94 protein-coding genes and 2 pseudogenes (2 of these 96 running past the window's edge) are annotated in these 115,343 nt (G+C 45.8%); 20 read left to right on the top strand and 76 right to left on the bottom strand.

Annotated elements, in window-relative coordinates; all coding sequences use genetic code 11:
• The 7 genes from PUW25_RS04090 to PUW25_RS04060 all read right to left on the bottom strand — a co-directional run.
• A protein-coding gene (locus PUW25_RS04090; RefSeq protein WP_047912922.1) for an ABC transporter substrate-binding protein crosses the window boundary here: on the bottom strand, nt 1-1,090 show its 5' portion. The gene continues 227 nt to the left of window position 1, outside the view; only the first 1,090 of its 1,317 coding nucleotides appear in the window; the start codon lies at nt 1,088-1,090; its stop codon lies beyond the left edge, outside the window.
• Between the two features lie 317 nt (nt 1,091-1,407).
• Entirely contained in the window at nt 1,408-3,477 is a 2,070-nt protein-coding gene (locus PUW25_RS04085; RefSeq protein WP_047912921.1) for a glycoside hydrolase family 65, read from the bottom strand.
• Nucleotides 3,478-3,624: 147 nt separating this feature from the next.
• Complete coding sequence (locus tag PUW25_RS04080; protein ID WP_047912920.1) at nt 3,625-5,181, bottom strand: extracellular solute-binding protein; 1,557 nt, start codon at nt 5,179-5,181, stop codon at nt 3,625-3,627.
• A gap of 102 nt (nt 5,182-5,283) precedes the next feature.
• Entirely contained in the window at nt 5,284-6,150 is an 867-nt protein-coding gene (locus PUW25_RS04075) for a carbohydrate ABC transporter permease (protein WP_047912919.1), read from the bottom strand.
• Entirely contained in the window at nt 6,150-7,013 is an 864-nt protein-coding gene (locus PUW25_RS04070; protein ID WP_238546447.1) for an ABC transporter permease, read from the bottom strand. Before PUW25_RS04070 ends, PUW25_RS04075 begins: the two co-directional genes overlap by 1 nt.
• 272 nt (nt 7,014-7,285) lie before the next feature.
• Entirely contained in the window at nt 7,286-9,574 is a 2,289-nt protein-coding gene (locus PUW25_RS04065; RefSeq protein ID WP_047912917.1) for a helix-turn-helix domain-containing protein, read from the bottom strand.
• Nucleotides 9,575-9,844: 270 nt separating this feature from the next.
• Nucleotides 9,845-12,295 (bottom strand): glycoside hydrolase family 88/105 protein, encoded by a 2,451-nt coding sequence (locus PUW25_RS04060; protein ID WP_047912916.1) that lies wholly within the window; start codon nt 12,293-12,295, stop codon nt 9,845-9,847.
• Nucleotides 12,296-12,606: 311 nt separating this feature from the next.
• On the opposite strand from PUW25_RS04060, the gene PUW25_RS04055 reads away from it, so the two are divergent.
• From PUW25_RS04055 to PUW25_RS04045, 3 genes are all read left to right on the top strand, one after another.
• Complete coding sequence (locus PUW25_RS04055) at nt 12,607-12,942, top strand: nuclear transport factor 2 family protein (protein ID WP_052512142.1); 336 nt, start codon at nt 12,607-12,609, stop codon at nt 12,940-12,942.
• 282 nt (nt 12,943-13,224) lie between these two features.
• Nucleotides 13,225-13,959: a Fic family protein gene (locus tag PUW25_RS04050; RefSeq protein WP_047912966.1), complete on the top strand. Its 735-nt coding sequence runs from the start codon at nt 13,225-13,227 to the stop codon at nt 13,957-13,959.
• A 36-nt stretch (nt 13,960-13,995) separates the two neighbouring features.
• A complete protein-coding gene (locus tag PUW25_RS04045; protein ID WP_274338132.1) occupies nt 13,996-14,973 on the top strand; it encodes an aldo/keto reductase in 978 nt (325 codons plus the stop codon).
• Nucleotides 14,974-15,083: 110 nt separating this feature from the next.
• Here the strand turns inward: PUW25_RS04045 and PUW25_RS04040 are convergent, their stop codons facing one another.
• The 5 genes from PUW25_RS04040 to PUW25_RS04020 all read right to left on the bottom strand — a co-directional run bounded on the left by PUW25_RS04040 (nt 15,084) and on the right by PUW25_RS04020 (nt 22,279).
• The gene (locus tag PUW25_RS04040; protein ID WP_238546439.1) at nt 15,084-16,661 is read right to left on the bottom strand and encodes a response regulator; all 1,578 of its coding nucleotides are present in this window, start codon (nt 16,659-16,661) and stop codon (nt 15,084-15,086) included.
• Entirely contained in the window at nt 16,630-18,558 is a 1,929-nt protein-coding gene (locus PUW25_RS04035; protein WP_047912913.1) for a cache domain-containing sensor histidine kinase, read from the bottom strand. The genes PUW25_RS04040 and PUW25_RS04035 overlap by 32 nt, the downstream gene beginning before the upstream one ends.
• Before the next feature lie 108 nt (nt 18,559-18,666).
• Complete coding sequence (locus PUW25_RS04030; protein ID WP_047912912.1) at nt 18,667-20,334, bottom strand: extracellular solute-binding protein; 1,668 nt, start codon at nt 20,332-20,334, stop codon at nt 18,667-18,669.
• A gap of 55 nt (nt 20,335-20,389) precedes the next feature.
• Nucleotides 20,390-21,280 (bottom strand): carbohydrate ABC transporter permease, encoded by an 891-nt coding sequence (locus PUW25_RS04025; RefSeq protein ID WP_047912911.1) that lies wholly within the window; start codon nt 21,278-21,280, stop codon nt 20,390-20,392.
• Nucleotides 21,281-21,301: 21 nt separating this feature from the next.
• Nucleotides 21,302-22,279 (bottom strand): ABC transporter permease, encoded by a 978-nt coding sequence (locus PUW25_RS04020; protein ID WP_047912910.1) that lies wholly within the window; start codon nt 22,277-22,279, stop codon nt 21,302-21,304.
• Between the two features lie 182 nt (nt 22,280-22,461).
• On the opposite strand from PUW25_RS04020, the gene PUW25_RS04015 reads away from it, so the two are divergent.
• Entirely contained in the window at nt 22,462-23,046 is a 585-nt protein-coding gene (locus PUW25_RS04015; protein ID WP_047912909.1) for a GNAT family N-acetyltransferase, read from the top strand.
• 161 nt (nt 23,047-23,207) lie between these two features.
• Here PUW25_RS04015 and yicI read toward each other — a convergent pair whose 3' ends face one another.
• The 7 genes from yicI to PUW25_RS03980 all read right to left on the bottom strand — a co-directional run bounded on the left by yicI (nt 23,208) and on the right by PUW25_RS03980 (nt 34,155).
• The gene (gene yicI, locus PUW25_RS04010) at nt 23,208-25,529 is read right to left on the bottom strand and encodes an alpha-xylosidase (RefSeq protein ID WP_274338131.1); all 2,322 of its coding nucleotides are present in this window, start codon (nt 25,527-25,529) and stop codon (nt 23,208-23,210) included.
• Between the two features lie 23 nt (nt 25,530-25,552).
• The gene (locus PUW25_RS04005; protein WP_047912907.1) at nt 25,553-26,383 is read right to left on the bottom strand and encodes a carbohydrate ABC transporter permease; all 831 of its coding nucleotides are present in this window, start codon (nt 26,381-26,383) and stop codon (nt 25,553-25,555) included.
• Nucleotides 26,383-27,306 (bottom strand): carbohydrate ABC transporter permease, encoded by a 924-nt coding sequence (locus PUW25_RS04000; RefSeq protein ID WP_274338130.1) that lies wholly within the window; start codon nt 27,304-27,306, stop codon nt 26,383-26,385. The genes PUW25_RS04005 and PUW25_RS04000 overlap by 1 nt, the downstream gene beginning before the upstream one ends.
• A gap of 17 nt (nt 27,307-27,323) precedes the next feature.
• Entirely contained in the window at nt 27,324-28,568 is a 1,245-nt protein-coding gene (locus PUW25_RS03995) for a sugar ABC transporter substrate-binding protein (protein WP_052512138.1), read from the bottom strand.
• Between the two features lie 248 nt (nt 28,569-28,816).
• A complete protein-coding gene (locus PUW25_RS03990; protein ID WP_193746075.1) occupies nt 28,817-29,869 on the bottom strand; it encodes a LacI family DNA-binding transcriptional regulator in 1,053 nt (350 codons plus the stop codon).
• Between the two features lie 218 nt (nt 29,870-30,087).
• Nucleotides 30,088-33,726 (bottom strand): CheR family methyltransferase, encoded by a 3,639-nt coding sequence (locus PUW25_RS03985; RefSeq protein ID WP_274338125.1) that lies wholly within the window; start codon nt 33,724-33,726, stop codon nt 30,088-30,090.
• A 57-nt stretch (nt 33,727-33,783) separates the two neighbouring features.
• Nucleotides 33,784-34,155: a hypothetical protein gene (locus PUW25_RS03980; RefSeq protein WP_052512136.1), complete on the bottom strand. Its 372-nt coding sequence runs from the start codon at nt 34,153-34,155 to the stop codon at nt 33,784-33,786.
• A 250-nt stretch (nt 34,156-34,405) separates the two neighbouring features.
• Between PUW25_RS03980 and PUW25_RS03975 the strand changes: the two genes are divergently transcribed.
• The 3 genes from PUW25_RS03975 to PUW25_RS03965 all read left to right on the top strand — a co-directional run bounded on the left by PUW25_RS03975 (nt 34,406) and on the right by PUW25_RS03965 (nt 36,692).
• The gene (locus PUW25_RS03975) at nt 34,406-35,062 is read left to right on the top strand and encodes a cobalamin B12-binding domain-containing protein (RefSeq protein WP_274338124.1); all 657 of its coding nucleotides are present in this window, start codon (nt 34,406-34,408) and stop codon (nt 35,060-35,062) included.
• Nucleotides 35,063-35,071: 9 nt separating this feature from the next.
• Nucleotides 35,072-35,692, top strand: coding sequence for a hypothetical protein (locus tag PUW25_RS03970; RefSeq protein ID WP_047912904.1), 621 nt, complete (start codon nt 35,072-35,074; stop codon nt 35,690-35,692).
• A 178-nt stretch (nt 35,693-35,870) separates the two neighbouring features.
• On the top strand, nt 35,871-36,692 hold the full coding sequence (locus PUW25_RS03965) for a DUF4097 family beta strand repeat-containing protein (protein ID WP_047912903.1): 822 nt from the start codon (nt 35,871-35,873) through the stop codon (nt 36,690-36,692).
• 67 nt (nt 36,693-36,759) lie between these two features.
• Here PUW25_RS03965 and PUW25_RS03960 read toward each other — a convergent pair whose 3' ends face one another.
• Nucleotides 36,760-36,897: a hypothetical protein gene (locus PUW25_RS03960; protein ID WP_193746074.1), complete on the bottom strand. Its 138-nt coding sequence runs from the start codon at nt 36,895-36,897 to the stop codon at nt 36,760-36,762.
• A gap of 38 nt (nt 36,898-36,935) precedes the next feature.
• The gene (locus PUW25_RS03955) at nt 36,936-37,094 is read right to left on the bottom strand and encodes a hypothetical protein (protein WP_193746073.1); all 159 of its coding nucleotides are present in this window, start codon (nt 37,092-37,094) and stop codon (nt 36,936-36,938) included.
• A 248-nt stretch (nt 37,095-37,342) separates the two neighbouring features.
• Here PUW25_RS03955 and PUW25_RS03950 point away from each other — a divergent pair, with 248 nt between their 5' ends.
• Together PUW25_RS03950 and PUW25_RS03945 are read left to right on the top strand one after the other, a co-directional pair.
• Nucleotides 37,343-38,785, top strand: a complete 1,443-nt coding sequence (locus PUW25_RS03950; protein ID WP_047912902.1) for a methyl-accepting chemotaxis protein — start codon at nt 37,343-37,345, stop codon at nt 38,783-38,785.
• A gap of 321 nt (nt 38,786-39,106) precedes the next feature.
• On the top strand, nt 39,107-39,754 hold the full coding sequence (locus PUW25_RS03945) for a DUF1796 family putative cysteine peptidase (RefSeq protein WP_047912901.1): 648 nt from the start codon (nt 39,107-39,109) through the stop codon (nt 39,752-39,754).
• Between the two features lie 103 nt (nt 39,755-39,857).
• Here the strand turns inward: PUW25_RS03945 and PUW25_RS03940 are convergent, their stop codons facing one another.
• The 5 genes from PUW25_RS03940 to PUW25_RS03920 form a co-directional block, all read right to left on the bottom strand.
• Nucleotides 39,858-41,213, bottom strand: coding sequence for a glycoside hydrolase family 30 protein (locus tag PUW25_RS03940; protein ID WP_338000042.1), 1,356 nt, complete (start codon nt 41,211-41,213; stop codon nt 39,858-39,860).
• 67 nt (nt 41,214-41,280) lie between these two features.
• Nucleotides 41,281-42,921 carry a type 2 periplasmic-binding domain-containing protein gene (locus tag PUW25_RS03935; protein ID WP_274338123.1) on the bottom strand — a complete coding sequence of 547 codons (1,641 nt, stop codon included), beginning with the start codon at nt 42,919-42,921 and terminating at the stop codon, nt 41,281-41,283.
• A 208-nt stretch (nt 42,922-43,129) separates the two neighbouring features.
• On the bottom strand, nt 43,130-44,017 hold the full coding sequence (locus tag PUW25_RS03930) for a carbohydrate ABC transporter permease (RefSeq protein WP_081872626.1): 888 nt from the start codon (nt 44,015-44,017) through the stop codon (nt 43,130-43,132).
• Nucleotides 44,018-44,043: 26 nt separating this feature from the next.
• The gene (locus tag PUW25_RS03925; RefSeq protein ID WP_238546437.1) at nt 44,044-45,039 is read right to left on the bottom strand and encodes an ABC transporter permease; all 996 of its coding nucleotides are present in this window, start codon (nt 45,037-45,039) and stop codon (nt 44,044-44,046) included.
• A gap of 307 nt (nt 45,040-45,346) precedes the next feature.
• Complete coding sequence (locus PUW25_RS03920) at nt 45,347-46,357, bottom strand: LacI family DNA-binding transcriptional regulator (RefSeq protein ID WP_047912898.1); 1,011 nt, start codon at nt 46,355-46,357, stop codon at nt 45,347-45,349.
• A gap of 512 nt (nt 46,358-46,869) precedes the next feature.
• On the opposite strand from PUW25_RS03920, the gene PUW25_RS03915 reads away from it, so the two are divergent.
• On the top strand, nt 46,870-47,409 hold the full coding sequence (locus tag PUW25_RS03915) for a stalk domain-containing protein (RefSeq protein ID WP_081872624.1): 540 nt from the start codon (nt 46,870-46,872) through the stop codon (nt 47,407-47,409).
• 225 nt (nt 47,410-47,634) lie between these two features.
• Here the strand turns inward: PUW25_RS03915 and PUW25_RS03910 are convergent, their stop codons facing one another.
• The 13 genes from PUW25_RS03910 to PUW25_RS03850 all read right to left on the bottom strand — a co-directional run bounded on the left by PUW25_RS03910 (nt 47,635) and on the right by PUW25_RS03850 (nt 60,631).
• Nucleotides 47,635-48,807 (bottom strand): dicarboxylate/amino acid:cation symporter, encoded by a 1,173-nt coding sequence (locus tag PUW25_RS03910; protein WP_047912897.1) that lies wholly within the window; start codon nt 48,805-48,807, stop codon nt 47,635-47,637.
• Nucleotides 48,808-49,121: 314 nt separating this feature from the next.
• Nucleotides 49,122-49,691 (bottom strand): DUF4256 domain-containing protein, encoded by a 570-nt coding sequence (locus tag PUW25_RS03905; protein WP_047912896.1) that lies wholly within the window; start codon nt 49,689-49,691, stop codon nt 49,122-49,124.
• 104 nt (nt 49,692-49,795) lie between these two features.
• Nucleotides 49,796-50,662 carry a GNAT family N-acetyltransferase gene (locus PUW25_RS03900; RefSeq protein ID WP_047912895.1) on the bottom strand — a complete coding sequence of 289 codons (867 nt, stop codon included), beginning with the start codon at nt 50,660-50,662 and terminating at the stop codon, nt 49,796-49,798.
• A gap of 194 nt (nt 50,663-50,856) precedes the next feature.
• Nucleotides 50,857-51,201 (bottom strand): hypothetical protein, encoded by a 345-nt coding sequence (locus PUW25_RS03895; RefSeq protein ID WP_274338122.1) that lies wholly within the window; start codon nt 51,199-51,201, stop codon nt 50,857-50,859.
• A 75-nt stretch (nt 51,202-51,276) separates the two neighbouring features.
• Entirely contained in the window at nt 51,277-51,681 is a 405-nt protein-coding gene (locus PUW25_RS03890; RefSeq protein WP_047912893.1) for an Imm7 family immunity protein, read from the bottom strand.
• A gap of 21 nt (nt 51,682-51,702) precedes the next feature.
• Complete coding sequence (locus tag PUW25_RS03885) at nt 51,703-52,851, bottom strand: WXG100 family type VII secretion target (protein ID WP_047912892.1); 1,149 nt, start codon at nt 52,849-52,851, stop codon at nt 51,703-51,705.
• A 215-nt stretch (nt 52,852-53,066) separates the two neighbouring features.
• Nucleotides 53,067-53,447, bottom strand: coding sequence for a hypothetical protein (locus PUW25_RS03880; RefSeq protein WP_047912891.1), 381 nt, complete (start codon nt 53,445-53,447; stop codon nt 53,067-53,069).
• Nucleotides 53,448-53,464: 17 nt separating this feature from the next.
• On the bottom strand, nt 53,465-54,559 hold the full coding sequence (locus PUW25_RS03875; protein ID WP_047912890.1) for a WXG100 family type VII secretion target: 1,095 nt from the start codon (nt 54,557-54,559) through the stop codon (nt 53,465-53,467).
• Between the two features lie 110 nt (nt 54,560-54,669).
• Nucleotides 54,670-55,053: a (deoxy)nucleoside triphosphate pyrophosphohydrolase gene (locus tag PUW25_RS03870; RefSeq protein WP_047912889.1), complete on the bottom strand. Its 384-nt coding sequence runs from the start codon at nt 55,051-55,053 to the stop codon at nt 54,670-54,672.
• Nucleotides 55,054-55,284: 231 nt separating this feature from the next.
• Nucleotides 55,285-57,699 carry a restriction endonuclease-like protein gene (locus PUW25_RS03865; protein ID WP_047912888.1) on the bottom strand — a complete coding sequence of 805 codons (2,415 nt, stop codon included), beginning with the start codon at nt 57,697-57,699 and terminating at the stop codon, nt 55,285-55,287.
• Nucleotides 57,671-59,884 carry an MrcB family domain-containing protein gene (locus PUW25_RS03860; protein ID WP_274338121.1) on the bottom strand — a complete coding sequence of 738 codons (2,214 nt, stop codon included), beginning with the start codon at nt 59,882-59,884 and terminating at the stop codon, nt 57,671-57,673. Before PUW25_RS03860 ends, PUW25_RS03865 begins: the two co-directional genes overlap by 29 nt.
• A 164-nt stretch (nt 59,885-60,048) precedes the next feature.
• The gene (locus PUW25_RS03855) at nt 60,049-60,435 is read right to left on the bottom strand and encodes a restriction endonuclease (protein WP_238546436.1); all 387 of its coding nucleotides are present in this window, start codon (nt 60,433-60,435) and stop codon (nt 60,049-60,051) included.
• 43 nt (nt 60,436-60,478) lie between these two features.
• Nucleotides 60,479-60,631 carry a hypothetical protein gene (locus tag PUW25_RS03850; protein ID WP_238546435.1) on the bottom strand — a complete coding sequence of 51 codons (153 nt, stop codon included), beginning with the start codon at nt 60,629-60,631 and terminating at the stop codon, nt 60,479-60,481.
• 208 nt (nt 60,632-60,839) lie between these two features.
• Between PUW25_RS03850 and PUW25_RS03845 the strand changes: the two genes are divergently transcribed.
• Nucleotides 60,840-61,565: a M48 family metallopeptidase gene (locus PUW25_RS03845; RefSeq protein ID WP_047912887.1), complete on the top strand. Its 726-nt coding sequence runs from the start codon at nt 60,840-60,842 to the stop codon at nt 61,563-61,565.
• A 34-nt stretch (nt 61,566-61,599) separates the two neighbouring features.
• On the opposite strand, the gene PUW25_RS03840 is transcribed toward PUW25_RS03845, so the two are convergent.
• The 12 genes from PUW25_RS03840 to PUW25_RS03785 all read right to left on the bottom strand — a co-directional run bounded on the left by PUW25_RS03840 (nt 61,600) and on the right by PUW25_RS03785 (nt 79,688).
• Nucleotides 61,600-64,527 (bottom strand): type I restriction endonuclease subunit R, encoded by a 2,928-nt coding sequence (locus PUW25_RS03840; protein ID WP_047912886.1) that lies wholly within the window; start codon nt 64,525-64,527, stop codon nt 61,600-61,602.
• A gap of 31 nt (nt 64,528-64,558) precedes the next feature.
• Nucleotides 64,559-65,863: a restriction endonuclease subunit S gene (locus PUW25_RS03835; protein WP_047912885.1), complete on the bottom strand. Its 1,305-nt coding sequence runs from the start codon at nt 65,861-65,863 to the stop codon at nt 64,559-64,561.
• On the bottom strand, nt 65,863-67,356 hold the full coding sequence (locus PUW25_RS03830; protein ID WP_047912884.1) for a type I restriction-modification system subunit M: 1,494 nt from the start codon (nt 67,354-67,356) through the stop codon (nt 65,863-65,865). The genes PUW25_RS03835 and PUW25_RS03830 overlap by 1 nt, the downstream gene beginning before the upstream one ends.
• Before the next feature lie 221 nt (nt 67,357-67,577).
• Nucleotides 67,578-70,331, bottom strand: a complete 2,754-nt coding sequence (locus PUW25_RS03825) for a DEAD/DEAH box helicase (RefSeq protein WP_274338120.1) — start codon at nt 70,329-70,331, stop codon at nt 67,578-67,580.
• Nucleotides 70,328-71,602 carry an EH signature domain-containing protein gene (locus PUW25_RS03820; RefSeq protein ID WP_047912883.1) on the bottom strand — a complete coding sequence of 425 codons (1,275 nt, stop codon included), beginning with the start codon at nt 71,600-71,602 and terminating at the stop codon, nt 70,328-70,330. The genes PUW25_RS03825 and PUW25_RS03820 overlap by 4 nt, the downstream gene beginning before the upstream one ends.
• On the bottom strand, nt 71,592-72,368 hold the full coding sequence (locus tag PUW25_RS03815; protein WP_052512128.1) for an OmpA family protein: 777 nt from the start codon (nt 72,366-72,368) through the stop codon (nt 71,592-71,594). Before PUW25_RS03815 ends, PUW25_RS03820 begins: the two co-directional genes overlap by 11 nt.
• A 16-nt stretch (nt 72,369-72,384) precedes the next feature.
• Nucleotides 72,385-74,235 (bottom strand): hypothetical protein, encoded by a 1,851-nt coding sequence (locus tag PUW25_RS03810; protein WP_047912882.1) that lies wholly within the window; start codon nt 74,233-74,235, stop codon nt 72,385-72,387.
• Between the two features lie 81 nt (nt 74,236-74,316).
• Entirely contained in the window at nt 74,317-76,278 is a 1,962-nt protein-coding gene (locus PUW25_RS03805; protein WP_047912881.1) for a DUF4145 domain-containing protein, read from the bottom strand.
• Nucleotides 76,279-76,321: 43 nt separating this feature from the next.
• Nucleotides 76,322-77,353: a restriction endonuclease gene (locus tag PUW25_RS03800; RefSeq protein ID WP_047912880.1), complete on the bottom strand. Its 1,032-nt coding sequence runs from the start codon at nt 77,351-77,353 to the stop codon at nt 76,322-76,324.
• 63 nt (nt 77,354-77,416) lie between these two features.
• Nucleotides 77,417-77,998 (bottom strand): nuclease-related domain-containing protein, encoded by a 582-nt coding sequence (locus PUW25_RS03795; RefSeq protein ID WP_274520940.1) that lies wholly within the window; start codon nt 77,996-77,998, stop codon nt 77,417-77,419.
• A gap of 145 nt (nt 77,999-78,143) precedes the next feature.
• A complete protein-coding gene (locus tag PUW25_RS03790; protein ID WP_047912878.1) occupies nt 78,144-79,097 on the bottom strand; it encodes a helix-turn-helix transcriptional regulator in 954 nt (317 codons plus the stop codon).
• Between the two features lie 270 nt (nt 79,098-79,367).
• Nucleotides 79,368-79,688, bottom strand: coding sequence for a hypothetical protein (locus tag PUW25_RS03785; protein ID WP_274338119.1), 321 nt, complete (start codon nt 79,686-79,688; stop codon nt 79,368-79,370).
• A gap of 247 nt (nt 79,689-79,935) precedes the next feature.
• Here PUW25_RS03785 and PUW25_RS03780 point away from each other — a divergent pair, with 247 nt between their 5' ends.
• Nucleotides 79,936-80,607, top strand: coding sequence for a 3'-5' exonuclease (locus PUW25_RS03780; RefSeq protein WP_047912876.1), 672 nt, complete (start codon nt 79,936-79,938; stop codon nt 80,605-80,607).
• On the opposite strand, the gene PUW25_RS03775 is transcribed toward PUW25_RS03780, so the two are convergent.
• Nucleotides 80,570-81,148: a hypothetical protein gene (locus PUW25_RS03775; protein WP_047912875.1), complete on the bottom strand. Its 579-nt coding sequence runs from the start codon at nt 81,146-81,148 to the stop codon at nt 80,570-80,572. The two genes, PUW25_RS03780 and PUW25_RS03775, sit on opposite strands and share 38 nt — an antisense overlap.
• A gap of 186 nt (nt 81,149-81,334) precedes the next feature.
• Between PUW25_RS03775 and PUW25_RS27475 the strand changes: the two genes are divergently transcribed.
• A complete protein-coding gene (locus PUW25_RS27475; RefSeq protein WP_370510365.1) occupies nt 81,335-81,418 on the top strand; it encodes a putative holin-like toxin in 84 nt (27 codons plus the stop codon).
• 217 nt (nt 81,419-81,635) lie between these two features.
• Here PUW25_RS27475 and PUW25_RS03770 read toward each other — a convergent pair whose 3' ends face one another.
• From PUW25_RS03770 to PUW25_RS03715, 12 genes and pseudogenes are all read right to left on the bottom strand, one after another.
• The gene (locus tag PUW25_RS03770; protein ID WP_047912874.1) at nt 81,636-82,070 is read right to left on the bottom strand and encodes a hypothetical protein; all 435 of its coding nucleotides are present in this window, start codon (nt 82,068-82,070) and stop codon (nt 81,636-81,638) included.
• Between the two features lie 276 nt (nt 82,071-82,346).
• The gene (locus PUW25_RS03765; RefSeq protein ID WP_047912873.1) at nt 82,347-83,141 is read right to left on the bottom strand and encodes an ABC transporter permease subunit; all 795 of its coding nucleotides are present in this window, start codon (nt 83,139-83,141) and stop codon (nt 82,347-82,349) included.
• 20 nt (nt 83,142-83,161) lie between these two features.
• Nucleotides 83,162-83,950 carry an ABC transporter permease gene (locus PUW25_RS03760; protein ID WP_238546445.1) on the bottom strand — a complete coding sequence of 263 codons (789 nt, stop codon included), beginning with the start codon at nt 83,948-83,950 and terminating at the stop codon, nt 83,162-83,164.
• A 12-nt stretch (nt 83,951-83,962) separates the two neighbouring features.
• Nucleotides 83,963-84,847, bottom strand: coding sequence for an ABC transporter ATP-binding protein (locus PUW25_RS03755; protein ID WP_274338118.1), 885 nt, complete (start codon nt 84,845-84,847; stop codon nt 83,963-83,965).
• Between the two features lie 428 nt (nt 84,848-85,275).
• Nucleotides 85,276-86,022 carry an ABC transporter ATP-binding protein gene (locus PUW25_RS03750; RefSeq protein WP_274338117.1) on the bottom strand — a complete coding sequence of 249 codons (747 nt, stop codon included), beginning with the start codon at nt 86,020-86,022 and terminating at the stop codon, nt 85,276-85,278.
• Nucleotides 86,023-86,024: 2 nt separating this feature from the next.
• A pseudogene (locus PUW25_RS03745) lies at nt 86,025-87,338 on the bottom strand (ATP-binding cassette domain-containing protein).
• 263 nt (nt 87,339-87,601) lie between these two features.
• Entirely contained in the window at nt 87,602-88,600 is a 999-nt protein-coding gene (locus tag PUW25_RS03740) for an ABC transporter permease (RefSeq protein WP_274338116.1), read from the bottom strand.
• On the bottom strand, nt 88,587-90,212 hold the full coding sequence (locus PUW25_RS03735; RefSeq protein ID WP_274338115.1) for an ABC transporter substrate-binding protein: 1,626 nt from the start codon (nt 90,210-90,212) through the stop codon (nt 88,587-88,589). Before PUW25_RS03735 ends, PUW25_RS03740 begins: the two co-directional genes overlap by 14 nt.
• A 52-nt stretch (nt 90,213-90,264) precedes the next feature.
• Nucleotides 90,265-90,870: a hypothetical protein gene (locus PUW25_RS03730; RefSeq protein WP_274338114.1), complete on the bottom strand. Its 606-nt coding sequence runs from the start codon at nt 90,868-90,870 to the stop codon at nt 90,265-90,267.
• Nucleotides 90,858-91,511, bottom strand: a complete 654-nt coding sequence (locus PUW25_RS03725; RefSeq protein WP_205054184.1) for a phosphate starvation-inducible protein PhoH — start codon at nt 91,509-91,511, stop codon at nt 90,858-90,860. The genes PUW25_RS03730 and PUW25_RS03725 overlap by 13 nt, the downstream gene beginning before the upstream one ends.
• On the bottom strand, nt 91,508-92,032 hold the full coding sequence (locus tag PUW25_RS03720; protein WP_274338113.1) for a hypothetical protein: 525 nt from the start codon (nt 92,030-92,032) through the stop codon (nt 91,508-91,510). The genes PUW25_RS03725 and PUW25_RS03720 overlap by 4 nt, the downstream gene beginning before the upstream one ends.
• Nucleotides 92,033-92,303: 271 nt before the next feature.
• Nucleotides 92,304-92,822 carry an ankyrin repeat domain-containing protein gene (locus tag PUW25_RS03715; RefSeq protein WP_274338112.1) on the bottom strand — a complete coding sequence of 173 codons (519 nt, stop codon included), beginning with the start codon at nt 92,820-92,822 and terminating at the stop codon, nt 92,304-92,306.
• A 130-nt stretch (nt 92,823-92,952) separates the two neighbouring features.
• Between PUW25_RS03715 and PUW25_RS03710 the strand changes: the two genes are divergently transcribed.
• On the top strand, nt 92,953-93,639 hold the full coding sequence (locus PUW25_RS03710; RefSeq protein WP_274338111.1) for a lysoplasmalogenase: 687 nt from the start codon (nt 92,953-92,955) through the stop codon (nt 93,637-93,639).
• A gap of 88 nt (nt 93,640-93,727) precedes the next feature.
• On the opposite strand, the gene PUW25_RS03705 is transcribed toward PUW25_RS03710, so the two are convergent.
• From PUW25_RS03705 to PUW25_RS03670, 7 genes and pseudogenes are all read right to left on the bottom strand, one after another.
• On the bottom strand, nt 93,728-94,738 hold the full coding sequence (locus tag PUW25_RS03705; RefSeq protein WP_274338110.1) for a protein kinase family protein: 1,011 nt from the start codon (nt 94,736-94,738) through the stop codon (nt 93,728-93,730).
• 215 nt (nt 94,739-94,953) lie between these two features.
• Entirely contained in the window at nt 94,954-96,204 is a 1,251-nt protein-coding gene (locus tag PUW25_RS03700; RefSeq protein WP_274338618.1) for a Na/Pi cotransporter family protein, read from the bottom strand.
• Nucleotides 96,205-96,237: 33 nt separating this feature from the next.
• Nucleotides 96,238-97,560, bottom strand: coding sequence for an ISL3 family transposase (locus tag PUW25_RS03695; protein WP_274338108.1), 1,323 nt, complete (start codon nt 97,558-97,560; stop codon nt 96,238-96,240).
• A 277-nt stretch (nt 97,561-97,837) separates the two neighbouring features.
• The gene (locus tag PUW25_RS03685) at nt 97,838-98,182 is read right to left on the bottom strand and encodes an ArsR/SmtB family transcription factor (RefSeq protein ID WP_041846673.1); all 345 of its coding nucleotides are present in this window, start codon (nt 98,180-98,182) and stop codon (nt 97,838-97,840) included.
• 297 nt (nt 98,183-98,479) lie between these two features.
• Nucleotides 98,480-98,857: pseudogene (locus tag PUW25_RS03680) on the bottom strand (Na/Pi cotransporter family protein); the annotation flags it as partial.
• Between the two features lie 241 nt (nt 98,858-99,098).
• On the bottom strand, nt 99,099-99,476 hold the full coding sequence (locus PUW25_RS03675) for a hypothetical protein (protein WP_274338107.1): 378 nt from the start codon (nt 99,474-99,476) through the stop codon (nt 99,099-99,101).
• Between the two features lie 126 nt (nt 99,477-99,602).
• Nucleotides 99,603-100,910 (bottom strand): MATE family efflux transporter, encoded by a 1,308-nt coding sequence (locus PUW25_RS03670; protein ID WP_420799977.1) that lies wholly within the window; start codon nt 100,908-100,910, stop codon nt 99,603-99,605.
• 307 nt (nt 100,911-101,217) lie between these two features.
• On the opposite strand from PUW25_RS03670, the gene PUW25_RS03665 reads away from it, so the two are divergent.
• Both PUW25_RS03665 and PUW25_RS03660 read left to right on the top strand, forming a co-directional pair.
• Nucleotides 101,218-101,832 (top strand): TetR/AcrR family transcriptional regulator, encoded by a 615-nt coding sequence (locus tag PUW25_RS03665; protein ID WP_205054192.1) that lies wholly within the window; start codon nt 101,218-101,220, stop codon nt 101,830-101,832.
• 79 nt (nt 101,833-101,911) lie between these two features.
• A complete protein-coding gene (locus PUW25_RS03660; RefSeq protein WP_274338105.1) occupies nt 101,912-105,022 on the top strand; it encodes an MMPL family transporter in 3,111 nt (1,036 codons plus the stop codon).
• 153 nt (nt 105,023-105,175) lie between these two features.
• On the opposite strand, the gene PUW25_RS03655 is transcribed toward PUW25_RS03660, so the two are convergent.
• Nucleotides 105,176-106,357, bottom strand: coding sequence for a NupC/NupG family nucleoside CNT transporter (locus PUW25_RS03655; protein ID WP_274338104.1), 1,182 nt, complete (start codon nt 106,355-106,357; stop codon nt 105,176-105,178).
• Between the two features lie 230 nt (nt 106,358-106,587).
• Between PUW25_RS03655 and PUW25_RS03650 the strand changes: the two genes are divergently transcribed.
• Nucleotides 106,588-107,046: a hypothetical protein gene (locus tag PUW25_RS03650; RefSeq protein ID WP_047912855.1), complete on the top strand. Its 459-nt coding sequence runs from the start codon at nt 106,588-106,590 to the stop codon at nt 107,044-107,046.
• 82 nt (nt 107,047-107,128) lie between these two features.
• Nucleotides 107,129-107,305 (top strand): DUF2197 domain-containing protein, encoded by a 177-nt coding sequence (locus PUW25_RS03645; RefSeq protein WP_081872619.1) that lies wholly within the window; start codon nt 107,129-107,131, stop codon nt 107,303-107,305.
• A 108-nt stretch (nt 107,306-107,413) separates the two neighbouring features.
• Here the strand turns inward: PUW25_RS03645 and PUW25_RS03640 are convergent, their stop codons facing one another.
• Nucleotides 107,414-109,567: an amidase family protein gene (locus PUW25_RS03640; RefSeq protein ID WP_238546434.1), complete on the bottom strand. Its 2,154-nt coding sequence runs from the start codon at nt 109,565-109,567 to the stop codon at nt 107,414-107,416.
• Nucleotides 109,568-109,752: 185 nt separating this feature from the next.
• Here PUW25_RS03640 and PUW25_RS03635 point away from each other — a divergent pair, with 185 nt between their 5' ends.
• On the top strand, nt 109,753-110,361 hold the full coding sequence (locus PUW25_RS03635; protein ID WP_193746079.1) for a transglutaminase-like domain-containing protein: 609 nt from the start codon (nt 109,753-109,755) through the stop codon (nt 110,359-110,361).
• Nucleotides 110,362-110,460: 99 nt separating this feature from the next.
• On the opposite strand, the gene PUW25_RS03630 is transcribed toward PUW25_RS03635, so the two are convergent.
• On the bottom strand, nt 110,461-112,488 hold the full coding sequence (locus PUW25_RS03630; RefSeq protein ID WP_052512123.1) for a methyl-accepting chemotaxis protein: 2,028 nt from the start codon (nt 112,486-112,488) through the stop codon (nt 110,461-110,463).
• A gap of 354 nt (nt 112,489-112,842) precedes the next feature.
• Between PUW25_RS03630 and PUW25_RS03625 the strand changes: the two genes are divergently transcribed.
• Nucleotides 112,843-113,613 (top strand): YheC/YheD family protein, encoded by a 771-nt coding sequence (locus tag PUW25_RS03625; protein WP_238546433.1) that lies wholly within the window; start codon nt 112,843-112,845, stop codon nt 113,611-113,613.
• Between the two features lie 16 nt (nt 113,614-113,629).
• Here PUW25_RS03625 and PUW25_RS03620 read toward each other — a convergent pair whose 3' ends face one another.
• Entirely contained in the window at nt 113,630-115,093 is a 1,464-nt protein-coding gene (locus PUW25_RS03620) for a serine hydrolase domain-containing protein (protein ID WP_238546432.1), read from the bottom strand.
• Nucleotides 115,090-115,343 carry the 3' portion of an iron chaperone gene (locus PUW25_RS03615; RefSeq protein WP_047912853.1) on the bottom strand. The gene runs 151 nt beyond the window's last position, so only the last 254 of its 405 coding nucleotides appear in the window; its start codon lies beyond the right edge, outside the window; it ends in the stop codon at nt 115,090-115,092. Before PUW25_RS03615 ends, PUW25_RS03620 begins: the two co-directional genes overlap by 4 nt.

The raw sequence follows: 115,343 nt of genomic DNA, 5'->3' as shown, positions 1-115,343 counted from the left end.
ATCCTTTCTCCGGATTAAAGGCATCCTGTCCTTCCACAGAGCCCAGCACCTTCAGAAATTCCTTCACCGACTCGGGATCCTTCACTCCGGTTGGTAATCCGAACGTATCCGTGATCACCATGAAGCTGCCGTCTGTACCCGGTGTAGGCGCGTATCCAAAATCAACACCCACCTCAAGCTTCAGGTCGCCCGTGAAGTAACCCTTTGCCCAGTCACCCATCACGTTCATGGCTGCCTCTCCGCTCGATACGAGCTGGGAAGCATCCTGCCAGTTGCGAGCCGCGTGGTCTTCATTTACATATGTCAGCATTCTCTTGAAGGTTTCGAGTGCTTCCTTCACCTTCGGATCGTCAAAGCTGATGTCTCCTGTCCACAGCTGTCTGTAACCATCGGCACCGAGTGTACCGAGAAGCACCGTCTCAAATAAATGCGTTGCCGCCCAAGGCTCCTTGTCTCCAAGTGCCAGCGGTGTAATGCCTTTTCCCTTCAATGCATCCGCTGCTGCAAAGAACTCATCGAACGTTGTCGGCACTGTAAGTCCGTTATCATCGAACACTTTCTTGTTATACCACAGCACATTGCCCCGATGGATATTAACCGGTACAGACCAGATGCTGCCGTCACTGCTGACGAGATCGATCAAATCCTGAGGGAACTTATCGTTCCACCCTTCCGCTTCATACAGCTCATTCAGCGGCTCCATCTTGCCAGCCGCCACCCAGCCCGAATTGAGCTCTGAACCGCCGTGAACCTGAAATGTCCCCGGAGGATCTCCCCCTTGCATCCGGCTGGCCAGCACGGCCTTCGCATTCGTTCCTGCCCCGCCGGCAACAGCAGCATTAATAACCTCAATGCTCGGTTGTTTATCCTTAAATACCTGAATCAGTGCTTTGAGGCCTGCTTCTTCTCCGGCACCCGTCCACCAGCTGAATATTTCAACCTGCTTACTGTCCGTCGAAGCAGGCGGTGCCGTTCCTTCTCCTCCGGTGGCTTCGCCCCCGGCAGGCGCCGAGGTTGAACCCGAACTGCATGCGGATAAAGCCAGTGAACCTAGTAGTGTCAGCGTTAGCCATACTGGTGATTTCTTCACATCAACACTTCCTTTTCATTCCGTTTGGATGGATGGTTATACTTACACTCACTTGCTTGCACCTCAGATTATAAGCCCCAAAATGTAAGCGCTACACTGGATTATGTTCAGGTCATCTGGACTTTATTTAGGGGGATATCCTATCCTTGATCGCTCAATAGCTGCCACAGAAGGCAGGCCTACAATCTGCAGCCCAATTAATCGCTAAAAATAAAAAAAGAAGCTCCAGGCATGAGTTATCATGCATGAAGCTTCTCTAATTACGGATGAACGCTTTATATAGAGAACTAATTATGTTCTTTAAGCTGGATAGCATCTCACAACCTCTGAACAAGCCCCTCCTGCTTGACGGTCCAGCTGCCATCCTGAGGGAAGCCGGGAGCATCACCGTTAGGTCCGTCAATCCAGCCCGCCGCCATCAGGGCGACTGCTGCAAGGAGTCCTCCATTGCCCGGTAAATAGGCCAGCAGATCATCCCGCTGATAATTGTGCCCATTTTTCAAATACGTATTTTTCACCTGGTCCATGAGCAGCATGTCTACGGCGAAGTCACCTTCGCCCAGTCTCGCCGCCGTCATCGCTGCCGTTGGAAAATCCCATCCCCATGAAGTTTCCCACCGCCACGCTTCTCTTACTCGGTGCAGAGTAGAGAGCATAACCGACCGGTCGATCAGCTTGCCGGGCAGAACACCAAGCGCCGCCAGCATGGACGGGTGATCTATATTCGCTCTTCTATACGTATCCGTACATAGCTCATGCGCCTCATATACACCATTTACCGGCTTCGGTACTGATAAATGCTCCATGACATGACGCCACTTCGGCTCGTCTGGCAGCCCAAGTCTCTCTCGCCACAAGAGTGCAATCTCAAGACCATGCCGCCAATATTCCAGTTCATATACGGGATTCATCGTCTCGCTGCCCCGGTGGTTCTCTTGTGCCGGGATAACGGGCGGACCGAGCACATAACGCTGCCCAGGCTCATCCCACACCGCGAAGGAAGCCATAAATTCAGCAGTTTCCATCACAATCTCCTTGTACCGTTCAAGCACAGCCTCTCCCGGATTGGCCTGATAGCACAGATAGGCCAGATCAATCGGATGCGGCTGTTGCCAGATCAGCAGCGTCGCGACGCTGGACGGGCTCTGATCGCCTTCCGGACCCACCATCTTCGGCCATCGGGCACCGGTATACCCTTGTGACACTGCCAGTTCACGTGCCTTCGGCAGAATCTTATCGTACCAGGACAGGCTGCGCTCCAGCAGATGAATTCTTCCCCACTGGGCAAAGTGAGCCGCATGCCACCAGTGCATTTCGAGGTGGGGCTTACCAAACCAGCTGTTGTACATCAGCCCGGTCTCCTGCGGGGGAATGGTCCCTGCGGAATGCAGCGCAGTCTGATATTGGGACAAGATGATTCTGCGCTCCAGCTCGGCACCCCGCGGATCACGGCTGCCCGCGAGCTCAATAGCCCCGCCGCTCTTCCAGAACTGCTCCCAATGTACGCCAGAAGAAGATCGGATAGCCTCGGCGGAAGCCAGCTCCTTGACCTCATCGGCAGAAGGTGCATAACAGACCGTCAAATCGAGCTGCGATAAGGAGCTGTTCGGAACCAGGCGATAGGCATGCCGGCCGAGCTGGACAAGTTCGCCGTCAGTCCATGCGAGCTTCACTACATACTTGTCTTCGTCCATGATTCTCCGGATCTCAGCTCCATGCTGATCTGCATGATGCAGCTCGCTCTTATGCTCCTCTTTGATCTCCCAGTTCAGACCTATACTGCTGCCCCAGCCGCGGGACTGTGGGTGGGGAGCAGGAAACCGGACGGATACAAACAGCCTGCCTTGCTCGATGAGCTCTGACTCTACAGTCAACCCGATCTGATCCAGCCGGTCATGGCAGCTGGTGAGAACGGTAACAGGTACGCCCTCTACACAGAACCGGCTCTTGATGATTCCGGTCCACAAATCAAGCTCTTGTTCAATGTCGCCAAGGTCCTGGAGCCGAATACGGCTTCCTTCCGAGGATAGCAGTTCAAGTCCGATGACACCGAGCTGGACCCGATGCGGATTCTGTCTCAGCCAGTGGAATACCTCCTCCTGACCGGCAGCATCGGTAGCATATCCCACTTGGCGTCCGTGCGTTTCAAATGAAGTGAGCTTTACATCCTCGTACCGATACAGATCATGCCCGCCCGTACTGTGCCATCCCCAGTTGGACTGGGTTCCTAGCGGGAACGTATACTCTTCAGGGAAGCTTTGCATACCGGTAATATCTACGGTGTAGGCAAACTCCCCATTCCCTACAGACAGTGGTGATAGGGTCTCGGCCTGCCGCAGCACCGGATTATGCCGGGTGACAAGCGATTTGCGATCAATTTTTTGCATAAGGCTAGAAGTCCTCCTGGTATTTTTTTGATGCCCAGCATGTTTTTTCGAACCATTCAATGAGGCGGTGCCTTCTCGGATCATATTAAGCGGTAAGTACTGTGCTTATGGCGGACGGCCTCATTGAATGTGAACCTGGTTGCTCCGTTACTGCTGGTAGCTCTGCACCTTCTCATACCATTCCTGTGCCCGCTTCGTGACCTCTGCACCGCCAGAGCTGTTCCAGCGCTCCACGAACTCATCAAATTTCTCCAGCGGCCATTCACCGATTACGATCTTGGACAAATATTCCTGGAACAGCTTATGAGACTGAATATCCGGATACCCTTGGTATACAGACGAAGGTAATCCGTCTCCCGCAATACGGCGGGCATCCGCTGTTGCCACTTCAAAGATGTCCTTGACCATCTGAACCTGATCCTCCGGGAAGGTCTGTTCAATTCGAACATCCATGGTCTCCTTCGTATTGTAATTCAGCATACCCAGCCCAATCGGTGTATTGTCATCCGCAGGGAGCAGCTGTTTCTTGCCGTCTACCACTTCATGGTGCACGCCTTCAATACCGAAGCGAATAAAATCCTCGTTCGCCGGATCGTAGAAGAAGTCAAGCAGCTTCAGCGATGCCTCTGCCTTGTCCTCGGATACCTTCGGAATCATCCACTCCGGCTCGCCTACACTTTTTTGGGTGACATAGCCTTCGTATCCTTCCACGGTCGGGATCGGCATTCCTTTGACGACGGCTTCTGGGGCAAGCGTCTGGATCGCGGCCAGCCGATCCTTCAAGTTTCCAGGCAGATGATACCAGCTGCCAACCAGATTGTTGTTAATCTTCGCTGTCCAGATTTCGCCCTTGTTCAGGAAGGTCTCGTTATCCAGCAGCTTCTGTTCGTACAGATCACGTACAAAGACAATGGCATCCTTCATGTTCTGTGTAACACCTGCATACTGCAGCTTGCCGTCGTAAATATCCCATTCCGGCTTCCCTTCCCACATTGCCACACCGTACATGGCGAACAGATGATCCATCCAGGTTCCGAACTCCCTGCCTGTCGTTGGAATCTCATCAGCCTGACCATTGCCGTTAGGATCCTCGTTCAGGAAAGCCTTCAATACTTCCACGTATTCTTCCTGTGTTGTCGGCATTTCGAGCCCTACTGCATCCAGCCAGTCCTGCCGAATCATTGGCGCACGCTCTGGAATCATATAGATCTTGGGAACATAATAAATCTTACCGTCTGGTGAGGCTGAACGTACAATATCCCAGGCTTCCTGAGGAATGCGCTTCCATAAGTTCGGAGCATACTTCGGCAGCAAATCGTCGAGCGCAAGAGCGCCATTCTGCGAGATCAGCGTCTGCTCTACGCCACCCACCGGTCTCATAATATCCGGCAGATCACCGGAAGCGATCATCACGTTCATGCTTTCCACCGGATCACCGCCTGACGAGGTTGTCTGCAGATTATACTGCACTCCCGTCCTCTCTGCGATATACTGCACATGCGCATCATCCGGCGTTGGCAGCTTGCCCTTGCTCAGATGCGTCTTATAGACATCGACTACCACATAATCCGGATTGGTCGGCGCAGCTGAGCTGCCTGTATCCGTATTGCTGCTGCAGCCAGCCAGCACCGTCGTTATCCCTAGCGTCAATGCCAGAACAGACCAAGTCCATCCTTTATGAGTCCACTGATTACGATTCCACAAGTGAGATCTCCCCTTTTTCAATAGGTTATATGACCCGCGATTTACACCATTCGCATATTCAAAATCATGAATTCATCACATGCAGTGATTCCGCCGGATGGGCTAGCCCTTTAATGAACCCAGCATCGCTCCTTTGACAAAATATTTTTGCAGGAAGGGATATACCAGAATGATCGGCGTTGCCGCAAATATAATAGTGGCCGCCTTCAGTGTTGTAATGTTGTAATCGAAGCTGCCGAGCATATCTGTCACACTCAGCATTTCCGGCGATACAATATATTCCCTCAGCTTCACCTGAAGCGGATGGAGATTCGGATCTCGGATGAACAGAATGGCCCGCTGGAACGTGTTCCAATAACCTACAGCATAGAATAAGCTGACTGTTGCAAGTACGGGCTTCGATAACGGCAGGAAGATCTGGAACAATACTCTGAAATCATGGCAGCCGTCGATCTGTGCCGAGTCAGACAACTCAGCAGGTATACCCATGAAGAAGGTACGAATAATGACCATGTTGAACGTGCCGATCAGTCCTGGAATAATCAGTGCCCAGATGGAATCCAGCATCCCGAGCGATTTGACCGTCAGATAGAACGGGATGAGCGGTGCATTGAATATCATCGTGATCACAATGCCGAACATGACATGTCTCTTGATCATGAACTTCGGATGCGCCAGCGGATAGGCGGTGAGCACAGAGAATAAGACACTGAGCAGCGTACCCACCACCGTAATGAAGATCGTGACGGCAAACGAATTCCACAAATCCTGCCGATTCAGAATGTACTCCCACGCTCCGAATGTAAATTCGACCGGGAACAAGAATACTTTCTTTGAATCCGCCGCAATCGGCGAACTGAAGGACATGGCCAGCATTTGCACGAGCGGTGCGAGCATCGTAAATGCAGCCAACGTCAAGAAGGTGTAATTGACGACCTTGAACACTTTTTCTCCAAATGTATTTTTCATCACCACAACCCCTGCTCTGTTTTTCTCGCAAGCCGATTAAAGATATAGAGCAAAATAAACCCAATGACGGACTGGAACAGACCAATGGCTGTTGTCATGCTGTACTGCCCCTGAAGTACCCCTGCCCTATACACATAAGTCTCGATAATATCTCCCACCGAATACGTCATTGGTGTCAGCAGGTTAAATATTTGATCAAATCCAAGCTCCAGGAAATTACCGATATTCAGTAGGAACAGTACTGTAATGGTCGGCAGCAGAGACGGCAGCGTAATATAGATTGCCTGCTTCCATTTGCCGGCACCGTCGACGACGGCTGCTTCGTATAGATTTGGATTGATCGCTGTGAGAGCTGCAAGATAAATAATCGTTCCCCAGCCCACTTCCTTCCAAATTCCTGACAGAATGACGATCGTCCGGAAAGCCCCTTCCTGCTGCATAAATAGAACAGGCTCATACCCGAACCAGCCACGGATTACGTTCACAAGTCCTCCTGTGGCCAGCAGCTCGAATACAATGCCGCCTACAACGACCCAGGACAAGAAGTGCGGAAGATAAAAAATACTCTGATACGTGCGCTTCATGAATCTCCCTGCAACCTCATTGAACAGCAGCGCGAGAATAATCGGCGCCGGGAAGCTGAATACAAGCTGATAGAGCGCAATGAGCGCTGTATTGCGGAGCACGTTCCAGAAATCCGGATACGTAAAAATGAACTTGAAATTATCGAAGCCAACCCAGGGACTGCCCCATATCCCATTCATAATCTGATAATCCTGAAAGGTAATGATGCTGCCAGCTAACGGAACGTATTTAAATAAGATGTAATACACAATTCCCGGCAGGATCATGAGGTAGAGCATCCAGTACTTGCGGACATTATGCAGGTAAGGACGAATGGATCCTCGTTTCGGTGTGGAATGAGACACCTCCGGTTTCGCTGTGATGTCAGCCATGTGTATGTTCGCCCGCCTTTCTCTTCTATAGTCGTAATGCCACGAGGGACACCCTCAATGTACGACTGACGGGGCAAATCAGCAATTGACCATTCCGCCAAAATATGGACATAAAGAGAAAAATCCACCCTTCTGCAGTATTTGCTCATAGGGTGGAGCTTCGGTTCATCATGTTTTGATCAAACAGTATATTTTTTGTATTTCATATGCTCTCTGTATTTTCCGGGCGTAATATCCTTCAGCTTGCGGAATACACGGATGAAGCTGTTCTCATGCTGATAGCCGACCATTCTTGCAATCTCCGCCAGCTTGTAGTCGGTCTCGATCAGCAGCTCGCCCGCTTTTTCCACACGCAGCTTGGTAAAATAATCGTGAATCGTCTCTCCCGTCTCTTGCTTGAACAACTGGCTCGCCAGACTGACACTGATATGCACAGAGGAAGCAATCTCCTGTACCCCTACATTCCCGTCCAAATGCCGTGTCATAAAATCAATCATCTGCTGCACCATCACAGCTTCCCTGCTGACAGCAAGCGATGCAAAATGATCTGCCAGCCTGCTCGTGTATTCATAGAGAAGCTCCATCATATCCGGCAGATCAAGCGTATACAGCTGGCGAATCTGAATGACTTCCTCCGGATCGGCCCCTTCCTTGGACACTTCCAGCTTCATCAATCGCTGACGAATATGGGTGAGCATGCCCGTCACCTCCGAAGGATACCATCCTTCTGTCCTCATCTGTTCCTCCAGCTTGCTTAACATTCGAGTAGCCTGCTCCTTCGAGCCTGACTCTACCGCCTGGAGTAATGCCGAAACGATGGATTCATCCTCTACGGAATCGGTCCGCTCATGGGAGGCTACTTCTTCAAAGGTAATGACCGTCCCATACCCTTTATATAAACGGTAGCTTAGTGCATTCTCCGCTTCATAATACGCACGCTGCAGCTTCATGACGTTCTCCGCCTGATGGCTGATCCCGATCGACGCCTTGGTCTGCAGAATATCCTGCAGCATCGGAAGGATCTGGCTGAGCTCCGCTTCCATCGGCTCCTCCTTATCCACACTGGGCTGGAGTACTAGGGCCAGCTTATCCTTGCCTAGATCCACGCTGACACTGCGGTAAGATGGAGCAAGCAGCTCCTCTGCAATATTATTCATTGCATATTTATATAGAAACTGATCATTGTCACTCCATTTATCCGCCCATTCCGAATACCGATCAATGGATATCAGCACGACACGAAGCGGCCTGTTCGTCCATTCCTTGAAATATTGACTCCACCTTGCTTCCATCTCTCGCCGCCCGGACAAATTACCCATGAAAATATCCTGTACGAACTTCGATGAGGCTTCTGCCTTCGTATGACGGATCTGCTGAGACAGGTCTTCATGTGCCCGCAGCAGCCGGACGGTAATATTCTCAAGCTTGCCTAGATCGAGACTGTTCTCTTCACGTTCATAATTTTTGAGAAGGGAATGCAGCCGGCGAATGGGCTTGAAGGTCACCGCATGAAGCTGAATGATCAGCCAGGCTCCGAGCACCAGCATAATGAGGGAGACCAGCAGCACGACGCTGCGGATCTTCTTGGAATTTGCCAATATATCGTCCTGAGAAGCAATGGAAACATATCTCCAGTCGGTCAGAGGAGAAGGATTGTAGGTCAGCAGCAATGACTCCCCGTTCAGCTTAACATCATCGTATCTTTGATCTCTCAGCTGCTGTGTGTGCACATAGATATCGGAGGGTTCAGCATGGGCATCCCCGATCTGATACACCAGATTTCCTTCGCTGTCGAGAATATACTGGGCACTCTCGATCTTCGAAACGGCACTTGGTCTCATCTGCGCGAACAGCTCTGACTTATTGAAATTCAGAGCAAGTATGCCCTTCATCTCGCCTTGGACGACAATTTTTCGAAAATAGGTAATTTCGTTCGTTCCGTTCTTGCCGCTCCCGCCTGCTGCCGTTCTCGATTTGACAAGCATGGTCTTCTCCTCAAGCTCGCTCCCTACGCTCACCCAGTCGGAATCCGGAAATGTGCTGAACCGGGAGCTGTAGCCCATGGGATAAGATACAAAGCTCTCTTCATCTGCATTAAAAATGTATGCGCTTTCTATAATGGGTGAATTAATGACCACATATTTCAAATACTCAATGAGCTGCCGGATTTCCGTTTGCGTGATCTGCTCCCCCTTGGAGAGGTAGCCATATACACCCGAATGCAGTGCCATCTTGATGGCTGTGCTGTCCGTATCCTTGATATAATCCTCGATAAAATTCATCTTATCGCTGAGCAGCTGGTGATGCATCTCGCTCAGTTCACTTTGGAGCACCGACTTGGATGTGTAATAGGAAGTCAGGCTGACCGCAAGTATAATGACGAACACCGCAATGGTCAGCGCAAAAACAAGTCTCGTCTGAGTCGTTGAGAGTAATGCGCGGAGCGAGTTTGACACTTTGGACATCATTCGCCTTCCCCCATCCTTTATTCGCTTGGATATCCGTATCGTTTTAATTAACATTTTCTTTCCATATGTTATCACAACTTGTATGACTGGCGTTCACAAAAATTTAAATTTTTACCTATTTGAATCCATTTCATAATCCCTTTAGCTGCTTCAATCCAATCCACCTTTTTAATGATTTATGAAATGGATTCATTTGTGAAAAAGAAATAACCGGACTGTATAGCCCGGTTATTCGGTGAATTCATATCGTTGGCCCCTGCATACCTTCCGTTATTGGCTGTGGACTACCGATGATCTTGCCCGATCTGTACGACGCTCCTTCAAATATTCGAGCAGCCTTAAGGACTCGATTCCCGCCAGCAGCACAATACCGATGCCGTGGGTGTCATTCAGCAGCCAAGACAAACGCTCCTTGTAGTAATGCGGAGAGAAAGAGTATCCCGAGCCTCGGCATACGCCGTATACATTCCCTTCACGATCAATACAATGGCGTATAATGCCTTCGCAGCCACGGAAGACCGCATCGGCGTATAGGTGCTGAATTCCCTCTGGAAGCCAGCCATACCTTATCCCGCGGGAAAAAGCATAAATAAACATGGAAGAGCAGGACGTCTCGCTGTAGGATTCATGATCGGTCAGCACCTGATGCCACAAGCCCTGCTCATCCTGAACCGCAAGATAGCCCTCGCACAGCTCCCTGTAGAAATGCAGCAGCTCGTCATAATCCGAATGCGTCTTCGGAAGAACAGCCAGCAGCTCCGTTAGAGAAAATAATACCCAGCCATTCCCCCGTCCCCAGGGCACAGTACAGCCTTTATCAAAATTCAAATTGTACACATGATGCATCATTTTCTGCTCAGGCATATACAATCTTTTCTTATACAGCAGAAACTGGGCAGCGGCATCATCCAAATACCGGGTCTCGCCGGTAAGCTTATAATACTGGCTAAGAAACGGGGTGCTCATGTACAGGTCATCGCACCATATCGTATTAACCATCAGCTCGCTGAAGCTGCGGTAGCGATATAACGTTCCATCAGGCAGTCGATCCTGCTCACGTGTAATATAGTCCGCAATACGATGCGCTGCCTCCTCGGCTCCTCTCAGTTTCTTCAGCTCATGAGCTCTGAGCATGGTGGCGCCGAAGGAACCACAGTCATCCAGACTATCAATCAGCGCAAGCTGATGGTTTATCCCTGGGGCACCATGCCGCTTGCTATCCCACATGACCAGCTCATCCAGAGACGTACACTGTTCAATATGATCCTCAGCATATTCAATATAATCCGGGCGGGACAGCTCTCTTCCCGTCTCCAGAATGCCATACAGCGTCACACCTAGAGGATAATTCCATTTACCATATAAGCGGGATTCCAGATAAGGGCGAATCCGAGCGGCCGGCTGGTCAGCTCTGTAATAAGTCCGTTCTTCTCCCTCTCCAAATAGGCGGTCCATATGAGGAACGTCTCGCGGCGGAGGCACATGATCCTTAGAAAAAGGACCCAGATACAGCCAGTGCCCTGTTAAGCCTTCAACGGGGTATGGCTTGGCCCAGGTTAGAGCTTCGCCTGTTTCATCTTCGGTCAGTACTTCCAGATCAAAGCCCCAGGCTTTACGGGTACGCGCTGACACAATGACAATATCATGTACACCGTAGTCCAGCTCCTTCTCCACCTCGAAGTAGCCCTGCTCCTGATCACTGGTGTACAACAAATTCCCGTCCACATATAGCTTGAATGTTCCTTCGTGCAGCCCTTTCCATGTCACTTTCCGTTCGCTTGCGGTGCTCCGGTGATCCAGCTTGGACCATGCCAGCGCAACGGCCCCAAAGGGACATCGTACTCCATATCCATCGGATGTGACTACTGTTTCGGCACTTGCATTGGTGCGGGCATTGGCTCTGTCATTTTCATCTTCAATCACGTTCGCATCCACACTTACGCTGGCATCGGCCTTGGCATTGGCGTTAACCGTCGCTTTCTCTCCAATCCCTGTCCCTGGATCAAACACTCTTGCGAAGGCACCAAGCTGCTGCTCCTCCTCGCTCCATTCCCTTCGGGGATACCAAGTCATATCTGTAGCTTCCTCTGATGCCGATATTTCCGTCACAAAAACACGTGCCAGCTTGGAGTCGATCTCATGAGAGACCACCTCCTTGGCATTGCCTGGTATCCAGCGTGTATGCTGAGGTTCGCTGTACACCCAGCCTTCCTGCCCATCACGCTCCATGGTTGGAGCAAGAAAATGGACGGGCGCGCCTTTAACAGAACCTGTGCCGAAGCTGGCACCGCAGCCAGTGGGTGTTTTCTCAAACTCCAGAACAAAGAAGTTCCAGCCCTTACGCAGCTTGCCGCGTAGTCCAGCCTTGCTCTCCGGCATCACATCCTCGCGATGATTCGATTCAAATGCCAGCAGTCCGTTGATAAACACCCGTGTATGGCTGTAACAGCTGATCCGATAAGCCTGTGTCGTTTCCTCATCAGCCCAAATTTTGGCCCAGGCATAGACGAACTGTCCATCCTGCAGCTGAGGAAGCTTTACCATAAGATTCATATCGTAACGGTATTCGTTATCTCTAATAAAGCCTTCCACATTCAGCACCCGGTACGTTGGCAGGGTCTTCGGATTCGCACCGATGTATCGGTTTACAACGGCTCTAAGTACATCCTCTGTTCTGTCCAGTGAAGCTCCAAAAGAACGTTCTTTGTTTACATATGGCATCGCCTGCAGCGCCTCCTAACGACGAAATGATATGGTTAGAATAAATTCCAGTCCATGGGCAGAACAATGGCGCAAATCTCCAAACCGTATCCCAAAGCATCACATTCCTGCAAAAACGATTCGGTTTGTTCTGTGTACATTTGGTTGATTGAACCCTGAACATTGTAGAGCCAGCAGAATGAGCATATGTCTCCTGTAAAGAGGGTAAGCAGCTCAAAAAATGATATATGTTAATGGATAATTTTGTGATACAATGCGGAGAAGCTTTAATACATTAAACTCATTTTACGAGAAAAAAAGGAGAAATTACCGTGTCCATTACTGATGTTATTGATGCACAGCTAACCGCGTACAATGCGCGAAATATTGAAGATCTGCTCGCTACCTATCACGAGGACTGCGTCATTGAAGATGCTGTCGGCAACATTCAGAACTCTGGCAAAGAAGAAATCCGCGAGCGCTATACGGCTTTGTTCGAGATCAGCCCTGAGCTGAACGCAACCATTACGAACCGCATTGTGCACAATAACTATGTCATTGACCATGAATCCGTCACAGGACATCGCGGCAGAACAGACATACTGCTGGCTGTGCCAGTGTATCGTGTCGAGAATGGTCTGATTACACACGTAAGATTCATTGGATAATGAGGCAATATCCAGGGATTCCAATTCGGAGTTATCCTATACAATAGAAGGTCTGTACCTCATAAATTGAGGACAGGCCTTTTTTTATGAAGTTTTATTTCCTATCTGATGTCATTGGCTTCACTCTATTGTCATTGCAACAAACGTAGCAAACGCTTCTGCTTCTTCAAGAAAAGGAATATGATTACTATGCTCAAGCCATATCGCAACAATAGGAGTAGTATTGAAACTAGTTTCGTTTGATATAATGCTAGTAAGAAGAAGAGGGAAGGAACAATGCTCATGTTTAATCAAATTGATGCTCTTCGAACAGAAGTGGACAAGAAACGTCCCATCGACCCAAAGCTGATGAGTACCATCGCTCAGAAATTTCGTGAAGAGTGGACTTATCATACGAATGCAATTGAAGGAAATACTTTTACTTATCGTGAAACAGCATTCTTCTTAAGAGAAGGACTGACGGTCAAGGGGAAATCTTTAAGAGAGCATCTTGAAATAATAAACCATGCGGAAGCAATTGATTATCTTCACGAAGCCATTCAACAGAGAGATTTAACAGAGCGGATTATTAAAGATTTTCATGCCATTCTTTTTCAGGGAGTGAGAGATATTGACTTTTCTCCTGGTGACTACAAAAAGATGGATAATCATGTGCTCACGATTTCGGGGAATATCCATCAATATGTTCCTGCAGTCCAAGTACCTTATGAAATGGAACGCCTAATACAATGGTACACCGAAAATTCAGACATGCATCCCGTGAAGCTTGCATCATTACTTCATCATAAGCTCACAGCGATCCATCCATTTACAGATGGTAACGGGAGAGTCAGTCGGCTTGCGATGAACTTTGTGTTGCTAAAGCATGGTTATCCTCCTGCCATCATTCGTAATGAAAAGCGCCAAGATTATTACTCCGCACTGGAGCAGGCAGATAACGGGGAACTAGAACCCTTAATTGATCTCATCTCTGCTGAAGTTAAGTCTAATCTAGAACTAATGCTATCTGTCACTTAAACCTCACTTATACCATCTAGCAAAGGAGCGATACTTATGAAATATACATACCTCGGACGCAGTGGCATGCAAGTTTCTCTTCTCGGTCTTGGCACCAACTCCTTCGGCAAAAGAGCGGATGAACAGACTTCAGCCCGCATTCTGCATCATGCGATCGACAGCGGAATTAACTTTATTGATACCGCCAATATTTACGCCGGAACGGAATCCGAGCGCATAATCGGACAAGCACTAAAAGGCAGAAGAGACCAGGTTGTGCTCACGACCAAGGCCGGACTCGTCGCAAGAAGCGATTCCCCGAATGGACGCGGCTCTTCCCGTTATCATCTGCAGCAGGAGCTGGAGAACAGCCTGAAGCGGCTGCAAACGGACTATGTGGATCTGTATCAGATTCATACCTTCGATCCGAATACACCGCTGGAAGAAACACTTCGTACGCTGGATGACATGGTGCGGGCAGGCAAGGTGCGCTATATCGGTGCCTCCAACTATGCAGCTTGGGAGCTGATGAAGGCACTTGGCATCAGTGATCTGAGAGGATATGAGCGTTTTGTCTCCAATCATTTCAGCTATTCGCTGGCAGACCGAACGCCGGAGCGTGAGCTCGTGCCCATGTGCCTGGACCAAGGCGTCGGCATCATTCCTTATTTCCCACTAGCTGGCGGCATTCTCACTGGAAAATATACAGAGAAGTCTTCTGCTCCCGCCGGCTCCCGGGCAGAGACAGATCCGAATTTTCAGCGATTCTTGGAGGATCATAATGTAACACTCGGACAGCAGGTGGCTGATCTTGCAGCGGAGACCGGACATGCTCCGAGTGCATTATCCATCGCCTGGCTCATGAACCGGCCTGCCGTATCTACCGTTATCGTTGGAGCAACTCGTACCGAGCAGCTGGATGACAACTTAAGAAGTCTCGACATCGAGATCAATACCGAGCTTGCCGAGAAGCTGGGTGAGATCAGCGACCGATTTATATATTCGAAACCTTTTGCTACCTACCGCATAGAATAATACAAAGGCTGGACCTTAAGCTTTACGCCCCCCGTAAGCTCATTGTCCAGCCTTCCTCATGTCTGTTTACTCCATCGTCTCACCGCTTGCAGCTTCAATAATGCTCCGCTTCACTCTCCACGTTCTGATTCCATACCTCCGAGCTGACGATATTCATGCGGAGATACGCCCTCCAGTTCCTTAAATACACGGGAGAACTGTTTGCTGTTCTCAAAGCCCACTGCGAGACTAATCTCCGCCATTTTCATGGTAGACTTGTTAAGCAGCAGCTCCTTGGCCCGCTGGATACGTACCTTTTTGAGATAGGATACAAAGTTGTCTCCCGTATACGCCTTGAACGCCTCGCTGAAATACGAATAATTAAGCGATACATGATTGCTGACCATTGCCATATTCAGAGGACGCTCGTAATGCTCCTGTATATAACGGACCGCCTCTTTCATATCCGCATGCTCACTATGCGCCAGCCGGATTCGGGACACATAATCATTTACGCTGACAAGCAGGTATTCCAGCTTTCTGTAATACTCGTTAAAGCTCTGAAAATTGTTCAGGCTGCCGACCAGCCTATACATCTTCAGCACTTCCACCGAAGACTCCCCGTATTTCCTAAACACCTCATCGAACACATTCTCATTGATCAGTCCGCTTACCTTCTCCAGATAAGTCATATCCATCTGCTTCAGATGATCCAGCTCAAAAATGGAGGCGAGCAGCTTCTTCATCTCATCCACCCGATCCGTCCCCAGCATATTTCCGAGCTTCCGCAGGCTTCCATACGGCAGTGGATAATTCATCCGATTCGTAAGTGCTGCATCGTATTCAATATAATAAGCGCTTGGATGCAAGAAGGTATATCTCAGCGCAGCCTGTGCCTCAAGATATTGCTCCCGAACCTGTGCCAGATCGTTCTGCTCCGTGCTGATTCCGATACGGAAGCCGTTCCATCCCTTCTCTTCTGCCTGTCTTGCCAGCTCCTGATACCAGTCTGAGGTATTTCCTGCGAGAATAAGCCTTCCCTCTATATCCGTGAGGACAAGCTCTGCCCGAACATCCATCGAATGACTAAGCCGTTCGACCAGACGCTGAATTTCCCCTGTAGGCATGACAGACCCATCCACATATCTGCACAGCACCATCGCGACAGCATAAGAGCTTGCTGGTAAAATACGAGCTGCCTGCTGCAGTTCTTCTTCCATCACGGGCCCTCTGCCAAATAGAAGCTGACGCAGCCGATTCTTGCGCTGCTCCATTTGCAGCTCATGTTTTTCCTGAGTTCGTTCCAGATTCGCGGCTTCTAATTCGCTCAATTCCTTATCTACGCGATTCAGCATATCGAACAGCTCCGTTCTCTGAATCGGCTTCAGCAAATAATCCTTTACCTTGTACCGGATCGCCGTCTTCGCATATTCAAAATCATCATAGCCGCTCAGCAGCACGACGGCCGGCTTTCTTCCTCCCGTCTCACGATCCAGCTCCTCCAGCAGCCGGATGCCATCAAGTACAGGCATACGAATATCGGTTAATATCAGATCTGCACGGGCTGCACGGTTCAGCTCAAGCGCCATTTGTCCATTCGAGGCCAGTTCAATATGATAGGCTGATGGATATTCCCGCTCTATCATCGTTTTAAGTCCCAGGCGAATATTTTTCTCATCATCCACGATTATGAGTTTCCTCACCTTCATCTCCCCCTGTCATGACCACTGTTGGCAAAGTAATGGTAACGATCGTACCGACCCCCTGTGTACTATGGATCATCAGACCGTATTGTGCTCCAAAAAAAAGCTGAATCCGCTGATGTACATTCATCAGCCCAATCCCAGCAGATGGATTCGATCGGCTGACCTCATTCGCTGCACTCGAAGCAGGTACGGTTTCTGAATTCACCTTCTCGGAGCTTGAGCTGTGGAGCTGATTCCTTAGCAGCTTCAGATCTTCCTCCGCCATGCCCGATCCGTTATCCTGGATCCAGATTCGGCATTTGCCGCGGACCGCCTCTGCCCGGATAATAATCGTCTTATCCTTGGATCCGCCCTCCTCGGCTTCCTCATACCAGCCATGCTTGACGCTGTTCTCCACAATGGGCTGAAGCGACATCTTCAGCACTTCGGTTTCCAGCATCGCGTTCGGCACATCGACACTCAGCGTAATCGGTGTATCAAACCGGATATTCATGACTTCAATATAATTTCGGATATGCCTCAGCTCATCTCTCAGCTTCACATAATCCCCTGACCATTTGAAGTTATACCGCATCATCCCTCCAAGTGAGGTAAGCGAATCCGCGATTGCCCGCTGATCCTCCATCTCGGCCAGCATTCGGATATTCTCCAGTGTATTGTACAGAAAATGAGAGTCAATCTGATTATGCAGTGTTCTGAGTTCGGCTTCCTTGGACATCGCTTCCTTACGGACAGCCACAGCGACCAGCTCGTTAATCTTGTTCATCAGCTTATTGAAATGAAAGGCCAGCTCGCCAATCTCCCCGCCGCCCCGGATAACGACTCCCGTATACAGCTCTCCGCGACGCGCCATTTTCATCGCATCTGTGAGTCTGACGAGATTTTTCAGAATGAAGGAGTTGAGCACATAAGCAATAATTGTAAAAATAATAATGAACAAAATATTAATCCCGATCGTCGTGTTACGGATCTTGGAAATTTGCGCCAGCACATCTTCCATGGACAGTACATTTAGCAAATGGGCATTCAAACCCTCTAGCGGGACGCTCAGAAATATATAGGATTTGCCCGCCTCCTTGTATTCCATCTGCCAAGGCTCACCATCAGACAACGCTTGGAATTTAGCCTGAATGGCCTGCTCCATCATGGGAGCATCGCTGAGCAGTGACTGTTTCGCGCGAGAGAAGATCTCTCCTTCTTCATCAATCAGAAACAGCTGGGACTGCTCATCCTGGACCGTAAAGGTTCGGGGTGAGAATTCCGAGAGCAGCATATCTACCTGAATAATGCCGGAATGTTCTCCACTAATGACACTGATCTCACGCAGCAAAGATACCTTGGGCTCCTGCTCTACCGTTCGTTTAATAAGATCGAGGTCGGTGTTCTGAAATGACCACATCTGCAGATCACCAAGACCATACGTATCCTCGTACCAGATCTCATCCTTGATTCGTCGTTCATTAAAAATAATCGGCCATATTTCATAGGCATATGGATTGTCCGTGAACAGATGCAAATGCTCAATGTTCGGATTGTTGAACTGGATTCTTGTCAGATTAACAAAAGCGCTCATATTAAAATCGACCAGTTCTCCCAGAGGAGGCTCTGTCTTCCTCGTCAAATAATTCAGCACCTCTTTGTCCGAAACAGCAAGCTGCGCCGAACGCTCCATGGACTCAATCTGGTTCATGATATGCAGCTTCTCCATATCGAGAATATAGGCACTCTTGTCTACCGCATCCTTCATATAAGTCTCATTAATCGCACGAAAAGAAACGATGGATACGAGCAGACTTGGCACCAATATTATGGCAATATACGCTGCAATCAGACGACTCTGCAGGGATCTGTGCTCCCACCAGGAGACAAAGCTCTGCACCAGATTGGTTCCTCTTCTCATCACAATAAACCCATCCCATTTCTGCATGTATTTGCGGGTAAAAGCTCGAAAAACCCGCAGTCTGCGGGTCATTCGAACCTTAACATTTCATTTCATTACATGATCAGCCTATTTCAGAAATTCAGCCAGCTTCGAAACGTTCTCCTCGTATTTCTTCTGCTGGAAGGCCTGAACCTCTGCAAGTCCTTCCTTCTCACGCTTCTCTTGATATTCCGTCCAGACGGAATCAAACTCCGCTTCGGATTCTGACATCAGCAGCTTCGGCAGCGTCTTGCCCCACAGCTGAGCAAGCTTCGTATTAATAATTCCTTCCGGCGAGTTCCCTGTCGGATTGAGTAATTCAAATTCGGAAGCGCTTACTGTTTTGCCCTTGGTCCAATCCTCCATTTGCTTGAACGGCTCAACTGACGGCGGAGTCCACTGTGCAGTAATATTCGTGTTCATCAGCATCCAGAAGGTAAATGAAGCACCGTACTCTTTGTCGAAGGCGGAACGATCCTTATTCAGCAGTTCTAAGGCTTCCGGCTTAAACTGATCCTTGCCGTCAATCGTGTCATAGGTGACACCTTTCTCACCTAGGTAGAGGTCCTTGTTGCCTTCTTCACTGTTCAGGTAGCTCAGGAAGCGGATCGCACGTGCCTTATCCTTCACATTCTTGGAGATCAGTGTCACCGTCCAGCCTGAAATTCCCGGTCCATCCAGCGTTGGTGTATCCAAGTTGGTGTTTGATGGTCCATCTACAGCGATGTATACGGAATTCGGATCATTTGCATACAGCGTATTTTGCTGAGCAGCAAGGTCACTGCGCTGATAAATCATGGCAAAGTATCTGCCTTGCGCAATTTTCTCTTCCATTTGTGGACGTTTATCGATGAAGATATCCTTGGATAACAATCCTTTTTCATTTGCAGTACGCAAGGTCTTCAGCCATCTCACATACTCGGGATCCGTTGCACGGTCGTAGAGCTTGCCGTCCTTCTCCTTCGGAATTGCGAGCAGGTTCTGAATATATCCTTCAAGCGAGTAGTTGCCGTTCTCCGTAAATTCATGCATACCCAGTGGAATGAGCGGCTGACCATTCACATCAGGGAACTTCTCTTTGGCCGCCTCAAGTGCGGCAAGGAAGCCTTCCGGTGTTCGCATATCCGGGCTGCCGATCGCTTCATACATATCTTTTCTTACGAGAAATACTTGGTTTGAAATATAGGTGTCAGCATACTGCTCATAATCCTTCGGTGAGGAAGAAGCATTCGGATAAGCATATACTTTACCGTCCGGCTGTGTGTACCAGGACAGCTTCGCTGCATCCGATGCAGTAAAGAAGTATGGATCATATTCTTCAGCGAGCTCATTCAGCGGAAGCACCAGACCTCCGTCGATCATCTTCTGAACGGCATCTTCACCTTTATCGAGCGTAATGAAATCCGGGAGTTTACCGGATGCTATTAAAGTATTCATTTTTTCGCTTTCATTTCCTGCCGGTACGATAAAATTAAGACTGACGCCTGTTTTTTCTGTAATATATTTTGTTGTAGGATCTACACCCCACTGGTTTGGAAACCAGGAGAAATTCAAGTACCAATCGAATGTAATCGGTGAAGTATCCACTTTCCAGCCCGGATCATCCTTCGTCAGCTGAACCGCTGGCGTCTCTGTGTCCGGTGTCTCTGTATCGGTCTCTTCTGCTCCTCCCGAGGAAGAACATGCCGTGGTAAAGATAAGTACGAGTGAAGCCAGCAGAATCAGAACTCTTTTCAAGCCCCATGTTTGGTTCATGCATTTAACCCCTTTTCGGCTTATTTGTATACCGTTCCTATACGATGTCGTACACTTAACCTTTGATGGATCCGATCATCATCCCCTTTACGAAGTACTTTTGCAGAAATGGATATACGAACACAATCGGAAGCGTCGTGACGACCATGGTCGCCAGTTTAATCGACTGTGAAGTCACCGTCTTGGTCGCTGCCGTTCCCTGCACAGCCGCTACCATCTGATTGGAGCTCGACTGGGCAACGACGCGGTACAGATAAGTCTGTATCGGCTGCAGGTCGGTATTGTTGATATAGATCATTCCGGTAAAATAGTCATTCCACTGATAAACACCATGGAAGAGAGAAATGGTCGCAATGACAGGCAGGGATACCGGGAGCACAATTCTCAGGAAGATCGACCAGTCGTTGGCACCATCAATACGTGCAGCTTCCTCCAGTCCTTCGGGAATTTCCCTGAAGAAGGTCATAAAGATGATGAGGTCGAAGAAGCTGAACATAACGGGAATGATGTAGACGAGAAAATTGTCCAGCAAATGCAAATCCCGAATGAGCAGGAAGGTCGGAATGAGTCCTCCCCCGAAGAATAAAGTGACGGTTCCCATCAGAATGTACAGCTTGCCTCCGATCAAATCCTTGCGAGAGAAGGCGTAAGCCACCATGGCGGTAAAAAAGACGTGCACTGCGGTACCAACCACTGTCTTTGCAACGGTAATCCCCATTGCTGTCATAATGCCAGGGCTGTCAAACACGGCCTTGAAATTATCGAGACTGAATTCACGAGGCCACCAGTAAATCCCGCCGCGCATGGCATCCGTTCCATCGTTAAAGGCATTTACAAGAACATACCAGATGGGATACATCGTCAGAAAACAAACAATGAGCATAATCAGGGTATTCAATGTATCAAAAGCGAACTCCCCTTTGGTTCTGCGATTAAGCGTCCACAAGGCTATAGACCCTCCTTTCTCCTAATAAAGGGATGTTCCGTTAATCTTCTTCGATACCTTGTTAGCAAGCAGCAGGAGAATAAGCGCGATGACCGATTTGATCAAGCCAACTGCCGTCGAATAGGAATAACGTCCGGACAAAATTCCGGTCTGGTACACATAGTAGTCGATAACATTACTTGCACTGTCGTTCAGGGAGTTGCGCAGCACGAGAATCTGGTCAAAGTTAGAATTCAGCACACCGCTCACCGCGAGAATAAACAGAATTGTAATCGTTGATTTGATGGAAGGCAGCGTAACGTACCACATCTTCTGGAATCGTCCAGCGCCATCAATCGTTGCTGCTTCATACATTTCAGGCGATACACTGGATATGGCGGCCAGATAGATAATTGCAGACCAGCCAAGCTCCTTCCATATATCAGAGGCAATAATAATCGTCCAGAAATATTTTGGCTCGGCCAGATAGCTAATCGGCTCATCGATGATATTCAGTGCCATCAGAATGTTATTGAGCACCCCGATATCCGACAGCCATGTCGCCAGAATGCCTCCAAGAACAACCCATGATAGAAAGTGAGGCAGGTAGGAGATCGTCTGTACTGTGCGTTTGAATTTAATGCTCCTCAGCTCATTGAGGAACAGGGCGAACAGGATCGGAAGCGGAAAACCGATGATGAGCTTGAGCAAGCTCATTCCGAGCGTGTTTCGAATCACATTACCGAGACTATCATCATCCAGGAACTCTCTGAAGTGCTCCAGCCCTACCCAGGGCGCTTCGGATATGGAGCCGATAATGTCGTACTCCTTGAAAGCGATAATAATGCCGTACATCGGGATGTAGTTGAATATGAACATCCAGACTACACCAAGCAGAGCCATTGTCTGTATGTGCTTCTGTCTAAGAAATTTCTTCCCCAGCTGGAGTGCTGCTGAAGCTCGGGGAGCCTTGGCATTCTTAGCAGAAACGGATGGTGCTTGGCGAGGTTCCATGTCCATAGAGGAGCCCCCTTCATTTTGTAATATTCATGTGTAAGCACTTACATTTGATAAATCCATCATACTTTCAATTCAAGCGATTGATAAGGTGTGAAATTTCGTTTTTGGTGCTCATTTTTCGGGTTGATCATCGTCACGTACCATGTTATGTTTATTAGAAAAATTTTCTAGGAGGGGCTGCTATGAGCAACGCCAAGATCAATCCGATTCTGCTCAATTTCCCGGACAGCATAGATAGCGAAAGGCTGATCATACGTGCACCGAGACCGGGTGACGGTACGCTAATAAACCAGGCTGTTAAAGAAAGCCTCGCGGAGCTGGCACCCTGGATGCCTTGGGCCAAGACTGCACCAACGATAGCGGAATCCGAAACGCAGATCAGGCAGTCCGCGATTCGCTTCGCAGAGCGCACGGATCTGCAGCTCCTGCTGTTTAAGAGGGATTCCGGCAGTCTCATCGGCAGCAGTGGACTGCACCGGATCAACTGGGAGACCCGGAAGTTCGAGATCGGCTACTGGGTCCACAGCGCTTATGCGGGACAAGGCTACATCACGGAAGCAGTGCATGCCGTTACCGATTTTGCAGTGAAGGAGTTTGGCGCGAATCGAATTGAGATTCGCTGCGATGCCCGAAATACAAACAGTGCTAATGTAGCCAAACGGGCAGGGTTTGTACTGGAAGGTACACTGCGGGGAGACAGTATTGGGGTAGACGGTACGATGCGTGACACTTATGTATTCTCGAAGGTTCGGGGTCAAGAGTTCTAATATCATCATCATCAGAGTTCTAATATCATCATCATCAGAGTTCTAATATCATCATCATCATCATCATATCGAGTGGTTCAGATCCAAAGAACCTTACAATAAACAGGCCGGGTCACTTCACAGCGACCCGGCCTGTTTTACTGAATTCGTCTAATTTTATACTACACCGTCATTTCAAATGTTCCTGTCGTAGACAACGGCGTAAGAAGTACCCCTTGTTCTGTTGTCTCCAGAGATGCTCCTTCTACACGGCTCAGCTCTGGTAAGCCTCTCAATAGAAGCTGCCACGGTTTCCCTGCGCCTGATGAGGTCACGCGAATCACGCCGCCCTTACGCTCTGCCTGCACCGAGAGTTCTTCTTCTGCTGCCGTATTGTACACAACCGTTGTGGCAGTGGCTCCCTCCTGCAATTCAAATAAATGAAGCTGTACTTGATCGGCAAAATCATAATCCGTACGCGTGTTGTTCTGACCCACCGCAATGAGGCTGTTCTCCCGTACAAACAGCGGGAGGCTGAAATAATGATACTGCTCGCTGTACCACTGACCGCCTTCTCTCGTCTCGCCTGTGAGGAAATGCGTCCATCTTCCCTTCGGCAGATAATAACGCCCTGCCCCCTGATCATTGAAGATGGGTGCGACAAGCATGGAATCACCCAGCATATATTGCAGATCAAGCGGCGCACAATTGAGATCGTCCATAAATTCAAGCACCATGGATCTCATCATCGGTACACCTTGTTTAGTAGCATCTACAGATGCAGCATACAGATAAGGCATAAGCGTGCTCTTCAGGTTCGTAAAATAACGCAGCACATCCACCGCTTCCTCATCAAACAGCCACGGTACACGGTATGACTCATTCCCATGCAGACGACTGTGGGAGGACAGCAGGCCAAAGGCACTCCAGCGCTTATACAGATCCGGCGTAGCCGTCTGCTCGAAGCCGCTGATGTCATGGCTCCAGAAGCCGAATCCGCTCATGCCAAGAGACAGTCCGCCGCGCAGTGTTTCCGCCATGGACGCATAGGTCGCAGAGCAGTCTCCGCCCCAATGTACCGGGAACTGCTGACCACCGGCTGTTGCAGAACGGGCAAACAGCATGGCTTCATTCTTGCCGCGGGATTCTTCAAGCGCCTCAAACACCGTCTTGTTGTAGAGATACGTGTAATAGTTATGCATCTTCACAGGATCGGAGCCGTCATGGTATACGACATGGGTCGGTATGCGCTCACCAAAATCGGTCTTGAAGCTGTCTACGCCCATGTCCACCAGTTCAATGAGCTTGTCTTTGTACCAACGGACCGCGTCCGGATTGGTAAAGTCGACGAGGCCCATGCCGGATTGCCAGCGATCCCACTGCCATACGGTTCCATCCGGATTCTTGACGAGATAGCCGTGCTTCTTCCCTTCGTGGAACAGATAGGATTTCTGCCCGATATAAGGGTTGATCCAGACACATATCGACAGTCCTTTGCTCTTCAGACGCTCCAGCATGCCTTTAGGATCAGGGAATACATCCTCATCCCATTTGAAATCACACCACTGGAATTCCTTCATCCAGAAGCAGTCAAAGTGGAAGACAGACAGCGGAATATCTCTCTCCAGCATCCCGTCCACGAAGCTGTTTACGGTCGCCTCATCATAGTTTGTCGTAAAGGAGGTCGTCAGCCAGAGCCCGTATGACCATGCCGGAGGCAGAGCCGGTTTGCCCGTCAGGGTCGTATAGTTGTTCAGCACTTCCTTCATATCGCTGCCGCCAATGATGTAATATTTGAGGCTTTCGCCGGGAACGCTGAACTGCACCTTGGATACATTCTCGGAGGCAATCTCATAGGACACACGCTCTGGATGATCTACAAATATGCCATAACCGTAGTTGGACATATAAAACGGTACATTTTTGTAAGCCTGCTCGCTGGAGGTTCCACCGTCCTCATTCCACATATCGACGACCTGTCCATTTTTCACAAATGGAGTAAAGCGTTCGCCAAGCCCGTAGATGTATTCTCCGATTCCCAGATCTAATTGCTCGCGCATATGCACGACAGGCTCCAGTGTGGACTTAATGTAGGCCGGGCCTTTATAGCCGGTGCCTGTCAGTCTTCTCTCACCATAGTTATAATCTACTTTCCAGCCGCTTGTAAGATCGACGTTCACACGGAGCTCACCACTCGCTAGGCTTACCTTGGCGTTATCCTGTGCAATATCAACGGTTGAATTCGCATCCTCATGGATATGAAATTGAGGCGATACCTCATCCACATCGTTGTGAATATACTCAACACAGATCACGTCCTTCATCGGTGAGCTGTATTTTACCGTAAGAAGGGTGGTATTGAGTGTATGGCCTTTGTGCTCGATTTTTTTGGTCGATGCGTATACAGTAACGGAATCCTCCTTCACCTCAACATCACGAATTTCCACAGGGTAAAGTACGTTTAGTCCAGATCTTACATGCCAGTAGCCGTCAGTAAATTTCATAGCCATTCTCCTATCTCTTTTAATTAATCTTTCATCGAACCTGCGACGATGCCTCCGACCACATAGCGCTGCAGAGCAATAAAGATAACGATAATCGGCAGTGCAGCAATGGTAGCTACCGCCATCAGGTTGTTCCACTCCGTCCCGTATTGTCCGATGAATCGGTACAAGCCGAGTGTCAGCGGACGTACACTGTCATCGGTCGTTAATGTCAGAGCGAAGACAAAATCTCCCCAGCCAAACAGGAAGCAGAACACAGCTACCGTCATCATGCTCGGTACAACGAGCGGAAGCATAATCCGTGTGAAGGCTGTAAACCGGTTGCATCCGTCAATGGCTGCTGCCTCTTCAAGTCCCTTGGGAAGCGCCATAAAGGCAGGTCTCAGAATGAGTACTGCAAAGGGAAGTGCATGAATCATGTCTGCAAGGATCAGCCCCAAATAGCTGTCAACGAGCTGTACCTTGGAGAACATAATGAAGAGCGGCATCGCCATGGTAATCCCCGGCAGCATTTGAATCGCGAGCAGCAGAATCATGATGATGGATTTGCCTCTGATATTCAGCCTCGCCATCGCATAAGCACCTGGAACAGCGAACAGCAGTGTCATGAGCATCGTGCCGATCGCCACGATAAAGCTGTTGCCGATATACCGCAGCATATCCTGATTCTTGATGAAATTATCGACATAAGCCTGGAAGGTCGCATTCAGTACGCCAAACTTCGGCGGCGTTGCAAACAGGTCGGTTATCGGTGTAAGTGACGTCTTGATCATCCAATACACCGGGAACAAAAACATGGCTGTGATCAGAATGGACACGAACGTCATGAAGTATTTTTTCTGGGATTGTGCCATTATTGAGCCTCCTCCTTACTCGTCATCCGCAGGTAAACGATAGCAAGCAGGATCAGAATGATGAACATGATCATGGATACTGCTGCCCCCTGGCTGAACTCAAATTTGAGGAAGGACATCTGATATGAATAAATCTGCAGTACATTTGACGAGTTGACCGGACCACCCGCTGTCATGATAAAGATGAGATCAAACACTTTAAATGTATTGATGATGCCCAGCATAACAAGGATCAATATGGTCGGTCTCATGAGTGGAAGTGTAATGTGGCGGAACTGCTTCCACTTGCCGGCTCCATCCAGTCTGGCCGCTTCATATAGCTGCTCCGGCATACCCTGAAGACCGGTCAGCAGGATGATCATATTGAACGGTATCCCAATCCAGATATTGGCTACGATTGTCGACAGCAGCGCGGTGCTGTTGTCACTGAGCCAGCTGTGAGGCTCGCTGAGGATACCCAGCCACTGCAGAATAAAGTTAATCACGCCGTAATCACCGTTCAGCATCCACTGGAACACAGAGGCCGTAATAACAACCGGCAGCATCCAGGCAAGGAGCATCAGCGAACGCATCACATTGCGTCCCGGGAAGGTGCGATTGAAGAACAGGGCAAGTGCAAATCCAATCCCGAATTGAAATAGGAGACTAAATACGGTAAATACCAATGAATTACGAAGTGCGGTGAAGAACACCGGATCCTTAAACGTATCGATATAATTATCGAGGCCTACAAAGCTGTGCTCCTTCTTGAAGTTGTAGACATTCACATCCTGCAGACTCAGTGTAATGTTATAAATAATCGGAAACAGGACGAACACAAGCATAAACAGAATGATGGGCAGTATAAACAAATAGTTGGACCATGTTGAAAAACGTTTGGTAGGACTAGGGCGCTTCACCGAAGGCACTGTGCTTGGCTCCATCGTCAGTTCCCCCTTTCTTATTCATTCTCTTGTTGTTCCTTGAGCAGCTCTTGGATCGTATTGCTCGCTGTCTCTTGTGCTGCTTCAGGCGATTTGGCCCCTGTCAGGGATTCCTGAAGCATCGTCTGAATCGCTTCCGAAATGCTCGCATAGTTCGGACCGTACGCTCTCGCTGTGGAATCCAGCATGCTGTCGGCAAACACCTTCATATGCTCATCATCCTGCCAGAACGGATCCTCAAGCAGATCTCCCCGGCTTGGCAGACGACCATTCGTTTGAAGCAGCTCCTTCAGACGCTCCGGCTCATTAGCAAACTGAATGACATCAAAGGCAGTCTCCTTGTTTTTGGATGCTTCAGATATCGCCCAGTTCTCCCCACCCAGCACCGTCGCCGACTGCTCATCTGCAGGAAGCTCGGCCACATCCCAGTTCACCTCGGAATTGGCTTCGAGGAATGGGATCTGCCATGTGCCGTTGACCATCATGGCCACTTTGCCTGCTGCAAACTGTGTAGCGGTGTCGGCCTGTTTCTGAGTCACTACGTCCCTGGACATATAACCCTGATCCACCATATCGGTCATCATAGTTAGCGCTTTCAAAGTTCCCGGAGCATCAAATTCCGGAATGTCAGCCCCTGCCTGCAGCATGAAGGGGAGAAATTGAAAGGTTCCTTCTTCCGTCTTCACAGCACTTACAGCGAAACCAAACACGTTATTCTTAGTCAGCTTCGCAGCCGCTTCCTGCAGCTCTTCCCAGTTCGTGGGCGGTGCTAGTCCGGCTTCTTCAAAAAGATCGGTGTTATAGTAGAGCGCAAGGTTATTGCTCCCTACAGGCACGCCATAGTTTCGTCCGTTATACATTGTTGAAGACCAAGGTCCTTCTATGTAACGATCCGCTTCTCCCCAGGCTTCGACTTCTTCCGTGATGTCTGCGAGTACCCCTGCGGCCGAGAAGGTCTGATGATCTGCACTGTCGATCCATAGAATGTCCGGTCCCGAATTACCGATAGAACCGAGAAGCAGCTTCGTCTTGATATCGGAGTAGGCCACATAAGTTCTCTTGATATCGACATCAGGATGCTCCGCCTCATACTCCGCAATAATCTTGTTAATTGCATTGACACTTCCGTCCGTTGTCATCGTATCCCACCAGGTGATGACTTTTTTGCCGCCTGAATCTGCGGATCCTGATCCGCTGGAACAAGCAGTCAGCAGCAAGAACACGGCTAGCAATATTGATAACGCCTTCATTTTGTTGTTCATAATACGCTCCCCTCTTCGTGCAGACATTGATTCTTCTAATTGCCATTAACTCTCCTGAACATGTGGTTTATAAAAATCACCCCTCTCAAGGTCCTTTATCATCCTCAATGATATAAATTTCAAGCAAAATGATGTACGTACATCATTTTATGCAAAAAGAAATGCAATTCCTGCGATATAGGCTTTCGCTTCCATAGCAATAAACGCTACTTGCACGCAAGCATTAAGCCTATACCGCAGGACAAAACCTAGATATAGTACCTTGCATTCTCCTTCGTGACAAGCTCCAGCTTCGTGATGTTTTCCTTCACATTTATTTTCTCACCATACGCGAGATAGGCAAATAGAGTCTTAACAGCCAGATACCCTTGATTAACCGGGTCCTGACAGATCGTGGCGGTTACAACATCATTCCGCATATAGCTGTAAATCTCTTCTGTCATGTCATGACCAATGAGAGCCACCTGGCCGGCGAGACCTGACCGCTCCAGATGCTGTGCGACCACATTAAGCTTGGCGCTGGTTACATAGACCGCATCCACTTGCTCAAATAATGACCTAAACACATCAGCCTGCTCATAATCCTCTTGCTTCAGCTTCAGCAGATGGGTCATCTCCACATGCTGGTCAGCAATAACCTCACGGAACCCCATAATCTTCTGCTGCAGCTGGAACGTCGTTGCCGACGGAACCGATGAAGCATCCGATGTAATGAGGCCAAGCTTGGCATCACGCCCAGTCATTTTGCAGAGCAGATCTGCCGCAAGCCTTCCCGCAATACGATAGTCACACCCTACATAGAACAGGCGCTTGCTGAGCGGAGAATCATTATTGAACGTACAGATTCCCATACCGGAATCCATAGCTTGATCAATAAGATCTGCCATCTCTTCCGAATCGTTGGGTGAAATCGCAATCGCATCAAATTCCTTGGAGCTGATAATATCCTGCACGACCTGCTTCTGCTTCTCCATGTCATACTTCTCGGATTTGAAGAGCTCAATCCTTAGACCGTAATCTCTCAGCTCCTCGTAAGCGATATGGACACCCTTCTCGACCTGCCACCAGAAGTAATCCGGCAGCTCAGGGAATACCACAGCTATGGACACTTCCTTCTTCCGTGAGAGAAAGCTCGCCGATTTATTAGGTCTATAATTCATTTCATTCAATTTATCCATAACCTTACGGTACGTCTCGGGCTTCACATTACCCCTGTTATTCAGCACGCGATCCACAGTAGCAGCAGAAATCCCGATCCGCTGTGAAATCTCCTTGATCGTTAGTCGTTTCGTTTCTTTCATCGCATTCTCCATCATTTGTATCCGCTTTCCTGTTTCATTTCATTGGCGGATTTAATATGTTTCTGATCATATCGCTCTTATCACTATCTGTCAATCAAAAATTGATGTAATCATACATTTGATGATGTTCGTACATCAATTATCTCGTATAAGAAGCGCAGGACACGCTTGCAGCACTTAGGTCCTGCGCTTTTGATTTGAATGCCAAGAAGAGCGTATTATAAACTCCCCTCTACAGGCAACAAGCTTCGAGCTTGGTTGTTCGAGGTTGGAATTTGAATGATTACACCGGTTCCTCTTCCTACTTCACTTTCAATGTGTATGGTTCCTTGGTGATTCTGGATAATCTTATAGCTGACCATGAGACCCAGTCCCGTTCCCTTATCCTTCGTTGAGTAGAACGGTTCACCAATTCGGGCGAGCTTGGCTTCCGGTATCCCTGCCCCGTTATCCACAAACGAGATCACGATATTGTCATTTTCGTTCAATGTGACCGATATATCGATTTTCCCTCCGCCTGGCATGGCCTCAATCGCATTTTTTAATACATTAATGAATACCTGCTTCAGCTGATTCTCTACACACATGACTTTGAGCTTCTGTTCATACATCACCGTGATCTCGACATTATTCATGATGGCCTGTGTCTCCAGCAGCATAATGACATCCTGAATGATCGGTTCCAGCTCATGCTCTGAGAACTCAATAGCCTGCGGCTTCGCGAGCACCAGCAGCTCGCTTACAATCTGCTCAATCCGGTTAAGCTCGGTCAGCATAATTTCGATATAGGCATTCCCGTCCTCTTTTTTGGAGAGCAGCTTGGTGAAGCCCTTCAGGGCAGTGAGCGGGTTGCGGATTTCATGGGCAACGCCGGCGGCAAGCTGCCCTACTGCCGAGAGCATTTCTGTCTTGCGCAGCATCTCCTCCGCATTTTTGCGTTCGCTGATGTCCTCCGATAATTTCACGAAGTGAATAATTTGGCCCTGCTTATCTGTAATCGGAATGATCTTGACCGATTCCCAGAATTCCTCTCCGTTCTTGCGATAGCTTAAGATTTCCCCTTTCCACGTTTCACCGTCCAGAGAAGTCTTGAATACGTCCTTCATTGAAAATTCACTATAGCTGTAGCAGCCTAAATCTCGCCCCTTCGCTTCCTGCAAAGCGTAGCCCGTCACTTCAGTGAACTTCGGATTCGCATATTCGATCTTCCCTGCCACATCGGTTATGATTGTCATGCTCGGACTCTGTTCGATCGCATAAGAGAGCTTCAGCAGCTCTTCATTCACTGCCTTCAAATCTGTAATATTGACAAAAGTGAGCACGACACCGCTAGTGAAGTTATCCTCTGTACGATAAGGCAGTATTCTCATGCTGTACCAGGTGCCGTCCTGGCTTTGAATTTCCTTCTCCAAAGGCTCTAATGTCTTCAGCACATGCTGCGCATCATCCACAAGACCTTCATATCTAAAGTGATGTGAAATATGCTGAATGGGACGTCCATAGTCCACATCCATCAGATTAATCTCCTTCGTAATCGCAGGAGTAAATCGCCGGATACACATCCGCTTGTCCAGGAAAATGGTCCCGATTCGGGTGCTCCCCAGGAAATTATTCATGTCATTATTGACATCCGTGAGCTCTTGGATCTTGAATTGAAACTCGGTATTTACCGTTACCAGCTCTTCATTAACCGACTGCAGCTCTTCGTTTGCACTCTGCAGCTCCTCGTTTGCCGCAACGAGCTCTTCATTGGTGGCCTGAAGCTCCTCGTTGGAGGTCTCGAGCTCCTCTACCGTCGCCTGCAGACTTTCCTCAGAACGCTGGAGCTCCTGCTCCAGCTCAAAGATACGCATCTTCAATGTGTTATCAATATGCACAGGCTCCATCACGACTTCCTCAGCCTGCTTCAAATGCTGCGGATCCTCAAACAAGAGCAGTACATATTTATCATAGGCCTTGTTCTTGCGCGAAAAAGGGCGGATATGCAAATCGATTAAACGATCTCCCTGGTTCGTATGGATACGAAGTGCAGGGTACACCACATTTTGCAATGAATCACGCACCTTCTGAATTCCAGTGGACACGGTCACCGCTACATTCTGATCGATCATTTTGTACAGATTCCAACTAGGCTTACCTTGCGACAGCACTAAATACTCATTAATGGCTCCAACCAAATGAATCACATCATTATGATGATTAACGACCATCCCCGGCGAAATATGCTCTTCTGCAAGCATGGTATACAGATCGCCTGATCGTTTAACATGAACCTGCTCTCTCGGCTGAACCGTAGCTGCGGCAGTCCTTCGATAGGAATGCTGGCCGGAGCTTCTTCCTTCCATAGAGAATGACTGAGAATCAGACTCGGAATCCGAGGACATTTTACCACTCTTGTGACAGAAGATATTCCATCTCCGGTCAAAAGCCTCAAATTGATTCGCAAACCTACCTAACGTTTCACTCGGACCCAGGAAGAGAAAGCCCTCCGGATTCAGTGCAAAATGAAATAACGATAATACCTTGACTTGCATCTCCGGCTGCAAATAAATGAGCATATTCCGGCAGGTAACCATATCCAAATTGAAGAAGGGCGGATCCTTGATAATATTTTGGGGTGCAAAAATAACCATCTTGCGAATATCCTTGCTCACATGAAACATATCATCATCTCTGATAAAAAACCGTTCCACGTCCTCTTCTGACAAATGATGAATATTGCTCTCCGAGTAGATCCCTTGACTCGCATACTCTATGGATTCCTTGTCCAGGTCGGTTGCAAAAATCTTGATATTATAATCATCACCCAGCTGTTGTGCATACTTCTTAAGAAGGATGGCTATTGAATAAGCTTCTTCTCCGGTTGAACATCCAGCCACCCATACCCTGATTTCCTTAGAATAGCTCTTCTTCTCAAAGATACGGGGCAGCACCTGGTCATAAATAATTTGAAACGCTTCTGCATCCCGAAAAAAATTGGTTACACCTATAAGCAGATCCTTTCTTAACGAGGTAAGCTCATCTCGATGCTCTTCAAGATAGGTCATGTACTCCTGAACGGAGGCAACGTTGTTCATCGCCATCCGGCGCTCAATCCGGCGCAGCACACTGTTTCGCTTGTAATAGGTGAAGTCAATGCCGCTCTCTTCTTTTATTTTCTCAAAAATCAGTTGAATAAATTGCTCCGTACTCATTCGTTCCTGCTCTCCTGCAAGTGGGTATACTCCAAAGGATCGTATATGCTGGAGAAGCCTCTCCGACATATCCTTTGGGTTTAATATTTCATCGACCTTGCCGGTCATTTTCGCAGAGCTTGGCATGCCGTCAAATTTGGCTGACTGCCCGTCCTGAACGATGACAAGACCGCCTGCTTTTTTAATTTCAATGACTCCCTTGGAGCCGTCTGTTCCGGTCCCGGACAGGACAACCCCTACCGCTCTGTTGCCGTATTCGGCAGCCAGCGAGACGAAGAAATCATCAATGGACAAATGAATGGCAGATTGCCTAACTGCATCTGCCAGCTGTAATTTACCATCCCGGATGGTCATTGTCTTACGGGGAGGAATCAAGTAGACATGATTAGGCAGGATCTCCATTTCATGCTCTGCGACCCATATCGGCATCGTCGTATACTTTGACAAAATTTCTGACATCAAGCTCTTGTAGTCCGGCGATAAATGCTGGACCACGACAAAGGACATGCCCGAATCAGGAAGCATATGATCAAAAAAAACTTCTAATGCTTCAAGTCCGCCTGCAGAAGCACCAATGCCTACTACACATACCGGAGAGGAGGATTCTGGGTGCTTCTCTTCCTCTTCTCCATTCACCATGATGTTCCAAGACTCGCGTTCCATGTGCTTACTCCCCTTCCATGTCCCTGCGTAAGTTACGTCGTTACGAACTGTTTCGGACTATTCCATATCGGGCTCAAGCTGGTCCATTGCTGCGATCAGACAATAACGATAGAATTCTAATGTAGGTTCGTCCAGATCTTCAAGCAAATAAAGAGACTCGGAGATATAACGAAAGTTATCTGTTAAGTGACGTGTCTGCATCCCATGAATGACAAGTATTCCATTCAGCCATACGGCATAATCAATAAATAATTTAGAATTGCGCAGTGCAGATGCGGTATGAAGATGCTTCATATGATGAAGATTATCCTCTTTGCATTTCATGATTCCCTGCTCCCCATATCGGTCCGCCAGCTCAGGAGCATTCGCATAGATCTTTGAAACGACCTCTGCTATAAGATGTTCATAGTGCATTGTTCCGTCTGTCATGAGTACATCACCTTGTTTTTTGATTAAACCAGAAGAATTAGATGTAATTAATTAGAAGTGTCATTATTTTCATATAAACGACGATATTATCAGTATATCAGTGAGTCTCTCCATCATATAGGATATTTTTGAATATGGGTCAATTTCGACAAAAGCTTCTACCAGTCCCTTTCTTTCTCCCTAGTTCTTTCGATTCGTTTATATTAAAATGAGTAGCATTACACACAATATCCGAAGTAGGTGTCATGTCATGTATATGGAAGCAGAACAATTTGCAGAGAATATGTTGCAAGGAAATACAGAGACCTGCTGGAAAAACTTACTACAACATGTTGAGTCCGGCCGAAACAGTCTCTTCATATTTGAGCAGCTGCTTGCACCCGCCATGCGTTACGTGGGTTCCTTATGGGAAACCCATCAGATTACGGTAGCTGATGAACATCTTGCTTCTGGGGTATGTGACGTCCTCCTGTCGAGATATGCGGCGCTCAAAAAAAAGCCTGCCATCCATGGCTACCGTGCCATGCTGTTATGTGTGAAGGGTGAGGCTCATTATTTCGGGCTTAAGATGGTGAATACCATGTTCGAGGAGAATGGATTTGATACACGCTTTTACGGACCTAATCTGCCCTTGGAATATGCAAGTCTAAGCGCACTCAGCTGGAAGCCGGATATTGTTGCTCTGTCCGTCTCTATTGTCTATCATCTGCCAACCTTGCTGGAGTACGTTGAAGCTTTTGAGAAACTCATCCCCCGGCCTGTCATTATGATTGGCGGTCGTATCATTGAGAAATACAGTGTCCATGAGGCTGTAGACGGCAGAGCAGTCTTTCTGTCCGATATGCATGAGCTTGAACAGTGGATCATGTCTTACAACAGAGCCAATCAGCAGCAGCATGTGAGGTGAGTCTTCATCTTGAAGTTATTCCATCCATCTAATATTCCTGTCCCATATATTGTAATTGACGCAGAGCTGGGCATCATCTCTTGCTCCGAATCGGCGTCCCCTATATTCGAGCCGGCTTCCCATTTCACAGATTGGCTGGACGAAGGTTCCATCACCAAAGCTAAACGGTTCATTTCGCCCGTTCACTCTGGCACAAGAGTTGAACTCATTATGAACACGAGGAAGCAGCCCTTCTCCCTATACGATATTTACCAGCAGTGGGATGAGCAAGGCAACGGGCATCTCATCTGTATAGAACAGCTTCAGAAGATACAGACCCTAACCGATAAGCTTCAGCTTCTTCATGAGGACCTGCAGCAGCTCCCATCTCCTATCCATCAAGAGCCTGACAGACCCCAAGCATCCAAGACCAGCAGAGCATCGGCCAGAGAGCGGGAGCTCCGGTCTACGCTGGAAACGATCCGCGATCTGGTCGACATGCTCTACCCCAGCTTAATCGAGATCGATCAGACCATCTATGCAGACATTATCAAGAACCAGATCGAGTCCGCACTCGCTGAGCCAGCTGCAGACAATGTGCACCCTATTTCCAGCAAATTCGATGATGGTCGTCCGCAAAGTAAGAATTGATCAATAGAAATAGCGACATCATATGTCAGATCTACCTGCCGGTACTGCTGCTGAAGCGGTCCGGTTTTTTCGTATGATTCAACCATTTGCCTTGTTTTTCGCTTGCCGTCTTACTTTTACTCCTTCCGTTAGAGGGTAATAAAGTGTAAACGACTCTAACACAAAAGGAGGAAGGCGCATGAAGAAGCAGATAAATGTCATGATATTGGTGACGGCCGCCCTTGCAATAACTTCATGCGGGAATGATCCGTCATATCGCCAGACCGGAAGCAGCAGTACGGTAGAGCAGCAGGCCACGCTCAGTCAGAGCCCTGCATCATCAGTCGGTGAAGAGAAACGTACGGGTTCAGGTCATGCAGTTAAGCCGCAGCATGTAACACAGACGCAGGAAGTGGATGCCACAGACATTCGTTCTATACGGATGGCAGAAGATTTTGAGGGTAATATCTTCGTCAAAATGGAACCGAATGCAGATCGCATTACCGCTACACTTAACATTGAGCATTGGTCACAGGAGGAGCAGCCACTGCTGTTCGTTAACACGGTGGATCAGACCTTGACCGCAGGAATCCGATATCCGGAAGGAACTGCGAGTGAGCAGGTGAATCACACCATTGGCAATGCGGCAGCTCAAGAGAGCGCGACACTATCCATTATCGTGCCTGAGAAGCTGTATGAAGAAATGTCACTCACAACGAAGAGCGGCTACATCACGGTGGAGCGAATGAATGCTGCATTCCTGCAGGCAAAGACCGGCGCAGGAAATCTGGATATGAAGCAGGTCAATGCCGAGGAGCTGGAGGGTGAGACCGGAGCCGGCGATGTGTTCTTCAAGATCAGCGAGCCGAAGCATTATCAATTCATGGCCCAGACCGGGAGCGGTAAGGTCGAATTGCTAGGAGAAGTTTACGAGGATGATGGCCGAATGATCGCCAAGGGAAACGGCTTTAATGAGGCTCAATTAGTAACAAGCAGAGGGAATGTGAGGGTCTATGAGTAAACTGAAATCTATTGCTAGTAAGTAAGAAGCCTGGATCGGTTAAATCCAGGCTTCTTTTAGCTGCTTACTATCTGGCATCCTCGGAGCTTCCTTCAAGTTGTCTGACCCGTTCCTCCAATTTCGCAATACGTTTGTGTATCCGATAAATAGCAGGAGTGACACCTATAATAACAATAACAAGGACGATGCCAAGAATGTCCAACATATCCCTTCCTTCCTGAATTGAATTAACCCCTGTATTACTCACTTCTTCTTCCGATTAACCAGATAGAGTCCTAATCCACAGATTATGATCGCTGTGATGGACAGCATGACGTTGCTTGACGACATATCGGTGATGAGCAAGCCCAAGATGGAGATAAGGATCAGAACCGAATACATCATATTAATAATTGCCTTCATTCAATCTTCTTCCTCCTGCCTCAAGGTAATTTATACCAAAATGAAAAATTCGCTAAGATATGTAATTATTTTGGACGATATAGTTATATATTGAATCCAATTCATAAATACGTAAATCGACGCATGTGATTTGGACCAATCATGTTTATCTTAACATTTTAATAAGATACCAGGCCATTATTGGAGCAATATTCTTTTGTGAGAAGATAAACATCTAACTCTATTTTTCAATTACAGGGGGAACATGAATGACGCAAGATTTACTCGAACTTCACAAAAGAAACGGTCTGCTGGTATTACTGCTGTGGATATGTACCACCCTTGGTATCGTATCGACAATGGATTCATTGGATGGGGTGCTGTCGATCGCCTATCCCGCCATTCCTGTTTGTCTATTAAGCACCTTCTTATATTGGAAAAAGCTCTTCATACCGCAAATTAAATACTTAATGGTTATCGGTATCAACATTATTAGCTTCTCAATTATGTCGATGGGCTCGGCTGTGACCAACTCTCTCGTATTGTACCTGGGACTGGCCTTCTGCTCCCTTTATATGGATCGATTTATTATGATATTCAACGGAATCATCGGGCTGGCTCTGTTGAATTATTTTGCCGCTACCGCCTATATCAATGTGGATGTCATCAGCCTCAACACGTTCTATATCGTCGTCCTCCTGACCTTGATTGGCCAGAGTACGGTCGGTACCCGAATACTGAAAAATATGGACGTCAGTATGAAGGAAGCGAACGAAGCCAAAGAACGAGTCGAAGTGCTCATTAATGAAGCAAGAACGGTTTCTACAACGCTGAATACCTCAGGCGAAGAACTGAATGAAAATGCCGTCATGGCAGGAAAGATCAACGGCGAGGTCCTCGCTGCATTTCACGAAATGTCAGCAGGCATCGAATCCCAGGCAAGCAGTGTTTCGGACATCAGCTCCGCGATGGAGAGTCTGAATGATTCGGTGCAGCGCACATTTGCGGCCTCAGAGACAACAAGTGAAAAGGCCAATATGGCTGCCGAGCTGACGAAGGAAGGCCAAGACCAAATTACCGATCTTGCAGCCAAAATGCATCAAGTCTCTGAGCTCGTTGATAATACAGCCGTGATTATGGGTAAGGTCAATTCGGAAAATGTTAAAATTGGCGGCATCCTGTCTTCCATTGAGGAGATCGCCAAGCAGACCAATCTCCTGTCCTTCAACGCTTCGATTGAAGCGGCTCGCGCAGGAGAACACGGCAGAGGCTTCGCGGTTGTCGCCGAGGAGATCCGCCAGCTTGCTCAGCTGACACACCGTGCATCATCAGATATCGGAGGTATTCTATCTTCGATTCAGAATAATATCAGCTCAGCCGCGGTCCGCATTACAGAAGGCCAGACGGCGTCTCGCTCTGGCGCGGAATCTGCGGATATCATCACGGCATTATTTCAGGAAATCAATGCAAATACGAAGGAGGTTATGGATCAGGCAGATCATCTGCTCGATCTGAATATACAGCTCCAGTCTGCATCCACTCAAATTACCGATGAGATTGCCTCCGTATCCTCGGTCACAGAACAATCTGCTGCCTCCGTCGAGGAAGTGCTGGCAAGCGCCGAGCTGCAGCAGCATCGGGTGAACGAAATTGTGTCAAGTATTCAGAAGCTCAATGAAATCGCTCAAGCTATCGACAAGACCTTGCAGTAACGTTAACGGTAACAGCAGCAATACAAGATCATTGATTCTTCAGACTAATCATACCCATTTCAGTGAACCACTCATATAAAAGGAAGCCTCCCTGCGTTTTAAACGATGACCCGGACTGTGAGTCGTTTAATGAACAGCCAGAGATGCTTCCTTTTTCTCGTTTATAATAGAGGGCTGCTCCTGTCAGCCTTCGCCTTGGTGAAACACAGCCCAATTCCAGTGACATATCAAAAAAAGCTGCCGCTCATCTCCTCGAAGGTCTAGTCCTTCCTGCCGGATCGCACATAGAATGTATAAATGATCAGGAAGAAGTGATTGGACATGATTCTGCAAGAAATTCAAGGTGCCTATGATTGCTACGTAAGCCTCGGAAGCTCATGCGAGCCGGCAGCCCACTTGCGGCGGAAAGGGCTTCGCACCTTCTCTGCCCCGCTCGACTGGTCTGTCTCCTTATCACTGACTGATGTAAATCGGCTGCTGCAGAATCGTTTCCAGGGATACATGGAGCTCCCCAACATGGGACTGATCGACGGATATGCCACCTTTGTGGACAATGAGAAGGTGACACCGCTCAAATCCTATTTTGTGAAAGACCACTATTATAATGTCATTTCGGTTCATGATTTCCCGGTCGTTGAGGGGCAGACATGGACAGCAGTCTATCCCGAGTTCAAGCAGAAAATCGACATACGCAGCCAGCGTCTTCTGGAAGTATTAAGCAGGAGCACAAGAGTGTTGTTCATTCGCTGGGGCAGCACATATGAGGAAGCGATTCAGCTGCAAAAGGTACTTCGCCCCCTTACTGGCGGCAGCTATAACATTCTGATCGTGAACGGTATCGATGGACTGACTTCCGTCGTCGATAACGGTTGGGCACTTCCAGGCATCTGCTCTCTAGGCATTCCGAACCGAGCCGGCGATGATGCAACATGGGATGATTTGTTGAACGGGTTTAGTCTACAGACATAAAAATGGAGGGACAAATCTTCACTACCAAAAAATAAAGGCAGCAAAAGGTGAGATGATTCTCCACTATTGCTGCCTTTATGAATTGAAGGAAATTGAAAAATGGTTAAGCGCCGAAGGCGAGAGTTACCGCGCTTTTCGCTTCCATTCGGAAGCTTAGAGCTTCTTCTGTACCCGGCATCTGGACCTGTACATTATTTGCTTCCTCACTGTCATTGAAGAGTACGACGGCGATGGAGCCGTCCGTATTCCTGAACGCCACGGAACGAACGGTTTCATTACTGCTGGAGCCGATGCGCACTGCCTTCGGGCGAATATGCTTGCTGAAATGGGCAAGCGCATAATAATCAAGCGTATACGTCAGGTCCCGGGTCTCTTGATGAACGGTCACAATACCGCGGCAGGTACTCTTGCCAAAGCCTGGCACCGCCGGCCCATTGTTCTCATCGAGTGCCATATTCCACAGCACAAACGATTTGCTGTAATTGCGCAAAATTTCGATGCCTGTACGCATAACATTGGAGAAGGCCTGCTCAAATGGCGGAATCCATTCTCCTCCGGAGCCTTCCGTGAAATGAACTTCTTTGTCCGGGAAGGCCTGGAATACATCGGTCTGTGCAGTTGGGCGGCCCCCATACCAATGCCATGCAACACCGTCCACTGCTTCCAGCGCCTGGTTAAGCACGGTCAGCGGGTACTCTGGCTTATCCCAGTTGTGATCGTAGCACAATATCTTGGTATCTATTCCATTTCTGATGAAGCTTGGCTTCAGATGCTCCTTAATGAACCGTGCCTGATCCTCCGCCGGAAATATCATGCCTGGATAATGACCTGGCGAATACAAGGATTCATTCTGCGGCGTGATCGCATAGACTGACGAGCCATGCTCTGCATAAGCCTTAATGTACCGTACAAAATATTCTGCATATACCGGATAGTACTCCTCAATCAGCTCGCCGCCGATCATGGAGCCGCTTGTCTTCATCCAGCCCGGCGGGCTCCAGGGGGAGCCCATCAGCTTGAGCTGAGGATTCAGCCGCACTGCTTCTTTCATGAGCGGAATAATGTCTGCTTCATCATGCCCGATAGAGAATTTCACCAGCTCAGGGTCGGTGTCTCCCTCCGGCAGATCATTGTAGCTGTAGAAGTCCCGGGCATAATCCGAGGCTCCCATCGGATTCCGTATAACGGACAGGCCGATCCCTTCTGCAGCGTCAAACAGCCGGCGCATCAGCTCCTCACGCTGCTCAGGCGAGAGCACCTGATGAATTAGATAGGCTGCCGAATCGGTAAACGATGCTCCGAAGCCATCCATCTCCTGATACTGCTCACTGTCATCGATGATGATGTTATATGTCTGTGCCTGAGTATCCGGCGGTGCAAGCTCTGCTCTCGTTTTGTTCACAAACAAGGATTGTTCTCCATTTGATTCGTAGATGTTCAGGTCCTTCAAGTTCTGCATGCTGTTCTCCTCCGTGACCCCGTACTTTATTTCCGTTCTTCGCTGTATGCTCTAAGTTCAAACTCAATTAAAGTCCAAGCTTCTCTTTGTTCGACTTCATCTTCTCACTGCGGACTTCTACGATCTTCTCCCAGCTGTTCGCATCGAGGAACTGCTTGTATTCATTCAGTACCGCTTCAAATTGGGCATCGTCCTTCGACCGGATCATACTGACCATGGAAGTGTTCCACTTCGTATTAATTGCGGTAAGAGCGCGGGCTTCGGGAGTCCCTTGATCCGGGTCGATATTTTCAAGGATAAAATGCGGCACGAGCTTACCTTCACCCCAAGCCTGCATCTGCTTGATTGATTCAGGGAATGCATCCTCACTCAGTGTCTTGTGCTTGTCATGTCCGAAGAACATGAATTCACCCATCCGGTATTCCTTCTTGAACTGATCTGCATTGTTCTGCTGGATTTCTTTGACCTCTGGTGTAAACTGTACGGTTCCGTCAGCGTTCTTCACATATGTCTCGCCTTCGATGCCATAGTTCATCAGCATTTGCCCTTCCTCACTGAGGAGATAGGTGAACAGCTGCATGGATTTGGCAGGATCGGCGTTCTGCTTCGTAATGAAGCTGACCATCCAGCCGGAGATCCCGGATTGATTCAGCTTCGGTGCGTTGCCAACGGTGCTCTGCGGTCCGTCAATGGCGATATACTCCTTGCCCGGATTGGCCGTCATGAAGATCTGGAGATTGCCTCCCTGCTGCGGTGTGCCATCCAGCATAATCGTTGCATACTTGCCGGATTTTACTTTTTCCTCAAATGCCGTTCCATCATCGGCAAAGCTGTCATCGCTAATGTTGCCGTCACGATATACCAGATTGAATGTCTTCAGCCAAGTGAGATAATCCTCATCCAGATTACGGTTGTAGAAGCCGCCGTTCTCACCCTCCAGCGGTACGCCGATGAAGTCCTGCAGCACGTCGCCTAGAGATCCAGTACCTTCGCCAATCGAGTTAAAACCAAGTGGAATAAGCTCAGGGAACTGTGCCTTAATGTCCTTCATGACAGCCTGGAATTCCTCTGGTGTGCCTATGCTCGGACTGCCGATCGCTTCATACACATCCTTGCGGATAATGAAGGCGGTCTTGGCCGGAATCGTTCCTTGATCGTAGTCCTCCTGCGTATTGGAGTAGTTCGGGTAGCCATACGTCTTGCCGTCTGCGAGCTGGAACCAGTTCAATGTATCCTGCGCCGCCACGGTGTTGAAATAAGGATCGTATTTCTCAGCCAGATCATTCAGCGGAAGCGCCCAAGTCGAAGCCTTCTGCACGACGGGGGAATTGATGCCGAAGGTCGTAATGAGATCCGGCATATCGCCGCCCGCAAAGAATGTATTCAGCTTCGTATCATCTCCTGTGATGAATTTGATGTTAATGTTCAAGTCTTCCTTGATCTTCTTCGTTACGACATCATTGCCGTAATCGGTGTTCCACCAATCCGCATTTACATACCAAGTCAGCTCTGTAGTCTCTTCCTTCGTATCAAGCTGCCAGGCCGGCGTAGCTGCATCCGGTGTGTAACGATCCTCGATGGAGATCCAGTTGGCTTCCTTGGAGCCGGAGCCTCCCCCGCCGCGAGCACTGACCAGAAGCATGACCGACAGCAGCAGCGCTGTCAGCGTAAAACCTTTTTTGCCATAACCCAACGTTCTCTTTGACATATTTCATACCCTCCTCTTGATATTGAAGCGCTTACTAAAATGACTTCATAACCCACTAAAATATTCAGATCTATGTTGTGCTACTTGTGATGCCGTTGTTTTGTGGTCCAGGTTGCTGTAGTGATGGCAGATGACTTGCGCTGCCGTATACCTTAAGCTTTTCAAGATGTCTTAGCTGGAAAATGTCTTATAACTGAGCGGTTATTCCTTATTCCTTGACCGCTCCGAGCATCATGCCGGAGATAAAATAGCGCTGCAAGAGCGGATAGATAATGACAATCGGCAGCGTGGTGATAACGATCGTCGCCAGCTGAACGCCTTTGGTCGCCGTCTCAATGACCACCGATCCCCCGATATTTTGCATGGACTGTGTCTGCGACTGCACAATAATCTCATACAGCTTCATCTGTAAGGGATACAGCGCTTCATTCGTGACATACAGCTTGGTTGTCATAAAATCATTCCACTGCCCGACACCGTTAAACAGCGCAATCGTTGCCATGGCCGGCATGGACAGCGGGATAAAGATTTTGAGAAACACCTTCCAGTCACCGGCTCCGTCAATCTTGGCCGATTCCTCCAGCGCTTCCGGCACACCCCGGAAGAAGTTCATCAGAATGACGACATCATAATAGCTGAGCAGCGCCGGAATGATGTACACCCAGAAGCTGTCGAGCAGGCCGAGGTCCTTAATGAGCAGGTATGTAGGGATCATGCCGCCGGAGAAGAACATCGTAATGACGCCCATGGAGACGTAAAGCTTGCGGCCGCGTACATATTTTTTACTAAGACCATAAGCGACCATCGCACAGAAGAATACATGAGTGACCACCCCAATGACGGTCTTGGAGATCGATATGAAAAATGCCTGCCAAATCGACGAATCCCGGAACACCGCCTGATAATTCTCCAGTGAGAGCTCCGACGGCCAGAAGACGAACCCACCCTCTGCCAACGCTCTACTGGAAGCAAACGATGAAACAAGGACATTCCAGAGCGGAACAATGATCACTATCATCGTAATGACGAGCAGCGTGGTATTCACCGCGTTAAAGATCCGGCTGTCGATGTCTCCTTTAATTGCTTTTGAGTTCACAAGTATTGCCCCCCTTATATAAAACCTTAAAGCACGGATTGATTATCGTTCAGCCTGCTCGTGATCTTGTTCGCCGTCAGCAGCAAAATAACCGAAACGATCGATACGCCAAGACCCACTGCTGTCGCGTAGGAGAAGTCCCCCTGCGTCATCCCCATCCGGTAAACATAGGAATTGATAACCTCTGCACTCTCCCGGTTCTGTGAGTTCATGAGCACGAGTGTCTGATCCAGGTTCGAGCCGAGCAGTCCGCTCACGGTTAGAATCAGGTTCAAGCTGATGATCATCTTCATGTTCGGAATCGTAATGTTCCATATTTGGCGAAGCCGGTTGGCTCCGTCGATCTTGGCAGCCTCGTAATAGGTAGGATCGATCTTGGACATGACCGCCAGATACAGAATCGTACCCCAGCCCGCTTCCTTCCAGATGTCAGACAGAACAGCGATCCACCAGTACTTGCTTGGGTCAAGCAGGATATTCTGCGGCTGTGAGATCAGACCGAGAGATAGCAGAATCTGATTAAACAGACCTGTCGTCGACACCCAGGTGATGAGCATACCGCCCAGCACGATCCAGGAGAGAAAGTGAGGGAGATAGGATACGGTCTGGACAAATTTTTTGAATCGACTCCCGCTTAGTTCATAGATCATGATCGCTAGAATGATAGGTACAACAAACCCGATGGCCAGCTTCAGGAAGCTGATGCCAAGTGTATTGATGACCGATTCCCAGAAATACTGATCCGTCATAATAATCTTGAAGTTGTCGAGCCCTACCCATGGTGCGCTGTCAATCGTGTCAATGACCGTGTAGCTCTTGAAGGCGATCGTGAGTCCATAGATTGGAATGAAGTTGAAGATAATCATAAATAGTACGCCCGGAAGAATCATGGACTGAAGCTCCCACTGCTTCACGTAATCCACGCAGAATTCCTTGATCCGCTGCCCCATAGGCTTCTTGGCTGGCGGCTTCCTCATACGGGACGAGGCATCCGCAGGCTGGATCAGAGCTGGTTTGCTCATGTGCTTCTCTCCTTTTTGCTCCTATACTCTGGATCAGAGCAACAAAATAGTGTTCATGAAATGGATTCAGTCAATGCAGAAATTTGATATTTTCACCGAAAAATAAAAACGTTTTTATTTTTGGTCAAAAAAATATGGTTCTTTTTTAGAGAATGACTGCTGAAATTCCGGATGTCTGCCTCAGCTAGGCTTACGATCTAATGAACAGATTGAACAGAGTGCAACCAAATTTAACAGAAACCTAATTTGTAAGCGTTTACTACTAAGCTGGACGGGAACTTCCCCTTTTATAGTAAAGCGTAAAAGGTTAGTCCCGCACCATTTTGATCTGCGTAGAGCCTCTAACGATAAGCTCTCCCGGCAGCTTCTCATGCCTGCCTTCTTCCTTCTCCTGAATCATGCGAATCAAATGGTTCACAACCAGGATTCCCTGCCTAGCAATTTGGTTGCGCACAGTAGTCAGCGAAGGTGAGAAATACTGCGCAATGTCGATATCGTCAAAGCCAACGACACTTGTATCCTGTGGAATCTCGTATCCGAGGGATTTGAGTGCCCGCATGGCCCCGATCGCACTGAGGTCATTCCCTGCAAGAAAAGCATCCGGCAGCTTACTGCCATGCACATTAACGAATGATTTGACCGCGCCGTACGAGCCTTCCTCTTCAAAATAACCTTGCAGAATATAGTCCTCGTCCGCCTTCAGCCCGTAATCCCTCAATGCCGCCAGATACCCGGCCTTCCGCTGCTCGCTGTCGAACATCGTCTCCACACCGGCGATATAGGCGATGTTCTTGTGGCCCAGACTGATCAGGTATTTCGTTGCTTCGTACGCATCCACATAGGAATCGAAGATAATGCTGCCCATGTTTTCGTTCTGTATCTCGCGGTCCAGAAATACGGCCTTGATGTTGTTCTGCTCCATAATGGCGATGTCATTCTCGTCAATTCGCAGCTCTTCATAGACAATGACCCCATCGACCCTTCCGCCAAGAATGTTGCTCATAATGACCTGCTTATCCTTGGTTACGAAGATGTTCAGACCGTAGCCGTGGCGGTCACATTCCCGTGACATCGTCTCGACCAGCGTATAGAAGTACGGTCCTGACACGCTTGTGGTGAAGAAGCCCAGCATCTTCGATTTGCCCGATTTCAGCAGCTTGCCGTTGATGTTCGGGACATAGTTCAGGCGTTTCGCGACGTCCAGAATATGCGACTTCGTCTCCGGATTCAGCACATCCACGTCGTTCAGCGCATTGGAGACCGTCGAGATCGACACCCCCGCCTCCCTTGCCACATCCTTGATCGTTACCTTTCTCATCTGCTGTCTTCCTTTTTATAAAAACGTTTTTATGAACTGAATATACTATACGTGTGATTTTATGGCAACTGTTTTTTATTTTCAGATAAGAATGCCAGTTTATTTCTTTCTTTTTGACTGAATAGAGCGCTGCTCCAGTACATAACCAATGCAAAGGATCAGCAGACCGGGGTACAAAGTGAAGAGATAGATATGTTGTGAAGCAAGACCCATCGGGTACAAGACTCCGCCACACATGACTATTAGACCTAAAATTTGAGCTTTTCTATAAATTTTCATTTTAATCACCCTTATCATTATTAATAATAATTAGTTTGATTATTAGATTGAAATTAATCATACCTCCAGCACTCCCTAACCACTAATACCACCCTCATATCAATGCACTCCATGCATATTTCGTATTCCTCACGAATTTCTGAAAGATACAATAAAACCCTTTCACGTTCCATAATTTACATACTATGATTGGTTAATATAAACAATGTAATATAAATATTAACATCTAAGGAGTGTACATAAAGGCTACAGTAAATGGTAGTACTTTCACCTTAAATACCCCCGGAGAAATCCTCAAAGGCTCTACGTTGGTTCCATTGCGATTTGTAAGTGAATCCTTGGGAAACAGTGTAGGTTGGTTTAACAAGAGCAAAACCGTTACGATCAGCTCCGCATCCATGCTGAAGGCAAAAGTTACGAAAGTGACGGACGGAGATACTATAACGGTAAAATTGAACGACTGTACCGAGGAGAAGGTTAGATTCATCGGAGTAGACACTCCTGAATCTGTCCACCCTGATGCAGATCGCAATACAAGTGAGGGTGTCGTCGTTTCTGAATATACAAAGAAACAGCTTCTCAATAAGATGGTTATGCTCGAGCTGGATGCAGGAGAAAGAGATCTGGCACCTGGTAAGACTGTGACCAGCGGTAAGACTGCCAAGGCAGCTGCCGGCTATCTGAAATGGACGACCGCGAATGTGCATAACAATGATGAGAATGATCCAGCTGAGTTATACGATATGAATGGCAAGTTAATCAGCAAATACTAATCATTAATATCATATCAGTTCCCTCTTGAGGATTCATCCAAGATCGCTGCATAAAAATAAGAACCTTAGGAAGCCAATGCTCCACTAAGGTTCTTTGTCTTGTTAAGATGAATTTCTATCACCTGTTGTTCTTCGGATCAAGCGCATCAGGGATGAAGGAGAAACATCAAAACAGCCCAGTTTCCTGTAACAGGAGCTGAGCTGTTTTGCTTCACTATATATAGCTTATGCAGGCTCCGACTTGCTCATTCGATCCGTGATGATCGCAATTGCACCGTCACCCGTAACATTCGTTGCTGTCCCGAAGCTGTCCTGGGCAATATATAGTGCAATCATCAGAGAAGTAAGCGTCGTATCGAAGCCGAGCATGGACTCCAAGAGACCGAGTGCAGCCATCACCGCACCACCGGGAACGCCGGGTGCAGCCACCATCGTCACACCCAGCATTAAGATGAAGGGGAACATGGAGCCGAAGGTAATCGGCATTCCTGTCAGCACCATAACGGCCATCGAGCAGCTAACGAGCGTAATCGTACTGCCGGATAAGTGGATCGTCGCGCACAGCGGAATAACGAAATCAGCCACTTTCCCCTTGACTCCATTCAGCTTCGTCTGACGAAGCGTCACCGGAATCGTTGCAGCCGAGGACTGTGTCCCTATCGCTGTAAAGTAAGCAGGAATCATATTTTTAAGCAGAGTGAATGGATTCTTACGCCCAATCTGTCCTGCCACCACATACTGTATGACCAAATATAGAATGTGCAGAACGATAATCATAACGAACACTTTAATAAATACAGACAGAATCATCGTCACTTGTCCACCATACGTCAAATTGGCAAACACACAGAAGATATGGTAAGGAAGCAGCGGAATGATCACCGAAGCGATTAACTTCTCGACAATGGCTCTAAAGTCAACCATGACATTTTGCAGAGCTTGTCCCTTAATGACCGCAGCCCCAAGCCCCAATGTGAAGGCCAGCAGCAAGGCAGTCATGACCCCGAATACAGGCGGCATATCTACGGTGAAGTAAGGCGCAAGCAGTGCCTCTTCCGGATTGCTGAATGACTGGGTAAGGCTTCCCGCCTCCAGTATATACGGGTATAGCAAGGTTGCAGCAAGAAAGGCCAGCATGCCTCCTATAATGGAAGAAACATAGGCAATACCTGTCGTCATTCCAAGCAGGCGTCCTGCTCCTCTCCCCAGTTCGCCGATTCCCGGCGCTATGAATCCGATAATGATTAAAGGTATGGCAAAGCCTAAAAAATTACCAAACAATCCGCTAAAAGTGGCAAGTCCAGCAACAAGCCATTCGGGGGAGAACGAACCTACGGCAATCCCGAGCAGAATGGCAATCAATATCTTCGGCAGCAGGCCGAGCTTCTTCTTATTCATGATGTCATCACCTATTAATGTTATATTTTAATGTCCACTGCACAAGGACACTAGTCCTCTTAACGCGGAATTCTCAAAAATATATCACATAATAGTGTAATTGTCATGCCCTAAATGTATGAAATTTGAGTATTATTAAATAATTTCCCTAATTTATATTTCTTTGTCTTGTGTGAAGGTATCCTTGGACCAACAGCGTCCGCTAAAAAAAGAAACCTTGACGGCAGCATGCCATTCAAGGTTATTTGTTTCTCTGGGATTATCTGATGTTTATACATTAAAAATGCCGTTTAATGATGCTGCTCAATCCACCACTAAACTTTCAGCAAACCGCGGAAGCCTCTGGCTCCATAATAGGAATCTGCTCCATTGTGGTATACAAACACCGTATCATACCGGTAGTCGCAAAATATCGCCCCACCCAATTTACGAATATTTGGTGGCGTAAGGACCCAGCTTGATGTTTTGTTATCAATCTTTCCAAGCTTCTGCTGAAGCTCCCGGAATTGTTCTTCTGTCAGCATTTCAACGCCCATCTCAGCTGCCATGTTCACCGCACTGTTCTCTGGCTTATGCTGCTTCCTAGACTCCAGCGCTTCATGATCGTAACAGATACTTCTACGGCCTTTTGGGCTCTCTGCGGAACAATCACAGAATGTGTATTCCCCAAGCTCTGCGTCATAACCAATTACGTCCGGCTCTCCGGCAGTTCTCTCCATCTCAGATAGCGACCACAGTTTTTCCGGCTGGGTGAGCAGTCTATCTTGTACTGCGCTCCATTCGATTCCCTCATGGCGATCCATATGTTTCTCAAAACGCTTTTTTAATATAGACAGGATTTCTTCCTGTTGCTCCGGTGTTAATGTCCTCTGTTTATTTTCCATATAAATATAACCTCCAGTGCTTGTTTTAGATGATGGCTATCACTTACCGTCCTCGAGGATCTTTATTGCATGTTCTATACTCTATCTTCTTATTTCTTTCCATCTTAATCAAGAATAAGCATCATTTCATATTGATGTCCAATCGTTTCAAATCCTACTTTATCCAAAAACAGTTTCATACCCTCACACGCATCATCTACATTAATCACTCGCAGTTGCTTGCCGTTCGAATGATTCATCAATGTGCCTACTATACTCGTCGCGATCCCTTTGCGCCTGTACTCAGGAAGCACCGCAATTTGCGGAACATCGCCTGTTGCTGGGTCTACGATGCCGTAACCGATAATCTTCTTCTCCAGCCTTACGACTGCATAGACAAACTTCTTCTGCACAGCGCGAATGGAATCGATCGAATTTTGCCAGGAGGGGCTGAAATCCCACAACATTTGCAGTTGCTCCCATGTATCCGAATCAATTTCTGTCAGGTACTCGATGGCATAAGTCAGCTCTTTTGCATGGTAACGGCTCTGCTCCAGCTTATGGAACGAGAAGTTTCTTGTAATCGAAAGCCCTTGCTTTTTGTATAGCTCAAAGGCAGCTTCATTGTTCTGAAGAACCTCCAGCAAATACTGCTCCACCTGATTCCGCTTCAGCTCTTCCCGTACCGATTGGAACATGCGGCTCGAAATCCCTTGCTGTCTATGTAGAGGAGTGACGCCAGTGCCAAGATCGTATGCGGTTCGTGTCCCATTCCAATTTCTCAATCCGTTTAGGATAAACCCAACAAGCTCATGTCCAGGCTCTTTGAACGCACCGATCGAAATCTCCGGAGAATATCCTCTTCTTACAAGCATCTTTTGAAACGCTTCAAGTGATAGATTAATATTCACCTGATAATCTGAAAAAGCCTCTAGAAACACGTGGTGCAAGGTTTGAGTATCTATGTTATCTAGTGTTTCGTATGTGTACATGAGCTCAGTCCTCCTATTAAATAGACACAGATAATGCAGCAGTCTTTATGTAGGCACACTGGATCAATAAACTCATAGATCATATAAAGCAAGATTTAATTTTGGCTTCAATATCTTTGTTCATTCCGTAAACTTCAAAGTATGAAGTATCAAATGGACGAATTTCCAATTCTGCTTCGTGGTTTTGTAATCCTTCACTTTCTTCTGTTTCCGGTAATAAATGAGTGTCCCAGTCTATTTTTTTTACCTTTTTCAATTCCAATGAACACTCCGGAATGGAATTGCACTATTTTTTCCACTTTTTTGATGAGTTCATCTGTACTCAGGATTTCAGAGTAAGGCTTCGGAAACAACACCTCTGAGGGCTGAGTACTGCTACCAAACACATCAAAAGCAAACCAAGTAAGATTGGAAGTTTCATGCTGAATACAGGTTAATATTTGAGCAAGTTGTTTTCCTAAACAACCTATTTCATTTTCAAAGTACTCCCCACTTAATCTAAGTGTAAATATAGGTTCCTTTAAATAATTATCTTCCATCCTTCCTACCTCCATTCGCAATTATCCGTATACTCAGAATGCCGAAATTTTTATACGGTCATAGCTTACCAAATTCTAAAATTCAGAATCGTCGGCTACAACAGGGATTAATGGAGACAAAAATGGATCGTCTTTTTCTTGAATGCTTCCCCTCGCAAGAACGTAAACTTTAAATTCATTAAAATGTTTAGGGTGCTCATCATTAAAAACATAGAGCATTCCATATGAGCCAGGTGCAAGATCCCCTATGTTCCGCATTATTTCCACTGGATTATAATTTGAAGAAGGCTCTCGATTCCACAACCCCGTCATCCAAAGATGATATTGTCCATTTATTGCCTTCATTTCTATAACATCTACATTAGGTTGTAAACCCTCAATATACACTTCAATTGATTCCAAAATGTTTATTTCTTTTTCCTTATTCGTCTCATCGTTAGTATTTTCTAATACAACTGCCCATCCATGATATTGATACATGTTTAGCTCCTCTCTAGTCCTTTATTTTAATGAAGAGATATCGATAACAATTTCAACATTATACCTCTTTTCATATTCCTTTAATTGTCTAATTACTTTATCTGCAGGTGCAGTCTCAAAATGAAAATATGCCTTCCCACCTGTTTCAATAGAAGCTTCAATGGTAGCCTTTGCCTGTTCCCTAAATTGTGAACTCAAACTATTCATTGAAGTTTTGGTCTGACCAATATACTGTTCAGAAATCACATCAAACTCTCGACCTTTTGGATCATTATTGAATATCATTCGAGACTGTCCACCAATTTTTTTTGCAAGCAAATCTGCATTTACATCTTCCTTATTCGCTTGTTTTAGTCCACCTGAATACTGGGTATAGATACCTTTACCGCTAATGAAGTTAGAAGCAGTGTCACCCTTCCCTACAGCACTATTCTTAGAACTTCCTCCATCTCCACCCGTATCAGGTTTATGATTCGGCCCCGCCTTAATCCCAAGCCGACTAACTAGGAAGGAGCCTAACATCACACCTGCCTGTTCTCCTACGAAGTTAGCTTTTCCGGACTCATCTGCCTTCACTTGTATTTCTTTTATAAAGGCTTCACGTTCTCCTTCATCCATAACCATGTTTTTGCCCCATGCAGCGAAACCAATTACATCTTCGGCGGTCCCTACAGTTGCATTGTAAGCCATGTCCCCTAAAGTCCCGATGGGATTCTTAACTATGGCTGTTCCCGTATCCTTTAATGATTCGACTACGCTTCCTAGACCTTTTTTGAGTCCTCCTGCCAGATCCTTTGCGGTGTCTCCCACTTGATCTATGAATGATTTAGGCGGCGCGCTAATGTAATTTGTCGTACTTAGTTTAGCGAAGAGCTCCATCCGCTGTTCTCCCATAAAATCCTGCAGCTGATCCGCATCCATGAATCGAACGGCAATTCCTTTGAGTTGCTGACTGATCACATGCATACGCTCTATGGTTACATTCATCTGTTCATACGCTGTCTTAAAATCCGTTTGAAAAGCCGTTCCTCTCTGACCATACCAATTGGACATCAGCATAAAAATCTGCCGGAGAAGGTTCTCATTGATCATCTTAAGCTGGTTCGATGCATTGTCGAATTGATCAGATACCGATAACAGCACATCGATGGGAACTTTGATTCTTGTCATAAGCTACCTCTCCATTTGATAGATAGGTATAATTTTACTTATATATCACCCTGTGGAAAAGGTACCCATGTCCCTTCAATGAACACGTCGATTCATACGGAAGACCTTCATTAATGAGCATGAATGACAATGCGTGGTGCACGGCGGACGGAGTCAGTCAGTAATACAAAAAAGAAACCTTGAAAAGCCCGCAGCCAGTCAAGGTTCAAACAATTTTAGTCCATCAGAAATTCCACATTAATTCGGTCAACCTGGAACTCTACAGCTTTGCCAATTAAATCAGGATAGTTAGCAAAATATTCGTCATCGTCAGAAATAACGATCCCTGCATCAATTGAATCTTCATTAAGAACACCACGAATATAATAATTATAGCTTGTACCGATTCGTTCAAGTTCTTTTTTACTATCACATAATTCACGAATTTCTAAACCATCTAAAATCGTAAACCCTATGGAAACAGGGTATTTTTTTCCCCCTTCAACTTCATAAGGGCAGATAAACGCAAAACCCGTAAACTCTATTCCTTGTATATCGAGTGTAACTTCCTCTTCAATGTGCGGGTCTAACCCTTTAACCAGAGCTAAATACCTCATTTTTATTACCTCATTTCTTATTCCGAAGGGTTAATTACTGAAATATTCTCACCATTTATAGTCTTCCAGAATTTTTTACCACTCTGAGTGTGATATGTGGTAATTTCATTGTTATTGTTTGTTCCTACAAATTCAAACTTAGCGTTACCGTCCTTGTTATTACCCATAAATCGTACATATCCTGTTCGTATTTCATCTTTGTATTCATATTGCACCTTAACTCCATTGTTGATTACATCTTTAGCACCGTCAAGATACTCATTTGCACTTTTGTAAATTCCGCCAAATTCTCCACCATGCTTATCGTAGTGACTTTCAAGCTTAACACGGTCAGCAAAGTTAGAAGGATGTTGAACCGCCCCCCCAACATTCTGCTTAGAATTTCCTCCATCTCCACCCGTATCAGGATTATGATTCGGCCCCGCCTTAATCCCAAGCCGACTTACTAGGAAGGAGCCTAACATCACACCTGCCTGTTCTCCTACGAAGTTAGCTTTTCCGGACTCATCTGCCTTCACTTGTATTTCTTTTATAAAGGCTTCACGTTCTCCTTCATCCATAACCATGTTTTTGCCCCATGCAGCGAAACCAATTACATCTTCGGCGGTCCCTACAGTTGCATTGTAAGCCATGTCCCCTAAAGTCCCGATGGGATTCTTAACTATGGCTGTTCCCGTATCCTTTAATGATTCGACTACGCTTCCTAGACCTTTTTTGAGTCCTCCTGCCAGATCCTTTGCGGTGTCTCCCACTTGATCTATGAATGATTTAGGCGGCTCGCTAATGTGATTTGTCGTACTTAGTTTAGTGAATAGCTCCATCCGCTGATCACCCATAAAATCCTGCAGCTGATCCGCGTCCATGAAGCGTACGGCAATTCCTTTGAGTTCCTGACTGATCACATGCATACGCTCTATAGTTACATTCATCTGTTCATAAGCAGTCTTGAAATCCGTTTGAAAAGCCGTCCCTCTCTGACCATACCAATGGGACATCAGCATAAAAATTTGCCGGAGAAGGTTCTCATTGATCATCTTAAGCTGGTTAGATGCATTGTCGAATTGATCAGATACCGATAGCAGCACATCGATAGGAACTTTGATTCTTGTCATAAGCTACCTCTCCATTTAATAGATAGGTATAATTTTACTTATATATCACCCTATGGAAAAGGTACCCATGTCCTTTCAATGAACACGTCGATTCATACGGAAGACCTTCATTAATGAGCAGATAATTGTTCGACAAAAGGGATATCTGCTGGTGCAAATGAATATCCCGCCATCTCTCCTACTTGGATCCATCTATATTCATCATGATCTGATAACTCAATCGTCCCTCCTCGCATGTTTGCCTTATATGCAACAAGTCGTATCGTCACCGTATCATAAGCATGCTCATTCACAGCAAAAAAAGCATACGGCTCAATTTCGATGTTCATCTCTTCCAACAGTTCTCTTCTTAAACAATCCTCGGGCGATTCACCCGCTTCGATCTTTCCTCCCGGGAACTCCCATAAGCCTGCTTGAGATTTCCCTTCTCTTCTTCGTGCGATGAGGATACGACCATCCGTGTCTTCAATTATGGCTGCTGCTACTTCGATCATGTTGATCACCGTCCTAAATTATAGTACTACTGATATTCTACGTTACATTAATATTCTTCGCCAAATCCTCTACCTTCCGATACTACATCTCCATTAGCATTTAATAAATTCTTTGCCAACTTATAATGGCCCGCCCAGTAAAAAACACCTTGAAAGGCACGATGCCTATCAAGGTGTTATGAATAATAAAGATCAAGTCCTTACCATGGAAGCTAACATTGCTTCCCCTGCCTATTTATCCACCCGAATGTCTCTAACCTGCTGAGCCAAGTCCACCTGTGTATGATCCAGTTCCACCTTCACGGTACCCAGACGCCTCTTCTCCCGCCATTCTCTTAACTGTTCTTCTGTTTCCAGTCTCAGTTCAGCAATCTCGGTCGCCCGGTCAAAGATGTACTTGGAGGTATACAATAGCCTGTAGATTCCAAGTCCACCGGATACAATGGGCTGTGTTCGCTTCGTCCATTCCTCGATACGGAACTTCACATAGAGCTGATCCTCGGTCCCAGGTCGTGCAGGACGTTCCTTGATCTCCCCTCTTCTCATTACCTTCCAGTCCTTCACCTTGCCGACATAATGGATTCCTGTCTCTCCCGTTGTATCCGCGAATTTTCCAATGGATTGATATACTGCTATATATTCAATTTGCGTAAGTATTTGGTGATCTGCGATATTACTCAGCGGCAAATGGTAGTACTTGTATTGAAGTGAACTCTCTAATTGAGCCACTTCTCTTAACGATCCAACGAGTACATTCTTGCCCGCAAGCTTGTTTTTATAGTATCCCTGTGTACCACGTGGTCTCGTAGACCTCTCATATGCTTTTTCCGGGCTATCCATAATAATCTCTTCCAAGAACTTATCCATCAGCTCCGTCGCATTCGGCAAGAAGGGAAAGGCCCCGACGTTGACCATTTCTATGCTCTTATAGAATTTATGCTCTTGATAATTCTGCTCATCATGATATGGAAAAAGCACATAAGCACCAAACATACTACGCTCTAGCTCCTGCCCACCCTCACTGTAGACAATCGCGTCCCGATAGCGATGCATCGTATTAATATCTTCTTCCACCGGCCCGGGCTGCTTATACTTCTCATAATAATAGGAGCCTTCATAGGCAGGATCGATCCGGTACTTGGCATCAAAAATATATTTATACTCCATCGCGGAATCATTCTTCTTCAACGTAAGTACATTATCCGGTCTTTGGCCTAACGTCGCACTCCGGTCCCCACTTGGCAGCCTATTATAATAGAGCGTGAAGATTTCGCCATTCCTTGGGTTGCGGTACACCATCCTTGCGGACTGTGATTTGTCGAGTGTAAAAAACACGCCCGTCCGATTCACCTTAATCATGTCCTGCTTCAATAACTCATACTTCTGACCAAGGAGCTCGTTAATCTTCAGGAAGCACCAATACTCATACAGCTGGGCTAAATCCTTCATCGACAAACGGAATAGATCACTTTGCACGCTCAGACCCTTCATTAGCATTAAATAACTCCGATATACCTCGCGATATCCCGGCGCCATCTGTAGCACTAATGAGACCGATAACTGCTTCATCTCACCAACCTTCATAAAATCAAGCTGTAATAAACGCTGCAGTTGATTTTGAATCGAGGTAATCTTCTTATCCAGTACGGGATCCTGCAATTTACCTGATCCGCTCAGCTTTCTCTTCATCTCCTGCAGCTTCTTCGATACCCGGATCAGCACCCATCTCACAAATCGATTCTCCATTGTATCGAACTGAACCTCGCGTTTCGTTTCAAGTGCATGGGATGGATTCAGGCGCTGCCCCTGATGTGGAATAAATCCATGCGTTTCATGATGCGTCAACAGATACGGACGTTTGGCGAGAAACGCGATGTTTTCTTTTCCCGCCTTCCTGACCTTGGCTGCATCCACGATTCTCTGCTCTTTAACTAGGCTGTAATGAGGGCTCGCGTGAATTCGTTCTACGGCTTGTCTTAGCTGATCAAACACATGCTGCAATATCGCAAAGAACTCCGTTAGACTCTGATTGCGTGTCTCCTTTAACCCTGTCAGATGATAGGTCTTTCTTAAAAAATCAAAGGATAAATTATATATCTGCCGATTAATGTCACTCAGAATCATTTGGTAATCTCTTTTGTAATCCATCTTGGAAGGATAGATCTCGATTTGCAACTGGAATACAGGCTGCCCTTGCTGACGAAGCTCAAGCTCGGTTAACCCTACCTCGTTCTGAAAATTCAAAATACCTGAAAGGATCGACTGCCCGAGAGGTTTAACCGCCTGCCGTATATATAAGTTGTCATGGTAGAACGTTAGATCTGTTTCTTGTTTCTTCTCCACAACAAGCTCGTAAGCTTGTGTCTCATAGAATAATGGATAGCTCTTCTCCCCCGTCTGCCATGGAACCAACTGTCCCTGCTCAGGCGAAAAAACAAATAGGTTCTCCAGCACAAGTTCACTAGAAGAGATACTCACCTGTAGCGTGTTTGAATCCATCCAAGCTCCAGCATCATCCCGATGAAGCTGTAAGGATTCTACCGTCGAATGATAGGGCTTGCCCTGAATATAGAGGTTAAAAAGATTCGTCTCAATCCGGATCAGCTCTACACTCTGATTAAGAAAGCCAATAGGAGGTGAATCCATCTTCCTCTAACCTCCGTATCATAAAGGCAAGCTTCCGTGCAGACTGTGGATACTTCACTTCCTCGGCCTGCTGCTTACTGCCATATTTTATATATAGATCTGATGCATCATCCAAGAGATCCTTAACAGGAATGGACTTGCCAATGGCCTCCTGCATTAAGAGGAGCAATACCTTTTTGATAGATAAGCTGCTTCCTTGAATACGAGGTAGGATCTTCTGGAGTAGCTGTCCATCGAATGCATTGTCCTCTGGTAATAGCTCAAATCGCTGATTATACGCCATGTAAAAGCAGATGGAGTCCCGAATCCGGAAGCCGACATGTGAATGAATCTCCTCTAAAATGTTGTTGATCTTCACCAGTTTATCTGTCGTCGAACGCACAAGCTCTGGATAGGTGCTATACATATCGGTTAGCTGCAAATATTCGCTCCGCAAGAAAGCATTATTTGTACTTGAAGATTCAAGATTATCTATGTTTACTCCATCAGATGGAAATTGCTCTAGATTAATATAGTTGAACTCAATCGTGTTCGCACGATCCAGCACTTTTTTACTAAAAGGATGTGTTGTCTCGTCCATGTTAACTGTTCCAATCACATACACATTGTCCGGCAGAGTCAAGCCACCATATATCGATTGGTCTTCCTCTCTTAATGACTCCGGGCCAATGAGCGCAGACGTCACGATTCGCTTCCCTTGCCATTCCTGGGTTTCCATCACACTCAGCAGATCACTGAAATAATACTCCACGCGAGCTAGGTTCATCTCATCCAGACAGATAAAATACGGCTTGTTCTTATTCTCTGGTTTAGATGCCTCTACTAACACTTCCGTTAGACGCCCAGGTCTAAACACACCCGAAAGATCCTTATACCCTAACAGATCCGATGGATCACTCCAGTCTGGTCTTACCGGGATCAAAGTGAATTGTCCGTTCGTCATCGTTGCTCCCAACGCTTCTGCAAAGAGCTTCACCAGCTTCGTCTTCCCTGTTCCTGATACCCCGGCTAGAATGACGAAAGGCTTGGTCTTGAGGGACAAATAGAAGTTCTCCATCAGACCCTCTGGGTAGAGAAAGCCTTTGTGGTGAATATATTGTTTGACTTGTTCCAGTTGCTCTCGCACATTAATAGTCACTGGAGTTAGCTCCTCCTCTGGAGTAGGTTCATCTTCCCTATTTTGCAGTACCATATCTACATACTGCTTGTAGTTAGACACGAGGTTCTCGAGGTCTTTTAGGAGTACGTCGTCGTCCGGAAGCGAGTCTCTGTCGTATTTGATATAAGCTACCGTTGAGACTTGGTAATCTTGTCCCAGGCCGCTTTTTTCCATGAGATAAATATTCTCGTCCTTATGTAGTCCGTCTAGTGGGATAAGGCTACGAATTTCTTGAGTATTTTGCTTGAGGTACTCGTATCCTCTGAGCTTGCCTTGCTTCAAGGGTTCGGTGACACCTTGGATGAACGTAAGATATACAGACTGCATCTCCTCGGAAAACAGGTATACGATGTACTCACCCTGCTGAGTTGTCTGCGTAATTCGCTTGTCCATGAGTGCGATCCAAGGGATCGTGGCCCAGTTCCCCTGCCCAACGGAACCTTGAACCTTGTATTGCTCATTTAAAGATAGTAGGTTCTTCAACTGGCTCGGTATAGAGTTTCTAACTAAGCTACCTAGCGGGTGCTGCGCGAACGGCTCCGTTTTCGCTTGAAGATACGTGTTCAGGATCTGAGATAAGGCATCGTGTAAGGAAAAAGAAGACTGCGTAGTTCTATTCAGTTCTAGCTTCCTATTGTAATTGTCTAGCTCTTGCATGGCGTATTCTTTAAGCTCCTTAAGTGTGTTTTCGTTGAACCAATCTGGATTGGAGAAGGTAATGGTTTGATTTGCAGGGTCGAATGTGAGAACAGAGGATAGGGCATCGATTGGTGTTTTTAGTAGAGATTTGGTTTGGCTTAAGGTGAATTCATTCCATCCCGAAGCTCGTTGCTCTGGTGGTGAATCTACTATGTTTCCTAGCTCGCTTTCGTCTTGGAAGTATTTCAGGAACTTTTGAGCTAGTTGATCCAATGGAGCTTGGAAGGATTGAGTTTCTTCATAGAATTCAATGATGGATAGGATAAGGACCATCTTGTATGATTTTTGTTTGGAGCGGAATATAGTTGAAAGTGATTCTGGTAGCATGATAACCTCCGTGAAATGACTAGGTACTTATAGTATAAAGAAATAAAAGCAGTTTCCACAATGAATCTACGGAAACTGCTTTTATCAGCTCTATTTTTCAGGAACAAGTCGAGTTCATTATCTTCAACAAGCTCTGAATTATCTCATCATCTATATAGTGTAGGTTATGTCCCGGGAACAACAACTTCTTCAAAGCGTGATATCCTCTCGCGTTTCGAATCCAAATGCTGAAGCCATAACTCAACAAGTTGATTTCCATCAATTAACTCTATATTAAGTCCACTTGCATAATTATATGCATTCGAGGTGAATTTCCCTGTTGTTACAACGTACCCTCCAATGGCTCCTTGTTTGACCATTTGTGAGTGAATAATGGCAATAGGATCGAAACTAACTGGATTCTGATCGTTGTAACACTTGACTTGTCCTAGGTATAATCCTTCATCTGTCTCCTCTTCTATATCAACACCATAATCACCAGAACCCTTTGTTACATAAGTACTCCCTCCCCGTACAGAGGCCATTATCTCAGCAGCAAATTGTTCAAACAAAAGTGGGTTCTCTGCTTTCTCTTCTTCAGGATCTCTTTTATATCTATGGTACAAACCAATACGTTTCTTTCATATCTGCATGTGTAGTAATTGCTTCAAGTGCATTATCTCGATAATTTTCAATGGTCTTTTTTTGGTTGGAATACATGTAAAAGAGAATTAGAATCAGCACGATTAATACGCTGACGACGATCATATTTACCACTCCTTTTGACTTCATCCTGTCCAGAACAGATCAAATTAAAACTCAGGCATGGTTCTACGGCAAATTTCCTTATCAGACTATTATAGATAAGACTTCTTAAATAGAGATGGAGAACTATTTATTCGCCTTTATTTTCATACAGACTGCTTGCACATAAACAACAAATTCTTGTTATAATACATGAACAGGAGGAATCATCATGCCATTATTTCAATATGGAACTCAGACCATTGAATACAAATTAAAGAGAAGCGACCGTCGTAAGACAGTGTCCATCTCTGTTAATCAAGAAGGTGTACAAGTGGTCGCTCCTAATACCGCTGAAGAACATGTCATTGAAAATATCTTACATCGTAAAGGGACCTGGCTACGCACTCAATTGTTAAATTTTGAAGAGATGAAGCAGAGCTCTCTCCAACGGAGGTTTGTTTCTGGTGAGAAGCTGCCGTATCTAGGAAGACAATATCGATTAAAGGTGATTAGAACCAATGATTTTACAGCACCAGAAATTAACTTCTATCAAGGTCAATTTCGAGCATACATTCATACTGATATACCAGAACACCAATATAGAGAAATCCTCATGCCACTCTATGTAGAGTGGGTTAAACATCGAGGAATGATCTTTACCAAAGATCGAGTAAGTAAATTCACAGATAAATTTCAACAATATCCCAATAAAATCATTATCAAGGATCAAGAACAACGTTGGGGAAGCTGTACTACTGCCGGCAATATGCTATTAAACTGGCGGATCTTCTTAGCACCTGCCTCAATTGTTGATTATGTACTTGTGCACGAACTGGTACATTTGAAGTATATGAATCATTCCAAGGAATATTGGGAAACCGTACGAATGCTGCTCCCTGATTATGAACAAAAGAAGGATTGGCTGCGTGTAAACGGATCAACACTAAATATATGAAAATGACCAGCAAACAGGTTGCTGGTCATTTTTATTATTTTTTGCCATATTGGGTTTCTGCGAGTGCTGTAAAATATCCTGTCAGCATCGAAGCATCACTCATATTCATCTTCTGTTTGAGCAGCTTTACCTTCAGATCTCCAGTCAATTGACGCTTAAAATCCGTCTTCGTCGTCCAGTCACTAATTGGTGTAACGCGCTCCTCAATAAACTGCTGTACATCAACGGCAATTTCTTTCAATTCATAATCCGCCCGCTGCTCACATACTTCATAGAGTTTGTTGTAGTAAGGCTCCTGCATATAAGTCAGACCGCTGTTTGTATTACCGTTTGCTTTCTCTATCATCTCATCACGGACCGCATCCAGCTTCTCTAACAGCTCGAAGATGGTCATCTGACGCTCTTTATAACGTGCCAGCAATTCCTCAACCTTCTGCTTCAAAGAAGTATAATAGACTTCATCCTCGCCAAGACGAACTGAGATTTCTTTCTTGATCGCATGCTCCATCTGAGCTGCTTTCGTTTCTGGGAGCGTATTCTTATCCAGCTCTTCTTTGAAAGATACATCCAAAATCGATACCGGATCTCTAGCATCAATACCAGCAGAACGCAAAAAGTCATGTACAATCTGCCTAACCTTCTCTCCGCAATCAGAGATGTCCATGCCATCATCAATGGAAAACCGGGATTTAGCTAACTGACGGATGACACCAAGACGCTTTAAGGCTGGTAGGAACCTTTCACCTTTAGGACTTGGCATCACCTTATCCATACTCTCCGCAAATCGTTTATAAGCAATATCAAAGTCCGCGCGTACATCTTCATCTACGAGTCTTAGAATACTTTCTTCCAGCTGATCCGGTTTCAGTCCATCAAAGAAACGCATTGTAGAGCGATGACGCTGCTCAAGTCTTGGTAATTCATTATCAATCGATTGTAATGCTCCCTGAACATCATTCGCGCTGAAGATCTCAAGAGCTTGATCTAAGAAACGGGACACTCCAAAATAATCTACAATAAGTCCATACGATTTATTCGCATCATATTTCCGGTTTGTTCTAGCAATCGCCTGCAGTAAGTTATGTTCTTTGAGAGGTTTATCCAAATACATCACTTGCTCAATTGGTGCATCGAAGCCAGTCAATAACTTATCACAGACGATTAACAACGCTAACTTATCCTCGGAAAATGGCTTCTTAAAACGCTCAATCAGCAGTTTTTCTTCGTCTTTCGAGATGTGATAGTTTCGTAATTCTTCCTCATCATTCTGTCCAGCTGAGAAAATTACTGCTGTTTCAAACTTTCCCATCGCATATTGATCGATCAGTTTCTTATATTCAACTGCAGCCGCGCGGGAGACAGCTACCACCTGACCTTTATAGCCATTGATTAATATACGAGATTCAAAGTGGCGAACGATATCAAGAGCAATTTCTTTCATTCGCTCTGGTGCAGTTAAGAGGAGCTGATCATTCACGTATTTCTTCTGTATCTTCTCTCTGGCATCATCGTCATACTCGAAGAAGGTGCGGGCAAATAACTCGTCCAATGTATCTCCCTTCATATGTAGGTTCGGAAGCCTGGATTCATAATGAATCGGAACCGTAGCCCCATCTTCAACTGCCTGCTCAATCGTATATTTATCGATGTAAGAGCCAAACTTTCCTGTCGTCGAGCGAGTTTTCTTATCTATCGGCGTACCGGTAAATCCAATAAAGGTTGCATTGGGCAATGCCTTACGCATGTTGAGGGCTAGTCCTTTATACTGTGAACGGTGGGATTCATCTGTCATGACGATAATTTGCTCAGATTCCGAGATGATAGGAAAGGCCTTCTCCTCATCACCTTGGAACTTTTGAATCAGCGTCATCACGGTTGTACCTGGACCTTTGGTAAGCTGGTGTTTCAGATCGGCAACTGAACTTGCTTGCGTAGGATTCGGAAATCCTGACTGCTGGAATGTCTTCGTAATTTGATCGTCCAAATCCTGACGATCTGTTACGATGACAAGCATCGGATTCTCTAACGCTGTCTGCCGACGCAGCTTCATCGCTAGATACACCATCGTTAATGATTTACCAGAACCTTGCGTATGCCACACCACGCCGCCGCGACAAGAAGGATTCTTTTCCTTCATGATTCGCTCTATCGTTTTATTGACTGCACGATACTGCTGATAACGAGCTAGTTTCTTTACCTTTCCATCAAAGACGATGAAGTTACGCATAAGATCCAGAACGGTATCCTTACGCAGCATCCCGGATACAAGTACATCCTGCGCCCGGTGACTTCCAATCTCCTCAAAAGTATAAGGATAAGGATCTTTCCATAGACCGTAGTGCTGTGGCTTAGCAAAGATCGTACCTACACGCGCACGATCCCGGCTCGTCACGATCAGCATCTGGTTATACCAGAACAACTTCTCATTTGTGTCCATATAACGTTCGAATTGCCGTACACCTTCAGGAAGCTGCTTGTCTACCTGAAGCTTTGGACTTTTACACTCAATAAGTACAAGTGGTAACCCATTAACGTATAGGATAAGATCAGGACGGATGGTTCCAGCTGCATTTTCAAAGACAATCTGATTGACCACGAGGTAATCGTTGTTCTCGACATTCTCATAATCAAAGAGCTGAACCGTCTGATTCTTCTTACCTGCCCCAACATCCTGCATTACGGATATTCCTTGTCCGAATAGCCAATCGAATATCGTATTATTTGCATGCCATACATCTTCCGCCTGCAAGGAAGTAAACTGCTTTACTACCCGATCTACATTGTATTCGTCAATCCAAGGATTGAGCTTGCGAATTGCATCTGCAAATCTTTGTTCCAAGACGACGCTTGCTCTTGAAGAGCGATCGTTCTCCAATTTAGAACCTTCCATATAGGTATAGCCGTAATTTACTAACTGTTCAGTAAAGGGTTGTTCTACCTCGGTATATTCCAAAGGGTTCATTTTCGTTCACCTCCCGGTTGCGAGCAACGGCTTACACCGTCACTCGTATTTGTCCTGTTAGTAACTGCTGCATTAAACCTTTTTTGAGTTCGAGGTATTTTTCTTTCTCTTGCTCGTAGCTTTCTATCTGTTTATCAACGGATAAAAGGATAGAGGCGATTTTTTGTTGTTCGCTCAGGTTTGGGATAGGGACTGAAAACTTCACAAAATCCTTCACGTTGATATGTTTTATTGTCGAACCTACAAATATATTAGAAAGCCACTTCATTCCTATATCAGAATTTAAATAATATGCTAAATAATTTGGGTCAACAATTGATTCATTAAGTCTAGTTATAATCAGTGCATGACAATAAACTCCATCAAATTGTTCTGTTACTACAGCAGTTGAACCAATATGACCGGATTGAACCGTTAACAAATCGTTTGATTTTACTTTGGCTCTAGTATATTTTTCTGTAAATTCCGAATTAATGTATACGGTTTTAGTTAAATCCAATCTATTCTTCCGTATATTGTTACTTTGTAGATATAAAACACCGTCGGATTTCTCAGTGTAGAACGGAGTTGCGGTACCTACAAATCCATTTGAACAAAAGACACTAACCTCATTTATTGCCTTAACTTCCCACTCAACTGGTATCTCCCCAAGCTTCGTCTGCTTAAATTCGGTATGTCCAATGCCTTTTGTCAGGAGTTGCTGCATTAAACCTTTTTTAAGCTCTTTTGTTTTTTCTATCAGTTGTTCTGTGTTCTCAATCTGCTCATCAACTGTCGAAAGAATCTCGGCGATTTTTTGTTGTTCTTTTAATGAAGGTAATCCAATCTTTAATCCTTTAATTTCAGATACTGCTACCATATTTTTTATCGTTGATCCATGTGTCATATCCAACATTCTTGATTGAACATCCTCTGACATCAATAAAAAATATAAAAAAGTATGGTCAGCTAGGTTTTTCTCTGGTCGAAATCTTAAAAGCGCTTGATTCATTACACCACGTTTTATTCTTTTAGGTACAATTGATACTTTCCCTACTGTCCCTGAACAACTTATAAGGATGTCTTCTGGTAAAACTTCAAAGCCACTAAGTTCATCAAATTTCTCACTTGTAATAAAGTATCTAATATTATTAAATCGATTGTATATAACGTGTTGCTGTTCGTACACTGCAAATCCATCTGCAACAAAAAATTCTTTCTTCAATGCTCCACCAAATGGACCTCGTTTAACCCCAGATCCACCTTTTTGCATAACATCTTGTAACTCCCTTAATTCCCACTCGACCGGTATCTCCCCAAGCTCCGTCATTTTATATCCATCACGAGCCTGCTTCATCACACTTCACCCAACCCTAGTTCACGAAGATAACCATTTAATTTCATTTTTATATCCGCTCGTTTACTTTCCAGCTCAGAAATGTCCATAATTACCGATTCCAGATCCACTTTCTCTTCTTCTTCAGACTTATCAATGTATCGAGTAATATTTAGGTTATAGTCATTGTTCTTAATCTCATCCAATGAAACTACGCGAGCATACTTTTCAACATCTTCATAAGCATCAAAAGCTGCCACGATGTTCTTAATGTCATCTTCTCGAAGTGTGTTCTGGTTCTTACCTTCTTGATATTCACCTTCCGCCGCAATGAACAATACATTGCCTTTACGATCAACAGACTTATTGCGATTGAAGATAAGAACACAAGCAGGGATTCCTGTCCCATAGAACAGATTAGAAGGTAATCCAACAACCGCTTCTAAGAGGTCAGCCTCAACCAATCCTTGACGAATCTTACCTTCTGCCCCTCCACGGAATAGTACACCATGCGGCATAACAACCCCGCACTTTCCATCGGCTTTAAGAGAAGCCACCATATGCTGGATGAAGGCATAGTCTCCCGCATTTTTTGGTGGTATACCATACTGGAAGCGACCATATGGATCATGCTCGGCTTCCTCACGTCCCCACTCTTTTAGGGAAAATGGAGGATTGGCAATAACACGATCGAACAACATAATTTCTCCATCTTCTACGAGCTTAGGCTTACGAATGGTGTCGCCTTTCTCAATGCGATGATCCGGTAAATTATGCAGTAGCAAATTCATCTTGCCGATCGCCCATGTACCCAAGTTCTTTTCTTGACCGAACAAAGATAAAGATTGCGGATTACCGTCATGCTCCCTTACATAATCAACCGATTGAATTAGCATACCACCCGAACCACAAGTCGGATCATATACACGCATGCCTTCCTCAGGCTTAATAAGCTTAACGATTAACTCAACAACTTTGGATGGCGTATAGAACTCTCCGCCTTTCTTCCCTGCATCATCAGCGAACATCTTAATCAAGTATTCGTATGCTCGACCGAGCATATCGGGTTCAGATAAATTTGCATTTCTTAGATCTAATAAGGAAAAATGCTGAAGCAATCGCAGTAATACACTATCTGTCAGCACTTCTTTACGGTTAAAGTCAATTGGTGTTAGGACACCTTCAAGTGTTTGGTTTTCATTTTCAAGTGCTTCAAATGCTACGTTGATTGCTGATCCAATATCGTTAGCATGCTTACGAATCTCTTCCCAACGCGCAGCAGCAGGCACGAAGAATTGGTATTGATCCGGATCATCTGACAAGAGTTGCCCAATCTCTTCCCCATGTTCTTGTACCAACTCTTGCTTCTGCTCTTCAAATACATCACTCAAACGCTTTAAGAATAACAATCCAAAAATATAATTCTTATAATCGCTTGAGTCCACAGACCCACGCAAAATGTCTGCAGATTTCCATAAGTGAGGTTCTAATTCTTGTAAAGTTAACTGACTCATTATTATGTCTTTCCCCCTGTGTTATCCTATAAAAGGCTGTTCTGACTTTTAATAATCATATTTATTACTTTAATTTTATTAAATCTAATTACATAGCCTAGTGCAATCGTAGCATGAAAAAACTAATAATTCGACAGAAATCTCACTCATTCAAGCATCCATATTAGACATTTTTATACTATTTATAAGTTCCAGCTACTTTACCTGGTATCAGAAAATATCTATTGAAATGCACTCTCCAGCACTTCATTCTCTATCTCCAGCTTCCGAGAGGATACAATAATCGAAGAAGCAAGCTCCTGCTTCTCCGATAGAATCCGATGAACAATCTCTTCCACTGTCCCCGAAGAAAGAAAATTTTGCTCAGCTGTTACGATTGGATAGTAAACCTGGACTGGCTTATTCTGACCAATACGATACACGCGATCTGTTGCCTGATTCTCAACCGCAGGATTCCACCACCGTGTATAGTGAATGACATGGTTTGCCGCAGTAATTGTTAGCCCTGTACCCGCTGCCTTTGGTGACAAGATCATCACATCAAATCCAGCTTTCTCATTAAACTGATTTACTACTTCTTGTCTACGATTAGTTACCCCATTAATAATAAAAGGATCAATCTGAAACTCTTCACGTACTGCATCTCGGATAATCTCTTGCATAAGACGAAGCTCGGTAAAAATAAGTGCTTTTTCACCTTTACTTTGTATTTCTCTAAGTAATTTCATCGTTTGTGCGAGCTTAGGTACAGCACCTACGGGTAATGACTTCAAAGTTGGAACCAGAAGAGCCGGATGAGAACAAAGCTCTCTCAATTGTTGAATGGCTTGCAAACCAGATAATGATTTGGACTGAACTTGAGAAATAATAGATGAATACAGCTGTTTTTGTTCCGTACCAAGTGATACGGGTAGTTCAATTAAGCTCTTGGACGGCAATTGACCACTAAGTTCTTCTGACTTTGTTCTACGTTTGTACACCATATTAATTCGAGCCAGCAGTCTTTGCTCCGTCTCCCGGTCTCTTTCCTCAGCTTCTAATTTATCCATGAATTCCTTCTTGAACTCGCTCAGACTCCCAAGCAGCCCGGGTTGCACATAATCCATAATAGACCAAAGTTCGCTCAATCCGTTCTCTACAGGTGTTCCTGTCATGGCCAGTCTAAACTTTACGTTCATTGCTTTGATGACTTTGCTTGCAGCTGTCGTTGGATTTTTAATGGCTTGTGCTTCGTCACAAACTAATGCCTGCCATGCTACTTGTCCGAAGACAAGCTGGTCTCTCACCAGTGTCTGGTAGGTAGTTAGAGTAATCGGTTGCTGTTGTAATCTCTCTGGATCCTTCAAGCGTTGAACTCCAGTATGTATATAAATCATACTAGCCAGTGGACTAGCAAATTTATGTACTTCAGCGACCCAGTTATCTATAAGAGACTTGGGCACCACGATGAGCGTAGGTGTAAGTTTATTTTGCTCATGTAAATAACTTAGGAATGACACAACTTGAATCGTTTTTCCAAGCCCCATATCGTCAGCTAAGAGTCCGCCCAATTTACGATAGTGGAGAGATTTCATCCACACAAATCCGTCTTGTTGGAATGGTTTTAATTGCGCGTTAAAGTAAGTAGGAGGAGCAGGATCTAAAATCCCTTGATCCATCATTTCCTGGTGTGCAGCCAAAATCGGCTGATTATATTCGAGTTGTGTTATATTTTCAAAAATCTCTAGTACGTAAGGAAGTTTGGTAACATCCACTTCAGGTTTATCACCCAGCGCCTGATGGAAACGACCCACTGCTTCCTCAAACTTTTCCACATCATGTGGGACCTTAATCCAATTTCCATCCAGCTCAATGAATTCGGCACCAGCTTCTCTAGCGTTATTAATTAAATCCTTAAACTGCTCTGTAGAAAAATTGCTATTGGTTTCTCCCTCGGAATCAACTAATGAGACACCAGCATTCAGTTCAAACCATCCTCGTCCTTTTTCTTCTGCATGAACATAAGGTTGTGCCTTATACACTCTTATACCTAGAGATCTAACTCGCTCCCCAAACAGGGATAAATCCAGCTCTCCGAGCTCTGGTAGAAAGGCTTCCGGGTTCTCGGCAAAACGAGGGATATCCTGTCCTCGGATAGGTGCCCTATTTTTTACTACCTTAGCTTGCTGAACTACATCCGTCGAGACAAAAATCTTCCCTGTTTCTGAATCGCTATAATAGGTAGAGTTATTTCCAGCCATCTCATCAAGCAGCTTATCAGGCACTTCATCACTGGATAGATATTTAGGAATAATCTCTATTTCGCTTCCATCGTAGCTAACATCAAGATCTAGCCCATCGGCAAATTTGTAATTTTGTTTCTGTAAATAATCATCTACAGGAATACCAAGCTGTCTAGCCTGAGACTGGACTTTGGCTACGTATGCAAAGACCTGCTCCTTATCCATGACATCAGGTGTTTCCTCGGAGATTAATCTATGAAGTTGATATTGTTCCAATGCCATTAGAATATATGAGCGATCGGGAAGCTGTATCCACGGTCCAATCTGACGAGATGATTTCTCTATATGCCTCCAAGCTGGCAGATGTTTTTCAAGCTTAAACTGAAAACGGGGACTGCCTACGAATCCTTCGTGACCGAGAAACAGCTCAAGCTGAACAGGCTCCGGTACACCAAGTGTTTCTCTGATTTCTGAAGGGGCCTCGACAAGCAATTCATAAGGAAGTAAATATCTATTGTCTGACTCCTGCAGTAATTCTTCGTACCACATGGACTCAATGAGCTCCAGAAGCTCTACATTCGGCTGTTGTCTTATTTCGGCTACTGACATACGAAGTGGGGGAGAGACTATCGTCTGCCCCCCATCACGGAAAAGTTGAATACTAAGTCCCTGCGGCACTTTACCCAATTGCCACGTAATTGCATTATATTCAGGTTCTTTGGTTCTCTTTTTAAGTTTACTCCAAAAACTCATGGTCCTTTATTCCTTTCTGTGTAGCTGTAATTCCCACTCAGATAGTTTTGCATATATCTGGTAAATCTATCCATCCACATTCCCTTTGGAGTATGATGAAGCTTAATTATAAATAAAGGTTCTCCATTAAAAGTCTCATATCTTTCTTTCAATAATGACTCCCTATCTGATGTACCTTTTCTCATATATTCATAACTAGTAGTTCGTGGTAGAATGAAACGCTCAAACCCTGTCTTATAATAGAAATAAACCGCCTTTCCATTTTCGCCAAATTCCACAACTACGAAGTTCTCAAAATATAGAAAAATCACTTTCGGATCATTGGTTCTTTTTAGAGTTTTCACATTATCCATTACTCGTAAATAACGTTTCCAATATTCAAATCTCTCAGTATCGAAATAGTCTTCAAGCTCAGCTTCCACTAGCCATTTATTTACCTCTTCACGTGCTTGTTCCGATAAAAACCGCCAATCTTCATCCCGTTCTCTAGGATCATGAAGTCGCTTAATCGCCTGATCCATGATCTGAAAATGAAACTGTTCAAAAGTTCGACCTTCCAGATAAATCTTCATGAGTTCTTGATATTGTTCAATTGGGTACTTTTCAAACATGCGGGTAATATATTCAATAGTATTTTGTTCTAAGAAATCCTCTCGACTGAGACCCTCTTTTAATCTCTCATAGACCAAAAAATCTTCTAAAGGTGTCTCTGGTTTGATCTTCATCTTCTTCAAAAACTCAGCTATCTTAGGATCTTTATGAATCATAACCTGTAATAGCCCTTGAGCAATTCCTGCCTTATGCATAAAAGCCGGGATAAGCAATTCCTTTAGTTCAGCATCTGTATAATCCGAGTATATAAATGAAATACCCTCATCTTTAAGTAGAAACCTTCTTAGTAAGTCCTCGGTATAAATATGTTTGTAATCTCTCTGGAACTTCTCCCAAATCATATTTGCATTGCCAGGAGTATAACCGTAGGCCAATACCATATTAATCTTTTTCTCTACATCACTTGATTCATTGGTATACGGATAACTATAGGTCAGAACCGAATAGTCTCTCCCTCTAAAAAACTCTGATGCCATTTGTTCCAGACGATCCTCAGATGTACTCCGAATCAGTTCCAGAATTTTTGGAAGCCGTAGATAGCTAATCTGTGAAGCAGTCAGCATATCCACGTCACGATATTTCTCTTCCACCTTTTTTCTTACCGCAGACAATTTGCTCGGTGTAAATGCAAAATGAAAAATATATGATTTATCCTCCATCTTCTTCCACCATTAATCCTTGTAGTTTTTCAAGTAACTGTTCGTCTTTTAATCGGAATTTGAACTCAACACGACGTGATTTATCTTGATCCATCTTCCCGTTCTTATCTAGGATAGGCACACTGAAGGAACGCCCATTCGCCGTAATGACAGCCTTGAGATCCTCTTGATATGGGAACTTAGGAAAGGTCGGTGCAAAAACTTCTTCTACAACGGACAAAGCCCGATCTTGAGAAAGCTTCAAATTATATAGATATCCCCCGTCACTATCGGTATGTCCTTCTACTATAATTTGAGCAATCTCATCCCGGAATTGGTCAGATAATAAAATTTCAATGTATTTGGGTATAAACATTTCAAGGTATTCTGTTCCTTTAACAGAAACAGTACTGCTGTCTTTATTAAAAAATACGCCTCCAGAGAAGCGAATAGCTCCTGTCTGCTGATCAATTTGCAAATCTAAATTAGAATCCTGAAAAGCAAGCATCAATTCTTCGATAATTTTCGACTTAACTCCAACTACCTCTTCAATCAACTGGTTATTCTGGGCAATGACTTCTTCCTTCTGCTTAAGTGCTTCCGCAGCTTCATCCATGGCTTGTTGTTGCTGCTCATAGGCATTTTGCGTGTCATACATTGTAATCATAATCACAAGTGCAAAAATGATTAATAATGCCGACATTAAGTCTGTGTAGGAGATCCAGGAACTTTCCTTTTCTTCTCCTACACCGTTACTACCCTTTGCTCCCCGTATTCCTCGTGCCACTTGATATCCCCCTCACTTAAACGGTTGTAGCACGCTTGGCTTGATTATTTATTTCTATTACAGACTGCTTGAGCTCTTGAATTACATCTGGCATATCAACTAATCCGTCTCTCATGGAATCCACACCTTTTGCTAGAAGATTCACAGACGTAGTAAGCTCTTCATCAAACTTCTCGAACGTTCTCATAATTCCGCGATGCATGTCATCTGTAAATTGACTCATTGAAGTACTCAGCTGCTTACTTAACTTGTCCATAGTCTCTTTATTTTCGGACCAGAGCGAACCTAAATACTCTACGCGCTCGTCCATATCTTCCACTTGCTCCGCTAAATTCGTTTGGATACGTTCAACGAGTTGATCGAAGACCCTACGATCTTTCTCTGCTTGCTGTAACATATCTCCCATTTTTTCCTGCAGATCATTATATTGAACGGCATTGTTCTCAAAATGAATCAGGAGCTTACCAAGCTCTTCACTAGAACTTTGGGTATGACTTGCTTGTTCTGATAAGGAAACTGCTAACTGTTCCTGGCTCAATGTCATTTCTGATATTCGTTCCAAGTTTTGACCCAATAACTCTTGTACGACTACTTGCTTCTCTGTCTGATCCACAATAGATACTACATTGGTTTGAAGTTTTGATATATGTTCGTCAAAGTGTGCGTTAAACACATTTCTTTCTTCAATTATTTTTCCTAATAAGCTACTAGTAGCAGATTGCAGCTCACTATTCGTAGATGTTGTATCATTTAGTTGAGCAACCGTTCCCTCAAGTACTTTCTGATAATTTGTTATATTATCCGTATAGTTATGTATCTCTTGGGTAAGGACTGTCGTTTTATCGACCATTTCCGATTGGTTCTTGGCAGCCTCCTGCATAGAATCTACCAAGCCCGTCATTTCTTCATGGACTTTCTTCTGCCACTCTACCGTTGCCTCCAATGCTTCTCCTAACTGCTTCATATGTTCTCCAGTAAGATCATTTAATGAATTCATGACCTCTGAGGTGAGCTGTTTTACGCCATCCATCTGATTTACAGAAGCACTTGTGATTAACTCATTCATCAGTTCTTGCGTTTTTTCCATAGGAGGCAGCAACGATTGGTTCAGACTTTGGTTAAAACCATTTATCATTTGCGGAATCATCTGCTCTGACATAAATACTTGGAAGTCATTCATTTGATTCTTTTGGTTTTCTAGCATTTGTACTAGAAATGTATTTTGATCCTGAGTTGGGAACGCTTCATCAAACGAATCCCTTATTCTGAAGTACGCATGTTGTAGTCTTGGAAGGAAAAGTTTCTTATCTAGGGATTGCCATGTGATCGAAGCGAATATCCCGAAAATTGACGAAGCAAACTTTGATTGCATACCACTCAAAAGGGAACTTACCCCTGCTCTCATGTTTTCAGAATTCGCATTGAGATCTAGCGATCCGACTCCAACGGCAAGACTCGCAAATGTCCCAAGAATACCAATCGATAGGAACATGCCAGGAATGAGTTCAACGAACTTTCGATTTCCATATTTATGGACTAGTTCTTCCTCTACGAAGAAATCGTAAACGTCAGGAACGAGTTTTAAGCTTACTCCTTGGCTCATATACTTTTGATGGAATGATTTCCAAGCAGGTACAACATAATTCTTCACATATTTACTTTCCTGATTTAGGATCCAGTCATTCATCTGGTTAAAACGTTCCGTTATATCATCTACTTTTTGTATTTCAATCAATTTTTGCTGAATCATTTCAGATTCGTGTAGAACCTCTTTGTTCTGCTTAAACCTACGGATAAGTTGATAGATTCCAAGAATCAAAATTGCTCCAACGCAGACGATAATTACGAAAATTGAAGATACACTCACTGTTAATCCCCCGAATTTATAATTATTTGAAAAAGAACCCTATCGGGTCCTGCTATAACGGATTTGAAGCTATTTTGCGGTCTAAGAGTCCGATTTACGTTCGAAGTAATGAAGCAGTCTGTACTCGCAAATTTCTTTCGTCCACTTATATACCAACTCTCGATCTGCTTCTTTAATCTGAAATCCTACCCTGAACTGATCATTCGAGTAGATCACTTGCTTATTAGATGACTTTGACCAGTGGGTCATTGGCATTCTGCTAATTAATTGAGCGGTACGATCAAGTGGGGCATCCCACAGTTTTTGCGTCTCTGAATCGGAGAAATCGACAGACTTTCTTGTCTCGTCACCCATATAGAAATCATAGAAGAACGGCACCGCTTCGTCCGCGGTGATAGGCTCCATCCAATTCTCCGATCCACGTTCAAGCATCACAAGCAGCAGCGTCATTTTATAGCTTTTGCGTAAAATCGTATTATCCACCTCTTGAAACCACTTTAAATATCGTTTAGCCACACTGGCTTCTTCTTTGTCTAGTTCATTTGCTAAGAATAAGAAGTTGATATATGAATCAAAAAGTGACCGGTACTCCTGACTGACTATAGATCCTTGCTCATGAAGCTCAATATAATTAGGTCGTCTACCTAGTTTCTTTTTCAATTCTCGATAAGCTATCACGGCATTCTCTTTACGTTTACCGGAACCAATTAACTTCTTCTCAACTGCTATCGCTTCTTCTAACTGCTTAACGAAGCGTTCAATCGATTTGGGTCCAACTCCTGGAATATTATCTTGCAGAAGCGAAAGGTTCTCAGGAAGTTCTTGGAGCATAGTAACCTTCAGCTCATTAAATAAATACTCCAAAATGGCCTGGTTACCCTTAAGATTTAATTCGGACATTGACATTCCCGCCATAGAAGCAGGGAAAACAAGTTCTTTATTCAAAAACGATTTCCTGATTTCGATTCTATCGATTACATCATTCTGGGTTTTGATTGTTGTGTTGTCTTGTTCCATAGTCTCAGTAGACTCTACAGTGTCTACTTTTCTAGTCTCATCTTCAGAAATACGCACTTCTGGCATGATAGTTTCCTCGATAGAAGCAGCTATCTCTTCCTTAGAAACATTCATATCTTCGTTATTTATAGGAATGCTAACTGGCTTTTTGTTCAATAAAAACCAGGCAGGGGAACGCTTTGTAGACTGGCTCCCATTCTTCGCAAATTTAAAAAATGCTCCGAGCACTTTAAGTCCAAACAATTCTTCTTTGAGCTCCCAGCCGCCAACAATCCATAGCGCTCCTCCACTCGCCCTTTTGTCTAAAATGTTATGTCCTTTGGAAGATAGGTACTCTCCAATTTCCATATCCGATTTTTCTTGATTGCCAGTTTCTAAGACCTCAATTGAAGTAGTCTGCTGAATATCAGCAGCAGGATTTTCAGCCCTTTCTGTTTGTTCAAACTTATTGCGATTATTCATCTCTGCTATTTGGGCAATGGATTCATGCAATTGTTGAAACTGCTTATTCATTGTTGGGAGAATTTTAGATTCAAATTGAGCGCTAAGCAATTGTTCGATTTGCTCCCCCATATCTACCGAATGATCTTTTTTGGGTATATCTTCATCTTTGATAGGCCTCGGCATCAGGTAATCCGGAAGTTCAATTTCCAACGGACCATAAGCTTCCGCATACCATAATGCTAAAGTGAAAATATGTCTGTGTGCTGACAAAGCCAAATCTATCTGAATGGGTTTTAAATCATGTGCAGCCATATTACCGTTCTTACGCAGCCAGTCAAAGCTGTCCTTCAGTTCATCCGAAATGACATTTCTTCGTGATAGAAGATGAACTCGTTCACTTGGTTTTATTGAATACACAGGCTCCACTTTCTCCATTTTTGAAACGATAGTTGCGAGTTCTTCGCTAAATAACCTTCCTTGAGTCAAGGTTGTGCGTGGATTCGTCCATATATCTGCTTCAGCTTGAATAGCTAAAGTAGACAAGCCTTCATTCACTTCACCCAAGAATTTAAAAATCGACATGTTACCTTAACTTCCTCCATTCACTTCCCTGTATAATAAGTCCCTATTCCTCACCAGCTAGGAGCCACGCTCTTTTTAAAGGAATTTCTGCCTTTATATCTGCATCCAATGAGTCGTATGTTTCTAGTAGCTCATTGATAATCGCCTTCTGATCCCACAATCTCACATTAAAAAACTGTGCTGCAATTTCTTTATCAACAGAGCTTTTGAAGCCGCCCCAAGATACTAGTAATCCATGACTTGCTTTGTGGTTATGCATGGTTCCAATCAATTGATCTAAGGTTGGTCTGTCTACTGGAGTATCAGATGTCTTCACTTGCACACAAATTTTTGGAGTACCAAAGCCTAGATTTCCTGGAGCAGCTAAAATATCTACACCTTTGTCCGGCCCTTCTGGACTTATATAGGTGGTGAAGCCTTTTGCCCTAAGAACGGCATCAATAATTCTAGCCATACCGTGTCCCTTAAATTTACGAATAATATATTTAGCAATGGCATCATTCGCATATTCTTCGAGATCAAACATATTCTCGGTAGCTTCTTGCGGATCTTGGCTAGGAATATTGATTTGAACTTTTGAACCGCTGGTCATCCAGTTATTCTTATGCATCGCTTTAATTCTTTCTTCTGCATCGTTTCTTGATATCCGGCAGACTGTCATAAAGGCTCCGAGTGAATATAGCAGATCTTGGTCAAAATTAGTTCTTGGGATATCTGTGGCAAACCAATTCACTTTTCGGCTGTGATAATAAGGGTTGCTATGATCCGGGTGGAACTCATAGTCTCCCATAATCTCACCGATATGGATTGCAGATTTGAGTTTGCTAGGTAAAATAACCCAGTCCCCTTTTTTCATCTCGCTTACAATCGGCATTATTTGACTTGCCCAGTTCCTAGCTCTGGCTAGCTTCTCTGCTTCATAATCATTCATTAGATATTCGATTAGATCAGATCTTTCTCCAAAACCTCTTAGATCAATATTTAATTCATCCCAAGTTAAATAGATTCTTTGATCACTAAGAAACTTGGACTCGTACTCACCAGAACGTCCGGCACGAAATAGCCACAACGCCAATCTAATATCCCCCTAAATAATTGATTTGAATTTGTTAGTAAGGATTCTTGTATCAAGAAATATTTATGAAGGGGAAGCAGTCTTTGCTCCTTTTACATGCTGCTCTCGCAGAAATGGATCTGTAATGTTCAGATCTCTCAGTTTCCCTACTATTTCTATAATCTCAGTCTCAGAAAGCAATGGGTTCTTTCCTTCCATTTTCAATCTATTAATCTTCCTCTGGATAAACTCCGAAAGCTCTACGTCATATATAATCAGTTCATTGGACTGGATCTTCCTCAGCTCCGGATCGACATTAAATCTGCAACGCATCGTAAATGAAATCATCGAAACATAGGGAACCTTAAAGTCTGGAATATGTGCTTGTATCGCTTTAATATGCCCATAGTTCTGTCTTAGTGGGTTGTAAAGCTTGTATCGATTGCTGACGCCCCATTCCCTGTCTTCCTTCTTTCCTTTGATCTCTCCGTTATAATTCTTCGTTTCAATCACGAATATAGCATACGGAGACACGACAACATGATCGATCTGAGAGTATCCTGAGCGTGACTTGGGATTCACGAGCATTAAGTCGCTGATATAACTACATTCCTTTGGAAGCTGATCCAGCTGAATATTGATCTTGTGCTCACCAAGCTCACCTATACGTGTGGGAGCTACTTTCGGCTTTGTTTTTACTGATGTACTCTTATTTTCCTTCTTAACTTCCTTGTTTACTGTCTTCTTAACTTCTTGCTTCTTCTCGCTCTTAAACCAGCCTAATATCTGTTTGAGAATCTTCTTCTCCTCCTCAGCTCGTGTACAACCGATTCCACTTCTCCAGCCGCTCCCTCATCACTTCCCGGTAGCTCACCGGCTCCAGGATCTCGGCATCTGGACCATACTGGCTCAGCCAGTTTAGGAACTCTCGATCGTGATTTAGCGTCACCTCAAATAAGAGACTTCCATCCTTCATGTCTTTCATCTTCGGACTGACAAATAACTCTTCTTCCTTTATGTATCTAGCTACATCGGCCGAGAACTTCACTTTGAAATGAATCTGCTGCTCTCCGCGCTCGATGGACCATGTATTCTTCATATAACTTTTTAGATTGAAATCCCTGCGGTCGAAGTGTGTCTCTGTCATCTGCATGGAGCGAAAACGGCTTAACCGAAATGTACGGATCTCCTCCGCCTGATGACAATATCCAATGAGATAAAAGCGCTGTTCCCGTGGGACCAGATAATACGGAGCAATCTCACGTTCTGTCAGCTCGTTTCGGCTCTGAGTGTGGTATTGCACCTTGATCCTTTTTTCCTCCAGAATCGCCTGAATGACCTGCAGCAAATAATTCGGAGAATTCTCTCTATACGCAGGTGACCCCATCTGGATGATATCCGTGACATTCTGGAGCAGCTCTGCATCTTTTCGTTTCTTCCGATAATGGGAGGACATCACTTTGTCGTAAGCACTGTCGAATCCCGGCGGCAGGTTGGTCTGATCTACGAACGAAGGAAGCATCCTGAATACAAGCTCCTCTTCATCGGTCCAATTAAATGGAAACATTGCGAAATTGCCCGTAAAAGCATATCCCTTCCCATACCCGATATTCGTAATAGGGACCAGTGTATCTAGTGCCCGCAAATCCCGGTATATGGTCCGTTCGTTCGACTCGCATTTCTCAGCCAGCTCTGGTGCCGTAATACCCGGCCTGGCCTGAATCGCATGTATAATCTTAAACCAGCGAAAAAACTTGTCAGACATAGAACCATACTCCCAGCCATTATAGATTTATTCAAACCACATAATCCAAAAGATTCATTTATAGTTCATACTTCAGAACCACACTCACTATTATATAGAACAATATGGAAATATGTCATATATTTTTGCAATTAAATGAAAAAAAAGGATGAATTTTTGGTGTATATCCTAAGTTTCTTCCATTCATCCCTTCGTTATTATGAAAAAGATTACCCTCTAGGAGGTTGAACTTGTCGACTTTCTTCTCCGGATGGTCGGCTTGATCTCTTGTCAGCGTCCATTTCGTTCCTGGTTATGTCTTTTTCTTTCGTTCAACATCATGATCAGATAGCTAAGGACAATGACTGCCATAAGAATATCTATGAACAGCTTATAGTACTCCAAGCTGAAATCCAGGATCAAAAACAGGGAATTCAGACCCGTATACCCGACTAATAATAAAGAAAAAGCCATATTTAATGGATTTACGATAATCTGATTCCACCTCTCACTTCGTCCTCTCCCTTCCTTGAAAAATAATAAGATATTAATCAGTAAACACACGATAATCGTTATATTGGCTGAAATAAATGGTACCTCTTGCATAATCATCTCTCTCCTCTTCAATCCATTAATTTCTGCCCATTATGGCATGACCATGTGGCATAGTTCTGTCAGCAAACAAGTGTTCTTTTTATAAAAATAAAAAAACAGAGCTTGAGGCTCCGCTTCATTCTATAACTGGTTTTCAACTTTGTTTGATATTGAACCGTTTTGCGCGAACATATATTCTCTGACAGAATACGGACATTTCCTTCTGCTATACTCGTGCACATCATAGAAGGAGGCGTAGTCCAGCATGGTAAATTACATCGTATTGGATCTCGAGTTCATGTGCCTAAGGGGACGAAGCGGAGGGGATATTATTGAAATCGGTGCAATCAAGATGACAACAAACGAAGCCAACCAAGGTATAATCATGACGGACCTCTTTCATTCGTACGTTAAGCCTGAGCGCAACCCAAAGGTCAACGCTATGACCACGGCACTGACCGGAATAACACAGGAGGATGTTGACGGAGCGTCTGGATTTAAAGATATACTGTCTGCCTTCACGAATTGGATAGGAGATGAGCCATATTATTTCATTGCATGGGGGCCTGATGATAAGTATCAGCTGGTAAGACACTGTCGTGAACGTGACCTTTCCTTGTCCTGGCTCATGAACTATAACGACTTACAGCTGCAGTTTACGATGCTGCACGGGGAGAACTCAGGTAACCGTTTTGGACTAAAGCGAGCGCTCGAGCATTTGAACCTAGTCTTCATGGGACGTCCTCACCAAGCATTAGATGATGCCCTTAACACGGGAAGAATCTTTGCTCATGTCTATCCTAAGCTGACTCTTACAAACAATAATGCAGCGGAGGAACCTCTATATACGAGTGAACTTGTTTATTCATCTGGCAGCGGAGAAGAGAAGAATATGCCTTTCAGTGATCTCGCAAACATGTTGGGAATGGTCCTGTAGGATCATTCCTACTATTTATTTTAGATAATAATGATTGAATTAATTGGCTCTCGCCTAATTCCGAATTTAACGATTTTACTTCATACACAAAAGATTTTGTTTGGTTTATAATCTCACCTCTAAAGTCAGCAAAAGGGATTTCTATGTCCCTCCATCGAGGATATTCGAATCTTTTCTCATCTATAAAAAGGATATACTCGCTGTTATGCAGTGTATCCTTCGCAGCACTGATTTGAACCTGGTTATCTTTCATTCTGAATTCTAACCAGCTGTCTAATGTACCTGCCTCTCTAAAGGCAGCATAGCCAAATTCATATAGCCCCTCTAAAGCAGTTAAATAAAGTTCAAACCAAGCAGTCAGCATCTCATGTCCCATTTCACCATCTCTTAGTTCTCTATCATGATAAAATCCTTCTATTTCAATACCAATTCGGATCGAAAAAAATCCAAATATATCCGCATATTCATCGTCAAACTCTTTGCTACTAACCTTCTTAAGTTCATCCATATCATCAACTATTCTATAATAGATTTTAAACATATAATTTACTCTCCTTTATCCGATATCTCTATGCATCTTGAGCCGCAGCTTTTTTAATCAGATAGATTCCTGACCCTTAAGAAAAATGCAAGAAAAAAGCCCTGATTTCTCAGGGCACATGGTATAATATGGGTTGTACGATACGCCTAGGTGGGCGGGTCTTCCTCCGGAAAGGAGGTGAGGCTCATGCACTTCTCTTTTGCCGATATGTTACTGTTCGCTGGCTTTATCATAGCGCTACTGACATACATCGATTCAAAAAAGAAGTGACCCCTTAGGTTTGGCAACCGGGTCACTTCTTCGCGATATAACACACATGGAGGAGTGCCCACCAAGCTATTGTGCTGAGGACGGACCGCCATCCGTCCTTATTTCTATTGTTATGATAACATAATTGGATTATACAGGCAATTTTGAATCAGAGATCGTGATTCCAGCAACATTTTAAAAATACATTAAAATGATCCGTACTTTAATCATCGTATCCTCACTGGATAGCACTTTGAATTGCTTCTAGATCAATATCATTCGTAATTTCATATTTCTTAGTTTTGTTACCCTTTAAACTGGAGTCATAAATTGAGACATAATTCTCACTATAAAGATCAATCTGATATTCGGGGTTGTTATTAAGTTCTAGTATGAATGTATGGAGTTCTGAGTCTGAATCTGGAGTGAAATTATTCTCCTTCAGTTCCAAGCTCATTAATACATTAATGAATGCTTGGATCTGCGGTTCATCTAGAATCACCTGCTCATTGTTAGCATTTCTTGTGCTGATGTGAGTCACATCTTCAACACTAAAGCCTTCCTGCATTGCATCCTCAAATGTCGTTTCTGTAGGCACAAGATTCCAAACGATAATTACCCCTATTACTAGGACTAAAATTGTCGCAGCAATAATTACATTCCTTTTCCTCATCTTATGTCCCCTCACTGGTAGTATAGATATCCCATATTTCAGACACCGAGTTAGTTCGCTGGGTTTGTCAGCGCTACTGACATACATCGACTCAAAAAAGAAGTGACCCTCTAGGTTTCCGCACCTGGGTCACTTCTTCCACTTATAGCTTTACTCGGAGGAGTTCCCACCAAGCTATTGTGCTGAGGACGGTTTAGCGGACCGTCCTTATTTCTATTGTTATGATAACATAACTGGATTATACAGGCAATTTCTTAATGCTTCGGATCTCCATGGCTACACCATCAAATCCCGCTTACGGAAGGCCGTATAGGTGATGACCAGCAGGACTCCAATGAGTAGCACGGACAGAAGGACATAGATGAGATCGAATCCTCCCCCGTACATCATCTCCTTCGCCTCAAAATACTTGAATGGCGTGAAATACTTCAGACCTTCAAGTCTCTCATTCAGATCAATGGCAATGGATAAGATGAACGCAGCGAGTAATATGCCGGAAGATATAGAAGCCGCCTGCTTCACACGCTTGGATACGGAGGCAAGTGCTGTTCCGACGAGGAGGAAGATGATCTGTAGAATAAGCATCCCGATCATCAGAACGGCAATATCATCATTTACCTGCTCTCCGTTATTGTACATGCTGACGATCATAACGCTCGATGCCCAAGTGACCAGGTTAAGGATGAGGATCTGCAGCAGAGCAGCTGTTATTTTGGCGGTGATGACTGTGTTTCTGGTCAAGGGCTTGGTGAATAGGAATTCTGCTGTTCTGTCCTGCTCTTCCTTGGCAATCATGCTGGCCCCGAGCGTTACGGCATGAATGGTGACGGCGAAGAACAAATACAGCATGAACATTCCGTAATATCCGCTGGCCTTCGACAGATCATAGGCTCCCGCCCCCATCATAGCCTGCAGGGATTCCGGCATATCTGCAATCACCTGGTTCAGCTCACCTCCGGCAGCTGTCGCTTCGTATTTGTTCATTCCCGCCGCTATTAGCAGTACAATGCCGATGCACCAGAACAGCAGGGACTTCCGATAGCTCTTCATTTCTCTCCGAAATATGTTCATGAACTCACCCTCCCGCAAGGCTAGGCAGATATATCTCTTCTTATATACATGTAATAGCAGACAGCGGTACATACCATCATGATCCCGGCTGCGGCCGTCATGTAGGGTACTTCATAGCTTGCCGTCTCCAGGACTCTCTTCGTGTCAAAATACTTGAACGGAGACAAATATCGCTTCATTCCTCCCTCATCTCCAGCCACAAGCATCCCGATCATATAAAAAACAAGCACGGTCGTCAGCGATACAGGAAGAATGGCTTTGATTCTCGGCAGCAGCACGGAAACGAGGAGACCGATCCCAACAAACATCAGCTGCACGAACAGAAGGGTCATCGAGAGCATGAAGTACAATTTGACATCATACGCACTGGGTTGAAGCTGTTCCGCCATAAGCCAGGCCCCGGCAAGATACAGTAGATTGGTCAGCAGAATAGATGCGACCGCAGCCAGCAACTTGGAGGTAAGTACCTTGGTTCGCGTCACGGGCTTGGTCAGGAGGAAATCGGCGGTTCTCTCCCGGGTTTCCCGTGATACGACCGACATGCCCAGCAGCATCGCCTGGATGGCTCCGCACAGCGTAATGTACATCAATATATAAGTGTAGAATCCGAGAAACGTGCCCATACTTTCAATCTGAATACCAAACGCCTGCCTGAACGGTTCCGGATATCCCTCAAGAATGCGCGCAAAGGCATCAAACTCCCTTGAGATGGATGGGAATAAGGAGAGCAGAAATACCATGATGCCAATGATGGACAAGGACCAGATCAGCAGTGATTTTCGATAAGATTTCAGTTCAAAAAGAAACATGTTCACCCCGAATCAAGCCTCCCTGTCATAGTAATGCATGAAGATTTCTTCGAGATTCGGCTCCTCGATCCATAGATTATCCATCTCTATATGGGCCAGTCTCTGCAGGATCTGATTCAAATTCCCCTTGAACAAAAACCGGGTGATGCTCCCCTCCGCCGTAATATGACTAACACCGTCGATATCCAGCTGCTGCGGGTCCAGAGGAATGGCCGTTTCAATCGCAAACTTTTTATAGTTCGACTCCTTCAGTGCGCTGATCTTCTCTACGGTCACAATTCTACCTTCTTTAATAATCCCAACCCGGTTACACAGCCGCTGAACTTCGCTCAAGATATGGGAGGAAAATAAGATCGCTGCCCCCCGTTCATTCTCCTCCTTCAGCAATTCAAAAAACGTATGCTGCATCAGCGGATCGAGTCCGCTCGTCGGCTCATCGAGAATAAGCAGCTGGGGACTATGGAGAAGCCCTTGCACGATGCCCACCTTCTTCTTGTTGCCCAGTGACAGGCTCTCGATCTTCTTGCTCAAGTCCAGGTCCATCCGCTCCGCGAGCTCCTTCATGCGTTTCGTACAATCCTTCTTGTAGAAGCTGGCTGAATATTTGAGCAGATCCACAACTCTCATATGATCGTAATAAAAAACCTCCGCAGGCAGATATCCGATCTCCTTCTTAATCTCCGCGCTGTGACGAATGCAGTCCTTACCGAAGATGGAGGCCGTGCCGCTCGTGGGATAGATGAGAGCAAGCAGTGTCCGGATCGTTGTTGATTTGCCTGCCCCGTTCGGCCCGATAAAGCCAAAGATCTCACCTTCCTCAATCGAGAAGCTCACATCAATAATCCCTCTTGCCTTGCCGTACTGCTTGGTTAGATGCTCAATCTCCACGGCATTCATGCGCCATCCCTCCGCTCTATTCCTGCAACTTGGTTTCTGATCAAATCATACGGGATCGCCGCAGCAGGGTAAAATCAGACAGTCGGCAAATTTGCATTAATTTTGGTATTTACAGCAGATGTAGGCCTAATTTATACAGAAGGCGCAGATGATTGACCGATATGCTTTGTTTTGCTCATCTTCTCATAGTGGAATGCGGTTTACCTTCGCATCGGAGTGGACCGAGTGAAATTTATATTTTTATGCCCAAAACGACCATCTCCATCTTATGTGATATAAAAAAAGTGACCTTCAGGTTTTCACCCTAGGCCACTTCTATTCGATCTACTTCAATTCGATATCCTACAACATCCACTTTTTGAGAAGCGCAATCTAAACTGAATCGTTTTGATGTCTTTTCCAGCATCGGGCGCTGCTTTGTAAGACCTTTAATAAAATGCGGCTCTCAGCAAAGCCTTCGTGTAATCCGATTGAGGATCGTTAAATACTGCCCCCGCAGGACCAATCTCCATAATCACTCCATTTTTCATAACGGCGACACGGTCGGCAAAGCCCGAGATCGTCTCAATCCGGTGGGTGATGTACAGAATGGACATTCCTTCGGATCTTTTCAGCGTGAGGAGCAGCTGCAAAATTTCTTCCTCAATGGCAGGATCCAGTGCTGAGGTGATCTCATCAGCGACGAGCAGCCGGGGGGACATGGTTAGGGCTCTCGCAATCGCAATCCGCTGCTTCTGTCCACCGGAGCATTCTGCAGGATACCGCTGCATGAAATCGGATGTCAGCTTGACCTTCTCGAGCAGAGCTTCTGCCTGCTTGCGGGCCTGCTGCTTCGAATATCCACTCAGCCTGAGCGGCTCTGCGATAATCTCTCCCACTCTCCAGTACGGATTCATGGACCGGTCCGGATTTTGAAAAACGATCTGCATGCTCTGCGCACTCCGGGAACTCTGCTCACTCTGTACAGTCTGCTCTTCCCATCCAATCGAACCGGAGGTAGGCTCCTGCAAGCCGATGACCATCTCCGCCAAGGTGGACTTGCCTGAGCCGCTCTCGCCAATGAGTGCGAATATTTCATTCTCACCCAGCCGGATGGACACGTCATCGACTGCTTTGACAACGTCCCCTTTTCTCTTCCGGGCAAAATGCTTCGACACCTTATCTATACGCAGCAACCTCAATCACCTCCCGCACTCGACTGCTCTTCATACTGCGGCTCCACTGCTCTGCCGCCATGAAGAACGATAATAAGATCCGAAATATGCTCTGCTGCAGGAATATCGTGCGTAATGAGCAGAAGCGCCATGCGGTTCTCCCGGACCTTGGTGACCAGGAGATCGAACACCTCTCTTTTGACAAGAGGGTCCAGCGCCCCTGTCGGCTCGTCCGCAATCAGTACCTTCGGCTTGTTAACAAAAGCCAGGGCAATCAGAGCTCTCGCCGGCATTCCGCCACTGAGCTGATGAGGATAGAGGGACAGCACATGCTCTCCAAGCTACACCTCCTTCAGGGCTGCAATTGCCGCTGAGTGTTTCTCCTCCCTGTTATGCTGCAGCTTCATCGTTTCATAGAATTGCTGCCCGATGTTCATGATCGGATTGAAGCTGCTTCGCGGATCTTGAAAAATATAAGCAGTATCTACCCAGCGCTGCATGGCATTTGCCTTGTCCTTCGCATAAATCGAATGGCCGCCAATCTGTACACTGCCTGTTATCGACTCATCCGGCACAAGTCCGTACACGGCGCGGGCCAGCGTCGTCTTGCCGGAGCCTGACTCACCTACGAGGGAAGTAATGCTGCCTTCCTTCACTTCAAATGAAATGGGATGGACAATCGTCTTATCCCCATAAGTTACCGACAGATCCTGGACGGAGATTGCAGCAGCTTGTCCTTCCCCTCCGCGCTTGGCAGCTTGACCCGCGATAACCCGGCTCTCCGGACGGTTCAGCTTCGCAGCAAATCCTTGTCTCGTTGGTCTGCCCTCTCCCATCATGGCGAGGGCCATAATAACGATCAGGAGGGCACCCGCTGGGGGCACCACCATCCACAGCCACGCATCGGTCAGGAAAGTCTGCGTTCGCGAGAATGCATCCTGGAGCATTCGACCCCAGGATACCGTGCTGGGATCACCAATGCCGAGAAAGGACAGACTCGCTTCCATCGCTACGGCCGATTGGAATGACATAATGAACTTAGTGCGCACAAGCGGCCAGATGAACGGCAGCAAGTGACGCCGCAGAATATAACTGCTGCTTCCGTTATACAGCTGCGCTGCCTTGACGAACTCCCGCTCTTTCAGTGACAGCACGGAAGCCCGGATCAGTCTCATGTAACCAGGCCAGGTCAGCAGACTGAGCGTTAAGATCAGCTGCCAGGTGCCGCCGCCTGTGAATGAAGCCACAATCAGAATTAGCAGCAGCGATGGCAGCACCAGCAGCATGTTGGCGAGACCGTTCAGGAACGGATCAAGCCGTTTGGAATAACCGGCCATCAGACCCAGCGCTGCGCTCAAGAAGGTGCTGATCAGCGCTACAGTGAGCCCGATAATCAGCGTTGTTCTTGCTCCATAGATGAGCTGACTGAATAAATTCTGCCCGATAGCATTCGTCCCAAGCCAGTATTCGCCAGACGGCGGCATCAGCCGCTCTCCGTCAATAGCATGAGGTGATATGTTAATCACGAGAGGCCCGAATATCCCTATAATGACATATACAACGAACAGTGCTGTCCCTATCTTCTGAGACCAAGTCAGCTTCATGATCTCACCTCACTTGTCTCCGCCTTGCGAATCCGGGGATCGAGATAAGGATACAGCAGATCCCCAATCAGATTCAGAATCAGCACAAATAGTGTCATCAGCAAGAATAAACCGTGCAGCAGCGGGTAATCCCGCCCGAGAATCGCTTCCTGCAGCAGCTTCCCGATGCCCGGATAGGCGAATACCGTCTCAACGAGTACCGATCCGGCAATCAATGCCCCTAGTCGAATCATGATCAGCGTGACAAGCGGCAGTGCTGCGTTACGCCCGATATGCCGGAACAGAATAGAGCGTGAACCAAGCCCTTTGGCAGAGGCAAACTCCACGTACGTCTCGTTGCGGACACGAATCGCCTCGTTCCGCATGAGCAGATAGATACCCGACAGACTCGCCAAGGTGAGTGTCACCGCAGGCAAAGCCGCATGAAGCATCACATCCGCAGCCTCGGCCATCCAGGAATCGGCACGAAGAAACGCCGTCTTCGCTCCCCCAAGCGGGAACCAGCCGAGCTGTGCTGCGAACGCAATTAGAAGCACCATGCCGATCAGAAATTCCGGTATCGAGCTAACCCCAAGCATGGTCAGAAACAAGCCCCGGTCCGTTCGCCCCGGATGACGCCAAGCGGAATACAGCCCGCCAATAAGTCCGATCAGAATAGAGAAGAGACTCGCGATCCCAACAAGGAGCAGAGTCCAGGGAAGCCGCTCCATGATCACTTCGTACACCGGTGTTTTGTGAATAATAGATAAGCCGAAGTCAAAGGTAACAAGCCCCTTCAAATACCGTATGAATTGTTCCCCTGTAGATTCATCCAGATGATAATACTCCAGCATCGCTGACTTCTGTGCTTCGGTTAAGAATACGGCGCCCTCTTCGCCGCCGCCCGTAATATATTCGACTGGCCCCCCCGGAAGGAGCCGGGGAAGCCAGAAGTTTAAGAGGATAACGAATAGGAGTACGAGCAAATAAGAAGCGTATTTTTTACTGTTCCGCATGGATCAGGAATGCCTTGTTCTCCCACAGCGGCATACCGTCGGCGATTCCGCCGTAAGTGTTCTTCCAGCCGTCGAAGACGTTCGCATTGTGAATATCATAGAACGGACGGTGATACAGCACGAGGGTTGGAAGATTCTCAGCGAGAATGTCCTGCATTTGATCAATGATCTCTCCACGCTTCGTCTCATCCAGCTCCTGCATTTGCTGTTCGGCCAGTTCCTGGAAGCCGTCTGCATCAAATACAGTACCGCGGGAAGCCAGTGTGTTGGAGGCTTGTCCAGAGAACCACAGACGCAGGAAGTCCGGATCACCACTTACACCAATATGACCGGTAAGAGCCATGTCGTATTGATTCTCGCCCATTGCATCAGAGAATGCTGCAGAGTCCACTTGTGCGACGTTCAGCTCAATGCCGACCTCCTTCAGCATCTCCTTCATCATCGTCGATTCCTGCATGCTTGAAGATACCATGACGCTCAGCTTCAGATCCTCTCGCATGCCTTCTGCATTCTTCGTGTAGCCAAGCTCATCAAGAAGCTCGTTTGCTTTTTCAACATTGTAATCATATTGCTTCACGTTCTCGTTGTACCAAGGTGAATCTGGTGGAATGACACCGCCGCTGCCCGGCATCGGTTCGCCGCCTGTAATTTTGCTGGCCATATCTTCACGGTTGAGCGCATAAGCGATCGCCTGGCGAAGACGTTTATCCTGCAGCTGAGGATGATCCAGATTGAAGGCAAGACGCACGACACTGCCTGTCGGTTCTACCTTAATGGACTTGAATCCCGATTGCTCAGCCGTTTGAACATCCGTGTAATTAAATGTGTAGGTTTGGTCGATTTCGCCATTTTGCAGAGCGAGCAGTTTGTCAGGTACATCCACGTAGGCAATTTCTTTGACCATCACCTCACCCTTGAAATATTCTTCGTTTGCTTCATATAGATATTGCCCGGAAGCCGCATCATATTCCGCCAGCTTGTAAGGCCCTGTTCCGATCAGAGCTGCATCCTCTTGGAACTCCACTGGATTGTCAACAGATTCCCATACATGCTGCGGAATGATCGGTACAATTCCTACGAGATCGCTCAGGAACGGTGCATATTTATTGTTCAGGTGGAATTCAACCGTGTGATCGTCCACTTTTTCTACACTTTTAATTTGCGTAAGATCACCCGTCCAGTTGTACGGATAAGTATTGTAGTAGTTGTAGCTGAACACCACGTCATCTGCCGTAAAGGCTTCGCCGTCATGCCATTTTACATCCTCTTCAAGCTCAAACGTATACGTCATGCCGTCTTCAGACATTTCCCAGGACTTGGCCAGCCATGGAATAACGCCCGTATCATCCTTCCAAGTCAGGGTGTCAAAAATATACGAGCTTCGCAAATATCCAAATGGACCGGACGCGCTGAAGGTAAACGGAGAAGGATATCCGACGTTACCGCCTGGAATTCTTAAAGATTCTATCGTTCCGCTCGCGGTCTCCCCTTCCGCAGGTGTGCCGGATGCAGCCGGTTCGTTAGAAGTTGTACTTCCGCCTCCGCTGCCTGTCGAGCATCCGGTTACGACTAAGATGAGGGTAAGCAGGAGCATAAGCATTGATTTTTTCATTTGATTTCGTTATCCCCTTTAAAACTGTGATGTAGTTGAATTAACGGGTGTATCAGAGCCTGCCTTCTGCCAGCCATGGAAGAAATCCGTCCAGGAAGCGCTCTGTAGCAGGCATGAAGTAGGAGCCGTAATGATATTCAGGGTCCAGCGTCGTCAGGATCAGTGTCCCGCTCGTGCTGTCTTTGTCCACATAAAAAATAGAACCGTCGTTTTCAATTTCGATCAGAGACTCTACTTCATGCTTCGGAAAGAACACACCATGATAATGCCAAGTGGCATCCGCAAGTGTAATATAACGGAACAGATCATGCTCCGGCTTGGTCAGGACTAGACCGCTCTTTGCTCCAGGCTCACGCCACCACCAGAAGTTGGTCGGACGGAACTCCCAATGATGTCCTGTGAACCAGTTATTGTGCTGAGCACCGAGTGCCACCACAACCTTGCCCTGGTCGAGAAATGCATGGATACGGTCCAGATGCCGAGTGATAAGCTTCTCATGAATCTGTGAAGGAATGATGAGCACATCATATGGATGGAGATCCACTTCATCCAGCTTAGGCAGATACACGAGCTCTTCAATGTACTGCTTATATTTGGGCTCGGTAAAAGTCCGATGCTGATGTGAGCTGCCCGTGTAGAGAACGGCTATTTTGCGCATGAACGATCCCTCCTGTGCTGAATTGCTTCGTGTTCCTCATAGATGAACCGTTCCAGCTGCTCTCCGATTCTTCCCGCACTGCTATGTCCCATATGTCGATAACGGAACAGGTTACGGCCGGCATGAACAATAATAGTGCCTTGGCTGCTATTCCGGTCGATGTAAGTAATGGGCTCACCCTCCGGCAGTGTGAGCAGTACCTCTGCTCCTTCTGGAAGGGGATGATGTCCCCGAGCGAAGAACCCTGCCACACCTTTGTTATACGTAATATCATCAGACAGTACCCCTTCAAAGATCGGATGAGGGAGTACGGTTACGGTATAATCCAAATGATTATGTATCGTTTTGGGAACGAACATCGAGGCTCCCGGTATCCAGTGCCGGAACAAATGACCGCAGAAGAGTAAGATGTTCCCTTGATCAAGAAATGACTTGATCTTCCCTTTGTGCCGGAGCATCAATTCCTGATCGATAAATTCGTCAATGATTAGAAACTTATGGCCTTTTTGTGGTAAATCATAATCTTCCAAATCGTACTGATCCAGCACCATAACTCTTACATCAAGATCTCCGTCTCTTACATTCTGCTGGCTGAAGCTTGCTCCGGAATCCAGCAGGAGAAAGTCTGCAGCACTCTTCATAGTAGCCTCCTCACATTCAGCAGCTCATCCTGAGGCAGCGACAGCGCCTTCTCACATAAATCCGCTTTCAGCTGGGTATTTGCCCTTGCGTCTTCTTCTGACATTAATCCCTCTCGGCCCTTGTACAAATATTCGTAAAATACCGGAGGAAGAAAGTCCTGCTTCAGCATGACCTCAACCGATGAGCCGCTCTTGTCCGAAATGACAAAAGCATACGACTGTGGACGATACGGGTCATACTGTGCTGCCGGATAATTGACATCCACCGTATATTCTCCGCGTGTTACCGCCCGTGTTGTATACTCAAACGCATCACGAAACCCCGGTCCTGCATGTCCTGATCGTATTGACAGGCTTGCTCGTTCCGGTGCTTCATCACCGTACAGCTCTGCAAGTGCCGCCTGAACAACCCGAAAGCCGACTCCGATGGCCATTAGTGCCACATTGCCGTGATAGTTGCGGAGCTCAGAGAACTGTAAGGACAGCAATTCTCCACGGTCTTTTATTTTGATAACTGACATAAAGCACATCACACCCTTTTTGATTTTATTCATATGTTAAACAAAGAAAGCCGGCATTCTCGTTATGTAGTTGAGAATGATTATCATTGATAATCGCTTCTAATGAGAATACCAACAATGACAATGATAATCAATATCAATAACTGGAACTTAGGGGCTAATTTTGTGTCTAATTGTTGAAGTAATATTTTGGAATATAATAAGGTGCGATCCGAGCACAAAAATCAGCCCATGCGTACCACGCATGGACTGTCTGATCATTTGATACAAATTAGATTGTCATCTGCTTCAGGACCGCTGCCACCTTCTCGTTCCCTTGCTTCTCGGCGATCTGCAGAGCCGTCTCTCCATCGCCGGTAGGACTGCTCACCTCTGCACCTTGATCAAGCAGCAGCTGAAGGATCTCTGTGCGATCCGTATGATACGCAGCCGAATGCAGTGCCGTATGACCATCGCAGTCCACTATGTTCGGATCTGCCCCATGAGACAGGAGAAGCTTAATGACGTTAAGACTTCGTTCACCGGCAATCGTCGCATGCAGAGCCGTGTTAGACGGAATATAAGCAATTTTGGAATGGGTCACAGCGTTGACCTCTGCCCCATGATCTAGTAATGTCTGAACAATGTCTTCAAATCCCAGATGTCCTGCATAAGCCAGTGGGGTTAATCCATCTTCATTCTCTGTATTTGCGAGCTGAGGCTGCTCTGTCAACAGTTCTGATACACGCTCCTTGTCTCCTGCGATCAAAGCTTCAAATAGTGCGGTTACTTGAAGTTTAGCATTCTCCATTTCTTATCCTCCTCAGGTATTATAATCCGTGCTTTTCGCTCCATTCTTTTTCCATGACTTTCCTCGCCATCTGCTATATGATGAATACAGAATTCACTCATAAAAACCCTTACATAAGGAGTGTCCTGACATGATGTACTTCGGGAGGAATCTCTTGCTGCCTCTACTTGTTCTCATCACGAGCATACTATATATCTTCTTCATTCCGGAAGAGCCATTTGAAGTTAAATTGCTCTTCAAGCTGATTCCGATGGCACTTATTATATTGTACGCCCTCCTGCGCATGCGAACTGGCCGGCGTTCGGCGCACGCTCTGTTGCTGGCCGGCTTGTTCTTCTGTATGCTGGGTGACGGCCTGCTGCCGATATGGTTCGTATATGGCCTGCTTGCCTTTTTGATCGGCCATCTATTCTATCTGACCGCTTTTCTAAATCAATGGCGCTTCTCTTGGATTCGCCTGTTAAGCATAATCCCCATCGGCATCTACGCCTGGATTATGGGTGGTAAGCTTGCACAACATATTGCCATGTCAGCCGACTTGAAGGGTCTAATCATTCCTGTTATTGCGTATGTTACCGTCATTTCACTTATGCTCTGGTCCGCGGTTATGACAGGGAATGTGTGGGCCAGCATCGGGAGTCTGCTCTTTGTCATTTCGGATTCCATCCTGGCATGGAATAAGTTCGTAGAAGCGATACCTTACGCAGGTGTCCTTATTATGGCAACGTACTACGCTGCCCAGTTTCTAATTGCATGCAGCATCGGTGCTGCTGCACATAGAAGAAGCTCGCTTCTCAAGGTGAACATCAAATATTAACTGTTAATCCGCTGTCGTTGTCCATTCCGCCTCTCTCTTCATGGCATTTATGGGGAGGGGCGGCTTACTATGATTTAAATATGTATCGTTACTTTGCTTCCGATAGGAGCTCCAGCATTTGGTCCAGTATGCTTTCCATTTTCACTACCTCATGCCTTTCAACCAAAAACTCCAATGAATCCTCCTCATATCTGATTGTTGTAAACCACATTGAAGCCACAACAGCATAGACATCCTTTACCACTGCCTGTTCCAGCTCCTGGAGCGGTCTAACCTTGCTGTATCCATCATAAAAAGCATTAAACAGTTGTGGACGGTCATCCATGCTTAATCCTTCTGCCAGATCCATTTCATTTGTGACCAGAAGACCTTCAACGATCAGGTCCCCAACAAGTGTTTCGTCACCCGCAATATTGTAGTCAAAAATACCCACAGCTCCGTCTCTCAATACTAAATTGTTTATAGAATAATCGCCCTGCGTCGCATGCCTGGGAAGTTCATGCCACATGGCTTGAATTCGATTCATTCGGTCCTCATACAGCTGAATAATTCGTTCATACTTCTCTTGATTAAGATATCCCGCTTCACCGAGCTCTCTAAATCGTTCGTAGCCGCTGGCCTCGTTATATCCCGTAACCTTGAAGATCGAATCAGCATCGATGTGACAATCGTCTCTTTCCGAAATGATGTGCATCCTTGCCATGAGCTGTCCTATTCTGCCTGCAGTCTCCACATCAATTGTTCTGATTTCTTCTCCCAAGTAATCTTCAACGATTACATCGAGCTCTACATTTTCGATCCATACAGAAATGCAGTATTGTCCCTCGGATATGTATCTTTTTGGAGTAAGAATTCCATTCCTTCTCATATGCTCTGAAAATATGCTTTGCTGCTCCATCTTCCATCTTGGATGCTCCTTCTGCTTAATCATCTTAAATACGACAGACGGACGATCTACAAAATCTGTTCGGATAATCGCCTTTACGCGAGGCGTGTCAGAGACACTATATTGCTTAATATAATCGTGTGTATCTGTGATCTGATTCTTTATTCCGTATGCAGATAGGATTTCTTCGAGATGATACCGTTCGATATTCAATTTGCGGGCCTCCACTTCTATTGTTCATTCTAATTTCAGCTCTTCGGTTCAGCTCCTCAGAAATCCTTCTTCCCTCTGATAATAACGTTTGTATTCACTTCGCAATCCCATCAAAAAAAGTGCTCCTCCTCACGAACCTAATTAGTTAATGAGAGGAACACTTCGTTATTTAAAGTCTATTTTTTAATAAAATACAGGGTTACACCCAAGCACAATTAGTGCTGTTCGTGCAGTACAAATTGAGCGATATTCTTGCTGTGATCTCCAATCCGCTCGAGGTTGGTCAGGATATCAAGATAGATTGCCCCTGTACCTCCAGAGCACTGGTTCCGATTCAAACGCTGAATATGGTTCTTACGGAATTTCACTTCAAGCTCGTCCAGCTTACTCTCATGCTCCAGAACAGCGCGTGCCGCATCTTCATTCTGATGCTCCAGTGCGATAAGTGCTTGTTCCACAGCCTGATCTGCGATTTCGATCATTTCGGTCAGCTCAGTTGTAGCCTCTTTAGAGAATTCCAGCTTGTTCGTAATACTAAATTCAGCAAGCTCGACCATATTTTCTGCATGATCTCCAATCCGTTCAATGTCGCTGACGGTCTGGAACCAGCCTGTCGCTTTCTCTGTTTCGCCTGCACCAAGTCCATCGTTGTTCTGATGAATCTTAATAATATAATCCGTAATTTTACGGTTCAGTTCATTAATGAGCTCTTCTTTTTGCAGCGCAAGTTCGGCAAGCTTATTGTCCTTCTTAAGGAAATAGCCTGTTGCGTCCTGCAAAGACTCCCGTGCAAATTGCCCCATACGAACAATTTCGTGCTGTGCTTGTCCGAGCGCTAAGGCTGGAGTTGCCAGCAAACGGTCATCCAGATAAATTGCCTTGAACTGGATCTCCTGCATCTTACCAGGAACGGCCTTCGTTACGATCCAGGCCAGTACCGGAATGAGCGGCAGGAAGATGAGGGTATTTGTTACGTTGAATATACCGTGTGCATATGCAATTTGCATTCGGATGTTAACCCCTTCTCCGATCCAGAGCACGACGGTATGCACCACAGGAAGCAGAATAAGGAAGATGATCGAACCCACCACGTTAAAGATAACATGGACAAGCGCCGTTCGCTTCGCCGCTACTGTAGCTCCGATCGATGCGAGAACCGCAGTAATTGTCGTACCGATGTTGTCCCCGAACAGAATCGGCAGCGCTCCTTGAAGGCTGATCATGCCCTCATCCGCAATCGTCTGCAAGATCCCGATCGTTGCGCTTGAACTCTGAACAATCATCGTAAAGACCGTACCGACAATAAGTCCGAGAATCGGCTGATCAGACAGCTGTACCATGAAATCTGTGAATACCGGCATTTCCCGAAGAGGCTTAAGCCCTCCGCTCATGGTCGATAGACCAAGGAACAAGGTACCGAATCCGAAAATCACCTGACCTATATACTGGTAGCGCTTCTTATTAATAAAGGGTATTCGGATTTTATGGTGGAAAAGGGCTTATATTCCACCCTTCTCCAATTTCTTAATTAGTGTGGAAAAATCAACACCATAGTTGTCTGTTATGTTGTGGTCTGTCACTTCATACCAATTGAGAGTTTCGTATAATATAGCTTTGCTGAACGCACTCGAATTAAAACGTGGCTTACGTCTCTTATGTAGTTTTTCATTAAAAAGTATTTTGGCTCGTAAGGCTTCAAAGGAGTAACCTCTACCCATTCGTTCTACTTGCCTAATAATACTATTAATGGACTCTGTATAAGCGTTAGTGAGCCTTTTATCGAAGTAGTTGAAGATTTCATCCTGCCAGTTGTCTACAGCTCTAACAAGGTCTTTATATGCGTCTTTAGAGTTACTGGATAAACAACGTTGTCTCCAATATCTATAACGATCCATCCCCTCGTCAGAATCATCTGTATCCCATATCATGTAGAACTCTTCTTTAATTTCATAGGCTTCTTTTAGGTCAGAGCTATTACTTAACCAAGTATCTAAAAGAAATGAGTCTCTTTCATTCAAGTCATGCTTTCGTTTAAGAAGGATATACCTTTCACGCATAAGGGTACGCCTTTCTTTGGCTGTCATATTGGCTCTGAGAGACTTCCTAACATTATCTAATGCTTGATTAGCCATTCGGACTACATGAAACTTATCTACAACTACTTTAGCGTGTGGCAAAACAGTATTTACTGCATCTTTGTAAGGCTTCCACATATCCATTGTGACGTATTCAATGTAATGCCTATCACCAATCTCTGAAAGCCTTTGTATAACAGTATTCTTATTACGATTAGGCTTAATATCAAAGATGGTTTTACGTTCAACATTAGTCGATACAAGACGAGGTTTACGGATAATATGTATTTCATCTATTCCAAGCCATTTAGGAGTCTCAAATTGGTATTCTTGTTCTTTAAATGCTACATAGTCCTTAAAGACGTTTCTTACGGTCTTTTCGTCTACACCGACGCTTTCAGCGACATCCACAAAGGTCTTGGACATAGACTGCTCTTCAATGGACTTTAACAACCTTTTAGTCATGCTACGTTTTTCGTCAATAGAAATAAGACGTTCCCAAAAGGTAGAACCACATTCACGACATTTATAACGTCTACGCTTTAGTTGTAAGCCCACTCGCTTCAAACGAATGGGCAAGTCCATAATTAGTTGCTTTCGTGAGTCATGCCTATACAACTTATCAAAACCACATTCAGGACAACGTTCAGGCGGTTCGATTGCTTCCACTTTAAACATCATATCGCTTTCATTTTCTTGTGGTGGTTCTGTTGTTTTAAGATCTGGTAGTAATAATAAGTCTGACATACTGTTCATCCTTTACTACTCGTAGTGTTACGATATTAATTATCTTTCATTGAATATCCTACGTAAAAAAGGTTATCCCATTGATGCAGGGATAACCTTTTCATTATTCATTTATGCAGTAGCACAGCTACAATCTTTGCACTCACAGACTTCATCAGTACAGTTATCTACACATTCTTGACTGCAATAAACTTTTCCTTCTACTTCTACTTTGTTTTCACCAAGAAGACAATTACAGCTTGGTCTCGCACATTTTTCCATACCAAACTCCTCCTTATTATTTTGGTAAATCCTCGGTTAAACACCAACCTTGGTCTAAAAGACTAACGACACAATTATCAACAATTCGGTACCGAATAAAATTGCCTTCACGATTATTGCGAACGATGCCTTTATCGACCAATCGTTGAAGTTGGTTGGAAATGGCTTGAGGTTTCATTTCAAGCTGTTCTGCTACCTCACTAACAGATAAATTTGGTGTTCGAATTAAAGTGTGCAATATTCTGAGTCGAGTCCCATTAGAAAGTATTTTAAAGGTCTCACTTAAACCCTCAGCGTTATCTGTATCTAACAAGGGGCGTTCCGTTAGTTTTGGTTTTGGTGTACACCAGTTTTCAGCCATTATTTCCTCCTCCATTTCACAATTACATTATATAGTGTAATAGTTTTTGTGTCAAGACGTTTATACAGTGAAATTCATAATATAAGCATCTTTTTTATCAGTACGTTATGACACCTTTACAATATAGTAATTTATTTCCCTTGCACTGACTATTTAAATTTTTTTCAACCTATAATCACCTGTGTTTGTGTTTGATTGGAACTATTATTTTCCTTAGTATTCCACTAAATAATCCGATTTAACACTAACTGTTTTTAAATTATTAAAATAGTAATTCCACTATATATTCCGAAGACCCTTAATAAAGAACAAGAAGAAGGCACCCACTGCAATAATGGGCAGAGCATATTCATCAATCTTGATTCCGACGATGAATGCAGTCATCGTTGTTCCGATATTCGCACCCATTACAATACCGATAGCCTGACGAAGTGTCATCAGCCCTGCATTTACAAGACCAATGGCCATGACGGTCGTCCCTGAAGACGACTGAATCAGAACAGTGACCCCAATACCGAACAGAACACCCAGAATAGGGTTAGATGTGTACTTCTCCAGTATGCTGCGCATCTTATCGCCGGCTGATTTCTGCAGCCCGTCCGACATATACTTAATACCGAACAGGAATATCCCTAATCCCCCGATAAATTTAAACAAAATATCCTGCCAATCCAATGGTGCAGATCCCCCTTAAAGAGCTATATATTTCAAAAAACGAACTATATTAATTTAGCACATTACAGAGAGGAGATAAACTATCTAACTATTGACATATTGCGACATGAAAAGGGCCGGGTTCGTCGTCAAAAACATCGTACTTCATGGCTAGGACGCCCTTTTTATTAACAAATCAAGCCGATCCTCTACGTTAAATAGCTCATTTCCTTATAAGGATCCTGCCCAATTTCCATAAATTTTATGGCTGATGCTTCATAACAAATGATTCTTCATGTTCATCCCATTTAATCTTCACCTGAAGTTCAGCTTCCTTCCGAGTTACAGAACAGCCGGAGCAGCTACTCGACATCGTGACTCTCCGGGAATTGTATTCATTACTCTTAAATATGTGACTCTTATCATCAGCATAGATCTCCAGTTTATTAAAATGGACCTCTTGCGGTTCCTCCGCCTTATACTCAAATATGAAGTCACCCTCTTCCTGTGACTCCCCAATGATTGCCTTGTATCTACCTGTCCAGTGATCACTCTCCCCTACAAAAGTAACCTCTTCTGTCTGTGTACACCCCGTTAGCAGTAACAGCAGAATCATAGCAGCGATACCCATATATTTCATGTCTCAACCTCCATCCGCAAGACTTTGAATACGCACATCTATATCATTAGGATACAATAATTACAATAAATGGATGAAAAAAATACTCCTTCCCCATCAGCATAGATGGACAAAGAGTATTTTCACTTAAATCAGCTTCCGACTGTACCACTTCTCGCCCCGGAACCTTAGCCAGAAGATCAGGCCGCGGACACCCCATTCAAAGACCATTGCAATCCATACACCCATGATGCCGTAACCGAGCGTAATGCCCAGCACATAGCCAAGACCAATGCGCAGAAGCCACATCGACAGAAGCGATGTCATGGACGTAAAATTGGAATCCCCTGCCGCACGAAGCGCAGAAGGTAGAATAAAGCTTGTAGACCACAGAAATGGCTGCGCAATAGCAATCAGCAGCGTCAGGCCGAAGATAATCGGCACGATCTCCTCAGGCGGCGAGAACAGCTGCACCACCCACGGGAACAGCGGCAGCAAGATGGCTGCAATGCCAACGAAGAAGATGCTCGACAGCCAGAGCAGAGATCTTATAAATTTGCGGGCATCCTCGGTATTCTTGTTACCGATACATTGCCCGACGATCGTGACGATCGCGATGCTCAGCGCGCTGCCGCCGATCTGGAACACGAGTGATATCGAGCCGGCAATGGCATTGGCTGTAATGGCGAACGTCCCGAGCTGAACAATAAAGGTCTGCGTTAGCAGCTTCCCTCCATTGAAGAACATCTGCTCCGCGGCGAACGGTATGCCCACGGTCATAATTTTCTTAAGGATAGAGAAATTAAGCTTCAATAAATTTTTGATACGGAACAGCAAGGACTGATTGATCTTCACGAGATAATACAGCGACGCTGCTGCCCCGATCACTCTTGCCGTCAGCATGGATATAATGAGGCCCATTACACCCATATCCAGCACGGTGATGAACAAAATGTTCAGCCCGAGAAAGGTCAGGTTCATGATGAGCGATAGAATAAGACACGGTCTTGTCTCCGCCACACCTCGCAGCACGCCGGTAACTGCCTGAAATATAGCTATAAAAGGATAGGACAAGCAGCTTCCGATCAGGTACAGCCTTGCATTATCAAATACAGCGGCTTCTGCTCCGCCAAATAACAGGTTTAGAATGGGCGTATGAAAAGCGATCACGAGCACACATAGGAATATGGAAAGAATAGCGACAGCGGATATAGCCTGTGATGCGGATTTGGCTGCCATCTCGGGATTACCGCTGCCCTTGTACTGGGCAACAATGACGGTTCCTCCCGTCGCAACGGCGACAAATACGTTAATGAGGAAAATATTCAGGGAGTCGACCATGCTCACCGCACTGACAGCGGCAACTCCAGAGGAGCTGATCATGGCCGTATTTAACAGACTCATCAAAATAATAAAAGCTTGATCCACAAATATCGGGATAATAATCGCGATCATTTGCTTATAATCAAGCGTGTTACCCGTAAAATATTTATTCAGCAAGCCTGCTGAGGTCGATTTGGGTCGTATATAGGGTTCCGGTGAATTCAAAGCTCATCATCTCTTTTTCAGTGTATTAGAATCAATTGCCACACTATTATAGCACCTTCACAGCTCTTGCATAGTGATAACCATCCTTTTTCTCATTTAATCCTTCGGCTTGACGTAATACATGGTATACATGAGTTCGAAAATGATGCTTGTAAATCGGTTTCCACTCCTCTATACTAATACCATCATCTTAATAGTAAACAGGTGTTCATTAATGCAAACATTAAAAGAAGAGATCAAAGACCGCATTCTTGCCGCGGCCCTCTCTGAATTCGAGCAGTATGGCTATGCTCAATCCTCTATGCGGCGAATTGCCGGCACGGCTGGCATCACAACAGGTAATATCTATCGGTATTTCAAGAATAAGGACGACCTATTCCACGCTGTACTTGAACCGACCTTCGTCAAGTTCATCAAGTATACGATGGATATTAAGGATGCCGTTGACCGCACCAATACGATTGATGCCTTTGAAACGCTCAACTGTATTCAGCTCGTAGACGATACCCTCGTGGAACTGATGAAGGAATCGAGCATTGAGTTCAAGATACTGCTGACATTAAGTCAGGGATCTGCTTACGAACAGGCCAAGCAGGATTTGATCGAGATTGTTGCACAAATACTGGAGAAGGTCATGCTCATTGCGAAGAACATTACGGAGTTACACGATCCGAAGGATCAATTATCTGTTCAAATGTTCGCTACCACCATGATCGAAGGTATATGCATCATTCTGCGTGATCATGAGGAAGGCAGCACCATCAAATACCTGGTAGATGAGCAGCTGTACGTATTCGGAGAAGGATTCGCGAAAAAATTAAGCCGGTGATGTCATCATTGGTTTTTTTTGCTCGTAAAATGAACATGTGTTTACTAATCTATCTATAGAAAAAAAGGAGTCAGAGAGAATGCAAAGAATCGTCAAATGGCGGGTGCTCATTCTAGTCGTGTGGCTGGCACTGGCAGGTCTATTGACCGTATTTCAGCCCGATGTGAATGCCATACTGCATGAGAGAGGACAGGATCCCCTGACAGAGGACAGTCCTTCCAAGGTCGCCAGCCAAATGCTGAAGAAGATTGACGGCGATAAGGGAACGAGCAATATTATTGTTTTTCATAACGAAGACAAATTATCAGACACGGAGCTTGCAGACATTGAAACCGGCATTAATAATATCCGTGATCACATGTCTGGCCTTGGCATTACCGAGCTCCTGGATCCGTTCGGAACACCGGAAGCGAAGTCCTCGCTCATCTCGGAGAACGAAACCACACTTATGGTCAGCTTCAGCATTGATAAGGGCGACCGTGAAGTGAAGGATATCAAGCAGGAGCTTGAATCCGAGCTGTCCGGTGTGGATACGGATTTTTACTTAAGTGGTGAAGATTTCATTCAGAACGACTACTTGGAAGCAACCATCATTGGGGTAGAAAAAAGTGCTGCCCTGACGGTCGCCTTCATACTAATCGTCCTCATTATCATGTTCCGGTCTGCATTGATTCCTTTCATCTCTCTGCTGACTGTCGGGATTACTTATCTCGTCTCCATGGGGATCGCGGCGCAGATTATCGACAAGCTCGATTTCCCTGTAACCAGTGTAACGCAGATGCTGCTTGTTCTTATCCTGTTTGGGATCGGAACGGACTACAACATTCTTCTGTTTAATCGTTTCAAGGAAGAGCTGTCCCATGGAGCAGGCGTCGATGAGGCGATATCGACAACGTACCGTACTGCGGGCAAGACGATCTTGTACAGTACCCTTACGGTGTTCATTGCCTTCGCGGCACTCAGCTTCTCCAACTTTGGTATTTATCAATCTGCCAATGTCGTCGCGATAGGTACCGTAATTCTGATCGCTCAAATCTATACCTTAACACCGTTCTTCATGAAGACCCTCGGACCGAAGCTCTTCTGGCCTTCGAAGCAGGATGCAGGTCACAAGGACAGCAAGTTCTGGGGCAAGCTGACGTCTATTTCCGTGCGGTTTCCGGTCCTTACGACCGTTCTCATCATCCTCGTGATGATTCCTGTGCTGATGTTCAGCAAGCAGACCTTGTCATTTGACCAGCTGAAGGAGCTTGGCAATGGCTATCCATCGACCAAGGGCTTCAGCCTTGTTGCCGACAATTTCAGCAAAGGTCAGGCGCTTCCAACCAATGTCGTTATTGAATCGGATGAGCCGATGGATAACAACGAAGCGCTCGCCGCGCTGGATCAGGTCACGAATACATTGAAGAGTCTACCGGGTGTAGATCAGGTATCCAGCGTGACACAGCCTCAATTCGAACCAATCGAGGACTTCTATGTTTCGAGTCAAGCCGAAACGATTACCGGCGGCATCTCAGCCTCCAAAGACGGAGTAGATCAGATCAGGGATGGTCTGACCCAGATGGAGGAAGGCTTATCTACACCTGACTTCTCTCAGGTTGATGAGCTCGTATCCGGATCGAGCGAGATTGAATCCGGCTACCGCCAGCTGACCGATGCAGTAGGACAGCTTGGAAGCGGGCTTGATGAAGGCGCCGCTGGTGCTGACGGTCTTGCTGCAGGTATTTCGGAGATCAGGAACGGACTTGGTGCCATCGTATCCAGTACTGGAGAGCTGTCGAGTGGACTCACTGAGATTCACAGCCAGTACGAAGCCCTTCGCAGTGGATATACTGCACTATCGGAGCAGCTTCCTGGAATTCAGACCGGCATGGCAGGCATCAATACTCTAGTCTCGGCTCTTGGTGACAGTCACACGGAACTGCAGCAAGACGAGACATATAATCAGCTTAAGGCGCAAGGTGCCGCACTCGAAGGCGGACTCGCCCAGATTACAGGCGGTTTGAATGAGTTGAATGAGAATTACGGCAAGCTGAACAGCGGCTTCGATACCGCTGCAGGCGGTTTGGCACAAGTGAACAGCGGCCAAGAGCAGATTCTGGCTGGCCTGAGTGAGCTCGAACAAGGAGCGAATCAGCTCTCTTCCGGTCTATCCGAAGGTGCAGACGGCTCATCGGTCATTACATCGAACATGAATCAGCTGAATGATGCACTTGCTCAGGTCAATGCGGGACAACAAGAGCTCACCAGCGGATTATCCCAGCTGTCCAGTGGTATGGGCAGCCTGAAGGACGGCCTTGGTCAGAGCGGCAATGGTCTTAACGACATATCCGAAGGTCTTGATCAGACAGGTGACTTCCTGTCGCAATATGAATCGGCGAAGACCTTCTTCATTCCGAAGGAAGCTTTGGAAGCAGAAGAATTTAAGACATCGCTTGATACCTTCATGTCCGATGACCGCAAGGTAACGAAGATGATGGTTATTCTGAAGGAAGATCCTTATTCCATGGGAGCAATGGATACGATTGAGGACATTAACGAAACACTGGCTGCAAGTCTGAAGGGTACGGTGCTTGACGGGGCTGCTTACGGAGCTGCCGGACCAAGCTCCTTCACTTATGACACGAACAAGGCACAGCTTGAGTCCTTCAACAGTACAGCCATTCTCGTTATTCTCGGCGTATTTATCGTACTGCTGTTCGTTATCAAGTCACTGCTGCCATCCATCTACATTATTTTGGCGCTGATCGCTTCCTATTACACGGCCATGGCTGCAACGAATTTTGTAACGTATCAGATCTTGGGAGCTGACGGGGTATCCTCCTTCGTTCCATTCTTCTCCTTCATCATCATCGTCGCCGTCGGTGTCGATTACAGCATCTTCTTCATGATGCGCTATAAGGAGTATGGGGATCTTAATCCGACTGCAGCACTTGTGAAGTCCGCGAAAAATATCGGCGGAGTCATCATCTCGGCGATGATTATTCTCGGCGGAACATTCGCCACGCTGATCCCATCCGGACTTGTCCTGCTGATTGAGCTGGCAACGGCCGTGATGGCCGGACTGATCGTGCTGTGCTTCATTCTTCTGCCTATGCTTGTACCGGCACTCATTGTGCTGCCACAGAAATGGGGTAAGAAGAATAAGGCAGCTTCTGATCAAGCATCCCATCAAACGTTTGATGCATAAGGATTGCAGTTTATCGTCAATTGGTCGATTTAGAGCATCAGAGCTTGAAGTATTAAAAAAAGAACCCCGATTCTTCATTTGAGAAGGATCGGGGTTCTTTTGGGCTTAAATGCTAGCCAGCCTTACGCTACCAGTCTAATAGCTATTAGCCTGTTACACAAACAAACCGGCGATGATACTTGTAATGATGGATGCGAGTGTCGCAACAAGCAGTACCTTGAGGCCAAATTTGGCAACCACGGCTGCTTTTTCACCACTGATCGCTTGAATCGATCCACTGATAATTCCGATGGAGCTGAAATTCGCAAATGACACCAGGAAAGTAGAGACGATCGCAACCGTCTTGGGACTAAGCTGCTCGATCAGCGGCTGGAACTCCAGCATAGCTACAAATTCATTCGTCGCCAGCTTCATTCCCATAATGGAGCCCGCCGTTACCATTTCACTTGCCGGAATTCCCATAATCCAAGCTATCGGACTGAAGATATATCCCAGAATTGCGGTAAATGAAATACCTAATATCGATGTTAGAGCTCCATCTAGAAGCGCAATGAGTCCAACATAGGCAATCAGCATCGCACCTACGATCAGAGCAACTCTACCTCCATCCAGTGCACCAGCCGAAATTGCCTCGAAGATGGATTTGGTCTGGGAGACTTCCCGTACATCAATCTTCTCATCCTCGCTTGGCTTCGAAGGAGCGACCATCGTTGCTATGATCAGCGCTGACATGGCGTTCAGGATCATGGCTACTAGAACATACTGCGGAGGAATCATTGTCATATATGATCCCATGATGGACGCAGACACCGAACCCATAGCAGAGGCACATACAACAAACAGCTTGTTATCATTCATCTTCTGCAGATGATGCTTGATCGCAATCAGTGACTCGGATTGGCCGAAGAAGATCGAGTTCACTGCATTAAAGGTAAGTACATTCGACAGTCCTGTAATCTTCGCAAGGGCCCCTCCGATATACTTGATTGCCAGCGGCAGCACTCGAATATGTGTCAGTATCGACAACAGCGTTGCCGTAAAGATAATGAGCAGGAGCACGTTGATAAAGAACACGCTTGCTTCTGGCGGAGCCCATCCCCCAACGACAAATTCAATTCCTTGATATCCGTAGGACAGCACCATAGTTACAAAATCCGACACTCTCTCGACGATTTTCACACCAAGACTCGTCTTGAACATGAATAGTGCAAGTAATATTTGAAGAACGAACAGAACTCCAATGGCTTTGAAGTTGATATTCTTCTTATCGTTGCTGAGCAGGAATCCAAGTCCTAGTGTCAGTATAAGCCCAAGAATTCCAATTACAATTGACATTACGCACCTAAACTCCCTTTTACTTATGATTAAAGCGCATTTACTCAAAATTACGCGCCTTGTCTACATTACACAGTTACGCAACCTATTGCAAGTCAGCTTTTTCCTCTATATTTCTATTTAAAAAAAGCAATTTCTTAAACTTTACCCCAATTTGCGGCGTTTATTCATATAATGGAAAATAAGCGCTTCTACTGCTCCCAAATCACAATGAAGGAAAGGATCATCTGATGAAGAAGTTTAAACTGATCGCAGGCTTGCCCATTTCCATCCTGTTGACAGCCGCGATACTATGGCGAATTCTGTCACTGCATTATGCTTCTTTCGAAGAGCTGGTACTGGATTACGTAAGAGAAACAGATACATATTATATGATTGATATTACGAAGAGAGTTGAGGACATTGAGGATTGGGAACGTGTTGAAATCACAGACCCATCGGAGATGCAAAAGTTAATATCTCATTTTTCTAAGATGAAACTGGAATCATCCAGTGAGGGTGGCCTCCCATGGGAATACTACACTGTCCGGATCCAGCTGAAGACTGGGGCTCATTTCGATATGGACATATATAATGATCAATATATTCGCATCGAAAATTCACGCAGATCAAGGGACAAATATAACGCGGGCGAATTTAAAATTTCTAATGGGTTTGATACGGCAATTCTGGAACAATATTTCAAGTAGTATTGAATGGAAATAAGGAGACGAGAGAACTGGTTACAATCTTCGATATATCAACTAAGAAGTGATGTAAGGAGGTTACCAAATGTTTTACTATGATGTGCGTTGCTATAATTGTAAGAATACATTCAGGGTATACGAAGGTTCACAAAAATATAAACAAGCTAAAGAAAGAAAGGATAAGTTTTTTTGTTGCGAAGATTGTGCTGATAAAATACGCATTGAAGCAATCATGAATTTTATGCGCGAAATGAATCGTTAGTAATTTGGAAAAAAAAGAGTCTGGCCAACCGAATTAATCGTTAGCCCAGACTCTTTTTTTTCATTCCATCATTTTAGTATAAGGGGAATCCTGAAAGCCAGACTACATTTACAGCTGCAGCCCCATCGCTCTGTACATAAAGGAGGCAAATTCACCACGCGTAACGGTATCCTGTGGTCTATAATTGTCCAGCTCGACCGTTATTCCGTGCTGAGCCAGGATCATAACATCCTCTTTGTGTGCGGTCTTCACATTCGTCGTCACTACCGTGTGCGGACTGTTGGACAGCTTAGGCAGATCAAAGGCTCTTACCAATACAGACGCCATCTGTTCTCTCGTCAGTGACTGCCCACCCATAAACAAATCTGATCCGCCTAGGAGAATTCCTTCACGGTATACTGCAGCTATTACCCCCGCATACTCATCCTCGGATGAAATATCCTCAAAGCCCTCAAGTATGGTACCCGCATTGTCCGGAATATTCAGATGCAAGCCTTTTGCTATAATATCAGCTGTTTCCGCACGGGTGATCGGCTCATTCGGCAGAAATTCGGATTGATCCGCATCGATCGCTCCGGCCGCTGCCAATGACATCACTGCAGGAAAGTATGGACTATTGGGTTTAACATCGGCATAATCTGCAGACTTCTCAATTAATACGGGCAGCTCCCGATGATGGGTTGCCTGTTCATAATCATATGCCATCGCAATCAGCTCGGCTTCTCCCCACATCTCGCCAAAGAACGCGAGGCCAAAGGGTGAGCCATTCTCGTAATATCCTGCAGGCACCGTAATTAATGGCAGGCCGCTGATATTAATCTCGGGCACCGTTGTCGCGCCAATATCGCCTTCGCCCAGCTTCGGAATCCGGTTAGACATTTGTGGATACACAAACCCATCCAGATCATGCTCTTCCATGACACTGTCCAAGATTCGCAGATACTCTTCTCTAACTTCATTGAACTCCGTTAAATCTGGTGTCTTCTTCGCATCTGTAATTGCCGTATCAATATTCGCAAATCTTCCTTCCATAAAACTAAGCGGTCCACCTTTGACCCACGGAACCTCACCGGCCTCTTCAAATACGCTTTGAATAGATAAGGTATCGTCTTCGGGATTTAAATTCTGAATATAGCTCTCCAGGTCATAGAAGAATGTCTCCATGCCGACATTTCCCGTCTTCTTCACATACTCTTTGAAGCCTGATCCGGCAAAAGGATCCTCCACTACAATAGCCCCTTCTTCCTCCAGCTCCTTCACAGCTTGTTCATATAGCGCTGTGGTCTCTGCAGACAGCTCACTATCACGCCAGCCCGGTCCATACAGACCTAACCTCTTGCCCTTAAGCGCCTGATCACTCACGGCTGCTGCGTAGCCTTCCTCAGGAATATGGCCAATAGCAGCCTCTGTTTTCTCATCCTTCTCCGAATAACCGGCCATAACATCGAGCATCACTGCCGCATCCAGCACAGTTCGGGCATGCGGTCCAAGAACGTCCCGGGTGCTCCCGGCAAGCGGTGTAACTCCTGTTGTCGGGATCAGTCCGAACGAGGGCTTGATACCGACGATCGCTTGCGCTGCTGCCGGATTCTGAATCGAGCCTCCCGTCTCCTCGGCAATTCCAAGGACGGCCAAATTCCCCGAGATCGCCATTGCTGTCCCGCTGCTGCTGCCGCCCGGTGCAATGGAAGGATCGACTGCATTATACGTAGGTCCAGCCCAGCTCGTATTCGCATGCGTTCCTGTTGCGCTGAAGGCCGGAATATTCGTCTTCCCGATGATGATGGCCCCTGCTTCCTTCAGGCGTGACACGACCGGAGCATCCTCAGCAGGCATCAGTTCAATGCCACCCGCTGATTTACTAAGGGGGGCCCAGCCGAATGTGCTTGGGAATCCAGCGACATCCACTGCTTCCTTGATGACGACGGGTATACCCGCAAGCGGACCCAGCTCCGCTCCTTCACTTCGAAGACGGTCAATCTCCTCCGCCTCTTGCAGGGCGTTATCATTCATGAAGGTGAACGCGTTATATGTATCCTCATACTTCTCAATTCGATCCAAATAAGCTTGGACGATCTGCTTAGCTGTATATTTTCCACTGTTGTATCCCTCGGTCAATTCACTGACTGTCATCTCTTCCAATCGAATCTGTTCCTGCGCATGCACGGTTGAAGGTGTTCCCGCCAGCTCAGGTATAGCTCCGATCAACATTCCGGAAATGACGAGGGACATGGTTCTTTTTGCTAGAATGGTCATTCTCATGATCATAACTCCTTTCTCTCTCGTAGTTAGTAACTCTCGAAACCTATTTTATACTTCATTTGCTAGATTTCAATTTTTTGTCATATGATCTGACATTACAATTTTTTATAAGTCTTATGCCTTGTAGATTTTCAACGTTTTTTTTGATAGGTTGAAGTCAAGTATGATGAGGAGGAATGCAGATGCTGCAGCTTATCGCCCAATCTGGATCTGTAGAAGACTATTTATGCGAAACAAAGGAAGTGAATTACTCACATCCTTCCATTCAACAACTGGCAAATGAGTTGTACAGCACTTCGGTAAGTGAAACCGAATTCGTAAAAATCGCCTTTGAATATGTCCGGGATCAGATTGCTCACTCCTGGGATATTCAGAGCTCACGCATTACGTGTATCGCATCGGATGTATTGCTATATCAGGAAGGTATATGTTATGCCAAGTCCAATTTACTCTGTGCCATATTGCGGTGCAAAGGAATTCCGACAGGATTTTGTTATCAGCGTCTAACGCTTGGAGATACCCCGGAAATGGGGTACTGCATCCATGCATTAAACAGTGTTTATCTTCAGTCGATAGGCAGATGGATCAGACTTGATGCGAGAGGAAATAAGTCAGGTGTGAATGCAAAATTCTCATTAGATGAGGAACATCTTGCATTTCAGATACGCGATTACTATGAAGAGATGGATTACCCTATAATTTACACAGCTCCTCATCCAAAAACAATTGACGTACTACGCCGACATTCCGATTGTATTCAGATGTATCTTCACGGCCTACCGACAGAAATTTAGTTCCATAAACAGTAGAGGTAAGCACAATGAAGGACCCTTCTTATTCTTCTCAGAAGGGCCCTCTTCGTAATGTACGTACTTATGTCTGAATCCGGAATCCTAAATTTTAAATTGCTGAACCAGCTCCTGCAGTTCTTCAGCAAGCTTGGATAACGAAGCCGAAGCTGCGCTGATTTCCTCCATGGATGCCAGCTGTTCTTGTGTTGAGCTTGCCATATCTTCGGATAAGGAAGCATTCTCCGTGGACAGCGTCAGCAAATTCTGAGCTGTTGATGTGACCTGTCCTGCACTTGCAGCAATCTGCTCAGACAGTGTCGCAACTTCTTCCACCTGAACAGGAATTTCCTGAATATTTTGAATGATGGAAGAGAAGGTCTCTGTCGTATTGAAGGAGATGGTGAGTCCACTCTCTACTTTTTCCGCAGCCAGCTTCATGCTATCCGCTGTGGTCTCCGTTTCCTTAAGGATGTGCCCGATCAGTTCGATAATTTGCTTCGCAGCCTCCTCTGACTGCTTGGCCAGATGACCGACTTCCTCAGCTACCACGGCAAATCCTCTGCCGTGCTCGCCCGCTCTTGCCGCCTCAATGGAAGCGTTAAGGGACAGCAGCTTCGTCTGCCCGGCGATCCCCCCGATGAGATCTACAATCACGGCAATCTCTTGAGAACGCTGTTGCAGCGATTGCAGCTGTTCATTAGATTTATTCACCGATTTGTATATCGCATTCATCTGATCCATCGTCTTCAGTACAGAATCATTCCCATCTACTGCCTGCTCTGCTGCCTGCTTCGTCAAATCCGAGACATGAACCGCATTCCCAGCTACCTTTTGAATGCCCATGCTGATCTGAGTAAGAGCTTCTACCGTTTGGTTCAACTGATCGTTCTGTGTTTCCGCCCGGCTGGCAACTTCCTGCAGGGAAGAAGCTACATATTCTGAAGCCGTGGCTGTTTGCATTGAGCTTGCGGTAAGCTCCTCTGAGGATGCGGCAACATGCTCTGATTTGGAGCCGATTTCCTGGATCAGCGTTCGCAGGTTGTGAGACATTTGATTAAATGAGCCTGCGAGGTCTCCAAGCTCGTCGTTATTTTTCAGCTGAATGTTCTCGGTCAGATCTCCTTCACTAATCCGGGCTGCTGATGTGCGCAGCGCTTGAAGCGGCTTCGTAATGGAGGCAATAAGATAGAATACGAGAGACAAGCCGAGCACAATGGCAACAACAATAACGATACTGGTTGCAATAAGAATAGGCTGGGTAATGCCTTCAATCTCGGTATCAAACACAAAACCGCCGACCTTCCAGCCCGTCAGCTCATTCGTGGTGAACTCCATACGTTTCGATTCCCCTTCAGAGGTAAATGAGAACTCGCCTTGTTCAGATGCGAACATCTGATCAAAGAAATCCTCACCTGCTCTTATACCTAGCTCCATCGTAGGATGAACCACAATATTCCTCTGTTGGTCCAGTACGATCGCATAACCCTCAGTACCGATGTTTACCTGGCCTGCAACTTGGCTCAAATTCTGCAGGTTTATGTCCATGCCGACAACGCCCGAGCCATCCTCTGTCATTTTTGCTACCGCGACGACCAGATTACCGGTTGCTGCTGATACATAGGGATCGGTAACGACGACCTGTCCCTTGTTCTCCATCGCCTTTTTATACCAAGGTCTCTGACGTGGATCGTAATCCTCGTTAAGCTGCTTTCTCGGAACCTGAATCATGACACCCTCTTCTGTTCCGACATACATGCTGTCTAAATCTCTATGGAATTGTATGTAGTTATCGAACTCGGCTCTAATATCAGGACTATCGACTCCATCATATCGCGTTGCATTGACATGGTTGGCGAAGATTACAACATCCTCTCGTTTAGGAGCAATGACATCTGTGATGACTGCGTTGATGACGTCCACGCTCTCATCCGCACTGCGCATGAATTCCTTATCCAGCACATGCTTCGCGGATTGGTACGATAGGGTCCCTATAAGAGAAGATGGGATAATAAGTACGATGAGAAATACGATGATCAGCTTATACTTCACGGTTAATCTCAGCTTGTTTTTGTTGGGCCACTTCAGCTTGCTCTTGTCGAACCCTTTCAGCTTCTTACTTAACTTGCTCACTCTAAAAAACCTCCAGTTCATTGGTTAAGCCATGCTCATTTACTGCATTTTTAATTGCCTATACTCCGCATAAAGTTAAAAGATTTACATTTATTCATCGGTCAAGCAGGATGATTTATTTAACATCACATGTAAAATAATTATTACTGCTGTGTTATGTGACACATTTTTTCTCAAGCAGCAGGCAATAAAAAAAGGCCCAATCCGGACCTTATTCGCAGGATTTATTGGGCCTACGCACCTATTTACACTCTTTTTTATCCGTGTCAGATGCCCCATTATCCCTAGCTAGACTAGTGCACTAACGGACTTCATCAGCCATCATATCCTAAGGTAGAAAGGGGATGAGAACCTGTGAAGAAGAAAATGCACTATACAAGCACAACCATCAAGAGCAAATGGACCAAGACCAAATGGCTCGACAAAAGCCCTGAAGTACAAGATTATCTTCCAAAAACGATGCCGTTCAGCCGAAGTAATCTGAGCAGCATGCTGTCACAGTACTCGACGGTCTTTTTTAAGCCGGAGAACGGTACTGGAGGCTACAACATTATAATAAGAATCAAGAAGCGCGATAATGGATACCAGTACCAGCACAACTCGGTCAAGAAGCAATTCAGTACGCTTGATAATTTATATAACGAATTAAAAAAACGAAATAACCGTGAGCCGTACCTGCTTCAGCAAGGCATTCAGCTTAAGAAAACCAACGGCAAACCGTTCGATATTCGGGTGATGGTTCAGAAATCGAGCAGCGGAAGCTGGAAATCAACTGGTATTTTTACCAAGATCGGTACCCCGGGTAAAGTAGCTACCAACTATCAGCAAGGCGGAAGCATCGGATTTATACGCCCCACCCTATTAAATGCTGGTTTCTCTAACACCACAGCAGAAGAGATCGAAGCAGAACTCAAAAAGCTCGGAAAATCTGTCGGCAAAGTATTTGATTCCCACAAGAATGGCTTCCATGAGCTGGGTCTCGATGTTGCGCTGGATAAGAATGGCGGAATCTGGATTCTGGAGGTCAACACAAGACCTCAGTTTTATCCGCTGAAGAACATGAAGGATAAGAGCCTATATCAGCACATTCTGACTAACGCCAAGAAATATGGACGTAAGAGATAGTTAAAGATTAGAGAGTTCAGGCATCATGCAAATGTCCCAATGCCTGATATTGACGAAGGCCAAGGGAGACGTTCACATGATAGTTCAGCTCGATTTCCCGTTCCGTAAATGCTAAGTGATATGTCACCATATAAGGTGTTTCGATATAGAACAGTGTCAGCTGCAGAGTATCACTGCGCATCCACGAAGCACAAGCTACAACCTCCTGTAAATGAAGGGATAGATCCTTATGGAATATTCCTTGCTGTGTCACCGGTCTGTTGAGGTCGAAGGCAAGCAGCTGATCACGCTCATCTTCATATTTCATTTGAAGCTCCAATCTGTCCCCTATGGTACGAAATTGGATCGAGCGCAGTCCTTCAGGATGCTCGTCAAACCTATAACATCTCCCATCTATCTCTCGAATGCCCGTCAGTACCTTCATAGGCCCCACTCGCTTCGGAAGCCTGGAACTCAGGTGAAGCTTCCTCTCCATCTGATTTAACTTATCGTTGTTTTTCAGGAAAGGGCTCAGCACATACGTATAGATCAGATCCAGCAGCGTTTGCAGCGGCTCCATGCTCTTGAAGCTGGAATTTACCGCAAGCACAATGCCTGCGGAAGGTGCAACGAAGCACAACTGGCCAAAAGATCCATCCCCTCTATAGCAGCCTTGCCTGCACATATGAAACTGGTATCCATATCCTTGCTGCCAGTCTATCCGATCCTTACGATCCGCTGTGTCACTATGCTTCGTCGTCGCCAGTTCAATATATTGTTCGGATACAATGCGCTTGTCTGCATATATTCCTTTATCCAGCAGCATTTGACCGAATCTTGCCACGCTGTCTGTCGTCAGACTGAGCCCCATGCCTCCTGCAGTGATACCCATGGGACAGGTCTCCCATATTGGGCGCGGGATATGCAGCGGATCAAACAATGTCGGCATCAGGAAATCTACCAGATTACGTCCTGTGACACGCTCAAGGATTGCAGAGAGCATATAGGTGGCATGTGTGTTGTACAGATGATGGGTTCCCGGTTCATACTTTACTTCTAAGGAGAGGAAGGCTCTTACCCAGTCCTGCTCCCTGGCGATTTCTGCATAAATATCATCGTGATGCCCCGTGTTCATAGACAGCAGGTGATGAATCGTCATCTTGGCCAGGTTAGGAGAGATCACTGGAGGAAGTTTATCAGGAAAAAAGGAAATGACCGGATCATCTAGACGAATGAGCCCTTGATCCCAAGCAATGCCTATCGCGATGGAAGTAAAGCTCTTGCTTAATGAATACAGCAGCTGAGGGCATCCCTTACGGTAAGGCTCCCGGTAGATCTCAGCCTTTATCACTCCATCCTTCATAAGCACAAGACTATTTACCTCTAGTTGTGATTCTTCAATTTTGGCGATTATCGAGGTCATCTCGTCTGTAGTCCCATCACAAATATCCAGAATACCTGATGTGTTGTCCTTGTCAGGCGTATCCTTTGTCCAACTCATTGACGTTTAACACCAGCCTTCTCCTTGTTCTCCTTCACTCGGAACTTAACGATCCTGCTGATAAGCTCATACGGGAGAGGCTGGTCCATTGGAAATTGCACAGAGCCCTTGGCGCTCTTATACTTCGATAGTTCATCCTTGAACGCGGCGATCCCACTTGCCCCCGGATAGAAGCCGATATGGTGCTTGAAGGCTGAATAATGAACCAGATTACCTGAAAGTGCAAACGTCGGCATCTGATAGCTGATCT

The sequence above is a fragment of the Paenibacillus urinalis genome (genome assembly GCF_028747985.1).
Lineage (GTDB): Bacteria > Bacillota > Bacilli > Paenibacillales > Paenibacillaceae > Paenibacillus > Paenibacillus urinalis.
The sequence above is the reverse complement of the archived record's forward strand: the minus strand, read 5'-3'. Positions and strand labels throughout refer to the sequence as shown.

Excerpts from the sequence above, each read along its gene's own strand:
- PUW25_RS04085 (WP_047912921.1), bottom strand. The coding sequence starts at position 3,477 with ATGCAAAAAATTGATCGCAAATCGCTTGTCACCCGGCATAATCCGGTG.
- PUW25_RS04075 (WP_047912919.1), bottom strand. The coding sequence starts at position 6,150 with ATGAAAAATACATTTGGAGAAAAAGTGTTCAAGGTCGTCAATTACACC.
- PUW25_RS04070 (WP_238546447.1), bottom strand. The coding sequence starts at position 7,013 with ATGCTCTACCTCATGATCCTGCCGGGAATTGTGTATTACATCTTATTT.
- PUW25_RS04065 (WP_047912917.1), bottom strand. The coding sequence starts at position 9,574 with ATGATGTCCAAAGTGTCAAACTCGCTCCGCGCATTACTCTCAACGACT.
- PUW25_RS04060 (WP_047912916.1), bottom strand. The coding sequence starts at position 12,295 with ATGCCATATGTAAACAAAGAACGTTCTTTTGGAGCTTCACTGGACAGA.
- PUW25_RS04050 (WP_047912966.1), top strand. The coding sequence starts at position 13,225 with ATGTTTAATCAAATTGATGCTCTTCGAACAGAAGTGGACAAGAAACGT.
- PUW25_RS04045 (WP_274338132.1), top strand. The coding sequence starts at position 13,996 with ATGAAATATACATACCTCGGACGCAGTGGCATGCAAGTTTCTCTTCTC.
- PUW25_RS04040 (WP_238546439.1), bottom strand. The coding sequence starts at position 16,661 with ATGAAGGTGAGGAAACTCATAATCGTGGATGATGAGAAAAATATTCGC.
- PUW25_RS04035 (WP_047912913.1), bottom strand. The coding sequence starts at position 18,558 with ATGAGAAGAGGAACCAATCTGGTGCAGAGCTTTGTCTCCTGGTGGGAG.
- PUW25_RS04030 (WP_047912912.1), bottom strand. The coding sequence starts at position 20,334 with ATGAACCAAACATGGGGCTTGAAAAGAGTTCTGATTCTGCTGGCTTCA.
- PUW25_RS04020 (WP_047912910.1), bottom strand. The coding sequence starts at position 22,279 with ATGGACATGGAACCTCGCCAAGCACCATCCGTTTCTGCTAAGAATGCC.
- PUW25_RS04015 (WP_047912909.1), top strand. The coding sequence starts at position 22,462 with ATGAGCAACGCCAAGATCAATCCGATTCTGCTCAATTTCCCGGACAGC.
- yicI (WP_274338131.1), bottom strand. The coding sequence starts at position 25,529 with ATGAAATTTACTGACGGCTACTGGCATGTAAGATCTGGACTAAACGTA.
- PUW25_RS04005 (WP_047912907.1), bottom strand. The coding sequence starts at position 26,383 with ATGGCACAATCCCAGAAAAAATACTTCATGACGTTCGTGTCCATTCTG.
- PUW25_RS04000 (WP_274338130.1), bottom strand. The coding sequence starts at position 27,306 with ATGGAGCCAAGCACAGTGCCTTCGGTGAAGCGCCCTAGTCCTACCAAA.
- PUW25_RS03995 (WP_052512138.1), bottom strand. The coding sequence starts at position 28,568 with ATGAACAACAAAATGAAGGCGTTATCAATATTGCTAGCCGTGTTCTTG.
- PUW25_RS03990 (WP_193746075.1), bottom strand. The coding sequence starts at position 29,869 with ATGAAAGAAACGAAACGACTAACGATCAAGGAGATTTCACAGCGGATC.
- PUW25_RS03985 (WP_274338125.1), bottom strand. The coding sequence starts at position 33,726 with ATGGAACGCGAGTCTTGGAACATCATGGTGAATGGAGAAGAGGAAGAG.
- PUW25_RS03980 (WP_052512136.1), bottom strand. The coding sequence starts at position 34,155 with ATGACAGACGGAACAATGCACTATGAACATCTTATAGCAGAGGTCGTT.
- PUW25_RS03975 (WP_274338124.1), top strand. The coding sequence starts at position 34,406 with ATGTATATGGAAGCAGAACAATTTGCAGAGAATATGTTGCAAGGAAAT.
- PUW25_RS03965 (WP_047912903.1), top strand. The coding sequence starts at position 35,871 with ATGAAGAAGCAGATAAATGTCATGATATTGGTGACGGCCGCCCTTGCA.
- PUW25_RS03960 (WP_193746074.1), bottom strand. The coding sequence starts at position 36,897 with ATGTTGGACATTCTTGGCATCGTCCTTGTTATTGTTATTATAGGTGTC.
- PUW25_RS03955 (WP_193746073.1), bottom strand. The coding sequence starts at position 37,094 with ATGAAGGCAATTATTAATATGATGTATTCGGTTCTGATCCTTATCTCC.
- PUW25_RS03950 (WP_047912902.1), top strand. The coding sequence starts at position 37,343 with ATGACGCAAGATTTACTCGAACTTCACAAAAGAAACGGTCTGCTGGTA.
- PUW25_RS03945 (WP_047912901.1), top strand. The coding sequence starts at position 39,107 with ATGATTCTGCAAGAAATTCAAGGTGCCTATGATTGCTACGTAAGCCTC.
- PUW25_RS03940 (WP_338000042.1), bottom strand. The coding sequence starts at position 41,213 with ATGCAGAACTTGAAGGACCTGAACATCTACGAATCAAATGGAGAACAA.
- PUW25_RS03935 (WP_274338123.1), bottom strand. The coding sequence starts at position 42,921 with ATGTCAAAGAGAACGTTGGGTTATGGCAAAAAAGGTTTTACGCTGACA.
- PUW25_RS03925 (WP_238546437.1), bottom strand. The coding sequence starts at position 45,039 with ATGAGCAAACCAGCTCTGATCCAGCCTGCGGATGCCTCGTCCCGTATG.
- PUW25_RS03920 (WP_047912898.1), bottom strand. The coding sequence starts at position 46,357 with ATGAGAAAGGTAACGATCAAGGATGTGGCAAGGGAGGCGGGGGTGTCG.
- PUW25_RS03910 (WP_047912897.1), bottom strand. The coding sequence starts at position 48,807 with ATGAATAAGAAGAAGCTCGGCCTGCTGCCGAAGATATTGATTGCCATT.
- PUW25_RS03905 (WP_047912896.1), bottom strand. The coding sequence starts at position 49,691 with ATGGAAAATAAACAGAGGACATTAACACCGGAGCAACAGGAAGAAATC.
- PUW25_RS03900 (WP_047912895.1), bottom strand. The coding sequence starts at position 50,662 with ATGTACACATACGAAACACTAGATAACATAGATACTCAAACCTTGCAC.
- PUW25_RS03895 (WP_274338122.1), bottom strand. The coding sequence starts at position 51,201 with ATGGAAGATAATTATTTAAAGGAACCTATATTTACACTTAGATTAAGT.
- PUW25_RS03890 (WP_047912893.1), bottom strand. The coding sequence starts at position 51,681 with ATGTATCAATATCATGGATGGGCAGTTGTATTAGAAAATACTAACGAT.
- PUW25_RS03885 (WP_047912892.1), bottom strand. The coding sequence starts at position 52,851 with ATGACAAGAATCAAAGTTCCCATCGATGTGCTGTTATCGGTATCTGAT.
- PUW25_RS03880 (WP_047912891.1), bottom strand. The coding sequence starts at position 53,447 with ATGAGGTATTTAGCTCTGGTTAAAGGGTTAGACCCGCACATTGAAGAG.
- PUW25_RS03875 (WP_047912890.1), bottom strand. The coding sequence starts at position 54,559 with ATGACAAGAATCAAAGTTCCTATCGATGTGCTGCTATCGGTATCTGAT.
- PUW25_RS03870 (WP_047912889.1), bottom strand. The coding sequence starts at position 55,053 with ATGATCGAAGTAGCAGCAGCCATAATTGAAGACACGGATGGTCGTATC.
- PUW25_RS03865 (WP_047912888.1), bottom strand. The coding sequence starts at position 57,699 with ATGGATTCACCTCCTATTGGCTTTCTTAATCAGAGTGTAGAGCTGATC.
- PUW25_RS03860 (WP_274338121.1), bottom strand. The coding sequence starts at position 59,884 with ATGCTACCAGAATCACTTTCAACTATATTCCGCTCCAAACAAAAATCA.
- PUW25_RS03850 (WP_238546435.1), bottom strand. The coding sequence starts at position 60,631 with ATGATCGTCGTCAGCGTATTAATCGTGCTGATTCTAATTCTCTTTTAC.
- PUW25_RS03845 (WP_047912887.1), top strand. The coding sequence starts at position 60,840 with ATGCCATTATTTCAATATGGAACTCAGACCATTGAATACAAATTAAAG.
- PUW25_RS03840 (WP_047912886.1), bottom strand. The coding sequence starts at position 64,527 with ATGAACCCTTTGGAATATACCGAGGTAGAACAACCCTTTACTGAACAG.
- PUW25_RS03835 (WP_047912885.1), bottom strand. The coding sequence starts at position 65,863 with ATGAAGCAGGCTCGTGATGGATATAAAATGACGGAGCTTGGGGAGATA.
- PUW25_RS03830 (WP_047912884.1), bottom strand. The coding sequence starts at position 67,356 with ATGAGTCAGTTAACTTTACAAGAATTAGAACCTCACTTATGGAAATCT.
- PUW25_RS03825 (WP_274338120.1), bottom strand. The coding sequence starts at position 70,331 with ATGAGTTTTTGGAGTAAACTTAAAAAGAGAACCAAAGAACCTGAATAT.
- PUW25_RS03820 (WP_047912883.1), bottom strand. The coding sequence starts at position 71,602 with ATGGAGGATAAATCATATATTTTTCATTTTGCATTTACACCGAGCAAA.
- PUW25_RS03805 (WP_047912881.1), bottom strand. The coding sequence starts at position 76,278 with ATGTCGATTTTTAAATTCTTGGGTGAAGTGAATGAAGGCTTGTCTACT.
- PUW25_RS03790 (WP_047912878.1), bottom strand. The coding sequence starts at position 79,097 with ATGTCTGACAAGTTTTTTCGCTGGTTTAAGATTATACATGCGATTCAG.
- PUW25_RS03785 (WP_274338119.1), bottom strand. The coding sequence starts at position 79,688 with ATGATTATGCAAGAGGTACCATTTATTTCAGCCAATATAACGATTATC.
- PUW25_RS03780 (WP_047912876.1), top strand. The coding sequence starts at position 79,936 with ATGGTAAATTACATCGTATTGGATCTCGAGTTCATGTGCCTAAGGGGA.
- PUW25_RS03775 (WP_047912875.1), bottom strand. The coding sequence starts at position 81,148 with ATGTTTAAAATCTATTATAGAATAGTTGATGATATGGATGAACTTAAG.
- PUW25_RS27475 (WP_370510365.1), top strand. The coding sequence starts at position 81,335 with ATGCACTTCTCTTTTGCCGATATGTTACTGTTCGCTGGCTTTATCATA.
- PUW25_RS03770 (WP_047912874.1), bottom strand. The coding sequence starts at position 82,070 with ATGAGGAAAAGGAATGTAATTATTGCTGCGACAATTTTAGTCCTAGTA.
- PUW25_RS03765 (WP_047912873.1), bottom strand. The coding sequence starts at position 83,141 with ATGAACATATTTCGGAGAGAAATGAAGAGCTATCGGAAGTCCCTGCTG.
- PUW25_RS03760 (WP_238546445.1), bottom strand. The coding sequence starts at position 83,950 with ATGTTTCTTTTTGAACTGAAATCTTATCGAAAATCACTGCTGATCTGG.
- PUW25_RS03755 (WP_274338118.1), bottom strand. The coding sequence starts at position 84,847 with ATGAATGCCGTGGAGATTGAGCATCTAACCAAGCAGTACGGCAAGGCA.
- PUW25_RS03740 (WP_274338116.1), bottom strand. The coding sequence starts at position 88,600 with ATGCGGAACAGTAAAAAATACGCTTCTTATTTGCTCGTACTCCTATTC.
- PUW25_RS03735 (WP_274338115.1), bottom strand. The coding sequence starts at position 90,212 with ATGAAAAAATCAATGCTTATGCTCCTGCTTACCCTCATCTTAGTCGTA.
- PUW25_RS03730 (WP_274338114.1), bottom strand. The coding sequence starts at position 90,870 with ATGCGCAAAATAGCCGTTCTCTACACGGGCAGCTCACATCAGCATCGG.
- PUW25_RS03725 (WP_205054184.1), bottom strand. The coding sequence starts at position 91,511 with ATGAAGAGTGCTGCAGACTTTCTCCTGCTGGATTCCGGAGCAAGCTTC.
- PUW25_RS03720 (WP_274338113.1), bottom strand. The coding sequence starts at position 92,032 with ATGTCAGTTATCAAAATAAAAGACCGTGGAGAATTGCTGTCCTTACAG.
- PUW25_RS03715 (WP_274338112.1), bottom strand. The coding sequence starts at position 92,822 with ATGGAGAATGCTAAACTTCAAGTAACCGCACTATTTGAAGCTTTGATC.
- PUW25_RS03710 (WP_274338111.1), top strand. The coding sequence starts at position 92,953 with ATGATGTACTTCGGGAGGAATCTCTTGCTGCCTCTACTTGTTCTCATC.
- PUW25_RS03695 (WP_274338108.1), bottom strand. The coding sequence starts at position 97,560 with ATGTCAGACTTATTATTACTACCAGATCTTAAAACAACAGAACCACCA.
- PUW25_RS03685 (WP_041846673.1), bottom strand. The coding sequence starts at position 98,182 with ATGGCTGAAAACTGGTGTACACCAAAACCAAAACTAACGGAACGCCCC.
- PUW25_RS03675 (WP_274338107.1), bottom strand. The coding sequence starts at position 99,476 with ATGAAATATATGGGTATCGCTGCTATGATTCTGCTGTTACTGCTAACG.
- PUW25_RS03670 (WP_420799977.1), bottom strand. The coding sequence starts at position 100,910 with ATGATCGCGATTATTATCCCGATATTTGTGGATCAAGCTTTTATTATT.
- PUW25_RS03665 (WP_205054192.1), top strand. The coding sequence starts at position 101,218 with ATGCAAACATTAAAAGAAGAGATCAAAGACCGCATTCTTGCCGCGGCC.
- PUW25_RS03660 (WP_274338105.1), top strand. The coding sequence starts at position 101,912 with ATGCAAAGAATCGTCAAATGGCGGGTGCTCATTCTAGTCGTGTGGCTG.
- PUW25_RS03655 (WP_274338104.1), bottom strand. The coding sequence starts at position 106,357 with ATGTCAATTGTAATTGGAATTCTTGGGCTTATACTGACACTAGGACTT.
- PUW25_RS03650 (WP_047912855.1), top strand. The coding sequence starts at position 106,588 with ATGAAGAAGTTTAAACTGATCGCAGGCTTGCCCATTTCCATCCTGTTG.
- PUW25_RS03645 (WP_081872619.1), top strand. The coding sequence starts at position 107,129 with ATGTTTTACTATGATGTGCGTTGCTATAATTGTAAGAATACATTCAGG.
- PUW25_RS03640 (WP_238546434.1), bottom strand. The coding sequence starts at position 109,567 with ATGAGAATGACCATTCTAGCAAAAAGAACCATGTCCCTCGTCATTTCC.
- PUW25_RS03620 (WP_238546432.1), bottom strand. The coding sequence starts at position 115,093 with ATGAGTTGGACAAAGGATACGCCTGACAAGGACAACACATCAGGTATT.